The organism is Mesorhizobium sp. M0227, assembly GCF_040321855.1.
Lineage (GTDB): Bacteria > Pseudomonadota > Alphaproteobacteria > Rhizobiales > Rhizobiaceae > Mesorhizobium.
This window is the reverse complement of the sequence record NZ_JAMYSJ010000025.1, coordinates 1-83687: the sequence shown is the minus strand read 5'-3', so window position 1 is coordinate 83687 and position 83687 is coordinate 1. Positions and strand designations below refer to the sequence as shown.

Below are 83687 nucleotides of genomic sequence, written 5' to 3'. Positions count from 1 at the left end.
ACAGCTTCTTCTCGTGCAGGAGGATGTAGACGTCCTCGAGCTCGGCAACCATCTTGTCGGCGTTGGTGACGAAGTAGGGCGAGAGATAGCCGCGGTCGAACTGCATGCCTTCGACGACCTCGAGTTCAGTCTCGGCGGTCTTGGCTTCCTCAACCGTGATGACGCCTTCGTTGCCGACCTTCTGCATCGCTTCGGCGATCATCTTGCCGACCGACTCGTCGCCATTGCCGGCGATCGTGCCGACCTGGGCAACTTCCTCGGAGGTCTTGATCTTCTTGGCAGCCTTGCCGAGCGCCGCGACGACTTCGGTCACGGCCAGATCGATGCCGCGCTTCAGGTCCATCGGGTTCATGCCGGCGGCAACGGCCTTGTTGCCTTCCTGGACGATCGACTGCGCCAGAACGGTCGCGGTCGTGGTGCCGTCGCCGGCGATGTCGTTGGTCTTCGAAGCAACTTCGCGGATCATCTGCGCGCCCATGTTTTCGAACTTGTCGGAAAGTTCGATTTCCTTGGCGACGGTGACCCCGTCCTTGGTGATGCGCGGTGCGCCGAACGACTTGTCGATGACGACGTTGCGGCCCTTGGGGCCGAGCGTGACCTTCACCGCGTCGGCGAGGATGTTGATGCCGTGAAGCATGCGCTCACGGGCATCGCGGGAGAATTTTACGTCTTTGGCAGCCATTTTTTTACTCCTGGGCATCTCGCCCGAAATTCAGATTTGATGGTGCGAAGGAAAGGCCTGATATCAGCCGATGATGCCCATAATGTCGGATTCCTTCATGATCAGAAGGTCTTCGCCATTGAGCTTGACTTCGGTACCCGACCACTTGCCGAACAGGATGCGGTCGCCGGCCTTGACGTCCAGCGGGACCAGCTTGCCAGCTTCGTCACGAGCGCCGGAGCCGACGGCGATGATCTCGCCTTCCTGCGGCTTTTCCTTCGCCGTATCCGGGATGATGATCCCGCCGGCGGTCTTGGATTCGGATTCGACCCGGCGAACGACCACGCGGTCATGCAGCGGCCGGAAATTCGACTTTGCCATTTTTGGATGTCCTTGGTGCGGATGTTGAACGGTTCTCCGTTGCCGGAGCGTGCTTAGCACTCAGCGGAAGCGAGTGCTAACGCGGCAATGAGATAAGCCGCATGCTCCTGCTAGTCAAGACGAAAGAGCAAAGAGCAAAGAGAAAAGAGCAGACAGCAAAGAGAAGAGAGCAAAGAGCGTGTAAGCATCGAGCCTTTTATGTGAACAATGTCGGGTATCAGACATATATGGGGCGGCTCACCCTTTGTATTTGAGCTTTATTCAGATGGCACGAATGATGCAACAGGTGATGCATTTGATCGCATCCAGAGGCTCGCACGGGGTCGTGCTGCGTCAGCTCGGTCATGTCGAGCTTCAGAAGGCCATTTTGGCATTGGTTCTGTTGCCCTATTCCCATTCATGACCAGTCCTGCGCGCGTGAGCCGGCCGGCTAGATTCCAACCACGAGAGCGCCGCCGCTGAGACCCGCACCCGCCGCCGACAGAAGGATTTTCTCTCCAGGCTGGAATGGCTCCGTCTGGTTGGCGAGCGAGAGCGACAGCGGGATCGTCGCGGCCGAAGAGTTGCCGTATTCGGCAATCGTCTTGACAATTGCTTGGTCCGCGATGCCGAGGTTCCTCCCGACCGCGTCGAAAATCCGAGTATTGGCCTGATGCGGCACGAACCGGCCGAGATCGTGTGGCCGCACTCCGGCAGCGGCTAGCGCGTTTATCGAGCAATCGGTCATCATCTCGACGGCCTTTGCGAACACTTCGCGGCCGTCCGCCATCCTCATCCGGGTTTGCGCGAGATCGAGGTCACCGTGGAACGGCTTGTTGCTTCCTCCTGCGGGAATCTGGATCAGCCCGTAGCGCGAGCCGTCCGAAGCCACCGAGGCACCGAGAATGCCCCGATCAGCATCATCGCACTGACCGATCACCAGGGCGCCGGCGGCATCGGCAAACAGGACCGAGCTTGCGCGCTCGGCTGGATTGATGCGGCGGCTGAGGATGTTGGCGGCGATAACAAGGCTCGCTTTGCCGTGCAGGCGGGTAAATCCGTCCGCAAACATCAGCGCATAGATGAAGCCGGCGCAGGCGCCGGTCAGATCCACCGCGCCTGCGCGGCCAAGGCCAAGCTTGTGTGCGACCAGCGGCGCGCTGGGCGGCAGAAGATGGTCGGGCGTCGAGGTGGCAAGCAACAGCAGACCGATGTCGTGGCGCGCAATACCGGCGTTCGCCAGCGCCATGTCGCCGGCCTGCGCAGCAAGACCAGACAGCGTGTCTTCGTCGGTTGCCCAGAAGCGCGACCGTATCCCGGTACGCCTTTCGATCCAGCCTGGATCAAGACCGAGATTGCTCTCGATTTCGGCATTCGCCACCTTTCGCCCAGGCGCATGATGCCCAAACCCGAGAATGCGCGACGACTTGCTCATGGCCTGGACCCGAAGCGTTCGCCCGCCTCCTCAATGGCGTCATAGAGTCGCTCGAGCTCGTCGCCGGTGATGCAATAGGGTGGCAGAAGGTAGAGGACATTGCCGAGCGGGCGCACAAGTAGCCCTCGCTCGAGGAAGAAAGCGCGCAGTTTCGGTCCGATCTCGGCGAGATAACCTGCGGAACCGGTTCGCAGGTCGAGCGCCGCGATCGTGCCGGTCGCCCGGCAGTCGGTGAAGAAGCTGTTGTCGCGAAAGCGTCGAAGCCCGGTGGCCTGCATTGCGCTCAAGGCCGCAATGCGCTCGGCCACCGGCTCGTCCCGCCAGATCTCGACATTGGCAAGTGCTGCCGCGCAGGCAATCGGGTTGGCAGTGTAGGAGCTCGAATGGAAAAACGTCTTCTTCCGGTCCTCGGAATAATGAGCCTGGAAGATGGCATCGGTGGCAAGCGTTACGGCCAGCGGGATGGCGCCGCCGGTCAGGCCTTTCGAGGTGCACAGGATATCTGGAGAGATCGATGCCTGCTCGCAGGCGAACATGGTTCCGGTCCGCCCCCAGCCGGTCATCACTTCGTCGGCGATCAGCAGCGTGCCGGAGGCCTCAGTGATCTTCTTCAATTCGGCCAGAATTGAAGCCGGATACATCAGCATGCCGCCGGCGCCCAGCACCAGCGGCTCGACGATTAAGGCTGCGGCTCGTCGATCGCGGGTCACAGCCTCTAAACGATCCAGCGTCTCCTGCTCGCGCCCCGCTGCCGGAAAGGGGATGGTGGCGACCTCGAACAGCAAGGGTTCGTAGGCGGCGTTGAACACGCCACGCGCACCGACGCTCATCGTGCCGATCGTGTCGCCATGATAGCTGTGATGCATGACGACGATGCGCGAGCGTGGGGCGCCGATGTTGCGGAAATAACCGAGTGCCATCTTCAGCGCTACTTCGACCGAGGTCGAGCCACTGTCGGAATAGAACACCCAGTCGAGTCCAGCGGGAGCGAGGCCGACAAGCGCCTTGGCCAAGCGCTCTGCCGGCTCGTGCGTGAAGCCCGCAAAGATAATCTGGTCGAGGCTCGACGCGGTTGTCTCGATTGCCTTCATGATGCGGGGATGGCGGTGGCCATGTGTGACGACCCACCAGGAGGAGATGGCGTCCAGGATGCGGGCGCCGTCGGCCCTGCGGAGATAGGCGCCTTCAGTCCGGACGATTTCTGGGATCGCAGGCTCGAGCGCGTGCTGGGTGAAGGGATGCCACACATGAGACTGCGACATCAGTCACCTCCAGTAATCGAGGCGAAGGCGAAGCCGGCAATCATTGCGTCCCTCAGTGTCTTGCCCGTCAGCAGATCGAGGTGCGGCAGCCTGCCGAGCTGCGGCGCACCGCTGAATTCCACGATGGTCCGTTGCGTATCGGCCATCTCATCGCCGATGAAAGCGATGCCGGCCAACGGGATGGATCGGGCGCGGAGCGCCTCGATCGAGAGCAAGGTGTGGTTGATGGTGCCGAGCGTGGTGCGGGCGCACAGAATGACGGGCAGCCGCCATTCAGCGAAGATGTCGATGAGCCTTGTGCGCCGGTTAAGCGGCACCATCAGGCCGCCGGAGCCTTCGATGACGAGCGGCGTCGGTAGCACGGGAAAAGCAAGATCGGCAGCCTTGATCGCCACGCCGTCGATCTCGGCCGAACGATGCGGCGACAGCGGGCTCCGCAAGCGGTAGGCTTCCGGCAGCACGCGCTCTGAGGGCAAGCCGGCAAGCCGCGCGACCACCTCGCTGTCGGTCTCGCCGTCGAGGCCCGATTGCACCGGTTTCCAGTAAAAGCCGTCGAGCAAACCGGCGAGCCCAGCCGCAAACACGGTCTTGCCAACTCCCGTGTCGGTTCCGGTGATGACGATGCGTTGGGTCATATCGCCTCCGGCAATCTTTGGGCCAACACCTCGACCAGCGCCTCGACCATGGCGGAAATGTCGGCTTCGCCGATATTGAGCGTCAGTGAGATGCGCAGCCGCGACGTGCGCACGGTCGGAGGACGAATACCGCGTATGTCGAAGCCGCGGGCCTGCAGGCGCGCCGCCACTGCCATGGTGCGCCTGACATCGCCGATTACGAGGGGCTGGATCTGCGAGCCGCTGGGTATCACGCCGCAGCGCTCGGCCAGCTGGCGGCCGGCGAGGGCAACGCGTTCATGCAGCTGAACACGCCGCATAGGCTCGTCGGCGAGCATTGCGAGTGCTTCGCGCACTGCCACTGCCATCAGCGGCGATGGCGCGGTGGCGTAGATGAATGGCCGGCAACGGTTGATCAGATACTCGCACAGTGTCCTCGGCCCGGTCACGAGCCCACCAGATGCGCCGAGCGCCTTGCCGCAGGTGTGGAGCGCGACGATGTTGTCGCGGCCCTCGAAAGCGGCGGCAAGCCCCCGGCCGTCCGGTCCCCAGACGCCGGTCGAATGCGCCTCGTCAATGACGATGAATGCGCCGTGCCGATCGGCAAGCGCGACCAGGCTCTCCAAAGGCGCGCAGTCGCCATCCATGCTGTAAAGGCTTTCCACCGCGATCCAGACGCATCCCATGCCGCCTGCGGCGCGCCAACGTGTGATCGCATCCTCAACAGCGGTTGCATCGTTGTGCGCGGCCAGCACGAACTGTGCGCGCCCGGCCTGCGCACCCTCATGCATGCTGGCATGGGCGAGCTCATCGAGAACCAAAAGATCGCCTTTCTGCGGCAGGGCACTCAGCAGAGCGAAGTTGGCGATGTAGCCGCTGCTGAAGAACAGCGCGCGGTCGGCTCCAAAGAATGCCGCCGCGTCTGCCTCGAGCTGCTCGTGTTCCGGTGCATTGCCGCGCAACAGCCGCGACCCGGTGGCGCCAACCGGCGTGCCCCGCGCAATCGCCGCCACAACAGCATCGCCAAGTCTCCTGGACGAGGCCAGCCCGAGATAGTCGTTCGACGAGAAGTCCAGCCCGGCGCGGGGCGAAAGCGTCCGCAGCCGGTCCTTGCGCGCCAGCCTCTTCAAGGTCGCATCATAACTGGCAAGCGGCGCCCCGTTCATTGCGCTTCGAGTTCCATCGGCTCGATGCCAAGGCGCCGGAACAGCAGGGTATCCTTGTCCTCACCGGGATTGTCCGCCGTCAGCAGCGTGTCGCCGACGAAAATCGAGTTGGCGCCGGCAAAAAAGCACAGCGCCTGCATCTCATCGGTCATGGCCATACGGCCGGCGGAGAGACGGATATGCGATTTCGGCATCATGATGCGCGCCAGGGCGATCACGCGCACGAATTCGATCGGCTCGATGGGCTTGGCTTCGGCAAGCGGGGTGCCGGCGATCGGGATCAGCATGTTGATCGGGACGCTTTCCGGCGGCTCGGGTAGGTTCGCCAGCGTCACCAGCATGTCGATCCGGTCCACCGGATCTTCGCCCATGCCGACAATACCGCCGCAGCAGACCTTGATGCCGGATCGACGAACCTGCTCAAGCGTGTCGAGCCGCTCGGCATAGCCGCGCGTGCTGATGATCTCGCTGTAGTAGCGTTCCGACGTATCGATGTTGTGGTTGTAGTAGTCGAGGCCCGCTTGCTTCAGTCGAGCGGCTTGCTCAAGATCGAGCATGCCGAGCGTCATGCAGGTCTCCATGCCCAGCGCCTTGACGCCCTCGACCATCGCCACCATCGCATCCATGTCGCGCGCCTTGGGGTTTCGCCAGGCCGCGCCCATGCAATAACGCGTGGCGCCGGCATCACGCGCCTTGGTCGCCTCGGCGATGACGCGCCGGACCTCCATCAGCTTCGATGCCTTCAGGCCGGTTTCGTGACGCGCCGACTGGCTGCAATAGCCACAATCCTCCGGGCATCCTCCCGTCTTGATGCTGAGCAGCCGGCTGAGCTGGACCTTGTTTGGATCGAAATTCTGGCGGTGCACCGTTTGCGCCAGGAAGAGGAGATTGTTGAAGGGGGCATGGTAAAGTGCCTGAGCCTTCTCCAGGGTCCACGCTCCGGGGTCAGGGGATTGAGCCTGTGGCGATGTCTGCGTTGAACTTGCCGTTTGCATGTCCATGCTGTTCCTCCGGTCTGTCTTGCGGGGTCTTTGCTATCTGACTGTTGACGATCGGAGAGGACAGTTGACCCAATCCTGACTCAGACAATCATGAGCCCCGATGGTCGAGGCCGATATCCAGGATCGGCGCGCTGTGGATGAGTCGGCCGACCGAAATCAGATCAACGCCGGTCGCGGCAACCGCCCGCGCTGTATGGGACGTGATCCCGCCAGAAGCCTCGGTGATAGCGCGGCCACCGATCATTGCGACGGCGCGGCGAAGATCGGGGAGGGACATGTTGTCGAGCAGAACCGCATCGGGATCGAAGCCAAGTACCTCCTCCAACTGGGCCAGAGTATCGACTTCGACTTCGATCTTGACGAGATGACCGGCCGCTCTTCGTGCTCGCTCGAGCGCTGGGCGGACGCCGCCTGCGATGGCGATGTGGTTGTCCTTGATCAAGATTGCATCGTCCAGACCGAAGCGGTGATTGGACCCGCCACCTGCGCGCACGGCATACTTTTCGACTGCCCGCAATCCGGGCGTCGTCTTGCGGGTGCAGACGATCTTCGCGCCATACCCACGAACCGCAGCGACGATCGATGCCGTTGCCGTGGCGATGCCGCTCAGATGGCACAAAAAATTGAGTGCCGTCCTTTCGGCTGTGAGAATGGCCCGGGCCGGGCCAACCACTGATGCAATGATCTCTCCATCCACGACATTGCAGCCGTCTGCGCGCTCCACCGAGATTTCGACAGCAGGATCAATCAAGCCGAAAGCGAGCATCGCCAGATCGAGGCCGGCGACAACTCCGGACTGTCGCGCCACCAACACGGTTCCCGCTTGGTATTCCTTCGGGACGATGGCCTGCGTGGTCAAGTCGCCGGCTCTGCCAAGATCTTCAAGAAGAGCTGCCCGTGCAAGCGGCTCAAGCACGACCGTGGGTAGCGGTGAAAGTGTCATCACTTCGGCCCTTCGAGACTTGGCGAGTGTCCGAGTCCCCGCGCTGTAGCCAAGGCGGCTTCGAGGGTGATTTCGGACCGTCGGGCGGCAGTCGCATGATGAGGAAAATCTGTCCGGTAATGAGCGCCGCGGCTTTCTTCGCGCAACAAGGCGGCAACCGCGATCATTAGCCCGACAGCCGCCGGATCCGAGACCGCATCCTTGCTTTCGGCGAGCGGCAATAAGGCACGTGTGGCTGCTTTCAAACCTTCACCATCCCGGACGATGCCGAGTGCGCGCGACAGGAAAACACGCACGGGTATCGGAGCGGGCGGTGGGTAAACGTTGGCAAACGCAGGCCTTGTTCTGCGCGCAGGCGCCCCGGCGACACTTTCAGCGACCCAGCGGGCGCACACGATGGCTTCTGTCAAGGAATTGCTGGCGAGCCTGTTGGCGCCATGCAGTCCTGTCGAAGCGACTTCTCCGCAGGCCCACAGCCCCTTGACGGAGGTTCTGCCGGAGCTGTCCACGGCAACGCCACCCATGTGGTAGTGTTGGGCCGGCCGAATGGGGATGAGATCGCGGGCGGGATTGATGCCCGCTCCACGACAGGCTGATGCGATTGTCGGGAAATGTCGAGCGAATGCCGGGCCAGGCCGTTGTCGGGCGTCGAGAAAAACACGGTGGCCGTCCGCAAGATGGTTCCACACGGCCCGGGCCAAGACATCGCGAGGCGCAAGTTCCGCCCCTGGCACGCTCTGGAGAAAAGCCTGGCCGGTTTCATCGATCAGGGCAGCACCTTCGCCTCGGACAGCCTCGCTGACCAGCGCCATAGGGCGTTCCGGGCCGTCAAGCGCGGTCGGGTGGAACTGGATGAATTCGAGGTCGGCTAGGACAGCTCCAGCGCGGGCCGCAAGTGCAAGGCCTTGTCCGCAACTTCCCCAAGGGTTCGTGGTGTCGAGAAACAGTCCCCCGATGCCACCGGTGGCGAGGACGACCCGCCGTGAGCCGAAGAAGAAAGGTCCGATCGAACAGCTCGCCCAGACGCCCCGGATCGCATTCTCTCGCACGGCCAGCCGGCGCGCTTCCACGCCCTCCACGACAACTATCGACGGAGTGGAACGCACAGCCGCGATCAGGGCACGCATGATCTCACGCCCGGTGCCGTCCCCATGCGCATGAACGATGCGACGTCGGCTGTGTGCGGCCTCCAATCCGAGGCACAGTGATCCTTTCGGCGTGCGGTCAAAGGGAACCCCAAAGGCCGCAAGCCCCTCTATCGCCTTGGGCGCGGCTTGGAGGATGCGGCTCGCCACGTCTCTGTCGCAGAGACCATCCCCGGCAGCAAGCGTATCGGCCAGGTGCATTGCCGGATCGTCGTCTTCGCCGAAACTTGCAGCCAGACCCCCCTGTGCCCAGGTGCTCGAATTGTCAGCTCCCAGCAGCGACCTTGACAGAAGAAGCACCGGCTCCGGCGACAGTTGAAGCGCGGTCATCAGTCCGGCGATGCCGCCGCCGATGATGATGGGACGCCCGAAGAAGCTGCGGAGGTCGGCGCTCAAACTGCCAGCATCCGTTCGACCGCAAGCCGCGCGCGCCCGGCGATCCCGGGTTCGATGGTTAGGACATGTTGGTTCTGCTCGAGCGCCGTGCGGATGTTGGCAAGCGTGATCCGCTTCATGTGCGGGCACAAATTGCAGGGCCGGATGAACTCGACCTCTGGGTGCGCTAACGCGACGTTGTCGCTCATCGAGCATTCCGTCATCAGCACGACACGTGGCGGCCTTTGCCTTTCGACATAGTCGGACATGGCAGCCGTCGAGCCGGAAAAATCTGCTTCAGCCACGACGTCGGGCGGGCATTCGGGATGGGCGAGCACGACCACGCCGGGATGGCTTTCGCGCAACTCGCGGATGTCGGCCGGTGTAAAGCGCTCATGCACCTCGCAATGCCCTTTCCAGGCGATGATCTGTACATCGGTCTGGGCGGCGATATTCTGGGCCAGATATTCGTCCGGCAGCATGATCACCCGGAGAACCCCAAGGGATTCGACGACCGCCTTGGCGTTGCCGGATGTACAGCAGATATCCGACTCGGCTTTCACTTCGGCCGACGTGTTTACATAAGTAATGATCGGAACGCCGGGATAACGCTGGCGCATCAAGCGCACGTCTTCTGCCGTGATTGATTCCGCCAACGAGCAACCGGCGCTGAGATCCGGAATGAGCACGGTCTTGTCCGGATTAAGGAGCTTGGCCGTTTCGGCCATGAAATGGACGCCGGCCAGCACGATGACTTGCGCCTCGATCGTCGCAGCCGTGCGGGCTAATGCCAAGCTGTCGCCGACGATGTCGGCCACGCAATGGAAAATCTCGGGCGTCTGATAGTTGTGCGCCAGGATGATGGCGTTGCGCTCGCGCTTCAGTGCAAGGATCGCCTCGATATCGTCGACGAAAGCCGGCCATTCGATCGGCGGGATCACTCGCCGGACGCGCTCGTAGAGCAACGCGGCCGCAGGCAGCATGGCGCTCATCAACCCCCTCCCGCTTATACTCTAATTGAAAATAACCAGCATATACTTGCTGTGAGTATAAGGGATGTCAACCCCGCGCCAGCGGCAATTTTGTCCCGGCGATGAGCCTATCGTCGAGAACGGCGTGGCGGAAACGGAAAAGCTTCGCTGGCCGGCCGCCGGTCTCAGTGGTGGCCTCTCCGGTCTCCTCGACCAGTTCCTGCTGTTCGATCAGTCGGCGAAAGTTCGGCTTGTGGATGAGCCTGCCGGCGAGCGCCTCCACGGTTCGCTGCAGCTGCAAAAGCGTGAAGACCGTCGGCATCAGCTCAAAGACGACCGGCCGGTATTTGATCTTGGAGCGCAGCCGCGCAATGCCGGTCGCCACGATGCGGCGATGATCGGCGACCATGGACTTGCTGGGCACCAGCGGAGGGGGCGCCCCGTCCCGCCCTCTTACGGCCTCTTGGACCAAGCCTGCTTCGTAAACTAACTCATAGCGTTGCAGCGTGAGTTCCTCGTTCCAAAGGCGGTCGTCGAAGCCAAAGGCTATCGTCGCCCGCTGCCAGCGTTCACGTCGCGTGGCCGCATCGCGGACGCCGTTTGCCCATTCAATCAGGCGTGGTCGCAGAACATCCAGCACGACCGGAGGCGTGCCGGAGCGATGGTCCTCCCATGGAAAATATTCATACCAACTCTGCCATCCGCACTTGGGCGGGCCCGCTGCCTGTTCCTTGCGGGTCAATGCAAGATAGCTGATGGAGATGACGCGCTGCTGGCGCTCGGCGCCGATGCGATCCCGATCAGCGAACGTGTAGAGTTGCTCAATGTACCCCAGCCGATGGCCGGTCTGCTGCTCGACCCACCCCCTCAAGCCGGATTGCAGCGATCGGTGCTCAAGCGCAAAGGGACCGGAGGGCAAGGTGTCCGCCTGGCCGATGGTGAGCACACAGGGTTCACTGTCGTTTACGGCGACCACAAAGGCGATCAGGTCCACTTTGACGTCGTCGGCATTCACGGCGGCTCTGTCTTTCCTGAGTCGTATTGCCTGATCGTCCATGTTCGCGAATTGGTCTGCCAGCTTGGGGGGCACCTTAATCGATTTAGTGTAAGCGCGCCTGTCGGCACGTCAACACCCCACAGCTGCACGGCCATTTTTTAGCTCTTCGCACCTGCACAAAAATGTGCGAAAGGCGACACCCGCGGTAACGTAGGGGAAGGAGGATCCATTGAGCGCGTTTGGTGATACCAAGGCGATCACACCGCCGGATATTCGTTCGCGCAAAGGTGGGACGCCGCTCGTCTGCCTTACCGCCTACACCACCCCAGTCGCCCGGCTTGTCGATCCCCATTGTGATGTGGTGCTCGTCGGCGACAGCGTCGGCATGGTTCTCCACGGCCTGCCCTCGACGCTCGGTGTCACGCTGGAGATGATGATCACGCACGGCCAGGCGGTGCGCCGTGGCATCAAGCAGGCGCTGATGGTGGTCGACCTGCCGTTCGGTTCCTACGAGGAAAGCCCAGAGCAGGCTTTCCGAAATGCTGCGCGCGTCATGTCGGAGACCGGCTGCACTGCCGTCAAGCTCGAAGGCGGCGAAACGATGGCAGAGACGATCGGCTTCCTCGCCGCACGCGGCGTGCCCGTCATGGCTCATGTCGGCTTGACGCCGCAGGCCATCAACGCCATCGGTGGCTACCGCGTGCAGGGCAGGGGCGGGGATGCCGAGCGCATCAGGCGCGACGCAATTGCGGTGAGCGAAGCGGGCGCCTTTGCGGTCGTCCTGGAAAAGGTTCCTGAAGCGCTCGCCCGCCGGATCACCGGGGAGGTGGCGGCCCCGACCATTGGCATCGGTGCCTCGGCAGCCTGTGACGGCCAGCTTCTCGTCGTCAACGACATGCTGGGCCTCTTCGGCGACTTCCGACCCAAATTCGTCAAGCGCTATGCTGAACTGGGGGAGGCGGCTGCGGCTGCGATCGCTTCCTATGCGCACGAGGTGAAGGAGCGCCAGTTTCCGGCCGCCGAGCACGTGTTTGCCGATGCGCCCACGCCCGCCGACACGGACGCCACCAAGAGCGGAGAAGCAGCGTGAGCGTGCCGATCGTCAGGAGCGTTGACCAGCTTCGCGAAATCGTCGCCGCATGGCGCCGCGAGGGCGTGAGGATTGCCGTGGTGCCAACGATGGGCGTCCTGCATGAGGGCCATCTCAGCCTGGTGCGCGCTGCACTCGAGAAGGCAGACCGTGTGATCGTGACGCTCTTCGTCAACCCGAAGCAATTCAATAGCCAGGCCGATCTTGCCGCGTATCCGCGCACCGAGGACGAGGATGCCGCCAAGCTGGCACCGGTTGGCGCGCACCTGCTTTATGCGCCAGATGCAGAGGAGATGTATCCGGCGGGCTTCGCCACCACCGTTTCGGTGTCCGGTGTCAGCGAGGGCCTGTGCGGTGCCTTCCGGCCGGGACATTTCGATGGCGTGGCGACCGTCGTCGCCAAGCTCTTCCTGCAGACCAGCGCTGACTTCGGCTTCTTTGGCGAAAAGGACTTTCAGCAAATTCACCTGGTCAGGCGCATGGCCCGGGATCTGGATATTCCAATCACCATTGTTGCCTGTCCGACAGTCCGTGAAGCCGACGGTCTTGCGCTATCATCGCGCAATGTGCGGCTCTCGCCAGCGCAACGCGCTGTTGCTCCCAAGCTATCATCGGTCCTGCTCAAGACGGCTGAGCGGCTTGGGCGCGGCTCACCCGTCCTGCCAACGCTTGCAGAGTCTCGCGCAGCAATTCTGGCTGCAGGCTATCGCGAGGTCGAATACCTGGAACTTCGCGAAGAGGCAGATCTGCACCCGATGACAAGCCTTGATCGACCGGCACGGTTGCTTGCGGCGGCCTGGCTCGGCGGCACACGTCTCATAGACAACGTCAGACTATTTCGGATTGGTTCAACAGATTAGCCACGTTCTCGGCACGCGCTGTATCCGTCCGGGATCGTTTAAAACAAGGTCTCTGCCTGGCATTGAGCGAACGGAGGTTACGCACAGGGCAAATGCATCGCGTGTTTGAGAACTTCGTCGAGCAACTGTCTGCAAGTGTTGATGCTGCCGATCTCTGTGAGGCAATGGCCTCCGCTGCAGCCGGCTTCGACTTCCCGCTATTCGCCTATTTCACTTACCCGTCGGCCTCCGGCGACGCCCCCCAATTGATTTCAAACTATCCTTCATCCTGGACATCACGTTATCTGCAACAGCGGTACCACAGGTTTGATCCGGTCATCCTGCGCGGGCTGCAAGGCTGGGATACATTCGATTGGGGTGTGGACCGCGCTCGACACTGTCTGCCGAATTCGCAGCAACAAATTCTGGAGAGTGCGGCTGAGTTTGGCATCTGCGGCGGCCTGACGATGTCCATGCATGATCATCTCGGCCGGTTTGCTGCCCTGACCTTTGCTTCCGACGAGTCCCGTCCGCTTCTGTTGCGGTCACTGGCACGTTACGAAAAAGCATTGCAGCTGGTGGCCATCAACTTTCATATCCATGTCCGGCGCAGGCTCGCCGATGATCGCGTGGTGGATGGTGTAACGCTCACCCCGCGGGAGTTCGAGTGCCTGAAATGGGCAGCGCGCGGCAAGTCGGCTTGGGATATCGGCCAGCTTCTCGGCGTCTCAAAGCGCACCGTGACTTTTCACTTGGAAAACGCCAAGGCAAAGTTTGGCGTTCGAACGATCAACCAGGCCGTTGCACGCATGGCTGCCTCCGGCCAGACGAGATCCTGATTCTTCAGCCACGATACCTGTAAACCTCTACAGGCTGCATCGCTGTCAGCTTTGCCTTTCGATGGCGGGAACACATCCCACATGGAGGCGACCATGATGCAACTGATAACACCAGACTTTTACAACGAGTTTGCAGGCGAACTCAAAGAGATGCACGGGCTCAGGTTTCGGGTGTTCAAGGAAAGGCTCGATTGGGAAGTTGATACCGAAGACCAGATGGAATCCGATTCGTTTGATGCTCTGAAGCCCGTCTATCTGCTCCTCAAAGGATCCGACTGGCGAATTCGCGGTTGCGTGCGTCTTCTGCCCAGCACCGGACCCACAATGTTGCGCGACACGTTCCCGGTGCTGCTGGGTGCTGACGTCGTGCCCTCGACCACCGACATATGGGAGAGCAGTCGTTTCGCGCTCGATCTTCCTCCGTCGGCGCCCAAGGCTGCGGGCGGGCTGGCCCAGGCGACCTACGAGCTCTTCGCGGGCATGATCGAGTTCGGCTTGGCCAAGGATCTGACCCGGATAGTAACGGTGACGGATACGCGCATGGAGCGGATCCTCCGCCTGGCTACGTGGCCATTGTCGCGCATCGGAGAACCCAAATGCGTCGGCAAAACGGAGGCGGTGGCTGGGTTTCTCGAGATTTCCCACGCGAGCCTTTTGCGCATCCGCAGCAGGGGACGTCTGATTGGACCGGTACTGTGGCAACCGGTTCTAGGCCCGTCGGCATAGCGCCATAGTGGACACCTGAGCCATGAAGGATGCTGGTCTGTCCAAGGAAGCGACGGTCGGCCTTGTATGCTGGCCGGACTGGCGTCGCCACGACGCTTACCACTATGCTAGACGATTGCCACGCACTGGCTGGGCCTGGGAGTTTCTTCGGCGCAATCCACAATTCCAGCGCGACCACGCCAAAATGGCACCGTCCGCCTGCATTGTCGGACCCCAAGGCGACATGCAGATAATCGAGTTGACGACAGGATCAGCTCTCCTAAGACAATGGAGCCTTCTTTTTCGCCGACGCGCCACTTTCGGACGCTACATCGGCAAGGGTCTTTTGGGATCCGCGCGATTGCGCCTGTATTCTACGAGCGGCCGCGGAGCCGCTTGGGCTCGACCACGATTTTGAACCGCTTCACCTTTCTTCGCTCTCATGCTGCAAGGACATCCTGCTGACAGCTGCGGGCGTGCAGCACGTGCTGCTGAGGGAGAACTGCCGGAGTCTGCAGATCGCCGTTTCCGGTCCGTCCGTCCTCCGCCCGTTGCGGCTATATGTTGACGCGATCGTTCAGCCGCAGCACCTCAAGTTCCATGTCGCTGCCCTTCAGTTCTTGAACCACGTCAATGGTTGCGCCCGCCTGTCAGCTGCTTGCTTTCCGCCGGAACACCGCGGAGCGCGTCTGCGTATCGTACTCCAGGCTTTGGATGGCTCGCTTGCCGGAGCATCTCATCAGGATGTCGCCATTGCCTTGTTCGGGACACGCCGCGTCGAAGAAGATTGGCGTCATCCAGGTGGCCATCTTCGCGATCAGGTACGTCGCGCCATCCAACGTGGCCGCTACCTGATGGGCGGCGGCTACAGACAGTTCCTGAGCTAATTGGGGTGGTTGCGATTGTCTTATTCGAACGCGCAACCTCCATTTCTGAGTGCAATTGTGCGTTGCACAAAACGTGGCAAGCGCCTAGTTCTTCCGCGGCGAATCGCGGCGAAGCACTGGGACCCAACCTTCGTCGATGAGTGCATTCATGCCTTGAGGCTCCCGATGACCGTTATGAACCCCGACAAAGCCGGCGCGGCAAGCCTTGAGACTATCGCGCGAAACGGCAGCATGCTGCGTCGCATAGCCGTACGCATTCCGACCTACCTGTCGGATATTCGCGAGAACCCGGCGTGGCTGCCCATGTTCATGTTGGCGCGCACCATGCCGGCACGGAGAATGCACTGGCGTGGTGCAAAGCCGGTCCGAAGGTCGCAAAGAGCCCAGGACACGATGTTTGCCGGTATCAATTGCCAGGACGTTGTCGACGCGCTGCGGATGGATGGGCTTTTCCCCGGCCTCGTCCTGCCAAGAATGGTGGCTGAAGATATAGCCGCATTCGCCAGGTGCACACCTTGTTTCGGCAATTTCGATCGCCGACTCGAATTCATGCCGGCGGAGCATGCGGAGGCTGAGGCGCGGTTTGGCCGTCCGTTGCTCAGCGGTCATTATTTCGAGCGCATTCTGGGCTGTAACTCGGCCGTTGCCATCCAAAACGATCCGCTGCTCATGGATATTGCCGCGCACTATCTCGGCGGCCAGGCGACGCTGATCACAACGCGCGTCTGGTGGAGCTTCCCGACCGGCCAGGCGTCGGACGCCGACAAGAACCTGGCTTCGCTCGGCAAATACCACTTCGATATGGACGACTGGCGGATGCTGAAGTTCTTTTTTTATCTGGTGCCCGTCGACGAGGGGACCGGCCCGCATGTCTATGTCCGCGGCAGCCATGATCGCCGCGCCCTCAAGCACCAACTTACGCTTGTCGTCAGCCATCCCGCGCAAGAGATTCTGGACGTGTACGGCAAGCAGAGCCCGGTCGCGCTGACCGGCGAGGCCGGTTTCGGTTTCGTCGAGGATCCGTTCGGGTTCCATATGGCACCGTGCCGGCGCACAGGCCACGGCTGATGATGGAAGTTGGCTTCGGGGTTTCTCCTCCATCACGCCGCCGCTTCCATGGCGAGCCTGTGATCCGCTGATTTCGAAAAGTCCCGAAACAGCCTTCCCGGACCACAAGTCTTGTGAGGCAAGATAAGGGTATGCCGCCAATCGATCTGTTCGGCGCCCAAAGCGGTTGTCCGCATATGCCTTGAACTGGGCTGGTGCAATGAGTCTCGCCTTTGCTCCAACCAGCGCATGAATGCCTGCTTAATCGAGGTTAGATGGCAGTGCGCCCCAAGATCCTCCTCGATATCGCCTCAGATGCTCTTCGAAAACCTCCTCTACGGACCGAGTCATCTCGGGTCCCCTTTGCAGTGGCCGGAAGGTGGTGCACAGCCGTATCGTGCTTCGGAATCCTGAATGGATGCGAGGGGCGGTTTTCCTCGGGCGGCGCATGCAACGGTGCCGGCATGACAGCTTCGTCTTGGATCTGATGCTCGGCAACGTCGGCGGTGAAGGCTCTGTTTAGGCGGCTTACCCGGACATGGCCTCAATGCAGGAGATCGGCCATCTCCCTGTTCGAGCACATCATTGGAGATCAGGCGCCTGCGGCCAAGGCAGTTGGCTGATTAGCCGAGCGTATTCGGCTTCAGCCCTGCCATACGACCCGTCAGCCAGCGCAATCAGACGCGTGCGATCAAGGATAACGACCTCTCCTCGCATCGATCGTATCAGACCTTGCCCCTCTAATATTTGCAGCGCTATGGTGACGCCGGGCCGCCTGACACCGAGCATGACTGATAAGAACTCGTGCGTAATCGCCAAGCGGTTTCCGTCCACGCGATCATCACACATCACCAGCCATCTTGAGAGCCTATCGACGATGTTCATCCGGGCATTGCTGAGCGCGGTGAAGCTTGCCTGGAGGTGAAAGTAGTGAACGTAGCGGAGCAGAAAAGTTCGCAGGGTTGGGCTTGTCAAAAGCGCCTTGGTGAAGAGGCCCGCGTCGATAACAAAGGCGCGGGCTTCTAATTGCACGTAACAATCGTGCGTTGATCGGTCATCGCCCATGATAAGCGCTGAGCCGGTCATGCCCTCACAACCAATGATTCCGATCTCAGCTTCAATACCAGGCCGCAGTTCGCCCACCACTGACCCGAGACCGCTCTCGAAGAAGTACACGGTTCTGATTGGTGACCCCGCCACTTCGAGATGCGTCTTCAGTCCAAGGGAGACGCTTTCCAAGTGAGGTTGCAGCAATGCCAAATCTGCCGAGCACATTCGAAGCAGCAGCGAATTGCGATAGATGGAATTTTGGCGGGTGTCGCGTTGCGCGGCAGTGTGAGTTTGTGAACTGGAGTCTGTCATAGCTCCCTCTCCCTATTGGGGCGGAAGCATGTTGATCGCTCACAGCCGACGGACGCCCTTAGAGTTGCCGTCGATGGCACACTGTATGCCTGCGAACCCCGGATGTCCCATTTTTTTGATTAACTGCCTTGACCGGCGCGAGCCAAGGTTTGGCGCGCCCGCGCTAACACGGCATTCAGATACCCAGACCTTACGGAGGCCTCACCGCACAGGGCGGTGCGCACTCCGGCTCGACGACGGCTGTCGAAATCAGACTGCTTTGGATGCACTACCATTGACCGGTACTAGGATTCTCGACCTCGCCGATAAGCCCGTCTGTACAGCAAGCGGCCTTCCTGCCTATCCCAATATCAAAAGTCAAACCCGCCGCAGATGCATATGCCTGGCAGCATGTGTCGGTCTTTGGCCACGCATCTGCGACACCGAAATCAAGTAGCCCGCCATGGCGCGACCCTCAATCTTCCACTTCAGGGAGCCTGCCCTGCCATTCAAGGTCAGTCAGCACTTCGGCCTCCACAGTCATATTTTCCGCGAATTCACCGGCATGTTCGGCGAGAAGCTTTTCTCGCCGCGACGACCGCTGAACGCTTTCCTTCGCACTTCTCGTGGAACCTGGCTACGCTCTGGCCTACGTGGTCGCCGTTCCATTTTATTACGCCCACTATGGCATACCAGACGCCTTTCCCGGTCCTGCGACGTCGCAGAATTTCGAGTCGCTGATCTGCCAACTGGGCGATGGCTTGGTAGAGAAGTTCGTGCTCCGGGCGGTCGGCACCTCTCGAACGAGCCTCATGGGCAAAGCCCTTCAGGCTAGGCTCCTTAAGTTCAGCTACTGCGTGCGAAATCTTCCACAGATTTGCGGTAGCCTCGTCGAGTGCGTGCCGAGCATCATAGGTAAGCGGCGGTCGCTTCACCGAAACCCCCTGCGCGGATCTCATCTTGTCCGACTTCACCTTCGGCCAGATGTCTGCGGCAATCCTGTCGAGTTCGGTCTTGCCCACTACCCAGCGGTGCTCCTCCTCAGCCCTCTTCTTGGAGAGCTTTGGCTGAAGTGCCACCACCGTTCCCTTGTTGTCGGAATCATTGAAGGTGGCGCTCATAATGTCGCTAGTCGACCGTGTGAGGCCCTTTCGGATATCGCCCGCAGCATCGAAAACCCAATAGGCTCCTTGGGCATCTAGAATCCGATTCGGCGCGGTGCCTTCGTTCTCAACTATCACCGAGACGACCCGCTGGCGTGTGCCGGCGTATTGCGGGAGAGCGTCCTTTCCGAAGATCATTCCCTCTACAAGCCGCCGCGATAGCCGCAGAGGTTCGCTGTTCTCCGGGAATATGTAGTGACGACTGGACACCCGGCTTCGCTCCTTCGATCGCCGAAACGCGATGGCACATTCATGGTAGGCGGCTGTCTAAAGATTGCAGTATCAAAACTCATTGGCAGCATTTGATCAACTATCGCTCACGCTGCTGGATACGAGCAGCTGTCGCACTTCGCCGGAGACAAATAAGTCAACCGCGAATTGACTGTGAGAGGGATGAGTCCCAATTGGGTGATGCCTGACACTGGTGGAAGGCGAAACTGCGGGCGACTGGAAGCTCAGCAATGCCCATGAAATTGGGCAGCTGGTGCTGGTCCGGCGCTATGACGTCAGACGATGGTATCTGCCGAATGACCTGGGGAACCTTCGGGGACATCGAGGCCGACGTGGTCGGAAGCAAAATGAGTTACAGGCGGTGCGGCAGGAACGAGTATATGCAAGCTGAGACGCCTGTCGCCGTCGCCGCGTTCTAGGCCGACGTTCTCCGCATTCCGAGGCCTGGTGAGCGATACGGGTGCGCCTGAGTGTCAATGGCGCATTTAGCAAAGGCCCTGGCACATGATTCACCGCCGTGCGAGCTGATCGAAACTGGTTTGCTGGATTGCATCGTAATAGCGCCGCCCACCAGGAAACATTTTTCTATCGTTTGCGGTTAGGGCCGCATGGCGCGCTTGTCGGACGCAACAAGCCAGCTTGGGCAATAGGCAGCTGGCAATCCACACCGTACTCCCTACTGCAATCCCTAGCCCCGAACGAGACCGCCATGCCGTCACCTCCCGATTTCGCCGACGATTTTCGGGCCGGGCTGATCACGCTGCTGCGCTGGCAGGGATGTGCGGCGCTTCGAGCCGACGGCTCTGCCGGAGGGCAAGCTGGAACGGCTGCTCGAGCTCGCCAGCATTGCGCCCTGCGTTGGCCTCAGCCAGCCCTTGCGCTTCGTAGTGGTCGACAGCCTCGAGCGGCGCACCGCCGGTGAGAGACTGCTTCGAACGCTGCAATGCCGAGGCGCTCACGTGCTTTTCGGGAGAGCGCGCTGCACTCTATGCCCGGCTGAAGCTTGCCGGTCTCAACGAGGCGCCCTGTCAGTTCGCGGTTTTCGCCGACCGCACGACCGGACAAGGCCTTGGGCTCGGTCGCATAACCATGCCGGCGACCATCGACTATTCGGCCGTCATGGCGGTGCACACACTGTGGCTAGCGGCGCGGGCGGAAGGCATCGGCATGGGCTGGGTGTCGATCCTCGATGTGACCGAGATGGCCGAGATTCTCGACACGCCGCCCGAGTGGACGCTGATCGGTTATTTCTGCCTCGGCTAGCCTGCGAGGAGCACGACATCCCACCTTGGAACGCGAGGCGGCCGCCGGTGGTAATCAGCGGTAGGGGGGTGCCCATCACTTCGTCTCTTCCCTGGCGATGAGCTTGACGCAGATCGGGTCGCCCTTCGCCATCGGGGTACATTGCCATTCCGGACCGAAGCCGAAGTTCGTGTTCTTGCCAAGGCCAGGAAAGAGCACTGACAAACCGGACCGCAGCGAAGATGGCGCTGGCGGCAACCGGGCTGAAGCCGGGCATGGAGGTGGTCGACCTCTGCTGCGGCGACGGCTGTGCCGATCGCCACGGTCGCCCGCCATGTCGTCGCCATAGACATCGACGCCGACCAGCTGGAGGCCACGCAGCGCCGCTACCGGCGCCGGCGTGACCAATTGCGAATTCGTCGCCGGCGACGCCTATGAACTCGCTACTCTGGTGTCACGCCCCGTCGACCTCGTCTTCATGGCCAACGCTTTCCATGGCGTCCCGGACCGACCGCGGCTGGCACGTGCCGTGCGCGAGGCGCTCGCACCCGGCGGGCATTATGCCATCGTCAACTGACACCGGCGCCGCGCAGACGACGACGGTCCTTTGGGCGAGCCGCGCGGCCCGCGAAGCGAACTCAGGCTGTCGCCGAGACAGACCATCGCCGATGCCGAAGTCGGCGGCACAATGCTTCTACATGCCGGACTGCCTGACTAGGGCTCGCAGGCCGGTCGTCCGTCCACTGTCCAAGGCCTGCTGGCCGTTTCTGAGGCCGTGATCCTGCCGCGGGTGAGTCTGCGATTGTCATAAGAGCGTCAGGCGCGAATAGAACTTTAGGTCCCCACAGCAGCCGACCTATCCATGGGGCGGATGGTAGTGATCACTACAATCAATTGTACCAATATCATGGAATACTACTACAAGGCCGCCACTTAAAGCGGCCGGATGGGTATCCGTCTCGCGTGGGCTGATGCTGCCCGCAAAAATGCGGAGACGAACATGTGCGGGATTGTTGGCATCGTTGGGCAACAGCCGGTGTCGGATCGGTTGATCGGCGCGTTGAAGGGTTTGGAATATCGCGGCTATGATTCCGCCGGCGTTGCGACGATCATCGACGGTGCCTTGCACCGCCGGCGCGCCGAGGGCAAGCTCGTCAATCTCGAGAGGCGACTGAAGGAAGAGCCGCTGAGCGGCAAAGTCGGCATCGGCCACACGCGTTGGGCAACCCACGGGGCCTCGACGGAACGCAATGCGCACCCGCACTTTACCGACGGTGTCGCCGTCGTCCATAACGGCATCATCGAGAATTTCACCGAGCTGAAGGAGGAATTGGCGGCGGATGGCGCCGAGTTCCAGACCGACACTGACACCGAGGTCGTTGGGCATCTCTTGGCAAGATACCGCCGCGAGGGCATGAGGCCGCAAGAGGCCACGCGTGCCATGCTGAAACGCGTCAGGGGCGCCTATGCGCTTGCCATCCTCTTCGAAGATGAACCGTCGACCATCACGGCGGCGCGCAACGGACCACCGCTGGCGATCGGTCACGGCGACGGCGAGATGTTCCTGGGCTCCGACGCGATCGCTCTTGCGCCCTTCACCAATGAAATTACCTATCTCATGGACGGCGACTGGGCCATTGTCGGCAATTCGGGCGCCCATATCTTTGATATCGACGGCCATCCCGTCGAGCGTCCGTGCCATATCTCCACGGCCGCGGCCGATCTGGCCAACAAGGGCAGCCATCGCCACTTCATGGAGAAGGAAATATACGAGCAGCCCGAGGTCATCGCCCATGCTCTTCGTCATTACATCAAAATCATAGAGGGTCGCGACATGGTTCCTGGCATCGATTTCGCCAAGGTTCCGAGCTTGGCGATCTCTGCCTGCGGGACCGCCTATCTCGCCGGACTGATCGGAAAATACTGGTTCGAGCGCTATGCGCGCCTGACGGTTGAAATCGACGTTGCGTCTGAATTCCGTTACCGCGAGATCCCTTTGCCGCCGCAGTCCGCGGCTCTTTTCATTTCGCAATCCGGCGAAACCGCCGATACGCTTGCATCGTTGAGGTACTGCAAGGAGCGTGGGCTGAAAATTGGCGCTATCGTCAATGCCTGCGAATCGACCATCGCTCGGGAGGCCGATACGGTCTTCCCGATCCTTGCCGGACCGGAGATCGGCGTCGCCTCTACCAAGGCTTTTACCTGCCAGCTTGCCGTTCTAGCCGCACTCGCCATCAGCGCCGCCAGAGCCCGCGGGACCGTCCCCGAAGGCGAGCTGCAGGCACTCGTCAGGAGCCTCGCCGAATTGCCGCGCGTCATGGGCCAAGTACTCAACAGCATCCAGCCGGAGATCGAGTTCTTGTCGCGCGAACTGTCAAAGTGTCGTGACGTCCTGTATCTCGGCCGTGGCACCAGTTTCCCGCTAGCGATGGAAGGAGCGCTGAAGCTCAAGGAGATTTCCTACATCCATGCCGAAGGCTATGCAGCGGGTGAATTGAAGCACGGGCCAATCGCATTGATAGATGAGAACATGCCGGTGATCGTCATCGCGCCCCATGACCGCTTTTTCGACAAGACCGTCTCCAACATGCAGGAAGTGGCTGCCCGTGGAGGGCGGATTATACTCATCACCGATAAAAATGGGGCAGCCGCATCGAAACTCGACACCATGCACACGCTCGTGCTGCCGGTAGTCGACGAGATTATCGCGCCAATGATCTTCTCGCTGCCGATACAGCTTCTTGCCTACCACACGGCGCTCTTCATGGGGACAGATGTAGACCAGCCGCGCAATCTCGCAAAATCGGTCACGGTCGAATGATTGTGAACCTGTACAGATGGCGAAGCTCTCGATGGAAAGCTACCCTTTGTCTGGATCCGGATGAAAACCAGATGACCAGTGTTTGCTGGAATTTGGAATCCCTTTTTTCGGCCGGTCGATCGGGGCACAGGGCGATCGAGCTTCCTAGAGCCGACGTCAGCACGCAGCCGGGGGCTTTCAAGAGTGGGTCTTTCGCTCCCCCGCCGGTGGAGATTGGCCGAAGGAAGCAGTGTCCGTACCGGGAGTTCGAGTTGGTGTTCAGAGTTCCAGGGCCCCCTCCTGAGATGGCCTGATCGGCTGTAGCGCATCCGACCTGCGATCCTTCGCGAATAATTCTCGCCGTTGGCTTTCTTGATTAGAAGGAGGTGAGCCGCCATATTCCGACCCAGCTCCTAATTCAGGCGGCCCATTCCATGGATGAGGCCGGTCCGGCTGAATGGACGTCCATTTTTTGATTTGCTTGGTCTGCGCCGCCGGGGGGGTATCTCCCGAGGGAGCTCCCATGTTCTTGGAGATGTTTATGAACGATTCGCGCATTCCCGAACCAGTCTTGACGGCTATGTCGCAGGGGACCCACATCGTCCGCGCTTATCGTGAGCACCTTGGGTATTCGATCGAGGACCTGACGGTCGCGAGCGGGCTTGCCGCTGAGGAAATTCAAAACATCGAGCGAGGTCTGAGGTACAACAAGGGATATCGGGATCGGATAGCGAGATCGCTTTCCATACCTGTGGGAATCCTTGAGGCAGAGTCGCACATTTCGGACGCCGCCTGATCAGTCGGATGATCCGCAATGGGTGGACTACCGCTCTTGTGATGTGAAGCTTGCGGCTGATTGTAGACGCTGATTCCGTTGGGATGCCTCTGGCGCAGTACCGCCAAGAGAATCTCGTCAACTTTCCGATGCAGGAACCCTTCACATGGGCTCGCGAACAACAACGCGATATAGCCGCCCGGAGTGCTACGAAACGTGCACGAGGGCATCGGCTCGCGACGAAGGATTGTAACGGCGAACTCTTGGTAGTTCGGCGAGGCGATGCTGGCGCTTGAGCATCAACTCGGCCTACGAGAGTGGCTACTCCTAGGCTGAATCGGCCAACTGGCCGGCATCGCGCCGCTCTGAAAATAACATGGCGGGCATCCTGACGTTTCCGGGTTGACTATGGGTGTTCGAACCACGAAAAGGGGCCGCTCTTCGTGAGTGGCGTGCGCCGGCAGTCTAACCCCAAGCCCCCCCGCCCAGGCTGCCGGCGCGCTTCTAGAAAGATCGAGGTAGGCACTCGCTGCGCTCTGCCCGCCGACACCTTGTGCTTCCTCCAGCGAGTCCAGCGGACCACCATGGGTGTTGCAGTTCTGGTGCTTACCCACGTCCATTTGCGATCTCGGGTCATTGAGAGTACCGCAAGCACCCTCTCTGCTGGATGGCAACGCGGCTCGCGCCGCCCGTATGCAGCGCAAGCTCCATGCATGAGGTCGTCCCTTCAAAATACTTGATGCAGCTGCGCTTGCGTAGCTCCTTGCATGCGCTCGATGCCAGGAGGAGACCTCTGTCTACGCTCGCATCGATGCAACGCCGTTGATCACCATCATCGCGGCGACCGCTTCGCGGGGGCCGCAGCCGTTTTGGAGCATGACGATCATGCCGGCGCCATCGCAGTGACGCACATGCAAAATTCACAGATGCATTCTCGCCCAATGCTAGGTGCCCAGCATATGTCCGGCATCCCGCAACGCGGCTACGAAGAGACGGGCATTGCCGTTGGCATCCATCTTGGCCTGCATCGACAGGGGCATCCTGTGCCAGCTCTCCAAGGACGCAATGTAATGTGAGAACATACCGTTAACGATGCAATAGTGGGTAACTAGGCCGTGTACATCCAACGCCAGCACGCCGAATTGGCCGCCGTGATATCGGATGGCTGCGACCCGCTGGACCTGCGCGTCACCGTCGATCCGCACGTCGAAAAGCAGGATGCCGCGGCTCCTGGTGGCTATCTCGGCGGCTTTTTCAGCGAAGCTCAACGAGAGCGAGCGGACGCTTTCGACTGCCATCTGTAAAACCATCAAGTTCAGTTCATCCACTGACATAAGGTACCTGTGCGCAAGACATGGGTGATTGCAATCGACCACACCGCTTGTTCACAGATGTCGGCTCATCACCGATTATTCAGGGTTTGCCGGTCATCTTTGCGGCAAGCCATCCGGGCTCCTTGTACCCTGCAACCGTTGCAGTGGCGTCCCTCGGCGCTCGGAACCGCCAGGCTCTGCTCGTCGAGAACTTTGTCCGCGAGCAGCGGCCGCTTGAGCATTCCGCTGAAGCGTGACGTCTCATCAGTCCGTGTCCTTGCAGCTCACCGCGAGGGCGTTTTGCGCACCGCACGCAAGCGCACGAAACTGGTCTCCGTTCACTTCACAAAATGGTTTTCCTGAAGTACTGGAGCGCAGAGAAATCTCCGGTCGCAGCCTACCCGGTTAAAACAAGGACCCAACGATGAAGACTCTCGTCGTCTGCTCCGGCGGATTGGATTCCGTTACTCTTGCTCACAAGGTGGCAGCGGAGCACCAGCTTACCGGCCTGCTATCGTTCGATTACGGCCAACGGCATAGGAAGGAATTGGGCTTCGCCACCCTTTGCGCGGAGCGCCTGGGCGTCCCGCAGCGAATCATCGATATCCACGAGATCGGCGGCGGCCTTTCCGGCTCCGCGCTGACCGACAATGTGGACGTGCCCGATGGGCACTATGCCGAAGATACGATGAAGGTAACGGTGGTGCCCAACCGGAACGCCATCATGTTGGCCATTGCCTTCGGCCTCGCCGCAGCGCAAGACGCTGACGCGGTGGCGACGGCCGTGCATGGTGGGGATCATATTGTCTATCCCGATTGCCGTCCGGCCTTCATCGATGCTTTCCAGATGATGCAGGACCACGCGCTCGACGGCTACGCGCAGATTCGCCTTTATGCACCCTATGTGAACCTGACGAAGGCGGACATTGTTAGGGATGGAGCCACATACGGCACGCCCTTTGCGCAGACCTGGTCCTGTTACAAGGGCGCCGAGCGTCATTGCGGGAGGTGCGGGACCTGCGTCGAGCGGCGTGAGGCGTTCCACATCGCCGGGCACCCGGACCCAACCGAGTACGAGGACTCCGACTTCTGGCTCGGAGCGCTGCGAAGGACCACCGCGTAATGTTCCGCATCACCAAGGAATTCCACTTCTCAGCCTCGCATCAGCTCACCTCATTGCCACCCGATCACCAATGCGCGCGCCTGCACGGACATAACTACATCGTCGAAGTGGAGCTTTCAGCGGATGGACTGGACGATCACGGCTTCGTGCGCGACTACCACGATTTGGCGCCATTCAAACGCTACATCGACGAGAGCTTCGACCACCGACATCTCAACGACGTGCTGGGACACGAGCAAGTCACGGCGGAATATCTGGCCAGACATTTCTACGACTGGTGCAAGGCACGCCTGAGCGAAACCGCGGCCGTGCGGGTGAGCGAAACGCCGAAAACCTGGGCGGAATACCGGCCATGACCAATACGCATCCCGCAATCCGCGTTAGCGAGATTTTCGGGCCTACGATCCAGGGCGAGGGCGTGCTCATAGGTTTGCCGACGATCTTCGTCAGAACCGGCGGGTGTGACTTTCGCTGTTCCTGGTGCGACAGCCTGCATGCTGTGGACAATCAATTCCGCCATGAATGGGAGATGATGTCCGTCGGCGCGGTGTGGAAAAATGTGCTTGCGCTTTCCGGTGGCCGCCCGCTTATGGTGTCACTGTCAGGCGGCAATCCGGCCATCCAGCCGCTCGGCGCGCTCATCGACCGAGGCCATGGTGACGGTTACCGTTTTGCGCTGGAAACCCAAGGTTCGCTTGCCAGGGACTGGTTTGCGCACCTTGACGTGCTGATCCTCAGCCCAAAGCCGCCGTCAAGCCAAATGACGACAGATTGGGCCGCTGTCGAGGCGTGCCTCCAGGCGGCACAAGGCAAGCCCCAAATCGTGCTCAAGCTCATTGTTTTCGACGAAAGGGACTACGCCTACGCGAAAGACGCCGCTGCGCAATTTCCGCAACTTCCGATCTATCTGCAACCCGGCAATCACACGCCGCCACACCCGGCAAATGATGACGCGCCCGTCGACCTTGACGGAATATTGAAGCGCATGGAGTGGCTGGTTGACAGCGTGACCCGCGACAAATGGTTCGAAGCCCGCGTGCTACCGCAGCTGCACGTTATGCTCTGGGGTAACAAGAGAGCCGTCTAGGCCAAGCCCTTTCCACCGGAACTGCACCGGCATATTCGGGTGAACGGGTGGTTCAACGTTGACCGCGCTGCCGGGGTGCTTGCGGACTTCTGCCACCGGCCCAAGTGTTGTCAGCCGCTTGCACGGCACCTTGCATTCTCCTTGCAAGGTCGAAGGGAGCTGTCGCCGACAACCATGATCTCACAGGCAGGGCATGAGCGGGCGACATCGTCGCCATGCCAAGACGCGTCTGGTCCGCTTCGAACCGTCTCGGCCGACGGTCGCCGGTCAACAGTGGAAAACGATCGCAATCGGTTCACGATCGAGTGAGAGCCATGACCGTTCCTCTGCGGTGCTCAGACTGCCGCCGAGTGCCTGGCCGTTCCAGTTTCGAAATATTTGTCGAACCTGGCCGCGATGCTTCGGACGAAAGGGCGACTTTCAGCCGGCACAACGAATCTGTCGCCATCAAGTTCAAGCAATCGAACCGGATCGTGGAGGGCCATGGAACTTGACTGAAGGAGGAGCCTCTGGCCGGCCTCGCCGAAGCGTTCCACCAGATCGATGGCCGAGAAGGCGAAGTCGCACATCAAACGTTCGATGATCCAGCCGCGAACGCGGTCGTCGTTGGAAAGTGCGATACCCCGAACAGCGGCCAGCCCGCCGTTATCAACCGTGCATCGATATTCGCTGGTCGAAGGCATGTTCTGCGCATAGCCCTGCCGAAACTGGCTGATGGACGATGGGCCTAGCCCAATCAAGGTTTCGCAGCAATCGTCGGTGTAACCCTGAAAGTTCCGGTGCAGTGTTCCGGCGCGGGCGGCAAGGGCCAGGGCATCGCCGGGTTTGGCGAAATGGTCGAGGCCGATTGCTTCGTACCCCTGGTCCACGATCGCCCGCGCCGCCAGTTGCAATTGAGCAAATCTCTCCGCGGGACCGGGCAGCCATGCCTCGTCTATCATGGTCTGATGTTTCTTGAACCACGGCACATGGGCGTAGCCAAAAAGCACTATCCTGTCGGGTTCCAAGGTCAGCGCCTGCGCGACGGTGGAGGAGACGCTCTCCCTCGTCTGGTGCGGCAAGCCGTAGAGCAGGTCTAGATTGACCGATTCGACGCCGCGCGAACGAACACCGTCGACTACCGCTTTGGTCTGCAAAAAGCTCTGCTCGCGGTTGATTGCCTTCTGAACCTTCGGATCGAAGTCCTGGACGCCGAGGCTCGCACGGGTCGTGCCGATTTCGGCAAGCGCATCGAGGCGGGCATCGTCCATATCATTGGGTTCGATTTCAACGCTGATCTTGGCGCCGGGAAGAAAGGCGAAGCTGTTGCGCAGGACGCTTCCCAGCGCCACAATATCCTCAGGTTCCAGCATCGTCGGGGAACCGCCGCCGAAATGAACCGCGCGAACTCGGCCCTTGCCGGTAACAAGGCCGCCAACCGTGGCGATCTCCGCATACAGCGAGCGCAGATAAGCGGCCACCGGCTCGTAGTGGCGGGTCTGTTTGGTATGGCACGCGCAGAACCAGCAGAGCCTGTCGCAATAGGGAATATGCAGGTAAAGCGATATCTCGTCACCACCTTCGAGCGCCTCCAACCAGCCTCGGTAAACGACGGCATCGACGCCCGCATGGAAATGGGGCGCAGTCGGATAACTGGTATAGCGCGGGACGTTCTCGCCAAGTCTGGCAGCTAGCTTTTGTCGCATGTCGTGGTCCACCGTGTTTGCGTCGCCCGAACTGTGGATGCTTGGATGAGCCTAAGCCCTGATTTCGATCAACCTTCAGCACGGACAAACTGCCGCAAGGATTTTTCTACCGTGGATTGCTATCCTGCCCGCACTGGACCGGTAGAGCGATCGAATGACATTACGGCAGGATATTCACAGTTCCGGCATTCCCGTTCTTTGCCTGCCTTGCGAGGCACGGCGCCGCGGTGTCTGTGGCGCGCTCGAGCCAGACGATTTGGCTCAGCTCGCCAAGACGTCGTCGCGGCACAATATCGAGCCGGGGGTCGAACTGATCGGCGACGCCGAGGCGGTGGACTGTTATTCAAACGTGCTTTCAGGCGTGGTGAAGCTCACGAAGAGCCTTTCGGACGGCCGCCAGCAGATCGTCGGTCTCCAGTTCGCGCCGGATTTCCTGGGACGGCCCTTCAAGATGAAAAGTGCGATCAATGCGGAAGCGGCAACAGCTGTCTCGCTGTGCTCGTTTCCGAGAGCGGCCATCGAACGGATGATGAAGCAGTCACCCGAATTTGTGCATCGCCTGCTCAAGCAGGCGCTGAACGAACTTGACGGGGCCCGCGAATGGATGGTGACTCTGGGGCGCAAGACCGCACCAGAGAAGGTGGCGAGCTTTCTCCTCATGATTGCCCGGAACATCGACTCCAATGTTGACCCGGCGGCTAGGTCGGCGTGCTTCGAGCTGCCGATGACGCGTGCCGACATCTCTGATTTCCTTGGAATCACAAACGAGACCGTGAGCCGTCAGCTGACCAGCCTGAGAATGGACGGCGTGATTCGGATCGAGAACAACCGCCGCGTCACTGTGGACAGCATGAGCCGGCTGGAACGGCGCTGCGGCGGCCAAGGCGCAACAGCCGTTTGAATGACACGAAGCTGCATGGCCCACGCCACTTACTTCATTCGGGGCAGGGCATGCTCGCGTTGGGCTCAGAAGACATCGCGCAGCGACAGCCCGTTCTCCAGCCGATCGTATGCGCCAGTTGCGTTTCGGCTCGTCGGCGAAGCATCCACACTTGGCCGAAGTCAATATGCCTCATACGCAGGCGAAAATCGCGTCCAAACCATAAATGTAACGAAGGCAGCGCAACGCTGGCGCTGGCTGTTCCAAGGCATTGAAACGATCGACGTTCGGTAAGGCATCGGCCTGCTTACCAGCGTCACAGAAGGTGCGCTTCCCCACACGCCCGCGGTCGCCTCCTACCCGGGCCCCAACTGGGGACGCCGGGCCTGTCCATAAACCGGCGGCCGCTGCTGCACTTCCACATTCGACACAGTCTGATCGCACCGAACTCGATGCTGCTCGAAGCAAAATGGTGCGGCTCTGACATGGATCAGGGCGAGCAGGCGACGGCTGCGCAATAAGGCACCGCGGTTTGGCATCCGCCGGAATTGGAAATCGGGGCTTGCGATGAAATTCGGCAAAGAAATCGTGCTTCTAAGCCTGTTCGCATTCGCGGCTTTGTTGGCCGCTGGCGCTGGGGTGGATGAACCCTTTCGCCAGCATATGTGGGTCTTGTTCTTCGCCTTGGCTGGCTTCACTGCGATCCTGTTGCGCAACACTGAGTTCAAGCCTGCCGCGCCGATCGACCCGTCCGCTTACATGGACGGGCCAATCCGCTATGGCGCCATCGCCACCATGTTCTGGGGTGTCATCGGCATGCTTGTCGGCGTGGTCATCGCGCTGCAGCTTGCCTATCCCGATCTCAACATCCAGCCCTGGTTCAACTTTGGCCGTTTGCGGCCACTGCATACGTCGGGAGTCGTCTTCGCCTTCGGCGGCAACGCGCTGCTTTGCACGTCTCTCTATGTCGTGCAACGCACCTGCCGCGCCCGGCTGTTCGGCGGCGATCTCGGCTGGTTCGTGTTCTGGGGCTACCAGCTCTTCATCGTCATGGCAGCGACTGGCTACCTGCTCGGCATCACCGAGAGCCGCGAATACGCCGAGCCCGAATGGTATGTGGACATCTGGCTGACCATTGTCTGGGTCGCCTATCTCATCCTGTTCCTCGGCACGATCCTGAAGCGCAAGGAACCCCACATCTACGTCGCTAACTGGTTCTACCTGTCCTTCATCGTCACCATCGCGATGCTGCATGTGGTCAACAACCTCTCCATGCCCGCCTCCTTCCTGGGCTCGAAGAGCTATTCGGCTTTCTCCGGGGTCCAGGACGCTCTGACGCAATGGTGGTATGGCCACAACGCCGTGGGCTTCTTTCTGACCGCCGGCTTTCTCGGCATGATGTATTATTTCGTACCCAAGCAGGCGAACCGGCCGGTCTATTCCTACCGGCTGTCGATCGTCCATTTCTGGGCAATCATCTTTCTCTACATCTGGGCTGGACCCCATCACTTGCACTACACCGCCTTGCCCGATTGGGCGCAGACGCTCGGCATGGTGTTCTCGATCATGCTGTGGATGCCGTCATGGGGCGGCATGATCAATGGCCTGATGACGCTGTCGGGCGCCTGGGACAAGCTCCGCACCGATCCGATCATCCGCATGATGGTGATGGCCATCGCCTTCTACGGCATGTCCACCTTCGAGGGCCCGATGATGTCGATCAAGACGGTCAACTCGCTGTCGCACTATACCGACTGGACCATCGGACACGTCCATTCGGGCGCACTCGGCTGGGTCGGCATGATCTCGTTCGGCGCGCTTTATTACATGGTGCCGAAGCTGTGGAACCGTGAACGGCTCTACTCGCTGCGCCTCGTTACCTGGCACTTCTGGCTGGCGACGCTTGGCATCGTTGTCTACGCGTCGGTCATGTGGGTGTCCGGCATCATGCAGGGCCTGATGTGGCGCGAATACGACGAGCAGGGCTTCCTGGTCTACTCCTTCGCCGAAACCGTGGCCGCCATGCACCCCTACTACATCATGCGCGCCATCGGCGGAGCCATGTACCTTTCCGGCGCCCTGATCATGGCGTGGAACATCGCCATGACCATCCTTGGCTACCGGCGCGAGGAGGATCCGATGCCCGGCTCCGTTCCCGCCCTCCAGCTTGCGCGATGATGAGACAGAAAATGAGGTTGATGAACAGACACGCGGTCATCGAGAAGAACGCTACACTTCTTCTCCTCGGGTCGCTGCTGGTCGTGACAATCGGCGGCATCGTCGAGATCGCGCCGCTCTTCTATCTCGACAACACGATCGAGAAGGTCGAAGGCATGCGGCCCTACTCGCCGCTCGAACTCGTCGGGCGCAACATCTATGTGCGTGAGGGATGCTATCTATGCCATAGCCAGATGATCCGCCCGTTCCGTGACGAGGTCGAGCGCTATGGGCATTACAGCCTGGCGGCCGAGTCGATGTATGATCATCCCTTCCAGTGGGGATCGAAGCGCACCGGACCGGACCTCGCTCGGGTTGGCGATCGCTACTCAAATCTTTGGCATGTCGAGCACCTCACGGACCCTCGTTCCGTGGTGCCGGAATCCATCATGCCGAGCTATGGCTTTCTGAAGGATACGCCGATCGCGGTGAAGGATTTGTCGACGCATCTGGTTGCCAACAGGCGCGTCGGCGTTCCCTACTCCGACGACATGGTCGCTAACGCCAATGCCGATCTGATGGCGCAGGCTGATCCCAATGCCGACACGTCCGGCCTCGAGGCCCGCTACCCCAAGGCCAGGATCGGCGATTTCGACGGTGATCCGCAGCAAGTCACCGAAATGGACGCCCTGGTTTCTTATCTCCAGATGCTCGGCACGCTTGTCGATTTCAAGAACTACGATGAGACCGCCGGCTACCGCTGAGGACAATGGCGATGACGTACAATTTCATGCGGGAGTTTGCTGACAGCTGGGGCCTGCTTGCCATCGCTCTTTTCTTCATCGGATCCGTTGCCTTTGCACTTCGCCCCGGCAGCCGCAGGCAAGCCGGCGAAGCAGCTCAAATTCCTCTGAAGGAGGACTGATCATGAGCAGCGATCACATTGACGAGGTTTCCGGCATCTCGACGACCGGTCATGAGTGGGACGGCATTCGCGAGCTCAACAACCCGCTCCCGCGCTGGTGGGTCATCACCTTCTACATGACCATAGTCTGGGCGATCGGTTACACAATTGCCTACCCGGCATGGCCGCTGTTGCACTACGCGACAAAGGGCGTACTTGGCTATTCCAGCCGCAACGAAGTCAAGAACGAGTTGTCCGCGGCCGAAGCGGCAAAGGGCAAATATGTCGCCGCAATAGAGTCGAAAAGTGTTTCGGAGATTGCTGCGGATGACACGCTGCGCGAATTCGCCGTCGCTGCCGGCGCCGCCGCGTTCAAGGTCAATTGCGTGCAGTGCCACGGTTCCGGCGCCCAGGGGTCCAAGGGCTTTCCGAACCTAAATGACGACGACTGGCTGTGGGGCGGCGAGGTGGACCAGATCCAGCAGACGATCGCTCATGGCATCCGCTTCGCCTCCGACCCGGCTACGCGCCTGTCGGAAATGCCGGCCTTTGGCGACATCATCACCGCCGATCAGATCAAACAGGTCAGCACCTACGTTGCCAGCCTGTCCGGCACTGTCGGCGATCAATCGTTGGTCGCGCCCGGCGCCAAGGTCTTCGCCGAAAATTGCGTGGCCTGTCACGGCGACAATGCAAAAGGCAACAAGGAACTCGGCGCTCCAGATCTGACCGACGCCATCTGGCTCTACGGGTCAGGCGAAGCGGCCATCGCCGCCCAGGTCACCGCGCCGAAACAGGGCGTGATGCCGGCCTGGGGCGCGCGCCTCGGCGAGACCAAGGTCAAGGAACTGGCGGTCTACATCCATTCGCTTGGCGGCGGAGAATAGGAGCAGAAGCCTATTCTCGTCCTCCCCCTCCCGCCAAGCGACGAGGCCCGGCGCAAGCCGGGCCTCGGCATCATCCAGAACCGATGAGTCGGTTTCCGGCGAAATCGTCGCTGGTGACTGGAGCTTCTCGTGCTTGATAACACGCAAATAGAAAGGATCGAACCCACGCCGGTCAACTCCGCCAAGGTGCGTCAGCCAATGTACGCTGCGCGCAAGAAGATCTTCCCGAAGCGGGCCTCGGGCAGCTTTCGCCAGTTCAAATGGCTGGTGATGGCGGTCACGCTCGGCATCTACTATCTGACGCCGTGGCTGCGCTGGGATCGGGGCTCGTTTAGCCCGGACCAGGCCGTGCTGCTCGATGTCGCCAACCGGCGTTTCTATTTCTTCTTCATCGAGATATGGCCGCAGGAATTCTATTATGTGGCAGGCCTTCTGGTCATGGCCGGCGTCGGTCTTTTCCTGATCACGTCGACTGTCGGCCGTGCCTGGTGCGGCTATACGTGCCCGCAGACCGTATGGGTCGATCTGTTCCTGGTCGTCGAGCGGGCCATCGAGGGTGACCGCAATGCGCGCATCAAGCTCGACGCCGGTCCCTGGACCAGCCGCAAACTCGTGCTGCGGGTGTCCAAACACGCCATCTGGCTGATCATAGGCGCGCTGACGGGCGGCGCGTGGATCTTTTATTTCGGTGACGCGCCCAGCCTGCTTGGCGAACTCTTCACCGGCACGGCAGCGCCTGTCGCCTACATCACCGTCGCGGTTCTGGCGGCTACCACCTACACGTTCGGCGGTCTGATGCGCGAGCAGGTCTGCACCTATATGTGCCCGTGGCCCCGCATCCAGGCGGCCATGCTCGATGAAAATTCCCTCACTGTCACCTACAATGACTGGCGCGGCGAACCGCGTTCGCGCCACGCCAAGAAGGTGCTGGCCGCAGGCCAGCTCGTGGGCGACTGCGTCGACTGCAATGCCTGTGTCGCGGTCTGCCCGATGGGGATCGACATTCGCGATGGCCAGCAGCTCGAATGCATCACCTGCGCGCTTTGCATCGACGCCTGTGACGGCGTCATGGACAAGCTCGGCAAGGAGCGTGGGCTGATCGCCTATGCGACGCTCTCCGACTACAACGCCAACATGATGCTGGCGACTGCAGGCGGGTCCAGCTCAGTCAATCCGGCGCTGGTCAGGACGGATGACGGCCTGTTTTCGGACAGAGTGGCGCATTTCCACATCCGCAAGATCTTTCGGCCACGCACCTATGTCTACATGGCTATGTGGTCGCTGATCGGCCTGGGCCTCCTCTACTCGCTGCTGACGCGCGACCGGCTCGAAATCAATGTCCTGCACGACCGCAATCCACAATTCGTGACGCTCTCCGACGGCTCGATCCGCAACGGCTACACCGTCAAGCTGCTCAACATGATCCCCGAGCCGAGGACGATCGTCGTCACGATGCAGGGCTTGCAGGGCGCCGAGATGGTCGTCGTCGGCGACGACATCCCCGCAGGCCGTTCCTTCGCCATTCCGGTCGAACCCGACCGCCTGAAAATGCTGAGGGTCTTCGTTCGCCAGCCGGCGGACCAGATCCGCGCTCCGGCACAGACCTTCAAGTTCCGCGTCGAGGACAGAGCCAGCTTCGAGTCGAACGAGTACACCGCCACCTTCAACGCGCCGGAGACTGCCAGATGAGCGCCAGAACACAAAAAACCCGCGAATTCACCGGCAGGCACATGTTGGCCATCATCCTGGCCTTTTTCGGTGTGGTCATCGCGGTCAATCTGACCATGGCGACGCTTGCCAACACGAGCTGGACCGGCCTGGTCGTCGAAAACACCTATGTGGCGAGCCAGCAGTTCAACAGGAAGGCCGAGGAAGGGCGGGCGCAGGCAGCCCTCGGCTGGACCGGCAAGCTGACCATCGCATCGGGTGAAGTCCGCTACGGCCTCATCGACGCCGCCGGCAAACCGGTTCCCTTGCATGGCGTGAAGGCGCTGTTTCGCCATCCCGCTTACGAAAAAGAGGATGAATCCATCAAGCTCGTCCTCGCCTCGGGTCAGGAATTCGCCGCCCAGCATTTGCCGAAGGATGGTGTCTGGATCGTCGAAGTCGACGCCGATGCCGGCCTGGATAAACCGTATCGCGACGTCCGCAGGATCATGATTTCCAATGGAGCGCTGCAATGAGTTGTTGTGCACCGGGCGCCGAAATGGCGCTTGATCTGGTCAACGCCGGATCGGTCCTGCCGTCCAGCCAGGAGATCAGGCTGGCGAGCCGATCGCTTGGCGATGATCTCCGCCAGACCGATCTTTCGGTCCCCACGGTTCATTGCGCGGCCTGCATCCAGGCGATCGAGACAGCACTGGGAAAGCTCGATCAAGTGGAGAGCGCTCGTGTCAACCTGTCGACGAAGCGGGTCGCGGTCCGCTGGCGTGGAAACCAGGTACCACCATTCGTCGCCGCGCTGGGACGGCTGGGCTACGAGGCGCATCTGTTCGACCCCGAGGTCGACAACAAGGACAAGACGCTTTCGGAGCTGATCCGCGCCGTTGCTGTCGCCGGCTTTGCGGCGGGCAACATCATGCTGCTTTCGGTCTCTGTCTGGTCCGGTGCTGAAGGCGCTACCCGCGACCTGTTCCACTGGGTCTCGGCGGTTATCGCCATCCCTGCACTCGCCTTCGCCGGCGGCATCTTCTTCCGCTCGGCCTGGAATGCGCTGCGTCACGGCCGCATGAACATGGATGTGCCGATCGCGGTCGGGGTATCCCTCGCCTACGCCATGAGCCTCTATGAGACGATCACCCATGGCGACCACGCTTATTTCGATGCATCGGTGTCACTGCTGTTCTTCCTCCTGATCGGCCGCACGCTCGATCACGTGATGCGCGAACGCGCCCGCACCGCCGTCAAAGGCCTGTCACAGCTCGCGGCGCGTGGCGCCATGGTGCTGCGCGGCGATGGTGCACGCGACTATCTGCCGGTTGGCGAGATCGAACTTGGCATGCTGCTGTTGATCGCTGCCGGCGAGAGAATCCCCGTCGACGGCAAGATCATTCAAGGGGCCTCGGATCTGGACTGCTCCTTGGTGTCCGGCGAGAGCACGCCTCGAAGCGTTGCAGCAGGCGAAGCCGTGCAGGCCGGTGTCCTCAACCTAACCGGCCCGCTGACGATCGAGGCGACCGCCGCCGCGAAAGATTCGTTTCTGGCGGAAATGGTTCGGCTGATGGAGTCCGCAGAGGGCGGCCGCGCGCATTATCGCCGGATCGCCGATCGTGTTTCAGCGCTCTATGCCCCGGTGGTTCATCTCACAGCCTTCGCGACGTTCCTTGGCTGGATGGCGGCGACCGGTGACTGGCACCGGGCGATAACCATCGCCATTGCCGTTCTCATCATCACATGCCCGTGCGCGCTCGGCCTCGCCGTACCGATCGTCCAGGTGGTCGCGGCGCGGCGCCTGTTCGAGAACGGCATCATGGTCAAGGACGGTTCGGCCATGGAGCGCCTGGCGACGATTGATAAAGCGGTGTTCGACAAGACCGGAACGCTCACCCTCGGCCAGCCCCGGCTGGTCAATGCGGACTCGATTGATCCGGCCATGCTGGCAATCGCGGGAGACATGGCTGCGCACTCGCGTCACCCGTTTTCGAAGGCCATAGCCGGTTTTGCCCGCCTTGGCGGGCAGCACAAATTCGATGCCGTCACCGAGCACCCGGGTTTCGGGATCGAAGCCACAGCGACAGGTAGCACCTGGCGGCTGGGCCGGCGCGGATGGGCTGGATGGAAGGCCCGGACCGGCGGCGAAGGCAAACATGGCTATGGCGGAACGGTGCTGACAAAAGACGGGTTCATTGTCGCGACCTTCGATTTTGAGGACGCGCTGCGCGCCGACGCCAGGGCGGCGATCGGGCAATTGACCCATGCTGGGGTGTCGGTGGAAATGCTGTCGGGCGATACCGCGGGCGCCTGCGGCGAAGTTGCAAAAATGCTGGGTATCGACAATTTTATTCCGTCCCTGCTGCCGTCCGGCAAGGTCGAACGCATTGAGACGGCGGCGAAAGACGGACACAGGGTTCTGATGGTTGGCGACGGTCTCAACGACACGCCTGCGCTGAGCGCTGCGCATGTCTCGATCGCTCCGGCCACCGCCGCCGACATTGGCCGCAACGCAGCCGACTTCGTTTTCCTGCGCGAAAGCCTTCTGGCAGTGCCTCTCGCGCTGGATGTCTCGCGCAAGGCGGGAAGCCTGATTCGCCAGAACATCGTGATCGCGATCGTCTACAATGCCATCGCCGTGCCGATCGCCATACTGGGGCATGTCACGCCTCTTATCGCCGCGGTCGCGATGTCAGCCTCGTCATTGCTCGTGGTTGGAAATGCCATGCGTCTGCAAGGCTTCGCAACGGGTGCGTCGTCCGTATTTGCGCGGCAAGACAGGCCCGCGCGGGCCGGCGCCTTGGCTCAATCGTCATGACGACGCTCGTCTACCTCATCCCCGTAGCGCTATTCCTTGGCGCACTCGGCCTGTCCGGCTTCCTTTGGGCGTTGAGAAGCGGCCAGTACGAGGATCTCGATGGCGCGGCGGAGCGCATTCTCATCGACAGCGACGACGGCGCGGAGAATGCCACTCGTTCCAAGTGACTCAGATCAACGCGCCGCGGGTCGGGATGTCCTATCGTCGTCCGACGAAAGATCAGGAGGGTGAGGATGCAAGCCGAATCCTTAATGACAAAGCCAGTCATCACGACGCATGCGAACGCGAAAAAAGCGACTTCTTGCGCCGAGAGGAACTCGGAACCCAGCGTGTGCGTCCGCGCTGGCTGGAGCTTGATCTTGGCCCGGGCACAACCGCCAATGACTATGTGTGCGCTCGAATGGACGGATCATCCATCAGGTGATGACCACACACGTCATCTCGGCGCCTCCTGTCGACCTGATGATGCAACATCGCACAACAATGTCCCGATTGTCGATTCGGGAAAGGGTCGTCGGCATCATCACGCGAACTGATTTGCTGCTTGTCCTGATCCGCCATGCCGAAACAGGGAACCACGCCACCCGATGACGAACTGATCCGCAAGGCTATCCTTGCCGAACTGCAGCCACAAACCTGGAGCGGTGGTGACTTGATCGATGTGAGGGTCAGCGACGGCCTTGTCGAACTGAAGGGGGCGATTGTCGACGAGCGTCAGCGGAAGGCAGCGATCGTTGCGGCTGAGAAGGTTGCCGGCGTCGGGCAAGTCAAGGACCGCCTCCTCCTCAGTACGGATCCGTTCTCAGTGATGGTTTCATAGCTGCGAAAAAAGCGGGGACGCCAAGCAGAGTCCCTTTGGTTCTGCTCCCTTCCCACATCACTTGGACATGAGGCCGTCGGCGAGTTCCTTCGGCGTCTAGCGCGTTAGGAGAGCACGCTGTCGGCAGCAAGACGCCCGTCCAGACGGAAATGCGGTGGCCGCTGCCTGTTTTGGTGGGGCTTGGACCGGGGCTTCCTGTGGATCTTGAAGAGCGGCCAATACGAAGATCTCGACGGCTCCGCCGAGCGGGTCCTTATCGATCGGGAAGAGCCGCGAGGCTGAACCGGTTGGCGGCGCCAACGACTGTGCGGATGCTGGTCGTCAGTCGACCGAATCTTTGCTGGCGATTGCCCGCGTCATGACGATATCGGCGCGGTGCGAAGAACGGATCAGCCACAATACGTTGCCGAACCTTTGCCCAGGAGGGGCACGCGATTGGGAAGCCGACCATTCAGAATGCCCAGACATGGAGACGTTTTCACGGCAATCGACCACTCGACCGTGAACCCGCCGCTGACGGGTTTGTCGAGCCTGGTTGATCCAGATCAGCGTTATCTCTTCATCGGCATGGTTTCATTGACCAGGCTTCCAACGGAGAACGCATGTCTATCGAGTTGGGGAGATGAGCGGCAAACCGTGGGTGATTGCGATGCTTCAAGAGCGCTTCGTGTCGAAGATAGCCGCTATGGCGGCACGCTGATGGCCGGCTATGTCGACAAATTCGACATCATTGTCGTCGGAGCTGGTCCGGTCGGACTTGCCTTCGCAGCATCGCTCGCCTGGAGCCGACTCAAGGTGGCAGTGGTTGAACGGCAGTCGCTCGACAGCCTGGCGAATCCGGCTTTCGACGGTCGCGAGATCGCGCTGACCCACGCATCAGTGAGAATCCTTCGCGAGCTCGGCGCCTGGGATGCCATCCCCGCATCGGACAAATCACCGCTTCATGGCGCGCGCGTGCTCAACGGATCCAGCCCTTTCGCCCTGAGCTTCGATGCTCCCAGCGGATCTGGGGAACCACTCGGATTTCTGGTCCCAAATTGTCGGATCCGCGATGCCCTGTTCAAAATTGTCCACTTCCAGGATCATGCCCGGCTGCTGTGCGGCAACTCGGTCGTCAATGCAACAAATAGCGAAGACGAGGCGGTCATAACGCTTTCTGATGGCAGGCAATTGGCCGCTCGGCTGCTCGTAGCAGCGGATTCGCGTTTGTCCCCGATGCGCGACCTGCTCGGCATTGGCGCCAACATCCATCCGCTTGGCCACTCCATGCTGATTTGCCGAGTGAGGCACGAGCGCGTCCATCAGCAGATCGCGGTCGAATGGTTCGACCACCATCAGACCATAGCGATGTTGCCGCTCATGGAAGGCGTGTCGTCGCTGCTTCTGACTTTGCGCTCAAGCGAGGCCGACAGACTGTTTGCTCTCGACGACGAATTGTTCCGCATGGAATTGATGAACCGGTGTCGAGGACGCCTCGGACAGATGACCCTGGCAAGCACCCGCCATGCCTATCCGCTGGTCACGACCTGGGCGCACAAGTTCTCGGCTCCGAGTGCGGCACTGATCGGAGACGCTGCCATTGGCATGCACCCGGTGACCGCGCATGGCTTCAACATCGGCCTCGGCGGCCAGAAGCAACTCGCTCGTAAAATACTGACAGCATGTCGCGCCCGCCGCGACATTGCCGATCCCGACATGCTCGGCAGATACGAAAGCCGGCTGCGGCTGTCGGCGGGGCCGCTCTATCATGCCACCAACATGCTTGTCGGTCTCTACTCAAGCGAGCACTCGGCGGCACGGCTTGCAAGACATGCTGGGCTCCGCTTTGCCCAACATCTTCCCTTTGTCCGCCATGGCATTTCGGCCATGCTCAGGCGGTGAATCGCACAGAGCGCTGCCGCTCTGGAACGCTGTCTCGGCGAGGCTTCCTTGTCTTGCTGGCGCGCGTCGTCGCGGGGCAAGGCTGTCTCCTGGTGACGTTGCCGATCATGGCATGATTCGGATCAAGGCACGCGCGCGGGCGAAGCCTTGATCATTCGGCAATGCTAAGCCAAAGGTGTGACCCGCAGCATGGTGAGCGCACTGGTTACCCTCGCTGGGTAGTTAACCCGTCCTTCAGTGGGCTTGCATAGGTTTGGTCCTCGCGAACAACGACGCAAGCAAGCTGGTCCATTCATGGCACCCCTAAAGGAAGAAGAATCGCTGGAGGCCAAAATCCGTCAGGATCAGCTTGCTGACCTGAGGGCCGGGCTCTTCGTGTCGATGCCGATAAGCGCGATCCTGTCAGGCCTGATTTGCGCGGTGCAGGCCCTTTCTGGCGGCGGCTTTGCCGCTGCCAGCTGGTTCCTGGTCGTCAATGCGCTAAATGCCGCCCGGCTTGCACTCGCCCGTTTTCAGCTAAAGGAAACGGGGCGCCATCAGGATTTGCTTGGCGTTTTGCCGCGCCTTCGCATGTTTGGCGTCCTTGCCCTTCTGGCAGGGTTTGCCTGGTCCTTCCCGGCCGTGCTGACTGTTGGATACACAACACCACAAGCACCGATGCATCTGGTCATACTGGCGGGCATTTCAGCTGGTGCGGTTACATATGGCAGTTCGTATGCCGCGGCGGCGACCAGCTTCATCACACCTCCACTCCTCATCACGGTGGCGTGCCTTTTGGCGAAAGGCAATTTTGAACGCTACATTCTGGCTTTCACCGTTCTGCTCTTCATGGGCGGGTTGGTCCGAGCTTCGTTTGTTGGGCAGGCGCGCTTCCGCGAAGCAAGCCGCCTGAGACATGAGGCAGAGCGATTTGCGTCGGAAATGGAGCGCAACTCCAGGGAGGACCATCTGACCGCCCTTCTCAACAGGCGGGGCCTTGAACACGCCATCGGTCGGTTCAAGACCGCGGATGGCCCCTTCGTGGCAATGCTGATTGATCTGGACGGCTTCAAATCTGTCAACGACACCTACGGTCACAGGACCGGTGATGAACTGCTTGTCATGATCGCCCGCCGCATAGAGCAGGAAGCACCCGAAGGCTCAACGCTCGCTCGTATCGGCGGCGATGAATTCGTGCTGGTTTTTCCCTCAACGAGAGCTTCGCTTTCTGCCAGTGATCTCGCCTCCAATATCATAGCCAAAATTGCTCGCCCCTATATCGAAGTCGCGTCCGTTCGGGTCGGGGCATCGATAGGGATATACTTGGCGCAGACGCCGAGCCTGACTGAAATGTTGTTGCGGGCGGATATCGCCCTGTATACGGCCAAGCGCCATGGCAGGAACGAATTTTGCCTGTTCGATGCCGAACTCGACAGGGAACTGCAACGTCGCCAGTCGATCGAACGGGATCTTCATTCGGCGATAAAGACGGGAAGATTGCAACCTTGGTTCCAGCCGATCGTGAAACTCGAAACCGAGACCGTGGTCGGTTTTGAAGCCTTGCTGAGATGGTCCCATCCGACGCATGGTGCCATCTCTCCACCCGAAATCATCACGGCCGCACGCGAAACCGGAATGCTTCAGCTGCTGACGCAAACCGTATTCGCCGACTGTTGTGCTTTTATCGACGGCTTGGTGAAAGCTGACTGTCGTGACATTCGTGTGGCGATGAATGTTTCCCCTCGCGAACTGGAAGCCGGCGATATCGACGACATGGTTCTGGAGGGTCTGGCGGCAAGAGGCCTGCCTGCGACGATGTTCGAAATCGAGATTACCGAAGAATCGCCGGTGGACCCGGACAGAGTGGATGAAAAGCTCGGACGGCTTTCACATGCCGGTGTTTCCATCGCGCTCGATGACTTCGGCACCGGCTTTTCTACCTTGGCATCTCTCAAGGACCGTCGGATACGCAAGGTGAAAATAGACCAGGGCTTCATTCGCGGCCTGGCCAAGTCCCGAGAGGACCGACTGCTTGTCAAATCGGTCATCGAACTCGGTGACATGCTCGGGATCGAGGTCATGGCCGAGGGCGTCGAAACAGAGGCGGATCGGCAAACCCTGCACAAGCTTGGCTGCCGAACCGCTCAGGGCTTCCTCTTCTCCAAGGCTGTGCCTTTGATGCAAGCACTGGAAATGGCAGTCAAACAGCACGCGAACCAGTTGTGACCGCTCCCGCCGCGCCGGCCGTCGCGGCCGTGCGCTGCCGAATTTGGCTACAGAGACTTGCCTGCTCGAAACACGTGGCAGTGGGCGTTGTGCATCAGCCGGCGAACAGTTCCTTGTAGCCGGTCGTCACCATCCAGTTCGCACGGTCGATATGGCTGCGAAGAGCTTTGCGGGCGCGGACCGGGTCAATGGACGGGTCGATGCCGAGAATGCGCTCGGCCATCTCCTTTTCGCTGGCATTGTCGGCGCAGGCATCCAGGATCCGCAGGTAGATCGTGAAATGCTCCCTGTCGTAGCTCGTGAGGTTCTCCGACCAGGGGACTTCATCGCTCAAAGTTGAGCTTCGAGTCTCATCTGTTCCCATTGGTCCATTCATGCCTGCGAACCTCGCCTGTGAGCGCACGCAGCATATCCCAAAATGGGATAATCCGAAACCGGGATTAGTCGCTGATCCGGTCTTTACCCGACCGGTTCGCCTCCATGCCCAAATCCCTTCGATCGCCCCGCCACCAGCGGTTTCTGGCCCAGCTGGTTTCGCTGCGCAAGGCCAAAGGCCTGACCCAGGAGCAGCTGGCTGACAAGCTTGGTCGTCCCCAATCCTTCGTGGCCAAGTACGAGGGCGCAGAGCGGCGTCTCGACGTCATCGAGTTTCTCGACATAACTGCGGCCATTGACGCTGATCCGTGCGAGATTCTGTCCAGCCTCCGGTCCTAGCGGGCGCGCCGCATCTATCATGATCCGGACAGGAATATTGTCTAGGACAATGCCTCAATTTGTTGAAAGGCGAGCGCTGGTTTTCGGAGGAAGCCGCGCGCACGGCGGCGGTGCCTTTGGGTTCTCGACGTAACTGCGCCGCCTGACCATGTGCGAAAAAACTTGGCGCGCGCCCGCGCGCCTGACGACGCGCACCAGGTGCTCGTGAACCGAGCCCGCTTTTCTTCGGCAAGCTCAGGCGGTCTCGGCCATTCGGCTTCGCCCCTTGGCGTGGGCAGCCCTTCGGGCTGTGACGGCCGCCGCCCTTGCGGGCGGCGCGGTTTGTCTGTTGGCCTTTCCCGGTGGCGCGGGGGGGGCGGCACTCCCTTCTAGACCCGCTGCGGCAGCCCGCAACCCTTCGCGTGCCGCTCAGGGTCCTCCTCTTCGTTCCGGTCCTTCGGATGCGGTCCGCCTACTGGGCGGGCCCTTCCGGTCGCGACTCGCCGCCCACCCCGCTTCCGGGGAAAGGCGCGGCGATTGGTGAGCGGAGGATAACACATGCGTGCAAACAGCAAGCGTACCACCAGCGGAGAGGCTGGCGCAGGCAAGGGCAGGCGCCCGGGCGCCAGCCTCTATCAGGAGATCACCGACCGCATCATTGCCGAGCTGGAGCGCGGTACCGTGCCATGGGTCAAGCCATGGGGCAGCGCAAAAGCAGGCCTCGGCCTGCCGAGGAATGCGTCCACGGGGCGCAGCTATTCCGGCATCAATATCCTCATCCTGTGGGGCGCCGTCATCGAGCGCAGCTATCCCAGCCAGAATTGGCTGACCTTCCGGCAGGCGCTTGCCCTGGGCGGCAATGTCAGGAAAGGCGAGCGCGGCACGACCATCGTGCATGCCGACCGCTTTGTCCCCAAGGACGAGAAGGAGCGCGCACGCCACGAGGGCGATGCACCACAGGCCGTGCCTTTTCTGAAGCGCTTTACCGTCTTTAATGTCGCGCAGTGCGACAATCTTCCGGAACACCTCCATGCCCCCGCCGAGCCGCTGCCTCAGTGCGAGATCGCGCCGCAGGCCGAAACGCTGATTCGCGCCAGTGGTGCGGATTTCAGGGTCGGCGGCGATCGCGCTTTCTACATGCCGGGCAGCGACCACATTCAGGTGCCGCCGCAGCCGGCGTTCCATCAGCAGATCGACTATTACCGGACCTGCTTTCACGAGCTTGGCCACTGGACCGGCCACCCGACGCGGCTTGCTCGCGACCTCTCCGGCTCCTTCGGCTCCAAGGCTTACGCGCGTGAAGAATTGGTCGCCGAAATCACTGCCGCCTTCGTCTGCAGCAATCTCGGCATCGAGCCGACCGTGCGTCACGCCGATTACATCGGCTCATGGCTGAAGGTGCTGCGCGAGGACAACCGCGCCATTTTCCGTGCCGCCAGCCTCGCTTCGAAGGCCGCCGATTTCCTGCTTGGCCTTCAGGCCGATGCGGAAGGCGAGGCGCAAGAAGGGACTGCGGCATGACGATGCCCGATGCTCAACTGGCCACGACCGAGCCGACGCCGGATAGCGAGGAGATGCCCATTCCCGACGGCGCCCGGGACTCACCCGCCCCGATGCAGAACTATGCCGATCTGCATCGCCAAGGTGCGCCCCGGGTCGCAGCGCGCAGCCAACGAGACGGTGACTGCCATCCTTGCCGGCTGCAAGGCTGACGCCGCATTCGGCAAATGCGGCACAAGCTATTGGCCTGCCCGGTGGTGGCCAGCGGCAATCGCGACCCCTTGCTGCCGCCGGCATGTTCGCGCGCAAGGTGGGCGCTCGGCGACGATAATCTCGTGCGCGTCGTGGGCATATGGTGGCAACCGGACGATGCCTTTCGATCGCTTGCGCGACGAGGAAATCGCCGATTCGATGCTCACCGAGATCGGCGGCAAGAACATCGAGAAGCCGCCTCAGCTTGAGGCCTGGCTGCCGCGCTGGGTGAAATTCCCGGCCGAAAGCTACCCAGCTGCGAGGCCTTCCTATTCGCCGATCTGTGCGCAAGGAAGCAGTCGCTGTTCGTGCGCGAATAGTCGATCAGGGCCCGAGCGGCGTTTTCTCGAGTACTGCCGCTAAGGACGCGCGCGCCGCTCCGGGCCGCGCCGGCTCCGATTGATCGTCTTGCCGAGCCAGTGCCGCGTGCGATAAATTCCAACGCCAATTCGCCCCCATTCGGCAGCCCCGCACCGCCCCGGATTGCTTGCTGAGGCGCCAGGCGCATGGCGCCAATTGTACATCCGGTTGCCGAGAGAGCCCGCGCCGCCGGCCCCCTGCATAGTGCCGCCTGCTTATTGTGCCCCCGATCGCGCACCCTCTCTCCATTGTGTCTCAGGGACCATTCCCCTGCGCCTGGCTTGACGACCTATGGGCGGATCCGGCCGGCCCGAAACCCTCGCCGGCAGCTTTTTTCCCCGCCGCCTGCGGCGGCTTCCTCGCGCCGCTTCGCTTCAAAAAAACTCCCCGCTCGGGTCCTCCGCTATCGCTGCGGCCGTGCCGGTTCCGGCGATCCGGACGCGCCCATCACGGTCCGCCATCGCAGGGGAATGGTCCCCTGCGAGCACCAAGAGGAGACTGAAAATGACCGCAATCGGATACGTGACCAAACAGGAAAACGGCGGCTACAAGGGCCAGCTCAAGACGCTCAGCGTCCGCGCCGACATCGACATCGTGCCCAATCAGGCAAAGAGCGCCGACACCCATCCGGACTACCGGGTGCTGACGCAAGGGGTCGAAGTGGGTGCGGCCTGGATCCGCACCGGCGAGACCTCCGGCAAGGACTATGTGAGCCTGTCGATTGCGGCCCCCGAGTTTGGCCCGCGCAAGCTCTACGCCAATCTGGGCCGCGCCGCCGGCCAGGATGACGACGACACTTACGCCATCATCTGGAACCCGGTCGACTGACCGGCCGACCCGCAAAGCCCTGCGCCGCCCACCGGCGCAGGGCCTCTCTCAGGACCCGTGAGGCCGCCGAAGGGGCGGCGAAAACTCGCCCCCCACTCTTCGCCCGTCCCCAAAACGATCTCGCTCGCCGATCCTCGCCTCGCTTGCCCGTAACGAACCGAGGATCATCATGGACGACGAAAACGAACGCGCAGCCCGCGCCAAGAAGGGCAGTCCGTTTCTCAACACCGCGCAGGCGGCCTTCTATATCGGGCTGTCCCAGCGCACGCTGGAGAAGATGCGCCTCAAAGGCGGTGGCCCACAATTCCGCAAGCACGGCCGTTATGTCCGCTATCACATCGACGAACTCGACGACTGGTCGAAGGGGCACGCGCCGGAGACCGCGCCCGAGGATGGCGCGCACGAATCCGGCTCGGCCGGTGAGGGAGGCCGCTCATGAGCCGGCGTCCCACCATCCGTCTGATCGGCAACCATCTGCGGCGCATTCGAGCCCGCAAGACGATCGTCGTTGCCACAATCGGCCTTGGCCTGATCGGCTTCGCCGCCTTCGGCAAACCATCGCCCTGGCTGGTCTGGAACGCCTCGGCGAGTGCGCCGGTCGGCCTCTATCGCGTCGCATCCGGATCGCCCGCTCGTGGTGATCTCGTACTCGTCCGCCCACCAAGACCGGTCGCCGATCTCGCCGCCGAACGCTTCTATCTGCCCAGCAACGTGCCGCTGGTCAAGCGCCTTGCGGCGCTGCCCGGCGAGCATGTCTGCACCTTCGGCGACGCCATCATCATCGGCGGCGAGATAGCCGCGCGCCGGCTTGCAACCGACACGCAGCACCGTCCGCTGCCTTGGTGGAATGCATGCCGAAAACTCGCCGCCGACGAGGTTTTCCTGCTCGGCAGCGATAAAGATCGCTCGTTCGACAGCCGCTATTTCGGGCCGGTGCCGACCGAAAACATCATCGGGAGGCTCGTGCCGCTATGGACCGAGTGACCCTCCTTATGCTGGGCATGGCGTGTCTCGCACCATGCTCCTGTTCCGCCGCGACCAACACGAAGCCGGTCGTCATCTCCCATAGTCCGCAGCTTGCAAGATGGCAGCCCTTCGTAGCCGAAGCAAGCCGGCGTTTCAGCATTCCACAAACCTGGATTTATGCCGTCATGGATGCCGAAAGCCGGGGGCAGACGACGCTCAATGGGCGGCCGGTCACGTCGAGCGCCGGCGCCATTGGCCTCATGCAGGTGATGCCAGGCACCTACGAGGAGTTGCGCGCAGAGCTTGGCCTGGGAGCCGCCCCGCACGACCCTCGCGACAACATTCTGGCAGGCACTGCCTATCTGCGCGCCATGTATGACCGCTTCGGATTTCCAGGCCTGTTTGCAGCCTATAACGCCGGGCCGGAGCGCTACGAGCAGCATTTGCAGCGCGGGCGACCGCTGCCTAGCGAGACGGTTTCGTATCTGGAAGAGATCAAGGCGGCGGGCATTTCGGCCGCCGATATGGACGCGCTCACCGGCAAATCCCATTCCAAAAGCGCGCCGGGAATCCCGTCCGGGCAGTCGCTGTTTTTTCTCCGAAACGGTGTTTCCGTGACCGGCCCGAATGGCCAACTCCTGGTGCCGCTCGGATCGGAGCGAGCAAGGTCAGGCCGGCCGGATCGCAGGTGAGGGCAGCGGCTACCGTGGTTCGGGCGGGGGCCAGGGGGGCAGGTGCGCGGAAGGCAAGATAAAGGCAGCGCCTCCTGGAGGCGGCCAAGTCTTTGTCTGCACATCTTTTTCCCAGGAGGTTGCCCCCGGGTCCAGGAGGGTCTGGCGCGCAAGCCTCTGAAATTGCTGCTCGTTCATCGGAGGCCGCATGCAGGATGACGAATTCACGCCGAAGCTCGGCAAAATTGGCTCGCGCGGCTCGAAGGCGGGCAAACGCTACGCTGGCCAGGTGCAGGCCGCGGTCAACCGAGCAGGCGGCAGGAGCGGACGCGGCAGCCGCTTCATCGGAAGCCGGGTGGGGCGCGGCGGGGCTGCTGCCGCAGTTCTTACACCGCGCGACCGCCACGCGGCGTTTCGGCAGCGACGCGCAGTCGTCAAGGCACGCATCGTCAAGCTGGCCGGCAAGGGAGTCGACGGCGCTCGTGCGCACCTCCGCTACCTCCAGCGCGACGGCGTCACCCGGGAAGGCGAGCGTGGCGAGCTCTACGCTGCCGACAATGACCGCGCGGACGGCAGGGCCTTTCTCGATCGCGCGAACGGTGACCGTCATCAGTTCCGCTTCATCGTCGCCCCTGAAGACGGTATCGAGTATGATGACCTGAAGCCGCTCACCCGGCGCCTCATGGCGCAAATGGAAGAAGACCTCGGCACCAGGCTAGACTGGGTGGCCGTCGACCATTTCAACACCGGCCATCCCCACACCCACATCATCGTGCGCGGCAGGGATGATCACGGCGAAAACCTCGTCATAGCGCGGGACTACATCTCCTCTGGCTTGCGCGAGCGCGCAGCCGAACTGGTTAGCCTCGACCTTGGCCCGCGCACCGACCGCGAGATCGAGCAGCGCTTGCGCCAGGAGATGGATCAGGAACGCTTCACCAGCATCGACCGGCAGCTGATGCGCATGCGCGACGATGAGGGGTGTGTCTCACCGGCCAGCCGAGACACCTTTCGCCAGACGCTGCACCAGGGCCGCCTGCGCAAGCTCGAGCGGATGGGCCTCGCCGAGGAGATGCCTGCGGGTCGCTGGCGCCTGGAGGATGAGCTCGAAGCCACGCTACGCCGCATCGGCGCGCGCGGCGACATCGTCAAGACCATCCATCGCGAGCTGACCGGCAAGGGGCTCGTCCGCAGTGCCGCCGACCATCTTATCCACGATCGATCCGACGGGTCGGCTCAAACCGTGGTCGGACGTGTCGTCGGGCGCGGGCTGGCCGACGAAATCACTGACCGCCATTACCTCGTCGTCGACGGCGTGGACGGCAAAAGCCACTATTTTGATATCGGCAAAGGCGAGGCCACCCAACCGACACCAGAGGGCTGCATAGTGCGGGTCAAGCCGAGGGACACCGGGCCAAGAAAAGTCGACCGCACAATTGCCGGCATCGCGACGGTCAACGACGGGCGCTACAGCATCGATATACATCTCAAGCATGACCCCTCGGCCACCGAACGCTTTGCCGAAACGCACGTGCGGCGACTGGAGGCGATCCGCCGTGCGACCGGTGGCGTCGAGCGCGAGCCGGACGGCACATGGACAGTCGCGCCCGACCATCTCAACCGCGTCGCGGATTACGAGCGTCAGCGAGCGAGGGCCCAGCCTGTTGTCGTTGACAAGCTCTCATCAATGCCGCTGGAGAGCCAAGTAGGCTTCGACGGCGCCACCTGGATCGACCAGGAGCTGGTATCAGCCCACCCTGAGTCCTTGCGCGACTCTGGCTTCGGTCGCGAAGTACGTCAGGTCCAGGCCCGCCGACAGCAGTGGCTGATCGCGCAAGGTCTTGCCCATGATGCGCAGGATCGGGTCATCTATCGCGCCAACATGCTTTCAATGCTGCGCCAACGAGAGCTGAACCGTGTTGCCAGTCAGCTCTCGGACGAACTCGGGCTCTCGTATTCTGAAGCGCGGCATGGCAATCGAATAGACGGAACGCTGCGCCGCTGCGTCGAGCTCGCCGGCGGAAAATACGGTGTCATCGAGAAATCGCGCGAGTTCACGCTGGTGCCTTGGCGGCCGGTGCTTGAGCATCATATCGGTAAGGAGGTGTCTGGCGTGGTGCGCGCCGAGGGGATTTCCTGGACGATCGGACGCCAGAGGAGCGGGCCCGGCGTTTCGTGAACTGGCTACAATTTATTTGTCCGCGTTGAAACACATACTCAGCCCAGACGGAGTTCCTCCGCCTGCTGCTTGCTCGCAGCATTCATTTGGCGGAGAGTCAGTGTTCTGCATTTTGTAGTTCGCTCTGTCAAAAAGCGCTGGGAATATGCATCATGTTCTGCGTTGACACGGAAGGCGCGCCGACAGGTGCTGCGGATCGGCTCCCGATGGGCTGCCAGCTAGAAAGGTGGGCTGACTCGTGACAGCGAAAGGGGCTCTGGCGGCCGCGGTACGGCGACGCGAGTTCTGGCATCGAGGATGAAGCCGCACTTCCCTCATTCTACTCGCAGGACCGGCAGACGCGGCGGTCGCCCGTGCGAGCAACCATGCTGTTGGCCCTGGCGTGAACTGGCAGTCCGTCCCGGGGGGACTTTGTAACGGAGAAAACTAGGCGGAAAGAGGCGCGCGGCCCGTCTCCCCAGCAACCCGCCTTGCGGATTCCTCCTCTGCCCGCTTCGCAGACGGGGATACCCTCCGCCCCCTTGCTATTCGTTGCCCGCCGCTATGCAAAGGACAGGCGACCTGAATCCGTGCTCAAGCCGATCTGGCGGCAGAGAGGGGGGTCTCGGGCGGAACATGGGATCCGTGATGGACATAATTGCCACGCGAATCCTCATGCTCGCCTAACCGGCCGGAACGATTTGCAATAGCTCGTTCCGTGTCCAAGCCCAGACAAGTCTTGGTTTTCTCACGGGCGCGATACAAAAGGCACAGGCTGGACTTGGCTGCCGGGGGCGGGGCTTGTCGACCGCTCGATTGAAAGTGAGATGCGAGGCGGAGAATCACCCATGTGCAGAGCGGCAAGGCGCTCGCCTATGTCCCTGTCATTCACCGTTAGTCGATGGTTTAGACGAAGATAGTCCGTCCATGTCGGCGTGCGGAATGTCTCGGTCCAAAGCGTCGACTTCTGAAGGTCTCGCTGGAGGGTCCAGTCCCGCGCACCGGCGCGGCTCTGAACGCGCCGCCTTTCGCGCATGCAGCTCAGAAATTCATCGATACTCTCCTCGAGTATCGAGTACTCCACCTTGATCACGATCGGACCGCTCCTGGGCTTCAAAGGGAGGGCCAGTTCTGGTGGCCTGAAGTCGACGGCCGCTTGATCCGATTCCTCCCATAGCCGCACCGGCAATAGCTTTCCCACAGCCGCGACCAGCAACAGTGCCGCTGCAGCACCTTCCAAAGCCCACGTCAGCGAATAGTACTGCGCGACAGCACCCCAGATCCAGCTACCCGCTGCCATGCCGCCGTAGGTCAGGGCGTAATAAATGGACAGGGTGCGACCAACGACCCACCTTGGGCTTGCCAACTGCACACACACGTCGGTTCCGGTCCAGGTGACAACCCAGCCAGCGCCACCGATTGCAAGCGCGATCGCCGCCACAGCCACCGACGATGTGAGGGCCATCAAAAGGCAGCACGTTGCGCAAGCAACGGATGCGAGCGTGATCAATCGGTTCTGGGACGTGATGCGTCTCAAGTAGCTGCTGCCAATGCCGGCGATGAAGGCGCCTGTGCCGAAGCCGGCCAATAGCACGCCGTACACAATTGGCCCTCCCGCCAGCTGGTCGCGAACCAGGAGGGGGAGCAAAGCAAGGATCGAGATGCTTGATAGCCCGAACAGGGTTGCACGCACGATCGCCACTCTGATCTCTGAGGATATCGCCGTGAATCGCATGCCATCATGAATGGCCGTAGTCATCCGCTCGCGCGGAAGAGGCGAAGAGCGAACTTGCCACTGTGAGCGCAAAACAGCGCTCAACGGGACCAGGTCACTTAGCGCAGCGAGGGCGAAAGCCGTAAGGGGGCCCAGCAAAGCTAAGATTACACCGCCCAGCGCCGGTCCTATGCTCCGAACCACGTTGTACCCCACCGACATCAGCGTCACTGCAGCGGGTATGTCGCGCTTTTCCAGGATATCGCCGACCGAGGCGTGCCAGGCTGGATCGTTCAAGGCAAAGCCGCATCCGGCCAAGAAACTCAGTCCCAGGATTAGCCATGGACTAGCAAAGCCCAGTCCCACAGAGAGTGCCAGCGCCGTGGATGCCAGTGCGATCAGGCAGTGTCCGGCAAGCATCACGCCACGGCGGCTGAAGCTGTCTGCAATGGCTCCAGCAAGGATCGACAAGAAGAACGCGGGCAGTGTCGATGCAGCCTGTACGAGCGCAACCATCAGATCGGAGGCTGAAATCGTGGCCATGAGCCAGCTTATAGCCACGCTCTGCACCAGCCAGCCAAGGCTGGATATCTGCGTGGCTGTCCAGATAGAACGAAAGACCGGGTTGTGAAGAGGGATCAGTGTGTTTGCCGCAAAGCGCGGAGGATCTTGACGCCGCATCACTTCTCACCTCCACTGAGTGTCGTTCTTCCGCTCATTTGCTTGCAGCGGTGCGCTCTGTGCACTGACTGCGTCACAACGAAGTTCCGAGATCGCGCTCGCAACAAGGACAATGTGGCATCCACGGTGCTGATGCGCGTTGAGGTACCAACCTGGCCGTTAGCTGATGGGTCCCGCAGCCCGCTTGGTGCGGTCAGTTCTGCCCTGCGACTCTTGGCTTTGGACGGTGCTAGCGCCCCGATGGCCGGCTTGTCAAACTGCCGTAGTGCCAGCACATCCATCCCATCTGTTGACCGCGATCTCCGACGAGGTTGAGCAGCAGTAGGTCAACGGCAAATCTGGGTATTTCCGCTTCCGGTCGAGCGCGTGGCCATCGTCCAGAAACCCGAAGACGTTCATCACCCATGCGACCACGCGCCCGAGACGATGCGACACGGCGATAGCGGTTCACCAGAGGACGTGCGTTCTACTCAGCAGGAACATTGTTCTGCCGATCGTCGGCTGCGCCAGCCGCCACATAAAGCGGCGCCAGAGTTCTTGCACCCGTCATTGGACTCCCGCTTTGAAGGTTTCGCCTAGGGCCTGCATCAGGTCATCGATAATGTCCTGAGGATGTTCAAGCCCTACAGAAATTCGCAGCAATCCGCCTGGCGCTTTGGACTTCGCACCTTCAACGGATGCGCGATGCTCTATCAGAGAATGCGTCCCGCCAAGGCTTGTCGCCCGGACAACAATCTTCAGGCGGCCGGCCACGGCCATTGCAGCATCGGCTCCGCCCTCGACGATAAAGGATAGCATCGCTCCGTAATGGCTCATTTGCCGCGTAGCAAGATCGTGTCCCGGGTCAGTTTGCAGGCCAGGAAAGAGCACTTTTTCGACGCGCGGATGAGACGCCAGGGCCTCGGCCACTTTCTGGGCGCCTTCGCAATGGGCGCGCATGCGGACCGGCAATGTCTGCAGGCCCCGCAACGCCAGCCAACAGTCGAAGGGCGCTGCGACGCTGCCCTTGTGTTTCTGGACCATCCGCAATGGGCGACCGAGGGGTGACGCGTTTGGGACAATGACGACACCGGCCATCAAATCCGAGTGGCCGCCAATGTACTTTGTCGCCGAGTGCATCACCGCGTCTGCCCCGATTTCGAGTGGCAGTTGAAGCACTGGGGTGGCCCACGTATTGTCCACCACCGCCAAGGCGTTTGCCTCGTGCGCGATTGCGCAGATGGCCGCAATGTCGACAACGCGGATCATCGGGTTTGACGGCGTCTCGATCCAGACGAGGCCAGTCCGCTTCGATGTCACCGCGGCGCGCAAAGCGTCCAAATCGCGCATGTCGACTGGGGCAAAGTCGAAACGAGACCCAATGTCGGTCTCTTCGATCAGCGAACGAATGCCGAAATACATGTCATCCGGCAGAACGATCCGACCCGCCGACGGATGGCTCTCGAAAACTGCAGCGATCGCGGCCATGCCCGAAGCGAAGGCGATGCCGTCTTCCCCTCCCTCAAGCGTCGCCATGGCCGCCTCGAACGCATTGCGTGTAGGATTTCCATCCCTTGTGTATTCGAAGCCGGACGGAAATGACCCGTTGACACCGCGTTCGAACGTCGTGCTGGTGTGCAGCGGCATGGATACGGCCCCCGTGGACGCGTCGACCCCTCGGCCGCAGTGGATCGCCTTCGTCTCAAAACGCATCGGTTATTTCCTTCCTAACGGGCAGTTGCAATTTCGCCCCGGTCATTATACTGACCGCAATAGGTGAGCCGAGGTCCTAAGTCAATATAATGACCGATGTTACGACAGCCTTTGATGCCGAGCAGGTCCTTGGGCAAGCGATAGCTGTTCGAATCCGAGACTTGAGGCGCGACCAAAATCTGACCCTGGATCGCCTGGCAAAACTGAGCGGCCTGTCCAAGGGAACCGTCGTCTCGCTGGAGCAAGGCAAGGCGAACCCTAGTATCGGCATACTTTGCCGACTGGCGGCGGCGTTTTCGCTCTCCGTGGCCGATTTGCTGAATGACGATCCTTCCACAGTTCGCCTTCCTATTGAGCCGACAGAGACGAGGACGCTTTGGACAAGCGCCAAGGGAAGCTTTGCACAACTTCATTCATCGACCTCGGGGCGCACGATGTTCGAATTGTGGAGCTGGGTCATGATGCCGGGCGACGTGTTTTCCGCAGATGCTCATAGTCCGGATACGCGCGAGTTGATCTCGGTCAGTCAGGGTGCCCTGAGCGTTGTGGTAGGTACCCATGTGGTCATTTTAAGCGAAGGCGAGAGTGCGCGGCTTGTCACTGACCAACCGCACGCATACGCGGCGGCATCTGATGTGCCCGCCCATTTCTCGATGGCGGTTCTTGAGCGTGGTGGACACCGAGATCCGGGGCACTCGTCGACGGCAGCGAAGATTCAGGAGCCCGTTCCGTAAGGCTCCGCCGATTACTAGCAACCGCACATTCGCGACAGGAGATAAACCGTTGTACGTTCCGCCTCATTTTGCCGTCCCTGATCAGAACGCCCTGTTCGAGCTTATCGAGAAACACCCGCTTGGTATCCTCGTCACCCAAAGCAAAGGCACACTGGACGCGAACCACCTCCCCTTCGAGCTTGACCGCTCGAAGGGAGACAAGGGCGTTCTCAATTGCCATGTCGCTCGCAAGAATCCAGTCTGGGAGGAAGTCGCCAATGGCGATGAGGTTCTCGTAATCTTCCGTGCGGCCGACGCTTACATCTCGCCGAACTGGTATCCAAGCAAGCACGAACTCCACAAGCAGGTGCCGACGTGGAACTATCTCGTCGTCCACGCCCACGGACGCATCACTGTCCGGGATGATGAGCGATATGTACGCCGTAACGTGGCGAAGCTCACTCATATGCAAGAAGCCTCGCAGCCTGCCCCGTGGAAGATGGGCGACGCGCCGAAGGACTTCATCGACACGATGGTTAAGGCAATCGTCGCCCTGGAGATCGAGATCACCGGCCTGGTTGGAAAATCAAAACTCAGCCAGAACAAAGAGGTGCGCGACATTCAGAACCCTGGTAAAATGCTGCGTGCCCAAGGGGCCATTGCGATGGGAGAAGCGATGCTCGCGGCTGCGGCGGCCAAATCCCAATAGCATTTGTCTTGTCCCGACAAAGCCGCTGGTGCCGGCCTCCGACGGGTCACCTAGCCCGCCTTGACGCACGGCAATAGCTTTTGACGGCCTGAAGCGACGCTGTGGTCACCGTTGTGATACTTTCCCACGCGCCTGGTCAGGCGGCAGGATTGCTCCGTAGTGGCCGACGGGTTCGTTTCAGGCGCCTGCGCCCCCTCGTATGTCGGCGACCACCCGCTACCGGTCTTGAATGAGGCGCAATCGCACGCGTTTCGAAGCCACGTACCTTGGGCGGCAAGCTCGACCATGCACTCGACGCAGCTCCCAAGTGGCCGCCGTCAACGATCTCCTTGAACCTGCGGAACTTGCCTGAAAGCACTTCTCTTACGGGAGATGATTGGCTATGTCGCCGAACCGATGATGGAGATGGTGGCGGGCGCCGCCCTAGCGATCAGACCCGCCTTGCAGCGCAATGGCTACCCGGGCCCGACCGGGAGATGCGGGCGGGACTGTGAACTGCGGAGACGGAGCGGATCGGCATGGAGCCGTGACCGCTTGCGGTCTGGCTCTGGAACGAGTTAACGAAGCGCGGACTTCCGATCGTGTCAAGCGCCGCCCTCTCGATGATGCCGAACAAATCGGGCCCCGACGAGCGGCGGGCCTTGCCAGATCGGACGGACCGGATGTTTTAAGCAGGTTCGCACCAAGAGCCACGGCACCTGTGTCGTGCGGGTGCTGCTGTCGGCACGCGACCTTCTCGTCAGCCTAGTAGGCAAAATCGAGAACAGATGCCTGGGCTTCTTGAGGCCTTCGGCGTCATAGTCGGCAAGAAGATCGATGCCCAGGTGATCCTACACATGCTCAGGATCCAGGCGACGCAGGTCTACCATGATCCGCTGCGAGCCGGCATCAACGACGTGCATGAACTGTCGAAGACACATGAAGCGATCGCCAGGGCCAAGACCGAGATCCAGCACCGCATGCTGACACACTACCAGCCGCTGTATTTTCCCGAGATCGATCGCTTCCGGGGGAACAGCCGCAGCGATTGGTTCTTTGCCTTCCTCGATGCCTTTTCGACCCCAGCAAGCATCACGGCGCTGACGAAGGAGGAGTTTGTGGCAGCAGCTTGGGATGTCGTCGGCCGCAAGGTCAGCAAGACACAGATTCTGATGGATATTTTCGAGACGGCGCGCCCATCGATCGGATTGCCGCTGCCACTTGATGCGCCTGCCATTCGCATGTTCCGGATGGTCATTGACGAAGCACGCAGCCTGATCCGGCACCGCAATGAGATCGAAGCACAGGCCGACGATCTGCTGCGGCACAGCCAGGATTACCAGCTCCTGCGACAAATCCCGGGCATCGGACCGATCAAGGCATTGACCGTCATTGCCGAAGCCGGCGATCTTCGCCGCTTAGGTCATCATCGCCAGTTTCTAAAGTTCTGCGGGCTGGACCTCTCGACACAGAAGTCCGGTCAATATCGAGGCCAGACCCTAGCATTCCTAAGCATACTGACCAGGGCGACCTCGACCCCCCCCTAATCACAGCGGTGAGCTCGCAGGCGGGGTCGATGAACACTATTGATTGGCCGAGCTTGAGCGGCATCTCTATCACATTGATAGCCTATTAGGCGTCCGGCGTTTGATCGGACCCATGATCCATCCGAGCAGCTTGTGAGGGATGCAGCCGAACCAGGCGCTGCTCCCACAGTCTTCGCAGGTCCTCCATCAGAGCTTCATGCTCAGCTTGATCCGGCGCAATTATATTGAGGTGATCGCTTAACACGGCTTCGCCCTCAATCCGCATCAGCAGATTAAACAGGTCGTTTGAAATTCGCACACTGTCAATGCTGGAGTGGTTCGGAATAATCTCGCAGACAGTCTCCTGATGATCTCGCGCTGTGTAAGCACGGGTTTGATGTAGGGAGACTGAGGGAGGCAATGAAATCGAAAGCGCAGTCCAATCCTGCAGCGTTGCAGCCCGTTTTTTTACCAGGAAGGGCCCGACCACAAGTCCATCCAGCTCTGTCGTTAAAAATGTGGCAATCGCGTCTGCAACCGTATCCACGATCGGTTCAGCATTGTTGTTAAAGGACGTATTGAGCAGAATTGGAGTGCCTGTCCGCTTCTTGAACGCATTGATGACCTCCCAGTAAGCGGGGTTGGCATCGCGCGATACTGTTTGCAGCCGAGCCGTACCGTCGACGTGCGTAATGGCACCCAACAAGGCGCGCTTTGAGTCACGCACGCGAACGACGAAATTCATGAATGGAAATTCGTGTTTACCGTCCGGGAGGTCGAAAAATTCGCTCGCATCCTCTTCCAGCACAGATGGTGCGAAAGGCCTATAGCCTTCGCGCTTCTTGACCATGGCATTGATCCGGTCCTTGTTTGCAGCGGGCCGAGGGTCGGCAAGAATGCTGCGGTTGCCCAGCGCACGTGGCCCAAACTCCGAACGACCCTGCACCCAGCCGATCACGGCGCCGTTGGTGATCCAGTGGGCTGCACTGCTCGCTACGTCATAAGAGCGTTCAACCTCGAGATGTCCGGACCATGCATTCAGTTCCTGTTCCACGGCGCGGTCGCTCCCGAGATCAGGACCCCAATAGACCTCCTGCAGTCGCTCACGCGGCGCGGGGCGGCCCATCTCGTTAGAGACTATCAGCGCAGCTCCCAATGCGCAGCCAGCGTCGTGAGACGCGGGTTGCACGAAGATGTCTTCGAAAAGCCCTGAATACAGCAGCTTGCCGTTCATCGTGCAGTTGTGGGCTACCCCTCCCGCCAGACACAACCGCTTCATGCCGGTGGCCTCACGGTGGTGCCGGAGAATGTGGAACACGATCCGCTCAAGCGCTTCCTGCAGTGACGCACTCACATCTCGATGCTGCTGGGTGAAAGGCATTCCCTTCCGCCTGATCTCGATGTTGCGGAGCAACGCCGGACCGATGCGGTCGAGGTGAACACGGTAGCCACCGTTGGCGGAGAGCTCGTAGAACTGCTCGAAGAGCTCGCGATAGGGAGCGGGGTCGCCATAGGGCGCGAGTCCCATTACCTTATACTCGTCGAACATGCCGTAGCCGAGACAGCGGATCGTCTCGAGATAAAACAGCCCAAGAGAATTGTCCTCCGGGAAAGCCTCGATTTGCGTAATTTCTGTGCCAGACCCTACCGCCACAAGGCCCGACAGGAAATCACCACAGCCATCAATCGCTAGAATGAGACTTTGTTCGAAGCCCGACATTGCAAAGGCGCTCACGGCGTGCGCCTGATGATGACCTACGAATGAAATACGCGAACTGTCCAACTTAGTGCCGAACTCACGCGCTAACAGGTTCTGCACCAACATTTTAGCATCCAACGGAGTGGAGAGAATGTCCGGTTGGGAAGCGGACATACCTTCAAGCATGGCGTTGGCATAGGGCTCGCTGGCGTAGACCGCGACACGATCAATGTCGCTGAGCTGAACCCCGGCCGTCGAGAGACAGTATTGAATCGAACCACTTGGCAGCTTGTTCGAGTGCTTGATTCGATTGAGGCGTTCCTCTTCTACGGCGGCTATCACCTTTCCGTCTCGGACGAGCACCGCGGCGCCATCGTGCATAAAGGCGTTCGGACGCTCGAATCGGTTTTCATGGACTTGGTCAAGTCCGCCGCTGATTCCTAGGCACAGCATTTCTTTCTCCAAATAGTAACGGGAAGCCAAATTGGCTTACCTCGACTGTTTCCAACTAAATAGGCCGTGTTGTCGCCTGCAGCTGCGACCGCCCGTCAGGCATCAGCGGCATCGAAGAAAGCCTCATAAACGATCAATGAGATGCTTCGACTGTGACGCCTACAGTGCCATCACGCCGAGAGCTTGGCTGGATCATCCAATCCTGAGCGGCTGCTGACATGTATCCGGCGATGTCGTTTTCATCGGCAGAACCAACTTGCGATGCCGCCTGTTCTTGGGAAGGGCTGCCGTCGACGAATAACAGTACCGCCCCCGTGAACTGGCCCGATTTCATTCTCCGAAGCGACCATGGTCGCACCGCCCGACATTGTCGGCCAGTTGCAACTCACTTTCTCGGCACGACCTCCACTGCACGTCAGGGCGCATCGAAGATTTTCTCCTTTGGATTATTCCTAAGGCAGCTTTCGTCACGCGATAGAGCAGCGTGTGATTGGTGCGTGAGGCTCTTTTTTGTCCATGCACGATTCCGGAAGAGTGATGAAATCGATTGTTTTGATCAAAGTCATCCACGCTATGAATAACAGCCGCAGCACATGCGTTTTCAAAGCGCTTCAGGCTTCCCGGATGGCTACTCCGATGTGAAGCGCATGGCATTCCAAGCGCTCTGTCAACCAAACGATGAGTATCGGCGTCGACCCTCATTGCCTTCGTCTTCGCGACTCCGTGACAGCGGCTGGCATTGTGTTTGTAGGGCATCCGGCGAAGATCATGTCGATCGGCCATCTCGCCTGCCTATCGGCAAGCCCTTGAACAATGATCCAGGCACCAGCGCGATTGTGATCACGAGCGCCTCTGAGCTCGGGAGGTTCGGTTTTCTGAGGGTTCCTGGGTCTCCGAAGCGATGGAGGTAGCTAGCCTTCCTGGTGCTATACGGTTGTGCTCTTCATGGAGTGGACGCGTTTGCGTCTCGAAAGCGGTTCTTCAGTGGAACCGGCGCCAAGGCCCGTCTGTGGTCGTTCAGAACACGGGGTGCCGTCTCCAAACCGGATATTGGAGCGGGCAGCCGCCGGAATTTGACCAATGGAAATGAGCGCCTGTCAGGAGGCGTTCGAAAACGGCGCGATCTTCATCGCGGCTGTTTCATGGTGTCATTCCTGACATGTTCTTTATAATCGGCAGCTTGCGGATAGTCTTGCCCGTCGCCGCCCGTAGCGCGTTGGCGACGGCCGGGCCGATCGGCGGCACACCTGGCTCACCAACTCCCGTGGGCGGCTCCTCGGACGGCACAATGTGCACCTCGACTCGCGGCATCTGCTCGATCCTGAGCGGTGTATAGGTATCGTAGTTCTCTTGGTCTACGACACCGCCCTTCAGGGTCAGCTCCTCCTGGAGGATCGCACCTAGCCCGAATCCGATACCGCCCTCCATCTGAGCGCGAATCTGGTCAGGATTTATCGCGGTGCCGCAATCTACCGCGCAGACGACGCGGTCGACCTTGAAACCATTTTCATCGTTGAGGGTGATCTCCACCACATCGGCGACATAGGTCGAGAGGCTTTCATGCAGGGCCACGCCGCGGAAACGGCCTTCCGGCAGAGGCTTGTCCCAGCCTGCCTTCTCAGCAGCCACTTTAAGCACGGCGGCATGCCGTGGATGGTGACCGAGCATTGACAAGCGGAAGTCGACCGGATCACGGTTCGCAGCGGCGGCGAGCTCATCGATCAGGGTTTCCACCGCGTAAGCGGTGTGGGTGGAGCCTACCGAACGCCACCACAGCACCGGGATGTTCACGTCCGTGGTGGTCAGCTCGACCTTCAGGTTCGGGATCGCATAGGGCAGGTTGGTGGCGCCCTCTACGGAGGTTGGATCGATGCCGTTCTTGATCATCGCCGCAGAGGTCGAACCGCCCAAGACCGATTGGCCCACGATGTGGTCATGGAGAGCGACGACATTGCCTTTCTTGTCGAGCCCCGCCTTGACTGCGTGCACATAGGCCGGCCGGTACCGCCCACCCCGCATGTCATTCTCGCGGGTCCACTGCACCTTCACTGGCTTGCCGCGTCCCAGTGCACGCGCTGTGGAAACAGCTTCGATAATGACATCTGCATCCAAGACCGCGCGGCGGCCGAAACTGCCGCCGGTCTTCATCACGTGCAGCCTCACCTTGTCCGGCGTGGTGCCGCCTACCTGAGCGGCAGCCGCCTGATAAAGGTCGGGCATCTGGTGTCCGCCCCAGACGTCGATGGTGCCGTCTTCGTTGATTCGGGCGGCCGCGTTGAGTGGCTCGATCGAAGCATGGACAAGATAGGGGAATTCGTAGTGCCCCTCGATGATTTTCTCAGCACTGGCGAACGCTGCGGGAGTGTTACCGTCGTCGCGCGCGGTGGCCGCGCCCAGATCGTCTGCTGCCTTGTTGTATTCGGCCATGATCTCGGCCGTGCCGCGCTCTTCGGCCTTCTCCTCGTTCCAGGTCACCTCCACGAGGTCGCGGCCCTTCAGCGCCGTCCAGGTGTCCCTGCCAACCACGGCAATGCCTCGCGGCGTCTGGACGACATCGACAATGCCGTCGAGTGCCTTGGCCTTGGTTGCGTCGAAGCTCTCGATCTCGGCGCCGAACTTCGGCGGATGGATCATAACGGCCGTCTGGAGTCCCTCCATCATGAGGTCGATCGTGTAGGTCTGCGCGCCGTTGGTCTTGCCGGCGGAATCGTAGCGCTTGAGGCTGTCCGATCCGATCTGGGCCCACTTGTCGCGCGGCTTTAGCGGCACGTCGTCGGGAACCGGCATTCCCGCTGCGGCTTCAGCCAGGTCACCGTAGCGCGCCTGCATCCCTGAGGCGTGCGACACGACCCCGGAAGCGACTTTGATCTCGCCGGCTGGCACGTCCCACCGCTGCGCCGCGGCCGCCACCAGCAAGGCCCGTGCGGCAGCACCCGCCGTGCGGTAGCGTTCCCACGACGAGCCCATCGACGTGGAGCCACCAGTTGCCTGTGCGGCCCCGCCCCAGGCGAGATTGCCGTAGAGCGCGGTATTGCCATATCCGCCGACCACGTCCACCTGCGCCCAGTCGCCGTCGAGCTCTTCCATAACCAGGGTGGCGATGCCGAAATAGGAGCCTTGTCCCATCTCGAACTGCGAGGAGTGGATGATGATTCGGTTCTCCTTTGTGATCTCGACATAGGTCTGGAAGGGGTTCGCCTGAACCTTTGCAGGGGTCGTTTGTGCGATGTCGGGCGCCGCCAGCACTGGCCGGTAGCCCACTGCGAGGCCGCCGGTGGTGACGCCCGCGCCGACGAGGAACCAGCGGCGCGTGGGCCGCACGGCAGTATGCTTCGAGAGAAACTGCGACATGCCTCAAGTCTCCAGCCGGTTGGCGGTCTCGTGGATGGCCGCGCGGATGCGATGATAGGTGGCGCAGCGGCAGAGATTGCCGCTCATCGCCGAATCAATATCATCGTCCGTCGGCTTAGGCGTTTCTGTAAGGAGGGCCACGGCCGACATGATCTGGCCAGACTGGCAATAGCCGCATTGAGGTACGTCGAACTCGGCCCACACGGCCTGGACCGTTTCGCCTATCTTGCCCGACACACCCTCAATGGTGGTGATCGAGGCTCCTTCGATGTCGCCGACTGCGGTCTGGCACGAGCGCGTCGGCATGCCGTTAACGTGAACCGTGCAAGCGCCGCACTGGGCAAGCCCGCAACCGAATTTCGTTCCCGTGAGTCCGATGACGTCACGGACCGCCCAGAGCAGCGGCATCTCTGGATCGACGTCGAGTGTTCGCGCCTCGCCATTGAGGGTAAAAGCGACCATTGCTTGCTCTCCTTGTCCTGAGCTGGCTATCTCGTTGAGCCTCCGCCCGCCTGGCAACCGAGCTCTTGTTGCTGAGGCCTAGCGACCACACCGTAGGAACGCGCAGCTCAAGCAACAAGCCGCTAGGTTGGCGAGTTACGAGATCGTGAAGTGGGTCGTGTCGAAAGGCTGGAGGCAACTGAATGTCATTTTTTGGGCGGACAGGCCGCTTTAGGCTGGGTTACACGAGACTGGACATTCGGGTCGTCGCGAACATCGACCGCTGGTCGGCCGCGTCCGGCAGGGCCCTGATTGGCTACACGAAATGAAATGGGACGACTATCGATGGGGGCCTACCTCGACCCGCAACCTCCACGACTGGACCCTCAGGTTTCCGGCTATCGTCCCGGGCGGTGGCCGAGCTCGGCGCCTCGGACGCGATAATAGACGGTGAGGCGTTCGTCGTTGACCAGAAGGCTTGTCGCGCATTCCCAGTCTTCAGCGGGCTCTTGGCCCCGGCGGGAGACGTCAGGACCATGCTTGCCGGCTTCGACCTGCTCAAGATCGACGGCGAGGGTCTTCGCGATCGGCCACTCGTCGATCGGCGCAAAGCGCTAGTTAACCTGCTGAGACGCCGCCAAACGGCATCGTTCTGAGCGACGAGATCAGCGGCGGCAGCGACATTCTCGCGCAAGTCTCCCAGTTCGGCCTCGAGGGCATCGTCTCCAAGCTGCGTGTCAGTCCATATCGATCCGGCCGGCGCCAAGAATGGGTGAGACAAAATGCGTGCTGAGTGATGAGTTCATCGTCATCGGCTGCGAACCCGGCAACAGTTACGGCGGTCGGGAAGCGTGCTCTGGCGAATGTCGAGGACGGAAATCTGGTGTTCGCCGGCGGCATTGGCACCGGCTTCAATGCGCGCACCGGGCCGGAAGTAAAGCGCCGGCTCGATGCCATTCCAATGGATAAACCACCGATTCCTAGTTTGAAGGCGAACGGTGCGGCATGGGCGGAGTGCCCTGCGCAGTCTGTACCTCCGCAGTCGATTGTCGAGTTCGAAGGGGGTGTGATTGGCGTCGAGACCGCTCCAGCCATGGCTATCAGCACGCCGAGTGCGTTGTTTTCGATCAGTTCTCGAAATGAGCGGGTAAATACCTTTCACTTGCCGAACGGGGTTTGCTGTTCACCGGCTGGCATCCGATGGCAAACCTTTCAACGCGGCGGCGATCTGGCGCTTCGCTGCTGGGGGCAGAGGCAGGATGGGACGCGGGGGTTCGGCACTGCAAACGTCGAGCAATTCAGCGAGTGCATGGACGACGCGAAGGCTCGAGAACTCCTTGAAGAGGCTCCAGATCGGGACCAGCGCGGCATTGATCCGTCGCGCTTCGGCCGCATCGCCCTGTTGCGCCGCTGTGACGATCGTCATGCAGACCTCGGGCAGGATGCCCGCAAGGACGCTGTACCATGTGTCGGCGCCGGCGATCATGGCCTCGGCGGCGTTCCAGTCGCCGCTGTAGCCAATCGAGAACCCTTCCGGCAGTGTGCGCCTCTGGGCGGTCAGGTGGTTCTTGATCGCATCGCTTTTGTCTGTCGGATTCTTGATGGCGACAATCCCAGCCACCTTTGCCAGGCGGCTGACAAGGGGTGGACTGAAATGGAAATGCGTCGTTCCTGGATTGTCGTAGACGACGATCGGCAGGCCACTTTCGCGCGCCACAGTGGAGAAATGTTCGAACACCTCGTCATCAGTAAGCGGGGTGTAGGAGGCGGCGGCAAGCAAACCCGCAGCTGCTCCAAGGGCCTTGGCGTCTTGCGCGAGCCCCACGGCTTCATCGGTGCGCAGCGCGCCCACACCCACTACGACCGGCATTTGCCCCGCCGTTTGGTCCAAGGTCTCGGAGAGCGCCCGCCGCCGTTGCTCGCGCGACAGATAGATGTATGTGCCGGTGCTGCCGAGAAGACCGATGGAATCGACCTGAGCGGCGCCAAGCCGAGCAATCAGCCTGCGCAGGGCAACGCTATCGACGCGGCCGTCACGATTGGTCGGGGTGATGGGGAACGCGGAAAGACCGCTCAGGAATGCCATGGCAAGGCTCCAGATCTATGTGTGAGCGCAGAGGTGGCCGCACGCCAGGTCATTACAAGACGTCCAAAGCCCGCCGCAGATCGGCGATCAGGTCATCAGCGTCTTCAAGCCCCACCGAGAGACGCATGAGATCCTCGCCGACTCCATCGGCCAAATGGGCATCCTTGCGGATCGGCTGCCGAGCACGGGTGAGGCTTGCTGGATGATAGATAAGGCTGTCGGCATCGCCGAGGCTGACGGCGCGAGTGATCAGGTTGAGCCGGTCCATCATCAGGCGCGCTCCTTCGTATCCAGCGTGGAGGCCAAAGGCCAACATGCCCGATCCGTTGGACATCTGTTTTCGCGCCGTCACCTGATCAGGGTGCGAGTCGAGGAACGGATAACTCACAAATGCCACCGCCGGGTGCGCTTCCAGCGCCCGAGCCACCGCAAGGGCCGTGGCGCTGTGCCGTTCCATTCGCAGCGTCAGCGTCTTGAGACCGCGCAGGATTAGGAAAGCTGACATGGGCGAGAGCGCTGCGCCGGTGATGTAGCGCAGACCCGTTTCATGCAGCGTACGGAGCGTTTGGGCGTCGCCGAGAAGCGCCCCGCCAAGGGCATCGCCATGACCATTGATGTACTTGGTCAGCGAATGGAGCACGATGTCCGCCCCGTGCTCAAGCGGTCGCTGGAGCGCGGGCGAGGCGAAGGTGCTGTCGACTGCAACCCTTACACCGCGCGCGTGAGCGCGCTCGGCAATTGCCGCTATGTCGAGGATGCGGCTCAGCGGATTCACCGGCGTCTCGAAGAAAACCAGCCGCGTCCGCTCGGTGATCGCAGCATCGAGATTGTGGGGATTTGACAGATCGACCGCGACGACCTTGATGCCGAAGCGGGGGACCGCCTGTTCGACCATGGCAAGCGTGTTCGCATAAAGCGTCTTGTGGACGATGAGTTCATCGCCCTGGGACAGGAGCGACAGGATCAGAGTGCCGAAGGCCGCCATCCCCGAGGCAACAACCAGCCCCGCCTCGGCTCCTTCCAGATTCGCGAGCCGCTGCTCGAGGATCTCGGTCGTGGGATTGTATTCGCGCGCATAGAGCCGTCCACCAAGGGCGGCGGCGGCATCGTTTGCTGCCACGCTTTCGAACCCATAGGTTGACGTCAGGAACACTGGCGGCTGGACGGCATTGGAAAAGTCGGCCGGATCGTAGCCATGATGGATCGCCCGGGTGGCAAATCCGGGGCTGGTGCGGTTGAGCGACCCCGTGGGAGCATCGGTTTCGGATTGATGGGAGCTGGTCATTCGGCCTCTGCGATCTCTCTTGGGGTTCCGAAAGATTGACGGCAACCTGGCCAATGTGAAATATCCAGTTGGCGATGAAAGAGATGGTCCAGTCTTCAAGTGCCGGGTCTGCAGCGCGCTCGCACGCGATGGGTGCACGCCAGATATACGAAGCCCTTCGCGAGCAAATCCTCGGCGGCGTCTACGAAACCGGCAGTCAGTTGCCATCCTCCCGGGCCCTGGCAAATGACCTCGGCGTTTCGCGAACCACGGTGACGGTCGCCTATGAGCAACTGGCTGCGGAGGGTTTCATCGAAGTCCGTCAAGGCGCACGACCTCGCGTTGCGTCTTCGTTGATGGGCCATGGGACGGGGCGCACTCACGCGCAACGGGTCGGCCCGATCCACCTGTCCGCATATGGCGAGCGGCTGCGCGCGACGTCACCCTGGCCAGATTATCTGCCGACTGGGCTGAAGGTCGAGTTCCGCTATGGCGACCTGGCGCCGTCGGATTTCCCTTCATTGGTCTGGAAACGCGCGATGAACGAGGCGATGGGGCAGCGCCCGCTGCGTCTTGCCTATGACGATCCTCGCGGCTCGCGCCGGCTTCGCCAGGCGCTTCAGGGCTATCTCTGGCGCGCCCGGACCCTGAGCTGCGACCTCGACCAGATCATAGTTGTGAACGGTTCGCAGCAGGGCCTTGATCTGTGCGCGCGCCTGCTTCTCGATCCCGCCGACCGTTTCGTCATCGAGGATCCGTGCTACAGGATGGCGCGTCAGGTCTTTGCCAGTACGGGTGCCTCACCCATCCCGGTCATCGTCGACGAAGACGGGATGAGGACCGAGTTGCTGGCGGGGATCGGAGCACGACTGGCTTATGTGACGCCATCGCATCAGTTTCCGCTGGGCGGCGTCATGCCGATCGCGCGCCGCCATCAGCTTCTGAAATGGGCGCGGCACAACAACGCCTATGTGATCGAGGACGACTACGACAGCGAATATCGCTACGACATCAATCCGGTCCCTCCGCTGCACAGTCTCGAGGACCACGGGGCTGTCATCTACCTCGGCACGATCTCCAAAACGCTCTCGCCGATGCTGCGCATCGGCTACCTCGTCGTCCCGCCCGAATTGCAGGAGGTCTTCGCAACCGCCAAACAATTCGCAGACCGGCATTCGCCGGTCGCTGAACAGGAAGCGCTGGCATCGTTGATCGAGAGCGGCGGCTACGAAAGCCATGTGCGCCGTGTGCGCAGGCTGAACGGCGAGCGTCGGGAAACGTTGTTGGGTGCCTTGCAGCACAGCTTCGGGGATCGCATCACTGTCCAGGGAGCAGATGCGGGACTGCACGTCGCGGTTTGGTTCAATGACCTGCCACGATCGCGGGAAACGGCCTTGGTCGAATCCGCCCGCGACGCTGGCCTGGGGCTACACCTGATCTCGCCGCTCTACGAACGGCCATCGGACCAAGGCCGCACCGATCGCGTCGGACTTGTCATGGGCTATGCCGCCTTGAGCATTCGGCAGATCGGGAAGGGCGTTGAGGTCCTGCGAGAGGTTGTCAAGCAGGTGCAAGACGCGATGCCGGCGCGGAACAACTGAGACGGGGCGACGCCGAAAGCTGGCGCTGAAAACGGTCCGAGGGCCCCCCGCATTTCTTTCCAAACAGCCAACTGGACCGGGAAAATGCCATGCAACTGGCGCTGTTGATCAGGCCAGTTTTGCAGCAGGTTTCCACGAGACGAATTTCCGAGAGCGATGATGACCTGGCGAGGAAAGCTGCTTCACGTCCATATCGCGCCTGCCGCCTCCTATGAAATGGAGGAGCTGGCGCAGGCGCAGCTTATTGCCGGCCAAGGCATTGTCGGAGACCGCTACTACCTGGGGACGGGGACCTATTCCGCGCGTCCTGACGTTCGCGAAGTGACGCTGATCGAAGCTGAAGTCTTGGACGCCATCGCGCAGGGCGAACCCAGAATTCCGGGCTTCAAGGCCAAGCTCGCACCCGAAGATCACCGGCGCAATCTGACGACACGAGGCGTTCCGCTTAGCCATCTTGTCGGCAAACGCTTCCGGGTCGGGGAAACGATTCTCAGGGCCGCCCGGATGAATGTGCCGTGCAAGTATATCGAGGAGTTGCTCGGGCTTCCGGGTCTCTACGAGGGGCTTCTGAACCGCTCCGGCCTGAACTGCACAATCGAGGTCGGGGGCGTGATCCGCCCCGGTGATCTGATCTTGCCCATCGACGAGTGAACGCCATGGCCTCGCCGCGCATCATCATGAAGCTGACCGTGACCGCCGCCCGCAAGGAGCCGGGCGACGTGCTGGTCATCGACCTGAAACACCCACGCAAACCTGTGCTGCCGGCGTTCGAAGCGGGTTCTCACGTCGACGTCCATCTGCCTGAAGGGAAGGTGCGTCAGTATTCACTTTGCGGCGACCCGACCGAGCTTGGCCGCTACACCATCGCGGTGAAGCGCGAGAATGAGGGCCGTGGGGGCTCGGCGTGGATCCACGAAACCATTGCCGTCGGCTCCACACTGCCTGTCTCCGCGCCACGCAACCATTTTGCGCTCAAGCCAGGCGAGGGGCCGACTTTGCTGCTGGCAGGGGGAATCGGGATCACCCCGATTCTGGCCATGGCGCGCGCGCTCACCCGGCAGGCCAAGCCCTTCGAGTTGCACTATTTCACCCGCAGCCGGGCGCTCACGCCACTCTTGGCGGCGATCGGGAGCGATCTTCCTGGCGGCAATGTGCGGATCCATTTCGACGACGAGCCTCAGACCCGGCAGAACATCGCCGCGCTGCTGGCGAACCGTTCGGACGACGCGCAGACATACTACTGCGGACCGCCTGGCTTCATGGCGGTTGTGGGGCGCGCGGCTCAACACTGGCCCGAGGGTACTGTTCATTTCGAAACTTTCCAGCCTCCCGAGTTTGATGGCGCGCCACCGGAACCATTCGTCATAGAACTGGCTGAGGGCAGGGTGGTTGAGGTTTCGGCTGAGACCACGGCACTGGCCGCCTTGCGTGCGGCCGGTGTGCCGTTGATGGCCTCGTGTGAGAACGGGGTGTGCGGGACCTGCGAATGCGCAATGCTGGCGGGACAGCCGATCCATCGGGATGCCGTCCTGTCCAAGGAGGCACGCGGCCACCGCTCCCTGCGTGTCGCGCGCGACAGGTGTGTTGAAACTCGATCTTTGACCATTTGGGCGGGGGTCCTGTGAGACCGGCAGCTGATTTGCGGGAAACTGAATGACGAGGAAACTGGAATATCTGCACGAGATCGAGCGCTGCGTCTCCTGGCTCGCAGCCTGGACGATCCACCACGCCAACCACGTCCGCGAGGGCGATGAGATCAAGGTCGGGGGGCATCAGGCCTCGTCCGCGTCGCTGAGTACCATCATGACCGCGCTCTACGGTTCGGTCCTGCGCCCGCAGGATCGGGTGGCGGTCAAACCCCATGCGGCGCCGATCTTCCATGCACTTCAGTATCTGGCGGGCAACCAGACCCACGAAAAGCTCATGAACTTCCGCGGCTACAAGGGCGCGCAGAGCTACCCTTCGCGGACGAAGGATGTCGACGATGTCGACTTCTCGACCGGGTCGGTGGGTCTCGGCGTTGCTCAGACGCTGTTCTCGTCGCTGGTGCAGGACTACGTCTCGGGTCACGGCTGGATGAAGGAGCGTGCCGAGGGCCGAATGGTCAGCCTGATCGGCGACGCCGAGATGGATGAGGGCAACATCTACGAGGCCCTGATCGAAGGCTGGAAGCACGGGCTCAGGAACTGCTGGTGGGTGGTCGACTACAATCGCCAGTCGCTCGACGCCGTGATCCGGGAGGGCCTCTGGCAGCGTTTCGAGCAGATTTTTCGCAACTTCGGCTGGGACGTGATGGTCCTGCGCCACGGGGCTCTGCAAGAGGCTGCCTTTGCCGAGCCGGGGGGCGAGAAGCTGCTCGAGTGGATAGAGCGCTGTCCGAACCAGCTCTATTCGGCGCTGACCTTCCAAGGGGGTGCTGCCTGGCGCAAGCGGCTGCTCGACGAGATCGGAGACCAAGGGCCGGTCACCACTCTGATCGAACGCCGCTCCGACGACGAGTTGCAGGCGTTGATGACGAACCTTGGCGGGCATGACATGCCGAGCCTCCTCGAAGCCTTCGAGGCGGCGTCCAGGCATGACCGTCCCGTCTGCTTCATCTGTTACACCATCAAGGGCTACGGTCTGCCGCTTGCCGGACACAAGGACAACCACGCGGGGCAGATGACGCCCACGCAGATGGAAGACTACCGCCTGCAAATGGGCGTAAAGCGGGGTGAGGAGTGGGACAAATGGGCGGCCGCCACCTTGCCGGAAGCGGAACTTGACGCCTTCTTCGCAAAGGCGCCGTTCTTCAGTGAGGGGCATAGGAGGCTGTCTGCGCCGTCGGTGCCGGTGCCTGAAACCCTTCCGTCACCGGGGCAGCCCGGCAAGCCGCTCTCGACCCAGATGGGGTTCGGCCAGATCCTGAACGACATCGCACGCGAGCGCAGTCTGCTTGCCGACCGCATTGTCACCACCTCGCCCGATGTGACGGTCTCGACCAATCTCGGTGGCTGGGTCAACCGGCGCGGCCTTTTCGCCCGGGAGACCATGGCGGACACCTTCAAGGCCGAACGCATTCCGTCGACCTTTACCTGGGAATTTGGGCCGAAGGGGCAGCACCTCGAGCTCGGGATCGCCGAGTCGAACCTGATGATCATGCTCGGGGCGCTCGGTCTCTCGCACTCGATCAATGGCGTGCGCCTGCTGCCGATCGGGACAGTCTATGATCCCTTCATCTACCGATCGGCCGACCAGCTAAACTACGCCTGCTATCAGGATGCGCGCTTCATGCTGGTCGCAACGCCCTCGGGCGTGACGCTAGCGCCCGAGGGCGGAGCACACCAGTCGATCGGCACCCCATTGATCGGCATGGCGCAGGATGGGCTTTGCGCCTTCGAACCGGCCTTCGTCGACGAACTGTCCGTGATCATGCGCTTTGCCTTCGATTACATGCAACGTAATGGCGAGGGGGATCCGGATGAGACGACGTGGCTGCGTGATCAGACCGGAGGATCGGTCTATCTTCGCCTGTCAACCCGGCCGCTCGAGCAGCCGCTGCGCGACATGAACCCGGCGCTCGCGCGGGACATCGTCAATGGCGCCTATTGGCTGCGTCCGCCTGGGCCCAACGCGAGTGTCGTCATTGCTTATCAAGGCGTCGTCGCGCCGGAGGCGATTGCCGCGACGGGTCTTCTGGCGGAGGACCGGCGCGATGTCGGGCTGCTCGCGATCACCTCCGCGGACCGGCTTAATGCGGGCTGGCAGGCGGCGGAACGTGCCCGGCAGCGTGGCGCGATTGGCGCCCTGAGTCATATCGAGCGGCTGCTCGCGCCGCTATCGCGTGACTGCGGCATCGTCACCGTGATCGACGGCCACCCGGCGACGCTCGCGTGGCTCGGTGGGGTTAACGGGCATCGCGTGAAGGCGCTCGGGGTCGAGCAGTTCGGCCAGACGGGGACTATTGCGGACCTATACCGTCACCACGGCCTGGACACCAACGCCATCGTACATGCGGCGCAGGCGGTCAGTGCGGGACCGGCTGTTCGCTACCGGAAGGCGCTGCCTTGACCATGAGCTACCGGATGCTCCGTGGCTGGTACGGATCGGCTGTTTCCACGGGCGTTCCGGTTCGCTTCAAAGCGGACAGGGCCGGGACACTGTGGACGTTCTGATCGCGCTTGAGTAGCTTGTGCGACCCCCAGGGTCACCTGGAATACGCAGGGAGGCGGCTTTTATTTAGCCTTGCGTCCAGTTACGAATTCGATCCAATCCAGTCCGGAGCAAAAGCTCCGCGTCCTCCCGATTTTCGGCTTCGACGTAGCACCGCATTTCCGGGGCATTTCCGGATGGACGCAAATGCAAGACACGCTTATCCGCGAGAGTGATACGAAGTCCGTCAACATCGCTAACCTTGCTTACCACTCCAATCGACCCGACGAAGGCGGCGATGTTAGTTTCCGCTGTACGAAGGTATGTCATGAGGCGAGTGCTGCTTTCGACGGAAAAATTTTCCAAGCGATCCGCCGCCGCTGCCGGCAATTGAAAGGAACTGCCAATCTCCGACAGTGGCTGCCCACTTGTACTAACAAGGGAAAGTGCCGCAAGGATGGGGAGAAAACTGTCGCGTGTAGGTAGCGCTGGCAGTTTAGTTCCGTTCGGGTCAAAGTCCGTGCCGGTCAACAAACCACCGTTTGCTTCGAAACCAACCACGCGCTCGTGACCCGACGCAACCAAATCGAGCATGGCAGCGATAACAAATGGCGATCCAACCTTGGTACGCACGACTTTAAAAGAACCTGCGGTCTCGATACCAGAGTTTGATGTGACCGGCGTGACGACTGCCTTCGCTTGCAGGAAGTTCGCCGTAATCAGGCCTAACAAATCACCGCGAAGGGGGTCTCCGTGGTCGTCAGCTACCAGTGGGCGGTCACCATCGCCATCTGCCGAGACGACCGCATCAAGCCGATGCTCTTTGGCCCAGAGCTTGAACTGTTGAGCAGTCTCGTCAGAGACCGCTTCAGTGTCGACAGGAATGAAACCTTCCGAACGTCCCAGGGTTACGACCGTCGCACAGTGATATGAGAGAATGTCAACCAAGAGATCGCGCGCGACTGTGCTGTGCTGATATACGCCCACCGTTAAGCCCTTTAGAGCATTAATCTCCATAAGCTTTCGATTGCGCGCCATGAAAAAGGCCTTGCATTCGGCCTCCCGGTGCTGCCGACGTGCAACAGCACCTTCAAGGACGTATCCGCGCTTCTCCAACTGCAAGGCGATGCGCGTTATCTCCCGCTCATCACCCTTGTCGATCTCACCGTCGGGTCGATAGAATTTTATTCCATTACGGTCGGCCGGAATGTGCGAGCCTGTGATCATCAAACAACCACTCTTACGCGCCTGAGCATACAGTGCCAGGGCAGGGGTGGGGACTGCGCCGCAATCGACTACGATGAAGCCGAGCGCGGACAGTGCCGCCGCACAGACGGCGGCGATGGCCGGACTCGAGGCGCGAAAGTCGCGCCCTATGAGTATCTCGTCGCCAATTCTGGCCAGGCCGGATTCCAGCAGGAATGTCGCGAATGCCGTTGCATATAGGGCAGAGGCGGCTCCTGCCAATTCTGTCGCCAGGCCCCGTAATCCACTTGTTCCGAATTTCATACCAAATCCGACGTTGCTAACCGGGTTTTGAAGGTAACATGCTCAAACTTTGGCTCGTCCGGAATGCCCATCGACAGATCCCTCGGACGAGAACAAGAAGTACATTCGGTTACCGTAGACGCGTTCGGTTATCGACGGTTACCCTTGTGAGGATTGACGCAGTCGGCGTCGGCGTGGGCAGCGCACCGTGACCTTCACGGCGACGAGGTTGGAGCGGATGGGGTCCGGGTCCGGCAGGGCTCCTCGCGGCTGGCTCACATGAGCGCTATCGCCATCGAGTGATTGTCTCAGTCGACATTAGCTCTGGGTCCCGAAAGCGCGTACAGGCCTGAGACGCAGCAAATCCTCTTATCTATCGCCGTTCGGTGTAGCTCCCGTTCAGAAATGCATGATAGACACTCTCGATGCCTTCCATGAGAGTGATCTTTGCTGCCCATCCCAAAGTGCGCAGCTTGTCGACGCTCATCAGCTTTCGCGGTGTACCGTCAGGTCTAGAGTGATCATGCGCGATCTCCCCGGTAAATCCGACTACACGGCAGATCATTCTAGTCAGCTCTAGGATCGTGATGTCCTGTCCGCAGCCGAGATTGACGTGATCATGGTCAGAGTAGTTCTTCAGAAGGAAGACTAATGCGTCGGCGCAGTCGTCCACGTGCATGAATTCCCGACGTGGTGTGCCCGTGCCCCAGATGGTGATTTGCTTATCACTTATGAGCTTAGCTTCATGCGCTTTCCGGATCAGCGCTGGGATGACGTGGCTTGACTGCAAGTCATAATTGTCGCCTGGCCCGTAGAGATTCGTCGGCATAGCGGAGATGTAGTCGCGGCCATATTGCTCGCGATAGGCTTGAGCCATTTTGATGCCGGTGATCTTGGCGACGGCGTAGCATTCGTTGGTGCGCTCTAGTGGCCCGGTCAAAAGCGCGCTTTCAGGAATGGGCTGTGGTGCCATCTTCGGATAGATGCAAGACGAGCCGAGGAAGAGGACGCGGTCGACATTGTTTTCGTGGGCTGCCGCGAAGATATTGGCCTCGATCATCAGATTGTCGTAAAGAAAGTCGACCGGATAGGTGGCGTTCGCGAGAATACCACCTACCTTTGCCGCCGCCATAATGATAGCGTCCGGTTTCATCACTGCCACGAAGTTTTCAACCTCGGTCTGTCGCTTGAGATCTAGCTCTCCCCGAGGGGCGGCCACAACTTTGCAGTCTTCAGACGCGAGTCGGCGTACAACAGCGCTGCCCACCATACCTTTGTGGCCAGCGACCCACACGGTTTTTCCGTTCAGATCATACATTACGCTTCCTTCATGACTACAGATGTCTGCATGACCTTCAGGTCTTCGCGGACCATTTCCGCAGCAAGCTCGCGCACGGATGTCTCATGCACCCAGCCGAGCTTCTCCTTCGCCTTGGTAGCGTCACCCAGGAGAAGATCGACTTCCGTGGGGCGGAAGTAGCGTGGGTCCACTTGGACTAGGCATCTGCCGCTCGCTACATCATAGCCCTTTTCGCCGACACCATTGCCACGCCATTCGATCTCGACGCCGATATCTTCGAAAGCCCACTCGACGAATTGGCGGACAGGAGTCGTTTTGCCCGTAGCCAGCACGTAATCATCCGGTTGATCCTGCTGTGTCATCATCCACATACCTCGCACGTACTCACGCGCATGGCCCCAATCGCGTTGAGCATCGAGATTGCCGAGATAAAGCTTGTCCTGCTTGCCCAGGTAGATAGCAGCGGCAGCGCGGGTGATCTTGCGCGTCACAAAAGTTTCGCCACGAAGGGGGCTTTCGTGATTAAAAAGAATGCCGTTGGAAGCGTGCATACCATAGCCCTCGCGATAATTGACGACCATCCAGTAGGCGTAGAGCTTGGCGGCGGCGTAAGGGCTGCGCGGATAAAAGGGCGTCGTTTCGTTCTGCGGTACGGACTGCACGAGGCCGTATAGCTCCGAAGTCGAGGCTTGATAGAAGCGGGTCTTGTCCGTCAGACCGAGGAGGCGAATCGCCTCAAGAAGTCGCAATGTACCGATACCGTCCGCGTTTGCTGTGTACTCAGGTGTTTCGAACGACACCTGCACATGGCTCTGAGCAGCCAAGTTGTAAATTTCGTCTGGCTGAGATTCCTGAACCACGCGGATGAGGTTAGTCGAATCAGTGAGGTCACCGTAATGCAAGATCAGGCGCGGATCGGATTCGTGCGGGTCTTGGTAGAGGTCTTCGATACGACCCGTGTTGAAGGAAGAGGAACGTCGCTTAATCCCGTGAACGATGTAGCCTTTTTTGAGAAGAAGACGGGCAAGATAGGCACCATCCTGTCCAGTTATGCCCGTAATAAGAGCAACTTTCCTGCTATCGCCCATTCTATTCCTGCTCTATTAAAGTGTAAAGTTCGGCTCCGGCTCGCCACGCCGACACAATGTGCGGCCCGCCCCGTGCCCTATGGAGCACTTCGACAGATGCGGCGCGAAGCTCGTCATTGACAGTCCGCCAGCCGAGCACACCTCTTGCTTGGAGTCACAGCAAAATAGAGTTGCGCCGCTAACCTGTCGGATTCGTACATGCGGTCTGAGTGCCGCTCAGCTCACGTCGTGAGCGACATGTGCTCCCAGCACCTTGCAGCTGATTTGCTCATCCATCAGCGAGTGAGGACGCCTTTCTTTCTTGCTTCAGCGTCTTCTAATGGGAATTGTTTGGATCAGTAAATCGATTGTTTGGATAAAGTGCATCCACAGAATGGATGGTCTGACCGAGCAGCGGGGTCGCATCGCCGGCCCGGAGTCGTAGGCGCGAGCTTCCGTTCGGGGCGAGGACAAAGTTCGTGGCCGCGAGCCCTCACCACAGCATCCGGCACAGGTCGTGCAGAACTTTGGGAGCAGACTTCAGATACTGTCGATCAGCTGGTTCCAGGCGCGTCGAGCTGTCGACCTCATCTCGCCCGGTACCGGTTGCTGTATGCAGCCTTGCACCCTAGGCGTATGGCGTCGACGGAATGATTTGCTTCGGCAGGCAGTGTCGCAGCGTTTCCCGGCTGTTTCGGCTCTATTGGCCGGGCCCGCGTCAGCCGAGCCCCTTCATCATGGCATCCAACACATGGATGGCCGGCATCCACTCAATAGATTTTACATATGCCGCGGAGGCCCATTAGAGAAGGCTGAACCGGAAGCGAGGGCATCGGCTTCAAGCTGTGCGAGAGGGATAAGTGGGCAGTGCTGAGGGAGCTCTTCTGCCCTACGGCCCGGCCTCTGCCAAGCGCCCGGCGTCAGGGTTTACTAGTGTCGACTAAGGATTCCAAGCCGGATGCAACCTCCTCTCTGAAACGAGATTTCCGAAAATGCATGTTAGTGGATTGGAAAAGCGCCGGTTCGTCGTCTCTCGGAGGCGTACGGGGTTCGGTGATTGTCTGTGGTCATTGGCGGCCGCTTGGCGCTACGCGCAGCGGTCGGGACGAACTCTAGTCATCGACTGGCGGGGGGCCTGCTACCTCGACCAACCCTTCACAAATGCGTTTCCGGCGTTCTTCCAGCCGATCAATGACATCGCTGGCGTGCCGGCTATTTCCGACGACCGGATCAACGACGTTTCCTTCCCTGGTCCATTCTTCCCGGAGTGGTGGAACAGGCCGGCGATCGAGTGCCTTTACCGGCCAGATGAGCAGATTTTCCAAGAGCGCGATGAGTTGGGCGAGCTCTTTCAGGCCGAACACGATGTCGAAGCGAACACAGTAGTGTGTGACGCTTGTCTGATGTGGCGGTGCGATGAGGATGCAGAGCGGCAGGTGTTCCAGAGTGTCAAGCCTCGGCCAGAAATTCAAGCCCGCATAGATGCCATTTATCAGGAATGTTTTGAGGGGCACAGCATCATCGGGATTCATGTTCGGCACGGTAACGGTGAAGACATCATGGAGCATGCGCCCTACTGGGCCGATCCGGAGCTCGCCGTTCGGCAAGTGTGCGCTGCAATTGACAAGGCTAAGGCGTTACCGCACCCCAGGCCTGTGCGGCTGTTCTTATGCACGGACAGCGCGCGGATACTGGATCTTCTGTCGGCCAGGTTTCCCGATCTGCTCACTGTCCCGAAGCACTTCGGATCCAATCAAGGTGGCCCCTTACACACTGCAGCACTCGGGATTGACGGCGGAATTTCCGCCCTCGTTGAGATGTATCTTCTCGGGCGCTGCGATACCGTAATTCGGTTTCCCCCGACGAGCGCCTTTAGCCGATATGCACGCCTTTTCGCACCACGGGTAATTGAATTCGATCTGAAAGAGCCAAGTCGTTTGACTTTGATAGAAGACAGCCAAGTCTCTGATCTCAGTTATGACCCGCCACCTGCGCAATTCGGCAGACGCAACCAACAGGCATAGTTGAATGCGCATTTCTCACCGACGCCAGTGGAGGCGTCGTACATTACCGATAGCGTCGTCATCTGACGCCACCTGCAACGCGCCAGAACTTCGCTGTTACACGGGGGCCGCAGACAAGCCAGAGCGACGGCGATCGTGACGCTGACGCTCGAAAGAACGCGGGCGATCACTCCAGAGACGAAATTGAGGTTGGTTATGAAAGTCATTCCCGTGATCATCAGCGGCGGAGCCGGATCGCGGCTATGGCCCGCCTCAAGGCAATCGCACCCCAAACCTTTCCTCAAAGTAGCGGATGGATATTCTCTCATTCAGCACACTGTGCTGCGCGCCGCTTCGATAGAAGGTGTCGTGGAACTCGTCGCTGTGACATCCGGGGACCACCTCTTCCTGACCAAGGACGAATTTGACGAACTGGATTCCGTGGTCCTGCCACGCACCTTTCTGCTCGAGCCCGAAGCTCGGGATACGGCCGCCGCCGTGGCTGCAGCCGCGATCCATGCGAGGGCAACGCAAGGCCCTGACGCGATCCTGTGCGTCTTCCCGGCCGATCACCTGATTGGCAACCTGCCTGCGTTTCTAGACGTCATGGGCTTGGCCATGAAACATGCGAAGCTCGGGCGGATCGCCACATTGGGCATCACCCCAACCAGACCGGACACAGCATTCGGCTACATCGAAGCAGATGGTGAGAACGTCGTCCGTTTCGTTGAAAAACCGGATCTGGATACAGCCAAAGCCTATGTCGCGTCTCAACGCTTCTTCTGGAACGCCGGCATCTTCTGCTTCAGTGCGCAAACCATGCTCGACGAGATGGTTTTGCATTGTCCCGAGGTGCTCCAGGCCGTCGCCGACAGCTACGAGAACGGCCGCGCCAGTCAATGCCAAGGCTTTGCCAAAATCGAACTCGCGCCTGAGCATTTCGGTTCCGCGCCGCGAATCTCGCTCGACCACGCTGTCATGGAGAAGACTAACAGACTTGCCGTGGTTCCCTGCGACATGGATTGGAACGACATCGGATCCTGGAACGCAATGGCCGATTTGATCGCCCCCGACGAAAGCGGGAACAGGATACGCGGCGATGTGCACATGGTCGACACGACCGGCACCTATGTGAGCTCCGACAAGCGCGTCATCGGCACGGTGGGCGTAAGCGATCTGGTGATCGTGGATTCCCCGGACGCTTTGCTTGTCACATCCCGCGACCGCGTTCAGGACGTTAAGAAGCTCTTCGAGGGCCTCAAGGCTTCGGGACATGAAGCTCATCTGGTCCATAGCACGGTACACCGGCCCTGGGGTACCTATACGGTTCTGGAGGAAGGCGAGCGCTTCAAGATCAAACGCATCGAGGTGAAGCCCGGTCGCCAGTTGAGCCTGCAGATGCACTATCATCGTTCGGAGCACTGGGTCGTGGTCAGCGGCTCCGCCAAAATCGTCAATGGCGAGCAGGAGTTGTTCCTGGGGACAAACGAATCTACTTACATCCCCTGCGGCCATAAGCATCGGCTCGAGAACCCAGGCAGAATTGACCTGGTTATCATTGAAGTGCAGAGCGGCGATTATCTCGCCGAGGATGATATCGTTCGCTTCGACGACGAATATGGTCGAACGTAGATAACAGTACAAAAAACGTTAAACGGCGAGCCGTCGCTCAAGGATCTCTGTCGTGGGTTCTGGGCCTGACATTGGCAAGCAGCGGGCCGAGCGTGTCATAGTATCCGCCCCGCACTCTCATCAGGCACTCGATCGTGGTCGAAAACATCGGTGAGCGCTTGACAGCGCGCCGTCCGCGGTAACGAAGACTTCAGATCTTTTTAGGCGGACCCGTTGCTCAGCTGTTCAACGGCACAGCCGTATTTCAGCCTGTAGGCGGCAATGAAATCCTCATCGCTGCAGATGCAGCGGCCACTGGAATCTTTGGCTTTCGGATCATGGAGGTGAGAACCAAGGCGGCGCAGTAGATTCACGCGAGTGCTGGTCGTCGGACTCATCGGAAAACCCGCACTGTGCTTGACCAGGTCTGCGGCAAGCATGATCCCGGCAAGCGCTGATTGAAAGGCCATCGGAACCACGGTTCGAACGAGACGACTTCCATCGCTAAGCTGGAACACCAGGCCGCCGCAGATAACCTGCTGATAAAAGGAACGGAGGGGCTGGCCAACAAACGCGGCGAGCGGCTCAAACGGCACAGCCATCGCCGTAGCCACCCGAGCTACGAACTCATTGGGGACTCCGGTATTGGTCTGCAGGAGCGTTTTTACCTCCTCGTGTGCTTCCGGTATTCCGAGTTCCTCCGCGACCAGTTGGTGTTCGTCCTTGGATTTCCCGGTCGGCATGTACATGCAGCAAAGGCAAGCCTGGCCGTCATCGAAACCGTGCCGCGAGATGCCTAGATCTTGCTCCTGAGTCCAGGCGTTCGCGATCCATCGGGGCAGAGCACCTTGGACAGCTAGACGGTCGGCGGCGGTGTCAAGCGCCACACCCACTCGGTCGAATACCCAGTCGCCCCGGCGCGCAACATATTCTGCCCACTTCATAGGGTGCGCCTCGACCTCAAGGGGGGTGGACCGAAGGGCGTGGGTTGCTAGGGCCGCCTTAGAGAGGCCGACCTCCGCCTGACCTGCCAACACGTAGCGCTGCAGGTTTGAGAGTTCGATAGCTTCGTGATCAACTACATGCAGGCGCCCGGACAGACCGGATTGCCTCGCCAGCGCCCAGAGCGAGCTATGGCCTATCGCGCCGAGCCCAATGAGGTGCGTTTCACCTAGAGCAGACTGCCTGTCACGTTCCATAACGCCTCCAACCGCAGATCAAGCGAAATGGACGTCTAGGCGCACTAGCAGGAGATCTACAATAAAACGGGCGAGCGTCTGCGCCTTCCCCACTTTTACCCACTCTCTATTCGCCTGGGATGTATCTCGGGACCACGCGGAAATTACAGAGATCCCGACTCCAACGAAGGTGTTAAAAATTGTGCCTCTATTGCACTTGGATATCTTTCAGGACATTATGGAGTTTCCAGAGCCGTTAACACCGTATGCTCAAGCGCAAATGATAAATAGGGAGATCGCTTATGTGGTCTGCTTGCCGCTTTTGGATCGTGTTCATCACTCTCCTGCCGGTGTTATTCGCAACGCCAGCGGCTGCTAGTTGTCCGGACTGTAACGACGAACGTTGCGTCTTTGGCGCCTGCGGATGCGTGCCGCGAATTGGCTGCGTTATCCCGGTCCCCATTCCTGGCACCACGAAGCCTAGCTCGCTGGTTCCGGATTCGCCAGTTCCGTTGCCTCCGTCGATCCAAGAGAAAGTCGACGAGCTCGGCGAGGACGCAACGCGCACAGTCCAGCAGCTCGGAGGCGACACGCTGACGACCATCCAAAAAGCTGCCGGCGACACGGTCCGGACATTGCAGCAAGCCAATGGAGACGTCTTTGCGACGGTTCAACAGGCCGGCGAGGATGCTATCACCACGACCCACAAAGCAGCAGGCGACGTGGCCGCGACTTATGTCAAGGCGTGGCGCGACGTCGGTGAGCAGGGAAAGCGCAGCTTTGATGATGCTGTTGATGCCGGCGAGGCGACGAAGCACTTTGTAGAAAATCAAGCCAAGGCTGATTTCGAAGCCCTAAATAAAGCTGCTAAGCGATTTGAAGACGGAAAAGTTGTCGACGCCATGTGGGGGCTCGGCATGGACCCCCTCAAGTCCGGCGAAGAGAACTTCGCTAAAGCAACCCAAGAGAGCAAGGTGATCAGTGCCGCTGCCGCCACAGCGGCAGCCGCTTACGGCGGGCCCGCCGGTGCCGCCGCATATGCCGCCTGGTCGACCTATCGCCAAACGGGCAACGCTGACATGGCACTACGCGCCGGACTGTTGGCTGCAGTAACCTCCCAGACTGGCTCATCAATCGGTCAGATGCCGACCGGTACCGCCGGCGAGATCATTAAGAAGGCTGCCATGGCCGGCGCCGCAGGTGGTGTCGCAGTTGCCGCTGCCGGTGGTGACGAGCAAGCGATCAAAGATGGATTCCTGAAGTCAGCGGGCGCAGTGCTTGTCCAAGGAGGAACTGAAAAGCTGAAGGCGTATTCTCCGGAAGCCAATGACGCATATGAAATCGCGCAATGTATCTCGGCTCGCGACGTCGACTGCTTGTCAAATACGACATGGGCACGGGATGCTAAGGGGAAGATCCTATACGATGAAACGGGCAAGCCGAGGATCGATACCAGCGAGATTGACCCCGACAACTACATAGGAAAGTGGAGTCAAGTTGACCCGCAGTCGGTGGAAGGCCAGGTGAATGCCATCATCGCGCAAACCTCAAAACTCCCTAAAACGGAGGCAATACCCATTTTGGACAACAAGTGGGTTCTGACCTGGACGTTAGGCAAGGAACGTCACATCAAGAAGGAAAGGCCTACTGTAGTGCTCACCTATGTCGGAGACGACCCTCCGTTTGTTTCTACGGTTACCTACGGCGACGCGGCTACCGAAGCCTCCCAGCCGCCGCCAGAAGATGCAAGGCCGGACACTGGTGATAAGCTAGTCGCCTACTACGAAAAGCCTGCCGATCGAAAGAGAGTAATAGACGCCTTTGAGAAGAATTCGATCGAGTACACTAAACTTGACTATGTCGGTCTAGAACATACGAAAACTTTGTCAAATGCCTTAATCTGCGGACCAAATACGCGCATTGCAGATCTAAAAAAGGTAGCGTTTTCACTCATGAGAGCGGGCGTAGATATAAAGTACATTGGAACGAAATCGACCAATAAACCTGGCCAGATATCCGTATTAAATCTTCAGAGGAAAAAGTTAACTATTAACACACCGAACATTACACGAAAGCAGGTAAATGAACTTACTACGTGTCCTGCGGCATTAAAGAATTATTAAAAACCAAGCTTCCTCTCCCCGAACGTCGCGAGTTCTTGTGTCCGCTGTGGGTAGAAACCAGACTCTAGCAGGCTGTTGAAGAAGTGTCCCGTTTGGCTTTGAGGATGGCCTCATCGCCATTGTGATAGGCGAATGTGATCTCGATGGAGC

Annotated in this window: 70 protein-coding genes and 3 pseudogenes; 46 read left to right on the top strand and 27 right to left on the bottom strand. The window is 60.6% G+C overall.

The features are described from left to right. From groEL to NKJ00_RS25785, 11 genes are all read right to left on the bottom strand, one after another. Positions 1–682 (bottom strand): chaperonin GroEL (gene groEL, locus NKJ00_RS25835; protein ID WP_352631752.1); only part of this gene is annotated, 682 nt, incomplete at its 3' end. Between the two features lie 63 nt (positions 683–745). After that, on the bottom strand, positions 746–1042 hold the full coding sequence (gene groES, locus NKJ00_RS25830; RefSeq protein ID WP_019863563.1) for a co-chaperone GroES: 297 nt from the start codon (positions 1040–1042) through the stop codon (positions 746–748). A gap of 430 nt (positions 1043–1472) precedes the next feature. Further along, on the bottom strand, positions 1473–2456 hold the full coding sequence (bioZ, locus tag NKJ00_RS25825; protein WP_352631750.1) for a 3-oxopimeloyl-[acyl-carrier-protein] synthase BioZ: 984 nt from the start codon (positions 2454–2456) through the stop codon (positions 1473–1475). After that, complete coding sequence (locus NKJ00_RS25820; RefSeq protein WP_352631748.1) at positions 2453–3718, bottom strand: adenosylmethionine--8-amino-7-oxononanoate transaminase; 1266 nt, start codon at positions 3716–3718, stop codon at positions 2453–2455. Before NKJ00_RS25820 ends, bioZ begins: the two co-directional genes overlap by 4 nt. Continuing rightward, the gene (bioD, locus tag NKJ00_RS25815; RefSeq protein WP_023735844.1) at positions 3718–4353 is read right to left on the bottom strand and encodes a dethiobiotin synthase; all 636 of its coding nucleotides are present in this window, start codon (positions 4351–4353) and stop codon (positions 3718–3720) included. The genes NKJ00_RS25820 and bioD overlap by 1 nt, the downstream gene beginning before the upstream one ends. Then, positions 4350–5498, bottom strand: coding sequence for an 8-amino-7-oxononanoate synthase (locus tag NKJ00_RS25810; RefSeq protein ID WP_352631746.1), 1149 nt, complete (start codon positions 5496–5498; stop codon positions 4350–4352). Before NKJ00_RS25810 ends, bioD begins: the two co-directional genes overlap by 4 nt. Next, the gene (gene bioB / locus NKJ00_RS25805) at positions 5495–6493 is read right to left on the bottom strand and encodes a biotin synthase BioB (protein WP_352631760.1); all 999 of its coding nucleotides are present in this window, start codon (positions 6491–6493) and stop codon (positions 5495–5497) included. The genes NKJ00_RS25810 and bioB overlap by 4 nt, the downstream gene beginning before the upstream one ends. Positions 6494–6587: 94 nt before the next feature. Next, positions 6588–7442 (bottom strand): carboxylating nicotinate-nucleotide diphosphorylase, encoded by an 855-nt coding sequence (nadC, locus tag NKJ00_RS25800; RefSeq protein ID WP_352631744.1) that lies wholly within the window; start codon positions 7440–7442, stop codon positions 6588–6590. After that, on the bottom strand, positions 7442–8983 hold the full coding sequence (locus tag NKJ00_RS25795; RefSeq protein ID WP_352631742.1) for an L-aspartate oxidase: 1542 nt from the start codon (positions 8981–8983) through the stop codon (positions 7442–7444). Before NKJ00_RS25795 ends, nadC begins: the two co-directional genes overlap by 1 nt. Then, positions 8980–9954: a quinolinate synthase NadA gene (nadA, locus tag NKJ00_RS25790; protein WP_352631740.1), complete on the bottom strand. Its 975-nt coding sequence runs from the start codon at positions 9952–9954 to the stop codon at positions 8980–8982. The genes NKJ00_RS25795 and nadA overlap by 4 nt, the downstream gene beginning before the upstream one ends. A 67-nt stretch (positions 9955–10021) precedes the next feature. Continuing rightward, positions 10022–10990: an NUDIX hydrolase gene (locus NKJ00_RS25785; protein ID WP_023735838.1), complete on the bottom strand. Its 969-nt coding sequence runs from the start codon at positions 10988–10990 to the stop codon at positions 10022–10024. Between the two features lie 169 nt (positions 10991–11159). On the opposite strand from NKJ00_RS25785, the gene panB reads away from it, so the two are divergent. The 7 genes and pseudogenes from panB to NKJ00_RS25750 all read left to right on the top strand — a co-directional run bounded on the left by panB (position 11160) and on the right by NKJ00_RS25750 (position 16429). Continuing rightward, positions 11160–12020, top strand: coding sequence for a 3-methyl-2-oxobutanoate hydroxymethyltransferase (gene panB / locus NKJ00_RS25780; RefSeq protein ID WP_352631738.1), 861 nt, complete (start codon positions 11160–11162; stop codon positions 12018–12020). Further along, entirely contained in the window at positions 12017–12880 is an 864-nt protein-coding gene (gene panC / locus NKJ00_RS25775; RefSeq protein ID WP_023795254.1) for a pantoate--beta-alanine ligase, read from the top strand. Before panB ends, panC begins: the two co-directional genes overlap by 4 nt. Positions 12881–12972: 92 nt before the next feature. Next, positions 12973–13698, top strand: a complete 726-nt coding sequence (locus tag NKJ00_RS25770; RefSeq protein ID WP_352631736.1) for a LuxR family transcriptional regulator — start codon at positions 12973–12975, stop codon at positions 13696–13698. A gap of 93 nt (positions 13699–13791) precedes the next feature. Then, the gene (locus NKJ00_RS25765) at positions 13792–14424 is read left to right on the top strand and encodes an acyl-homoserine-lactone synthase (protein WP_023766595.1); all 633 of its coding nucleotides are present in this window, start codon (positions 13792–13794) and stop codon (positions 14422–14424) included. A 22-nt stretch (positions 14425–14446) separates the two neighbouring features. Continuing rightward, positions 14447–14821: a transcriptional regulator domain-containing protein gene (locus NKJ00_RS25760; RefSeq protein WP_352487474.1), complete on the top strand. Its 375-nt coding sequence runs from the start codon at positions 14447–14449 to the stop codon at positions 14819–14821. Positions 14822–14879: 58 nt separating this feature from the next. Continuing rightward, the gene (locus NKJ00_RS25755; protein ID WP_352631734.1) at positions 14880–15290 is read left to right on the top strand and encodes a DUF2285 domain-containing protein; all 411 of its coding nucleotides are present in this window, start codon (positions 14880–14882) and stop codon (positions 15288–15290) included. Between the two features lie 165 nt (positions 15291–15455). Further along, positions 15456–16429 (top strand): annotated as a pseudogene (locus NKJ00_RS25750) (hypothetical protein). Positions 16430–16919: 490 nt separating this feature from the next. On the opposite strand, the gene NKJ00_RS25745 reads toward NKJ00_RS25750, so the two are convergent. Both NKJ00_RS25745 and NKJ00_RS25740 read right to left on the bottom strand, forming a co-directional pair. Next, positions 16920–17699, bottom strand: coding sequence for a Crp/Fnr family transcriptional regulator (locus NKJ00_RS25745; RefSeq protein WP_352631732.1), 780 nt, complete (start codon positions 17697–17699; stop codon positions 16920–16922). A gap of 536 nt (positions 17700–18235) precedes the next feature. After that, positions 18236–19051 carry a hypothetical protein gene (locus NKJ00_RS25740; protein WP_352631730.1) on the bottom strand — a complete coding sequence of 272 codons (816 nt, stop codon included), beginning with the start codon at positions 19049–19051 and terminating at the stop codon, positions 18236–18238. Between the two features lie 800 nt (positions 19052–19851). Here NKJ00_RS25740 and NKJ00_RS25735 point away from each other — a divergent pair. From NKJ00_RS25735 to NKJ00_RS25715, 5 genes and pseudogenes are all read left to right on the top strand, one after another. Continuing rightward, positions 19852–19944: pseudogene (locus NKJ00_RS25735) on the top strand (5,6-dimethylbenzimidazole synthase); the annotation flags it as partial. A gap of 46 nt (positions 19945–19990) precedes the next feature. Then, positions 19991–20335, top strand: a complete 345-nt coding sequence (locus tag NKJ00_RS25730) for a nitroreductase family protein (RefSeq protein ID WP_245264244.1) — start codon at positions 19991–19993, stop codon at positions 20333–20335. A gap of 379 nt (positions 20336–20714) precedes the next feature. Beyond that, positions 20715–20891 carry a class I SAM-dependent methyltransferase gene (locus NKJ00_RS25725; protein ID WP_023762808.1) on the top strand — a complete coding sequence of 59 codons (177 nt, stop codon included), beginning with the start codon at positions 20715–20717 and terminating at the stop codon, positions 20889–20891. A 423-nt stretch (positions 20892–21314) separates the two neighbouring features. Then, entirely contained in the window at positions 21315–23135 is a 1821-nt protein-coding gene (gene glmS / locus NKJ00_RS25720) for a glutamine--fructose-6-phosphate transaminase (isomerizing) (RefSeq protein ID WP_023809320.1), read from the top strand. 520 nt (positions 23136–23655) lie between these two features. Then, positions 23656–23910, top strand: a complete 255-nt coding sequence (locus tag NKJ00_RS25715) for a helix-turn-helix domain-containing protein (protein WP_023735822.1) — start codon at positions 23656–23658, stop codon at positions 23908–23910. Positions 23911–24833: 923 nt separating this feature from the next. On the opposite strand, the gene NKJ00_RS25710 is transcribed toward NKJ00_RS25715, so the two are convergent. Beyond that, the gene (locus tag NKJ00_RS25710) at positions 24834–25223 is read right to left on the bottom strand and encodes a hypothetical protein (protein WP_023735820.1); all 390 of its coding nucleotides are present in this window, start codon (positions 25221–25223) and stop codon (positions 24834–24836) included. A 403-nt stretch (positions 25224–25626) separates the two neighbouring features. On the opposite strand from NKJ00_RS25710, the gene queC reads away from it, so the two are divergent. The 3 genes from queC to queE are packed head-to-tail and all read left to right on the top strand — an operon-like array spanning position 25627 to position 27412. Beyond that, positions 25627–26325 carry a 7-cyano-7-deazaguanine synthase QueC gene (gene queC / locus NKJ00_RS25705; protein WP_023766604.1) on the top strand — a complete coding sequence of 233 codons (699 nt, stop codon included), beginning with the start codon at positions 25627–25629 and terminating at the stop codon, positions 26323–26325. After that, positions 26325–26681 carry a 6-carboxytetrahydropterin synthase QueD gene (queD, locus tag NKJ00_RS25700; RefSeq protein ID WP_023673552.1) on the top strand — a complete coding sequence of 119 codons (357 nt, stop codon included), beginning with the start codon at positions 26325–26327 and terminating at the stop codon, positions 26679–26681. The genes queC and queD overlap by 1 nt, the downstream gene beginning before the upstream one ends. Further along, the gene (gene queE, locus NKJ00_RS25695; protein ID WP_023735817.1) at positions 26678–27412 is read left to right on the top strand and encodes a 7-carboxy-7-deazaguanine synthase QueE; all 735 of its coding nucleotides are present in this window, start codon (positions 26678–26680) and stop codon (positions 27410–27412) included. The genes queD and queE overlap by 4 nt, the downstream gene beginning before the upstream one ends. A gap of 335 nt (positions 27413–27747) precedes the next feature. Here the strand turns inward: queE and hemN are convergent, their stop codons facing one another. Then, entirely contained in the window at positions 27748–29097 is a 1350-nt protein-coding gene (hemN, locus tag NKJ00_RS25690; protein WP_352631727.1) for an oxygen-independent coproporphyrinogen III oxidase, read from the bottom strand. 154 nt (positions 29098–29251) lie between these two features. Here hemN and NKJ00_RS25685 point away from each other — a divergent pair, with 154 nt between their 5' ends. The 13 genes from NKJ00_RS25685 to NKJ00_RS25625 all read left to right on the top strand — a co-directional run bounded on the left by NKJ00_RS25685 (position 29252) and on the right by NKJ00_RS25625 (position 43299). After that, positions 29252–29998: a Crp/Fnr family transcriptional regulator gene (locus NKJ00_RS25685; RefSeq protein WP_352631725.1), complete on the top strand. Its 747-nt coding sequence runs from the start codon at positions 29252–29254 to the stop codon at positions 29996–29998. A 546-nt stretch (positions 29999–30544) separates the two neighbouring features. Continuing rightward, entirely contained in the window at positions 30545–32155 is a 1611-nt protein-coding gene (ccoN, locus tag NKJ00_RS25680; RefSeq protein ID WP_352631724.1) for a cytochrome-c oxidase, cbb3-type subunit I, read from the top strand. An 11-nt stretch (positions 32156–32166) separates the two neighbouring features. Then, positions 32167–32898, top strand: a complete 732-nt coding sequence (gene ccoO / locus NKJ00_RS25675; RefSeq protein WP_352631723.1) for a cytochrome-c oxidase, cbb3-type subunit II — start codon at positions 32167–32169, stop codon at positions 32896–32898. An 11-nt stretch (positions 32899–32909) separates the two neighbouring features. Beyond that, entirely contained in the window at positions 32910–33059 is a 150-nt protein-coding gene (locus NKJ00_RS25670; RefSeq protein WP_023735812.1) for a CcoQ/FixQ family Cbb3-type cytochrome c oxidase assembly chaperone, read from the top strand. 2 nt (positions 33060–33061) lie between these two features. Further along, complete coding sequence (gene ccoP, locus NKJ00_RS25665) at positions 33062–33925, top strand: cytochrome-c oxidase, cbb3-type subunit III (protein WP_352631721.1); 864 nt, start codon at positions 33062–33064, stop codon at positions 33923–33925. Positions 33926–34054: 129 nt separating this feature from the next. Then, a complete protein-coding gene (gene ccoG, locus NKJ00_RS25660; RefSeq protein ID WP_352631719.1) occupies positions 34055–35614 on the top strand; it encodes a cytochrome c oxidase accessory protein CcoG in 1560 nt (519 codons plus the stop codon). Beyond that, the gene (locus NKJ00_RS25655) at positions 35611–36108 is read left to right on the top strand and encodes a FixH family protein (protein ID WP_031261324.1); all 498 of its coding nucleotides are present in this window, start codon (positions 35611–35613) and stop codon (positions 36106–36108) included. Before ccoG ends, NKJ00_RS25655 begins: the two co-directional genes overlap by 4 nt. Then, complete coding sequence (locus tag NKJ00_RS25650; protein WP_352631717.1) at positions 36105–38393, top strand: heavy metal translocating P-type ATPase; 2289 nt, start codon at positions 36105–36107, stop codon at positions 38391–38393. The genes NKJ00_RS25655 and NKJ00_RS25650 overlap by 4 nt, the downstream gene beginning before the upstream one ends. Further along, on the top strand, positions 38390–38560 hold the full coding sequence (gene ccoS / locus NKJ00_RS25645; protein ID WP_023762793.1) for a cbb3-type cytochrome oxidase assembly protein CcoS: 171 nt from the start codon (positions 38390–38392) through the stop codon (positions 38558–38560). The genes NKJ00_RS25650 and ccoS (NKJ00_RS25645) overlap by 4 nt, the downstream gene beginning before the upstream one ends. Before the next feature lie 392 nt (positions 38561–38952). Then, a complete protein-coding gene (locus NKJ00_RS25640; RefSeq protein WP_023762791.1) occupies positions 38953–39213 on the top strand; it encodes a BON domain-containing protein in 261 nt (86 codons plus the stop codon). Positions 39214–39378: 165 nt separating this feature from the next. After that, positions 39379–39495, top strand: a complete 117-nt coding sequence (gene ccoS / locus NKJ00_RS25635; RefSeq protein ID WP_084025756.1) for a cbb3-type cytochrome oxidase assembly protein CcoS — start codon at positions 39379–39381, stop codon at positions 39493–39495. A gap of 417 nt (positions 39496–39912) precedes the next feature. Further along, positions 39913–41094 (top strand): 5-demethoxyubiquinol-8 5-hydroxylase UbiM, encoded by a 1182-nt coding sequence (ubiM, locus tag NKJ00_RS25630; protein ID WP_352631758.1) that lies wholly within the window; start codon positions 39913–39915, stop codon positions 41092–41094. Between the two features lie 294 nt (positions 41095–41388). Then, positions 41389–43299 (top strand): putative bifunctional diguanylate cyclase/phosphodiesterase, encoded by a 1911-nt coding sequence (locus tag NKJ00_RS25625; protein ID WP_023809306.1) that lies wholly within the window; start codon positions 41389–41391, stop codon positions 43297–43299. Between the two features lie 94 nt (positions 43300–43393). On the opposite strand, the gene NKJ00_RS25620 is transcribed toward NKJ00_RS25625, so the two are convergent. Further along, positions 43394–43675: a DNA -binding domain-containing protein gene (locus tag NKJ00_RS25620; RefSeq protein ID WP_081731037.1), complete on the bottom strand. Its 282-nt coding sequence runs from the start codon at positions 43673–43675 to the stop codon at positions 43394–43396. Between the two features lie 104 nt (positions 43676–43779). Here NKJ00_RS25620 and NKJ00_RS25615 point away from each other — a divergent pair, with 104 nt between their 5' ends. The 8 genes from NKJ00_RS25615 (at position 43780) to rlxS (ending at position 50748) form a co-directional block, all read left to right on the top strand. Next, positions 43780–44013 (top strand): helix-turn-helix domain-containing protein, encoded by a 234-nt coding sequence (locus NKJ00_RS25615; protein ID WP_023735803.1) that lies wholly within the window; start codon positions 43780–43782, stop codon positions 44011–44013. Between the two features lie 537 nt (positions 44014–44550). Beyond that, the gene (locus tag NKJ00_RS25610) at positions 44551–45513 is read left to right on the top strand and encodes an ArdC family protein (RefSeq protein WP_023766617.1); all 963 of its coding nucleotides are present in this window, start codon (positions 44551–44553) and stop codon (positions 45511–45513) included. Between the two features lie 102 nt (positions 45514–45615). Beyond that, entirely contained in the window at positions 45616–46107 is a 492-nt protein-coding gene (locus NKJ00_RS25605) for a hypothetical protein (RefSeq protein WP_352631713.1), read from the top strand. A gap of 501 nt (positions 46108–46608) precedes the next feature. Next, positions 46609–46932: a DUF736 domain-containing protein gene (locus NKJ00_RS25600; protein ID WP_023735798.1), complete on the top strand. Its 324-nt coding sequence runs from the start codon at positions 46609–46611 to the stop codon at positions 46930–46932. A gap of 169 nt (positions 46933–47101) precedes the next feature. Further along, positions 47102–47371 carry a helix-turn-helix transcriptional regulator gene (locus tag NKJ00_RS25595; RefSeq protein ID WP_023740428.1) on the top strand — a complete coding sequence of 90 codons (270 nt, stop codon included), beginning with the start codon at positions 47102–47104 and terminating at the stop codon, positions 47369–47371. Beyond that, positions 47368–47916, top strand: a complete 549-nt coding sequence (locus NKJ00_RS25590) for a S26 family signal peptidase (protein WP_352631711.1) — start codon at positions 47368–47370, stop codon at positions 47914–47916. Before NKJ00_RS25595 ends, NKJ00_RS25590 begins: the two co-directional genes overlap by 4 nt. Next, entirely contained in the window at positions 47904–48590 is a 687-nt protein-coding gene (locus tag NKJ00_RS25585) for a lytic transglycosylase domain-containing protein (RefSeq protein ID WP_352631709.1), read from the top strand. Before NKJ00_RS25590 ends, NKJ00_RS25585 begins: the two co-directional genes overlap by 13 nt. A 187-nt stretch (positions 48591–48777) precedes the next feature. Next, on the top strand, positions 48778–50748 hold the full coding sequence (gene rlxS / locus NKJ00_RS25580) for a relaxase/mobilization nuclease RlxS (RefSeq protein WP_352631707.1): 1971 nt from the start codon (positions 48778–48780) through the stop codon (positions 50746–50748). Positions 50749–51475: 727 nt separating this feature from the next. On the opposite strand, the gene NKJ00_RS25575 is transcribed toward rlxS, so the two are convergent. Both NKJ00_RS25575 and NKJ00_RS25570 read right to left on the bottom strand, forming a co-directional pair. Further along, a complete protein-coding gene (locus tag NKJ00_RS25575; RefSeq protein WP_031203413.1) occupies positions 51476–53122 on the bottom strand; it encodes an MFS transporter in 1647 nt (548 codons plus the stop codon). Positions 53123–53668: 546 nt separating this feature from the next. Further along, the gene (locus tag NKJ00_RS25570; RefSeq protein WP_352604082.1) at positions 53669–54814 is read right to left on the bottom strand and encodes a trans-sulfuration enzyme family protein; all 1146 of its coding nucleotides are present in this window, start codon (positions 54812–54814) and stop codon (positions 53669–53671) included. 89 nt (positions 54815–54903) lie between these two features. On the opposite strand from NKJ00_RS25570, the gene NKJ00_RS25565 reads away from it, so the two are divergent. From NKJ00_RS25565 to NKJ00_RS25555, 3 genes and pseudogenes are all read left to right on the top strand, one after another. After that, on the top strand, positions 54904–55548 hold the full coding sequence (locus tag NKJ00_RS25565) for a helix-turn-helix domain-containing protein (protein WP_352631704.1): 645 nt from the start codon (positions 54904–54906) through the stop codon (positions 55546–55548). A gap of 49 nt (positions 55549–55597) precedes the next feature. Next, a complete protein-coding gene (locus NKJ00_RS25560) occupies positions 55598–56236 on the top strand; it encodes an FMN-binding negative transcriptional regulator (RefSeq protein WP_352631702.1) in 639 nt (212 codons plus the stop codon). A gap of 815 nt (positions 56237–57051) precedes the next feature. After that, positions 57052–57714, top strand: a pseudogene (locus tag NKJ00_RS25555) (transposase); the annotation flags it as partial. A 133-nt stretch (positions 57715–57847) separates the two neighbouring features. Here the strand turns inward: NKJ00_RS25555 and NKJ00_RS25550 are convergent. The 5 genes from NKJ00_RS25550 to NKJ00_RS25530 form a co-directional block, all read right to left on the bottom strand. Then, positions 57848–59893: a carbamoyltransferase family protein gene (locus tag NKJ00_RS25550; RefSeq protein WP_352631756.1), complete on the bottom strand. Its 2046-nt coding sequence runs from the start codon at positions 59891–59893 to the stop codon at positions 57848–57850. A 1140-nt stretch (positions 59894–61033) separates the two neighbouring features. Then, positions 61034–63244, bottom strand: a complete 2211-nt coding sequence (locus NKJ00_RS25545; protein ID WP_352631700.1) for a xanthine dehydrogenase family protein molybdopterin-binding subunit — start codon at positions 63242–63244, stop codon at positions 61034–61036. Positions 63245–63247: 3 nt separating this feature from the next. Continuing rightward, positions 63248–63706 carry a (2Fe-2S)-binding protein gene (locus NKJ00_RS25540; RefSeq protein WP_023689394.1) on the bottom strand — a complete coding sequence of 153 codons (459 nt, stop codon included), beginning with the start codon at positions 63704–63706 and terminating at the stop codon, positions 63248–63250. Between the two features lie 1162 nt (positions 63707–64868). Then, positions 64869–65771, bottom strand: coding sequence for a dihydrodipicolinate synthase family protein (locus tag NKJ00_RS25535; protein WP_352631698.1), 903 nt, complete (start codon positions 65769–65771; stop codon positions 64869–64871). 52 nt (positions 65772–65823) lie between these two features. Then, on the bottom strand, positions 65824–67056 hold the full coding sequence (locus NKJ00_RS25530; RefSeq protein WP_352631696.1) for a trans-sulfuration enzyme family protein: 1233 nt from the start codon (positions 67054–67056) through the stop codon (positions 65824–65826). Between the two features lie 74 nt (positions 67057–67130). Here NKJ00_RS25530 and pdxR point away from each other — a divergent pair, with 74 nt between their 5' ends. From pdxR to NKJ00_RS25510, 4 genes are all read left to right on the top strand, one after another. Further along, positions 67131–68636 (top strand): MocR-like pyridoxine biosynthesis transcription factor PdxR, encoded by a 1506-nt coding sequence (pdxR, locus tag NKJ00_RS25525; protein WP_031249775.1) that lies wholly within the window; start codon positions 67131–67133, stop codon positions 68634–68636. A gap of 159 nt (positions 68637–68795) precedes the next feature. Next, entirely contained in the window at positions 68796–69287 is a 492-nt protein-coding gene (locus tag NKJ00_RS25520; protein WP_023758446.1) for an MOSC domain-containing protein, read from the top strand. 5 nt (positions 69288–69292) lie between these two features. After that, complete coding sequence (locus tag NKJ00_RS25515) at positions 69293–70261, top strand: PDR/VanB family oxidoreductase (protein ID WP_352631694.1); 969 nt, start codon at positions 69293–69295, stop codon at positions 70259–70261. Positions 70262–70289: 28 nt separating this feature from the next. Next, complete coding sequence (locus tag NKJ00_RS25510) at positions 70290–72686, top strand: transketolase (protein WP_023766632.1); 2397 nt, start codon at positions 70290–70292, stop codon at positions 72684–72686. Positions 72687–72854: 168 nt separating this feature from the next. Here NKJ00_RS25510 and NKJ00_RS25505 read toward each other — a convergent pair whose 3' ends face one another. The 3 genes from NKJ00_RS25505 to gmd all read right to left on the bottom strand — a co-directional run bounded on the left by NKJ00_RS25505 (position 72855) and on the right by gmd (position 76643). Then, positions 72855–74276, bottom strand: a complete 1422-nt coding sequence (locus tag NKJ00_RS25505) for a phosphomannomutase (protein ID WP_023766633.1) — start codon at positions 74274–74276, stop codon at positions 72855–72857. A 352-nt stretch (positions 74277–74628) separates the two neighbouring features. Then, on the bottom strand, positions 74629–75573 hold the full coding sequence (gene fcl, locus NKJ00_RS25500; protein WP_352631692.1) for a GDP-L-fucose synthase: 945 nt from the start codon (positions 75571–75573) through the stop codon (positions 74629–74631). Beyond that, a complete protein-coding gene (gene gmd, locus NKJ00_RS25495; protein WP_352631690.1) occupies positions 75573–76643 on the bottom strand; it encodes a GDP-mannose 4,6-dehydratase in 1071 nt (356 codons plus the stop codon). The genes fcl and gmd overlap by 1 nt, the downstream gene beginning before the upstream one ends. A gap of 971 nt (positions 76644–77614) precedes the next feature. On the opposite strand from gmd, the gene NKJ00_RS25490 reads away from it, so the two are divergent. Together NKJ00_RS25490 and NKJ00_RS25485 are read left to right on the top strand one after the other, a co-directional pair. Beyond that, a complete protein-coding gene (locus NKJ00_RS25490; protein WP_352631688.1) occupies positions 77615–78646 on the top strand; it encodes a nodulation protein NodZ in 1032 nt (343 codons plus the stop codon). 195 nt (positions 78647–78841) lie between these two features. After that, positions 78842–80257, top strand: coding sequence for a mannose-1-phosphate guanylyltransferase/mannose-6-phosphate isomerase (locus tag NKJ00_RS25485; protein WP_352631754.1), 1416 nt, complete (start codon positions 78842–78844; stop codon positions 80255–80257). Between the two features lie 200 nt (positions 80258–80457). Here the strand turns inward: NKJ00_RS25485 and NKJ00_RS25480 are convergent, their stop codons facing one another. Continuing rightward, positions 80458–81435, bottom strand: a complete 978-nt coding sequence (locus NKJ00_RS25480; protein ID WP_023809289.1) for a ThiF family adenylyltransferase — start codon at positions 81433–81435, stop codon at positions 80458–80460. A gap of 491 nt (positions 81436–81926) precedes the next feature. On the opposite strand from NKJ00_RS25480, the gene NKJ00_RS25475 reads away from it, so the two are divergent. Beyond that, positions 81927–83537 carry a hypothetical protein gene (locus NKJ00_RS25475; protein WP_023809288.1) on the top strand — a complete coding sequence of 537 codons (1611 nt, stop codon included), beginning with the start codon at positions 81927–81929 and terminating at the stop codon, positions 83535–83537. Positions 83538–83687 lie beyond the last annotated feature (150 nt).

Excerpts from the sequence above, each read along its gene's own strand:
- NKJ00_RS25505 (WP_023766633.1), bottom strand. The coding sequence starts at position 74,276 with ATGAAATTCGGAACAAGTGGATTACGGGGCCTGGCGACAGAATTGGCA.
- NKJ00_RS25570 (WP_352604082.1), bottom strand. The coding sequence starts at position 54,814 with ATGCGTTTTGAGACGAAGGCGATCCACTGCGGCCGAGGGGTCGACGCG.
- groES (WP_019863563.1), bottom strand. The coding sequence starts at position 1,042 with ATGGCAAAGTCGAATTTCCGGCCGCTGCATGACCGCGTGGTCGTTCGC.
- NKJ00_RS25760 (WP_352487474.1), top strand. The coding sequence starts at position 14,447 with ATGAAGGATGCTGGTCTGTCCAAGGAAGCGACGGTCGGCCTTGTATGC.
- NKJ00_RS25650 (WP_352631717.1), top strand. The coding sequence starts at position 36,105 with ATGAGTTGTTGTGCACCGGGCGCCGAAATGGCGCTTGATCTGGTCAAC.
- NKJ00_RS25575 (WP_031203413.1), bottom strand. The coding sequence starts at position 53,122 with ATGCGGCGTCAAGATCCTCCGCGCTTTGCGGCAAACACACTGATCCCT.
- queC (WP_023766604.1), top strand. The coding sequence starts at position 25,627 with ATGAAGACTCTCGTCGTCTGCTCCGGCGGATTGGATTCCGTTACTCTT.
- NKJ00_RS25670 (WP_023735812.1), top strand. The coding sequence starts at position 32,910 with ATGACGTACAATTTCATGCGGGAGTTTGCTGACAGCTGGGGCCTGCTT.
- NKJ00_RS25490 (WP_352631688.1), top strand. The coding sequence starts at position 77,615 with ATGCATGTTAGTGGATTGGAAAAGCGCCGGTTCGTCGTCTCTCGGAGG.
- NKJ00_RS25765 (WP_023766595.1), top strand. The coding sequence starts at position 13,792 with ATGATGCAACTGATAACACCAGACTTTTACAACGAGTTTGCAGGCGAA.
- NKJ00_RS25745 (WP_352631732.1), bottom strand. The coding sequence starts at position 17,699 with ATGACAGACTCCAGTTCACAAACTCACACTGCCGCGCAACGCGACACC.
- NKJ00_RS25520 (WP_023758446.1), top strand. The coding sequence starts at position 68,796 with ATGACCTGGCGAGGAAAGCTGCTTCACGTCCATATCGCGCCTGCCGCC.
- NKJ00_RS25595 (WP_023740428.1), top strand. The coding sequence starts at position 47,102 with ATGGACGACGAAAACGAACGCGCAGCCCGCGCCAAGAAGGGCAGTCCG.
- bioB (WP_352631760.1), bottom strand. The coding sequence starts at position 6,493 with ATGCAAACGGCAAGTTCAACGCAGACATCGCCACAGGCTCAATCCCCT.
- NKJ00_RS25655 (WP_031261324.1), top strand. The coding sequence starts at position 35,611 with ATGAGCGCCAGAACACAAAAAACCCGCGAATTCACCGGCAGGCACATG.
- NKJ00_RS25535 (WP_352631698.1), bottom strand. The coding sequence starts at position 65,771 with ATGGCATTCCTGAGCGGTCTTTCCGCGTTCCCCATCACCCCGACCAAT.
- ccoN (WP_352631724.1), top strand. The coding sequence starts at position 30,545 with ATGAAATTCGGCAAAGAAATCGTGCTTCTAAGCCTGTTCGCATTCGCG.
- rlxS (WP_352631707.1), top strand. The coding sequence starts at position 48,778 with ATGCAGGATGACGAATTCACGCCGAAGCTCGGCAAAATTGGCTCGCGC.
- NKJ00_RS25605 (WP_352631713.1), top strand. The coding sequence starts at position 45,616 with ATGCCGATCTGCATCGCCAAGGTGCGCCCCGGGTCGCAGCGCGCAGCC.
- ccoP (WP_352631721.1), top strand. The coding sequence starts at position 33,062 with ATGAGCAGCGATCACATTGACGAGGTTTCCGGCATCTCGACGACCGGT.
- NKJ00_RS25510 (WP_023766632.1), top strand. The coding sequence starts at position 70,290 with ATGACGAGGAAACTGGAATATCTGCACGAGATCGAGCGCTGCGTCTCC.
- ccoS (WP_023762793.1), top strand. The coding sequence starts at position 38,390 with ATGACGACGCTCGTCTACCTCATCCCCGTAGCGCTATTCCTTGGCGCA.
- ccoO (WP_352631723.1), top strand. The coding sequence starts at position 32,167 with ATGAGGTTGATGAACAGACACGCGGTCATCGAGAAGAACGCTACACTT.
- NKJ00_RS25600 (WP_023735798.1), top strand. The coding sequence starts at position 46,609 with ATGACCGCAATCGGATACGTGACCAAACAGGAAAACGGCGGCTACAAG.
- NKJ00_RS25620 (WP_081731037.1), bottom strand. The coding sequence starts at position 43,675 with ATGAATGGACCAATGGGAACAGATGAGACTCGAAGCTCAACTTTGAGC.
- NKJ00_RS25590 (WP_352631711.1), top strand. The coding sequence starts at position 47,368 with ATGAGCCGGCGTCCCACCATCCGTCTGATCGGCAACCATCTGCGGCGC.
- NKJ00_RS25480 (WP_023809289.1), bottom strand. The coding sequence starts at position 81,435 with ATGGAACGTGACAGGCAGTCTGCTCTAGGTGAAACGCACCTCATTGGG.
- gmd (WP_352631690.1), bottom strand. The coding sequence starts at position 76,643 with ATGGGCGATAGCAGGAAAGTTGCTCTTATTACGGGCATAACTGGACAG.
- pdxR (WP_031249775.1), top strand. The coding sequence starts at position 67,131 with ATGAAAGAGATGGTCCAGTCTTCAAGTGCCGGGTCTGCAGCGCGCTCG.
- NKJ00_RS25485 (WP_352631754.1), top strand. The coding sequence starts at position 78,842 with ATGAAAGTCATTCCCGTGATCATCAGCGGCGGAGCCGGATCGCGGCTA.
- ubiM (WP_352631758.1), top strand. The coding sequence starts at position 39,913 with ATGGCCGGCTATGTCGACAAATTCGACATCATTGTCGTCGGAGCTGGT.
- bioZ (WP_352631750.1), bottom strand. The coding sequence starts at position 2,456 with ATGAGCAAGTCGTCGCGCATTCTCGGGTTTGGGCATCATGCGCCTGGG.
- NKJ00_RS25710 (WP_023735820.1), bottom strand. The coding sequence starts at position 25,223 with ATGTCAGTGGATGAACTGAACTTGATGGTTTTACAGATGGCAGTCGAA.
- NKJ00_RS25615 (WP_023735803.1), top strand. The coding sequence starts at position 43,780 with ATGCCCAAATCCCTTCGATCGCCCCGCCACCAGCGGTTTCTGGCCCAG.
- NKJ00_RS25715 (WP_023735822.1), top strand. The coding sequence starts at position 23,656 with ATGAACGATTCGCGCATTCCCGAACCAGTCTTGACGGCTATGTCGCAG.
- NKJ00_RS25565 (WP_352631704.1), top strand. The coding sequence starts at position 54,904 with ATGACCGATGTTACGACAGCCTTTGATGCCGAGCAGGTCCTTGGGCAA.
- nadA (WP_352631740.1), bottom strand. The coding sequence starts at position 9,954 with ATGAGCGCCATGCTGCCTGCGGCCGCGTTGCTCTACGAGCGCGTCCGG.
- NKJ00_RS25610 (WP_023766617.1), top strand. The coding sequence starts at position 44,551 with ATGCGTGCAAACAGCAAGCGTACCACCAGCGGAGAGGCTGGCGCAGGC.
- NKJ00_RS25550 (WP_352631756.1), bottom strand. The coding sequence starts at position 59,893 with ATGCTGTGCCTAGGAATCAGCGGCGGACTTGACCAAGTCCATGAAAAC.
- fcl (WP_352631692.1), bottom strand. The coding sequence starts at position 75,573 with ATGTATGATCTGAACGGAAAAACCGTGTGGGTCGCTGGCCACAAAGGT.
- NKJ00_RS25515 (WP_352631694.1), top strand. The coding sequence starts at position 69,293 with ATGGCCTCGCCGCGCATCATCATGAAGCTGACCGTGACCGCCGCCCGC.
- hemN (WP_352631727.1), bottom strand. The coding sequence starts at position 29,097 with ATGCGACAAAAGCTAGCTGCCAGACTTGGCGAGAACGTCCCGCGCTAT.
- bioD (WP_023735844.1), bottom strand. The coding sequence starts at position 4,353 with ATGACCCAACGCATCGTCATCACCGGAACCGACACGGGAGTTGGCAAG.
- NKJ00_RS25770 (WP_352631736.1), top strand. The coding sequence starts at position 12,973 with ATGCATCGCGTGTTTGAGAACTTCGTCGAGCAACTGTCTGCAAGTGTT.
- nadC (WP_352631744.1), bottom strand. The coding sequence starts at position 7,442 with ATGACACTTTCACCGCTACCCACGGTCGTGCTTGAGCCGCTTGCACGG.
- NKJ00_RS25820 (WP_352631748.1), bottom strand. The coding sequence starts at position 3,718 with ATGTCGCAGTCTCATGTGTGGCATCCCTTCACCCAGCACGCGCTCGAG.
- queD (WP_023673552.1), top strand. The coding sequence starts at position 26,325 with ATGTTCCGCATCACCAAGGAATTCCACTTCTCAGCCTCGCATCAGCTC.
- NKJ00_RS25540 (WP_023689394.1), bottom strand. The coding sequence starts at position 63,706 with ATGGTCGCTTTTACCCTCAATGGCGAGGCGCGAACACTCGACGTCGAT.
- NKJ00_RS25530 (WP_352631696.1), bottom strand. The coding sequence starts at position 67,056 with ATGACCAGCTCCCATCAATCCGAAACCGATGCTCCCACGGGGTCGCTC.
- NKJ00_RS25625 (WP_023809306.1), top strand. The coding sequence starts at position 41,389 with ATGGCACCCCTAAAGGAAGAAGAATCGCTGGAGGCCAAAATCCGTCAG.
- NKJ00_RS25545 (WP_352631700.1), bottom strand. The coding sequence starts at position 63,244 with ATGTCGCAGTTTCTCTCGAAGCATACTGCCGTGCGGCCCACGCGCCGC.
- NKJ00_RS25810 (WP_352631746.1), bottom strand. The coding sequence starts at position 5,498 with ATGAACGGGGCGCCGCTTGCCAGTTATGATGCGACCTTGAAGAGGCTG.
- NKJ00_RS25640 (WP_023762791.1), top strand. The coding sequence starts at position 38,953 with ATGCCGAAACAGGGAACCACGCCACCCGATGACGAACTGATCCGCAAG.
- queE (WP_023735817.1), top strand. The coding sequence starts at position 26,678 with ATGACCAATACGCATCCCGCAATCCGCGTTAGCGAGATTTTCGGGCCT.
- NKJ00_RS25785 (WP_023735838.1), bottom strand. The coding sequence starts at position 10,990 with ATGGACGATCAGGCAATACGACTCAGGAAAGACAGAGCCGCCGTGAAT.
- NKJ00_RS25585 (WP_352631709.1), top strand. The coding sequence starts at position 47,904 with ATGGACCGAGTGACCCTCCTTATGCTGGGCATGGCGTGTCTCGCACCA.
- NKJ00_RS25685 (WP_352631725.1), top strand. The coding sequence starts at position 29,252 with ATGACATTACGGCAGGATATTCACAGTTCCGGCATTCCCGTTCTTTGC.
- glmS (WP_023809320.1), top strand. The coding sequence starts at position 21,315 with ATGTGCGGGATTGTTGGCATCGTTGGGCAACAGCCGGTGTCGGATCGG.